This window comes from Dyella humicola, from assembly GCF_026283945.1.
GTDB lineage: Bacteria > Pseudomonadota > Gammaproteobacteria > Xanthomonadales > Rhodanobacteraceae > Dyella > Dyella humicola.
On record NZ_JAPDPC010000001.1, the window covers coordinates 1,433,988 to 1,548,134 of the forward strand.

The 114,147-nt window shown below is 61.6% G+C and carries 104 protein-coding genes and 1 pseudogene (2 of these 105 running past the window's edge); 39 read left to right on the forward strand and 66 right to left on the reverse strand.

What is annotated here, in order from left to right; translation table 11 throughout:
* The 3 genes from OUZ30_RS06310 to OUZ30_RS06320 form a co-directional block, all read right to left on the reverse strand.
* Positions 1 to 398, reverse strand: partial view of a tautomerase family protein gene (locus OUZ30_RS06310; RefSeq protein ID WP_266181356.1) — the 5' portion only. It extends 121 nt beyond the left edge of the window; the window shows 398 of its 519 coding nt (coding positions 1-398); the start codon lies at positions 396 to 398; the stop codon falls past the left edge of the window.
* A 74-nt stretch (positions 399 to 472) separates the two neighbouring features.
* The gene (locus OUZ30_RS06315) at positions 473 to 1,237 is read right to left on the reverse strand and encodes an enoyl-CoA hydratase (RefSeq protein WP_266181357.1); all 765 of its coding nucleotides are present in this window, start codon (positions 1,235 to 1,237) and stop codon (positions 473 to 475) included.
* A gap of 82 nt (positions 1,238 to 1,319) precedes the next feature.
* Positions 1,320 to 1,916 carry a TetR/AcrR family transcriptional regulator gene (locus OUZ30_RS06320; RefSeq protein ID WP_266181358.1) on the reverse strand — a complete coding sequence of 199 codons (597 nt, stop codon included), beginning with the start codon at positions 1,914 to 1,916 and terminating at the stop codon, positions 1,320 to 1,322.
* A gap of 138 nt (positions 1,917 to 2,054) precedes the next feature.
* On the opposite strand from OUZ30_RS06320, the gene OUZ30_RS06325 reads away from it, so the two are divergent.
* Positions 2,055 to 2,678 (forward strand): cysteine hydrolase family protein, encoded by a 624-nt coding sequence (locus OUZ30_RS06325; RefSeq protein WP_266181359.1) that lies wholly within the window; start codon positions 2,055 to 2,057, stop codon positions 2,676 to 2,678.
* A 482-nt stretch (positions 2,679 to 3,160) separates the two neighbouring features.
* Here the strand turns inward: OUZ30_RS06325 and OUZ30_RS06330 are convergent, their stop codons facing one another.
* The 5 genes from OUZ30_RS06330 to OUZ30_RS06350 form a co-directional block, all read right to left on the reverse strand.
* Positions 3,161 to 3,607 carry an Ohr family peroxiredoxin gene (locus OUZ30_RS06330; protein WP_266181361.1) on the reverse strand — a complete coding sequence of 149 codons (447 nt, stop codon included), beginning with the start codon at positions 3,605 to 3,607 and terminating at the stop codon, positions 3,161 to 3,163.
* Positions 3,608 to 3,818: 211 nt separating this feature from the next.
* On the reverse strand, positions 3,819 to 5,261 hold the full coding sequence (locus tag OUZ30_RS06335; protein WP_266181362.1) for a DoxX family protein: 1,443 nt from the start codon (positions 5,259 to 5,261) through the stop codon (positions 3,819 to 3,821).
* Positions 5,258 to 7,144 (reverse strand): amidohydrolase, encoded by a 1,887-nt coding sequence (locus tag OUZ30_RS06340; protein ID WP_266181363.1) that lies wholly within the window; start codon positions 7,142 to 7,144, stop codon positions 5,258 to 5,260. Before OUZ30_RS06340 ends, OUZ30_RS06335 begins: the two co-directional genes overlap by 4 nt.
* Positions 7,141 to 7,428: a XapX domain-containing protein gene (locus OUZ30_RS06345; RefSeq protein ID WP_266181364.1), complete on the reverse strand. Its 288-nt coding sequence runs from the start codon at positions 7,426 to 7,428 to the stop codon at positions 7,141 to 7,143. Before OUZ30_RS06345 ends, OUZ30_RS06340 begins: the two co-directional genes overlap by 4 nt.
* 46 nt (positions 7,429 to 7,474) lie before the next feature.
* Positions 7,475 to 8,128: a hydrolase gene (locus tag OUZ30_RS06350; RefSeq protein WP_266181365.1), complete on the reverse strand. Its 654-nt coding sequence runs from the start codon at positions 8,126 to 8,128 to the stop codon at positions 7,475 to 7,477.
* Between the two features lie 441 nt (positions 8,129 to 8,569).
* On the opposite strand from OUZ30_RS06350, the gene OUZ30_RS06355 reads away from it, so the two are divergent.
* Positions 8,570 to 9,520, forward strand: a complete 951-nt coding sequence (locus tag OUZ30_RS06355) for a LysR family transcriptional regulator (protein ID WP_266181366.1) — start codon at positions 8,570 to 8,572, stop codon at positions 9,518 to 9,520.
* Between the two features lie 37 nt (positions 9,521 to 9,557).
* On the opposite strand, the gene OUZ30_RS06360 is transcribed toward OUZ30_RS06355, so the two are convergent.
* The 12 genes from OUZ30_RS06360 to OUZ30_RS06415 all read right to left on the reverse strand — a co-directional run bounded on the left by OUZ30_RS06360 (position 9,558) and on the right by OUZ30_RS06415 (position 23,459).
* Entirely contained in the window at positions 9,558 to 9,938 is a 381-nt protein-coding gene (locus tag OUZ30_RS06360; protein WP_345781039.1) for a PaaI family thioesterase, read from the reverse strand.
* A 267-nt stretch (positions 9,939 to 10,205) separates the two neighbouring features.
* Positions 10,206 to 11,783, reverse strand: coding sequence for an MFS transporter (locus OUZ30_RS06365; protein WP_266181369.1), 1,578 nt, complete (start codon positions 11,781 to 11,783; stop codon positions 10,206 to 10,208).
* Positions 11,770 to 12,705, reverse strand: a complete 936-nt coding sequence (locus tag OUZ30_RS06370; protein ID WP_266183118.1) for an electron transfer flavoprotein subunit alpha/FixB family protein — start codon at positions 12,703 to 12,705, stop codon at positions 11,770 to 11,772. The genes OUZ30_RS06365 and OUZ30_RS06370 overlap by 14 nt, the downstream gene beginning before the upstream one ends.
* Positions 12,706 to 12,727: 22 nt before the next feature.
* Positions 12,728 to 13,477 carry an electron transfer flavoprotein subunit beta/FixA family protein gene (locus OUZ30_RS06375; RefSeq protein WP_266181370.1) on the reverse strand — a complete coding sequence of 250 codons (750 nt, stop codon included), beginning with the start codon at positions 13,475 to 13,477 and terminating at the stop codon, positions 12,728 to 12,730.
* Between the two features lie 62 nt (positions 13,478 to 13,539).
* Positions 13,540 to 14,526, reverse strand: coding sequence for an NAD(P)H-dependent flavin oxidoreductase (locus tag OUZ30_RS06380; RefSeq protein ID WP_266181371.1), 987 nt, complete (start codon positions 14,524 to 14,526; stop codon positions 13,540 to 13,542).
* Positions 14,527 to 14,550: 24 nt separating this feature from the next.
* On the reverse strand, positions 14,551 to 15,759 hold the full coding sequence (locus tag OUZ30_RS06385; RefSeq protein ID WP_266181372.1) for a CaiB/BaiF CoA transferase family protein: 1,209 nt from the start codon (positions 15,757 to 15,759) through the stop codon (positions 14,551 to 14,553).
* 42 nt (positions 15,760 to 15,801) lie between these two features.
* A complete protein-coding gene (locus OUZ30_RS06390) occupies positions 15,802 to 16,614 on the reverse strand; it encodes an oxepin-CoA hydrolase, alternative type (protein WP_266181373.1) in 813 nt (270 codons plus the stop codon).
* A complete protein-coding gene (locus OUZ30_RS06395) occupies positions 16,607 to 17,749 on the reverse strand; it encodes an acyl-CoA dehydrogenase family protein (protein ID WP_266181374.1) in 1,143 nt (380 codons plus the stop codon). Before OUZ30_RS06395 ends, OUZ30_RS06390 begins: the two co-directional genes overlap by 8 nt.
* Before the next feature lie 12 nt (positions 17,750 to 17,761).
* A complete protein-coding gene (locus OUZ30_RS06400; RefSeq protein WP_266181375.1) occupies positions 17,762 to 18,970 on the reverse strand; it encodes an acyl-CoA dehydrogenase family protein in 1,209 nt (402 codons plus the stop codon).
* Positions 18,971 to 18,983: 13 nt separating this feature from the next.
* Positions 18,984 to 20,237, reverse strand: coding sequence for an acetyl-CoA C-acyltransferase (locus OUZ30_RS06405; RefSeq protein WP_266181376.1), 1,254 nt, complete (start codon positions 20,235 to 20,237; stop codon positions 18,984 to 18,986).
* Positions 20,194 to 22,314, reverse strand: coding sequence for a 3-hydroxyacyl-CoA dehydrogenase NAD-binding domain-containing protein (locus tag OUZ30_RS06410; protein WP_266181377.1), 2,121 nt, complete (start codon positions 22,312 to 22,314; stop codon positions 20,194 to 20,196). The genes OUZ30_RS06405 and OUZ30_RS06410 overlap by 44 nt, the downstream gene beginning before the upstream one ends.
* A 233-nt stretch (positions 22,315 to 22,547) precedes the next feature.
* Positions 22,548 to 23,459 (reverse strand): LysR family transcriptional regulator, encoded by a 912-nt coding sequence (locus OUZ30_RS06415; protein ID WP_266181378.1) that lies wholly within the window; start codon positions 23,457 to 23,459, stop codon positions 22,548 to 22,550.
* Positions 23,460 to 23,856: 397 nt separating this feature from the next.
* Here OUZ30_RS06415 and OUZ30_RS06420 point away from each other — a divergent pair, with 397 nt between their 5' ends.
* Positions 23,857 to 25,596: an alpha-keto acid decarboxylase family protein gene (locus tag OUZ30_RS06420; RefSeq protein ID WP_266181379.1), complete on the forward strand. Its 1,740-nt coding sequence runs from the start codon at positions 23,857 to 23,859 to the stop codon at positions 25,594 to 25,596.
* A 353-nt stretch (positions 25,597 to 25,949) separates the two neighbouring features.
* Here OUZ30_RS06420 and OUZ30_RS06425 read toward each other — a convergent pair whose 3' ends face one another.
* Positions 25,950 to 26,426, reverse strand: coding sequence for a winged helix-turn-helix transcriptional regulator (locus OUZ30_RS06425; protein WP_266181380.1), 477 nt, complete (start codon positions 26,424 to 26,426; stop codon positions 25,950 to 25,952).
* A gap of 140 nt (positions 26,427 to 26,566) precedes the next feature.
* On the opposite strand from OUZ30_RS06425, the gene OUZ30_RS06430 reads away from it, so the two are divergent.
* Both OUZ30_RS06430 and OUZ30_RS06435 read left to right on the forward strand, forming a co-directional pair.
* Complete coding sequence (locus tag OUZ30_RS06430; protein WP_266181381.1) at positions 26,567 to 27,559, forward strand: quinone oxidoreductase family protein; 993 nt, start codon at positions 26,567 to 26,569, stop codon at positions 27,557 to 27,559.
* A gap of 88 nt (positions 27,560 to 27,647) precedes the next feature.
* Positions 27,648 to 28,364: an SDR family oxidoreductase gene (locus OUZ30_RS06435; protein ID WP_266181382.1), complete on the forward strand. Its 717-nt coding sequence runs from the start codon at positions 27,648 to 27,650 to the stop codon at positions 28,362 to 28,364.
* A 469-nt stretch (positions 28,365 to 28,833) separates the two neighbouring features.
* Here the strand turns inward: OUZ30_RS06435 and OUZ30_RS06440 are convergent, their stop codons facing one another.
* From OUZ30_RS06440 to OUZ30_RS06460, 5 genes are read right to left on the reverse strand one after another with little or no spacing between them, the layout of a single operon-like run.
* The gene (locus tag OUZ30_RS06440; RefSeq protein ID WP_266181384.1) at positions 28,834 to 29,727 is read right to left on the reverse strand and encodes an alpha/beta hydrolase; all 894 of its coding nucleotides are present in this window, start codon (positions 29,725 to 29,727) and stop codon (positions 28,834 to 28,836) included.
* Positions 29,728 to 29,746: 19 nt separating this feature from the next.
* A complete protein-coding gene (locus OUZ30_RS06445; protein ID WP_266181385.1) occupies positions 29,747 to 30,568 on the reverse strand; it encodes an enoyl-CoA hydratase/isomerase family protein in 822 nt (273 codons plus the stop codon).
* Between the two features lie 51 nt (positions 30,569 to 30,619).
* Entirely contained in the window at positions 30,620 to 31,033 is a 414-nt protein-coding gene (locus OUZ30_RS06450) for a cupin domain-containing protein (RefSeq protein ID WP_266181387.1), read from the reverse strand.
* Positions 31,030 to 32,373 (reverse strand): epoxide hydrolase family protein, encoded by a 1,344-nt coding sequence (locus OUZ30_RS06455; protein WP_266181388.1) that lies wholly within the window; start codon positions 32,371 to 32,373, stop codon positions 31,030 to 31,032. The genes OUZ30_RS06450 and OUZ30_RS06455 overlap by 4 nt, the downstream gene beginning before the upstream one ends.
* 10 nt (positions 32,374 to 32,383) lie before the next feature.
* Entirely contained in the window at positions 32,384 to 33,004 is a 621-nt protein-coding gene (locus OUZ30_RS06460; RefSeq protein ID WP_266181390.1) for a cysteine hydrolase family protein, read from the reverse strand.
* Between the two features lie 124 nt (positions 33,005 to 33,128).
* On the opposite strand from OUZ30_RS06460, the gene OUZ30_RS06465 reads away from it, so the two are divergent.
* Positions 33,129 to 34,031 carry a LysR family transcriptional regulator gene (locus OUZ30_RS06465; RefSeq protein WP_266181392.1) on the forward strand — a complete coding sequence of 301 codons (903 nt, stop codon included), beginning with the start codon at positions 33,129 to 33,131 and terminating at the stop codon, positions 34,029 to 34,031.
* Positions 34,032 to 34,396: 365 nt separating this feature from the next.
* On the opposite strand, the gene OUZ30_RS06470 is transcribed toward OUZ30_RS06465, so the two are convergent.
* Both OUZ30_RS06470 and OUZ30_RS06475 read right to left on the reverse strand, forming a co-directional pair.
* The gene (locus tag OUZ30_RS06470) at positions 34,397 to 35,263 is read right to left on the reverse strand and encodes an SDR family oxidoreductase (RefSeq protein ID WP_266181393.1); all 867 of its coding nucleotides are present in this window, start codon (positions 35,261 to 35,263) and stop codon (positions 34,397 to 34,399) included.
* Between the two features lie 152 nt (positions 35,264 to 35,415).
* On the reverse strand, positions 35,416 to 36,798 hold the full coding sequence (locus OUZ30_RS06475; protein ID WP_266181395.1) for an MATE family efflux transporter: 1,383 nt from the start codon (positions 36,796 to 36,798) through the stop codon (positions 35,416 to 35,418).
* A 231-nt stretch (positions 36,799 to 37,029) separates the two neighbouring features.
* On the opposite strand from OUZ30_RS06475, the gene OUZ30_RS06480 reads away from it, so the two are divergent.
* Entirely contained in the window at positions 37,030 to 37,968 is a 939-nt protein-coding gene (locus OUZ30_RS06480; RefSeq protein ID WP_266181397.1) for a LysR family transcriptional regulator, read from the forward strand.
* 265 nt (positions 37,969 to 38,233) lie between these two features.
* On the opposite strand, the gene OUZ30_RS06485 is transcribed toward OUZ30_RS06480, so the two are convergent.
* The 4 genes from OUZ30_RS06485 to OUZ30_RS06500 all read right to left on the reverse strand — a co-directional run bounded on the left by OUZ30_RS06485 (position 38,234) and on the right by OUZ30_RS06500 (position 41,285).
* Positions 38,234 to 39,301, reverse strand: a complete 1,068-nt coding sequence (locus OUZ30_RS06485; RefSeq protein WP_266181398.1) for an alkene reductase — start codon at positions 39,299 to 39,301, stop codon at positions 38,234 to 38,236.
* A 181-nt stretch (positions 39,302 to 39,482) separates the two neighbouring features.
* Entirely contained in the window at positions 39,483 to 39,770 is a 288-nt protein-coding gene (locus OUZ30_RS06490) for a DUF1330 domain-containing protein (RefSeq protein WP_266181399.1), read from the reverse strand.
* Positions 39,771 to 39,842: 72 nt separating this feature from the next.
* Positions 39,843 to 40,313, reverse strand: coding sequence for a hypothetical protein (locus OUZ30_RS06495; protein WP_266181401.1), 471 nt, complete (start codon positions 40,311 to 40,313; stop codon positions 39,843 to 39,845).
* A gap of 81 nt (positions 40,314 to 40,394) precedes the next feature.
* Entirely contained in the window at positions 40,395 to 41,285 is an 891-nt protein-coding gene (locus OUZ30_RS06500; protein ID WP_266181402.1) for an SDR family oxidoreductase, read from the reverse strand.
* Positions 41,286 to 41,365: 80 nt separating this feature from the next.
* On the opposite strand from OUZ30_RS06500, the gene OUZ30_RS06505 reads away from it, so the two are divergent.
* A complete protein-coding gene (locus tag OUZ30_RS06505) occupies positions 41,366 to 42,022 on the forward strand; it encodes a TetR/AcrR family transcriptional regulator (RefSeq protein ID WP_266181403.1) in 657 nt (218 codons plus the stop codon).
* A 555-nt stretch (positions 42,023 to 42,577) separates the two neighbouring features.
* On the opposite strand, the gene OUZ30_RS06510 is transcribed toward OUZ30_RS06505, so the two are convergent.
* The 8 genes from OUZ30_RS06510 to OUZ30_RS06545 form a co-directional block, all read right to left on the reverse strand.
* Entirely contained in the window at positions 42,578 to 43,360 is a 783-nt protein-coding gene (locus OUZ30_RS06510; protein WP_266181404.1) for an SDR family oxidoreductase, read from the reverse strand.
* A gap of 81 nt (positions 43,361 to 43,441) precedes the next feature.
* Entirely contained in the window at positions 43,442 to 44,437 is a 996-nt protein-coding gene (locus OUZ30_RS06515) for a GlxA family transcriptional regulator (protein WP_266181405.1), read from the reverse strand.
* A gap of 273 nt (positions 44,438 to 44,710) precedes the next feature.
* Positions 44,711 to 45,451, reverse strand: a complete 741-nt coding sequence (locus OUZ30_RS06520; protein ID WP_266181406.1) for an HvfC/BufC N-terminal domain-containing protein — start codon at positions 45,449 to 45,451, stop codon at positions 44,711 to 44,713.
* A complete protein-coding gene (gene bufB / locus OUZ30_RS06525) occupies positions 45,448 to 46,293 on the reverse strand; it encodes an MNIO family bufferin maturase (protein WP_266181407.1) in 846 nt (281 codons plus the stop codon). Before bufB ends, OUZ30_RS06520 begins: the two co-directional genes overlap by 4 nt.
* 57 nt (positions 46,294 to 46,350) lie before the next feature.
* Positions 46,351 to 46,617, reverse strand: coding sequence for a BufA2 family periplasmic bufferin-type metallophore (gene bufA2, locus OUZ30_RS06530; RefSeq protein ID WP_266181408.1), 267 nt, complete (start codon positions 46,615 to 46,617; stop codon positions 46,351 to 46,353).
* A 45-nt stretch (positions 46,618 to 46,662) separates the two neighbouring features.
* Complete coding sequence (locus OUZ30_RS06535) at positions 46,663 to 47,424, reverse strand: alpha/beta fold hydrolase (RefSeq protein ID WP_266181409.1); 762 nt, start codon at positions 47,422 to 47,424, stop codon at positions 46,663 to 46,665.
* A gap of 64 nt (positions 47,425 to 47,488) precedes the next feature.
* Positions 47,489 to 47,956 (reverse strand): DoxX family protein, encoded by a 468-nt coding sequence (locus tag OUZ30_RS06540; RefSeq protein ID WP_266181410.1) that lies wholly within the window; start codon positions 47,954 to 47,956, stop codon positions 47,489 to 47,491.
* Entirely contained in the window at positions 47,953 to 48,228 is a 276-nt protein-coding gene (locus OUZ30_RS06545; RefSeq protein ID WP_266181411.1) for a BufA1 family periplasmic bufferin-type metallophore, read from the reverse strand. Before OUZ30_RS06545 ends, OUZ30_RS06540 begins: the two co-directional genes overlap by 4 nt.
* A gap of 605 nt (positions 48,229 to 48,833) precedes the next feature.
* Between OUZ30_RS06545 and OUZ30_RS06550 the strand changes: the two genes are divergently transcribed.
* Both OUZ30_RS06550 and OUZ30_RS06555 read left to right on the forward strand, forming a co-directional pair.
* A complete protein-coding gene (locus tag OUZ30_RS06550; RefSeq protein WP_266181412.1) occupies positions 48,834 to 49,280 on the forward strand; it encodes a hypothetical protein in 447 nt (148 codons plus the stop codon).
* A gap of 174 nt (positions 49,281 to 49,454) precedes the next feature.
* Positions 49,455 to 50,189, forward strand: coding sequence for a Crp/Fnr family transcriptional regulator (locus OUZ30_RS06555; RefSeq protein WP_266181413.1), 735 nt, complete (start codon positions 49,455 to 49,457; stop codon positions 50,187 to 50,189).
* 86 nt (positions 50,190 to 50,275) lie between these two features.
* On the opposite strand, the gene OUZ30_RS06560 is transcribed toward OUZ30_RS06555, so the two are convergent.
* The 11 genes from OUZ30_RS06560 to OUZ30_RS06610 all read right to left on the reverse strand — a co-directional run bounded on the left by OUZ30_RS06560 (position 50,276) and on the right by OUZ30_RS06610 (position 68,265).
* Positions 50,276 to 50,707, reverse strand: coding sequence for a hypothetical protein (locus tag OUZ30_RS06560; RefSeq protein WP_266181414.1), 432 nt, complete (start codon positions 50,705 to 50,707; stop codon positions 50,276 to 50,278).
* Between the two features lie 1,036 nt (positions 50,708 to 51,743).
* Positions 51,744 to 54,839 (reverse strand): efflux RND transporter permease subunit, encoded by a 3,096-nt coding sequence (locus tag OUZ30_RS06565; RefSeq protein ID WP_266181415.1) that lies wholly within the window; start codon positions 54,837 to 54,839, stop codon positions 51,744 to 51,746.
* Positions 54,836 to 55,948 (reverse strand): efflux RND transporter periplasmic adaptor subunit, encoded by a 1,113-nt coding sequence (locus OUZ30_RS06570; protein ID WP_266181416.1) that lies wholly within the window; start codon positions 55,946 to 55,948, stop codon positions 54,836 to 54,838. The genes OUZ30_RS06565 and OUZ30_RS06570 overlap by 4 nt, the downstream gene beginning before the upstream one ends.
* A 28-nt stretch (positions 55,949 to 55,976) precedes the next feature.
* Positions 55,977 to 57,491 (reverse strand): efflux transporter outer membrane subunit, encoded by a 1,515-nt coding sequence (locus tag OUZ30_RS06575; RefSeq protein WP_266181417.1) that lies wholly within the window; start codon positions 57,489 to 57,491, stop codon positions 55,977 to 55,979.
* Positions 57,492 to 57,590: 99 nt separating this feature from the next.
* A complete protein-coding gene (locus OUZ30_RS06580; RefSeq protein WP_266181418.1) occupies positions 57,591 to 57,806 on the reverse strand; it encodes a hypothetical protein in 216 nt (71 codons plus the stop codon).
* A gap of 303 nt (positions 57,807 to 58,109) precedes the next feature.
* Positions 58,110 to 61,007 carry an AAA family ATPase gene (locus tag OUZ30_RS06585; protein ID WP_266181419.1) on the reverse strand — a complete coding sequence of 966 codons (2,898 nt, stop codon included), beginning with the start codon at positions 61,005 to 61,007 and terminating at the stop codon, positions 58,110 to 58,112.
* Between the two features lie 323 nt (positions 61,008 to 61,330).
* Complete coding sequence (locus OUZ30_RS06590; RefSeq protein WP_266181420.1) at positions 61,331 to 63,013, reverse strand: bifunctional 3-(3-hydroxy-phenyl)propionate/3-hydroxycinnamic acid hydroxylase; 1,683 nt, start codon at positions 63,011 to 63,013, stop codon at positions 61,331 to 61,333.
* Positions 63,010 to 64,935, reverse strand: coding sequence for an acyl-CoA synthetase (locus tag OUZ30_RS06595; protein WP_266181421.1), 1,926 nt, complete (start codon positions 64,933 to 64,935; stop codon positions 63,010 to 63,012). Before OUZ30_RS06595 ends, OUZ30_RS06590 begins: the two co-directional genes overlap by 4 nt.
* A 17-nt stretch (positions 64,936 to 64,952) precedes the next feature.
* On the reverse strand, positions 64,953 to 65,918 hold the full coding sequence (locus tag OUZ30_RS06600; protein ID WP_266181422.1) for a fumarylacetoacetate hydrolase family protein: 966 nt from the start codon (positions 65,916 to 65,918) through the stop codon (positions 64,953 to 64,955).
* Positions 65,919 to 65,930: 12 nt separating this feature from the next.
* Complete coding sequence (locus OUZ30_RS06605; RefSeq protein WP_266181423.1) at positions 65,931 to 67,073, reverse strand: VOC family protein; 1,143 nt, start codon at positions 67,071 to 67,073, stop codon at positions 65,931 to 65,933.
* Positions 67,074 to 67,083: 10 nt separating this feature from the next.
* A complete protein-coding gene (locus OUZ30_RS06610; RefSeq protein WP_266181424.1) occupies positions 67,084 to 68,265 on the reverse strand; it encodes an OmpP1/FadL family transporter in 1,182 nt (393 codons plus the stop codon).
* 250 nt (positions 68,266 to 68,515) lie between these two features.
* Here OUZ30_RS06610 and OUZ30_RS06615 point away from each other — a divergent pair, with 250 nt between their 5' ends.
* Positions 68,516 to 69,271, forward strand: a complete 756-nt coding sequence (locus tag OUZ30_RS06615; RefSeq protein ID WP_266181425.1) for a TetR/AcrR family transcriptional regulator — start codon at positions 68,516 to 68,518, stop codon at positions 69,269 to 69,271.
* A 423-nt stretch (positions 69,272 to 69,694) separates the two neighbouring features.
* Positions 69,695 to 70,072 (forward strand): nuclear transport factor 2 family protein, encoded by a 378-nt coding sequence (locus OUZ30_RS06620; RefSeq protein ID WP_266181426.1) that lies wholly within the window; start codon positions 69,695 to 69,697, stop codon positions 70,070 to 70,072.
* Here OUZ30_RS06620 and OUZ30_RS06625 read toward each other — a convergent pair.
* Both OUZ30_RS06625 and OUZ30_RS06630 read right to left on the reverse strand, forming a co-directional pair.
* Positions 70,003 to 70,479: a DUF302 domain-containing protein gene (locus tag OUZ30_RS06625; protein ID WP_266181428.1), complete on the reverse strand. Its 477-nt coding sequence runs from the start codon at positions 70,477 to 70,479 to the stop codon at positions 70,003 to 70,005. The genes OUZ30_RS06620 and OUZ30_RS06625 overlap by 70 nt on opposite strands.
* Before the next feature lie 212 nt (positions 70,480 to 70,691).
* Positions 70,692 to 71,558 (reverse strand): alpha/beta fold hydrolase, encoded by an 867-nt coding sequence (locus OUZ30_RS06630; RefSeq protein ID WP_266181429.1) that lies wholly within the window; start codon positions 71,556 to 71,558, stop codon positions 70,692 to 70,694.
* 121 nt (positions 71,559 to 71,679) lie between these two features.
* Here OUZ30_RS06630 and OUZ30_RS06635 point away from each other — a divergent pair, with 121 nt between their 5' ends.
* Positions 71,680 to 72,399, forward strand: a complete 720-nt coding sequence (locus OUZ30_RS06635) for a TetR/AcrR family transcriptional regulator (RefSeq protein WP_266181431.1) — start codon at positions 71,680 to 71,682, stop codon at positions 72,397 to 72,399.
* 335 nt (positions 72,400 to 72,734) lie between these two features.
* Here the strand turns inward: OUZ30_RS06635 and OUZ30_RS06640 are convergent, their stop codons facing one another.
* From OUZ30_RS06640 to OUZ30_RS06650, 3 genes are all read right to left on the reverse strand, one after another.
* Positions 72,735 to 73,733 carry an alpha/beta fold hydrolase gene (locus OUZ30_RS06640; RefSeq protein ID WP_266181432.1) on the reverse strand — a complete coding sequence of 333 codons (999 nt, stop codon included), beginning with the start codon at positions 73,731 to 73,733 and terminating at the stop codon, positions 72,735 to 72,737.
* A gap of 202 nt (positions 73,734 to 73,935) precedes the next feature.
* Entirely contained in the window at positions 73,936 to 74,925 is a 990-nt protein-coding gene (locus OUZ30_RS06645; RefSeq protein WP_266181433.1) for an MBL fold metallo-hydrolase, read from the reverse strand.
* Between the two features lie 214 nt (positions 74,926 to 75,139).
* Positions 75,140 to 75,478, reverse strand: coding sequence for an SLAC1 family transporter (locus tag OUZ30_RS06650; RefSeq protein ID WP_266181434.1), 339 nt, complete (start codon positions 75,476 to 75,478; stop codon positions 75,140 to 75,142).
* A 274-nt stretch (positions 75,479 to 75,752) separates the two neighbouring features.
* Between OUZ30_RS06650 and soxC the strand changes: the two genes are divergently transcribed.
* From soxC to OUZ30_RS06675, 5 genes are all read left to right on the forward strand, one after another.
* Positions 75,753 to 77,066 (forward strand): sulfite dehydrogenase, encoded by a 1,314-nt coding sequence (soxC, locus tag OUZ30_RS06655; RefSeq protein ID WP_266181435.1) that lies wholly within the window; start codon positions 75,753 to 75,755, stop codon positions 77,064 to 77,066.
* Entirely contained in the window at positions 77,038 to 77,595 is a 558-nt protein-coding gene (locus OUZ30_RS06660) for a c-type cytochrome (RefSeq protein ID WP_266181436.1), read from the forward strand. Before soxC ends, OUZ30_RS06660 begins: the two co-directional genes overlap by 29 nt.
* Before the next feature lie 68 nt (positions 77,596 to 77,663).
* On the forward strand, positions 77,664 to 78,053 hold the full coding sequence (locus OUZ30_RS06665) for a nuclear transport factor 2 family protein (protein WP_266181437.1): 390 nt from the start codon (positions 77,664 to 77,666) through the stop codon (positions 78,051 to 78,053).
* 603 nt (positions 78,054 to 78,656) lie between these two features.
* Positions 78,657 to 79,019 carry a PadR family transcriptional regulator gene (locus OUZ30_RS06670; RefSeq protein WP_266181438.1) on the forward strand — a complete coding sequence of 121 codons (363 nt, stop codon included), beginning with the start codon at positions 78,657 to 78,659 and terminating at the stop codon, positions 79,017 to 79,019.
* Positions 79,019 to 79,924: a sensor domain-containing protein gene (locus tag OUZ30_RS06675; RefSeq protein WP_266181439.1), complete on the forward strand. Its 906-nt coding sequence runs from the start codon at positions 79,019 to 79,021 to the stop codon at positions 79,922 to 79,924. Before OUZ30_RS06670 ends, OUZ30_RS06675 begins: the two co-directional genes overlap by 1 nt.
* A 55-nt stretch (positions 79,925 to 79,979) precedes the next feature.
* On the opposite strand, the gene OUZ30_RS06680 is transcribed toward OUZ30_RS06675, so the two are convergent.
* From OUZ30_RS06680 to OUZ30_RS06690, 3 genes are all read right to left on the reverse strand, one after another.
* Positions 79,980 to 81,182 (reverse strand): DUF1501 domain-containing protein, encoded by a 1,203-nt coding sequence (locus OUZ30_RS06680; protein ID WP_266181440.1) that lies wholly within the window; start codon positions 81,180 to 81,182, stop codon positions 79,980 to 79,982.
* Between the two features lie 11 nt (positions 81,183 to 81,193).
* Positions 81,194 to 82,753: a DUF1800 domain-containing protein gene (locus tag OUZ30_RS06685; RefSeq protein WP_266181441.1), complete on the reverse strand. Its 1,560-nt coding sequence runs from the start codon at positions 82,751 to 82,753 to the stop codon at positions 81,194 to 81,196.
* Positions 82,754 to 83,174: 421 nt separating this feature from the next.
* Positions 83,175 to 83,462, reverse strand: coding sequence for a hypothetical protein (locus tag OUZ30_RS06690; protein ID WP_266181442.1), 288 nt, complete (start codon positions 83,460 to 83,462; stop codon positions 83,175 to 83,177).
* 148 nt (positions 83,463 to 83,610) lie between these two features.
* Here OUZ30_RS06690 and OUZ30_RS06695 point away from each other — a divergent pair, with 148 nt between their 5' ends.
* Positions 83,611 to 84,219: a class I SAM-dependent DNA methyltransferase gene (locus OUZ30_RS06695; protein WP_266181444.1), complete on the forward strand. Its 609-nt coding sequence runs from the start codon at positions 83,611 to 83,613 to the stop codon at positions 84,217 to 84,219.
* Here the strand turns inward: OUZ30_RS06695 and OUZ30_RS06700 are convergent, their stop codons facing one another.
* The 3 genes from OUZ30_RS06700 to typA form a co-directional block, all read right to left on the reverse strand.
* Entirely contained in the window at positions 84,220 to 85,509 is a 1,290-nt protein-coding gene (locus OUZ30_RS06700) for a carbohydrate porin (RefSeq protein WP_266181447.1), read from the reverse strand. It lies immediately after the preceding gene.
* A 211-nt stretch (positions 85,510 to 85,720) separates the two neighbouring features.
* Positions 85,721 to 86,536: a class I SAM-dependent methyltransferase gene (locus OUZ30_RS06705; RefSeq protein WP_266181449.1), complete on the reverse strand. Its 816-nt coding sequence runs from the start codon at positions 86,534 to 86,536 to the stop codon at positions 85,721 to 85,723.
* Between the two features lie 291 nt (positions 86,537 to 86,827).
* The gene (typA, locus tag OUZ30_RS06710; RefSeq protein ID WP_266181450.1) at positions 86,828 to 88,672 is read right to left on the reverse strand and encodes a translational GTPase TypA; all 1,845 of its coding nucleotides are present in this window, start codon (positions 88,670 to 88,672) and stop codon (positions 86,828 to 86,830) included.
* A 265-nt stretch (positions 88,673 to 88,937) separates the two neighbouring features.
* Here typA and OUZ30_RS06715 point away from each other — a divergent pair, with 265 nt between their 5' ends.
* The 3 genes from OUZ30_RS06715 (at position 88,938) to OUZ30_RS06725 (ending at position 92,015) form a co-directional block, all read left to right on the forward strand.
* Positions 88,938 to 90,803: a 3-hydroxybutyrate oligomer hydrolase family protein gene (locus OUZ30_RS06715; RefSeq protein ID WP_266181451.1), complete on the forward strand. Its 1,866-nt coding sequence runs from the start codon at positions 88,938 to 88,940 to the stop codon at positions 90,801 to 90,803.
* 118 nt (positions 90,804 to 90,921) lie between these two features.
* Positions 90,922 to 91,431 carry a peptidylprolyl isomerase gene (locus OUZ30_RS06720; RefSeq protein ID WP_266181452.1) on the forward strand — a complete coding sequence of 170 codons (510 nt, stop codon included), beginning with the start codon at positions 90,922 to 90,924 and terminating at the stop codon, positions 91,429 to 91,431.
* 155 nt (positions 91,432 to 91,586) lie between these two features.
* Complete coding sequence (locus OUZ30_RS06725; RefSeq protein WP_266181453.1) at positions 91,587 to 92,015, forward strand: YidB family protein; 429 nt, start codon at positions 91,587 to 91,589, stop codon at positions 92,013 to 92,015.
* Between the two features lie 58 nt (positions 92,016 to 92,073).
* Here OUZ30_RS06725 and OUZ30_RS06730 read toward each other — a convergent pair whose 3' ends face one another.
* The gene (locus OUZ30_RS06730) at positions 92,074 to 92,331 is read right to left on the reverse strand and encodes a GlsB/YeaQ/YmgE family stress response membrane protein (RefSeq protein ID WP_266181454.1); all 258 of its coding nucleotides are present in this window, start codon (positions 92,329 to 92,331) and stop codon (positions 92,074 to 92,076) included.
* 249 nt (positions 92,332 to 92,580) lie between these two features.
* On the opposite strand from OUZ30_RS06730, the gene OUZ30_RS06735 reads away from it, so the two are divergent.
* From OUZ30_RS06735 to OUZ30_RS06780, 11 genes and pseudogenes are all read left to right on the forward strand, one after another.
* A complete protein-coding gene (locus OUZ30_RS06735; RefSeq protein WP_266181455.1) occupies positions 92,581 to 93,780 on the forward strand; it encodes a pyridoxal phosphate-dependent aminotransferase in 1,200 nt (399 codons plus the stop codon).
* An 82-nt stretch (positions 93,781 to 93,862) separates the two neighbouring features.
* Positions 93,863 to 94,849, forward strand: coding sequence for a malate dehydrogenase (locus OUZ30_RS06740; RefSeq protein WP_266181456.1), 987 nt, complete (start codon positions 93,863 to 93,865; stop codon positions 94,847 to 94,849).
* 162 nt (positions 94,850 to 95,011) lie between these two features.
* Complete coding sequence (locus OUZ30_RS06745; RefSeq protein ID WP_266181457.1) at positions 95,012 to 95,353, forward strand: hypothetical protein; 342 nt, start codon at positions 95,012 to 95,014, stop codon at positions 95,351 to 95,353.
* 130 nt (positions 95,354 to 95,483) lie between these two features.
* Positions 95,484 to 96,137 (forward strand): annotated as a pseudogene (locus OUZ30_RS06750) (AMP-binding protein); the annotation flags it as partial.
* A gap of 26 nt (positions 96,138 to 96,163) precedes the next feature.
* Positions 96,164 to 96,388, forward strand: coding sequence for an AMP-binding enzyme (locus tag OUZ30_RS20405; protein WP_425601477.1), 225 nt, complete (start codon positions 96,164 to 96,166; stop codon positions 96,386 to 96,388).
* A gap of 354 nt (positions 96,389 to 96,742) precedes the next feature.
* Complete coding sequence (gene prpB / locus OUZ30_RS06755) at positions 96,743 to 97,630, forward strand: methylisocitrate lyase (protein ID WP_266181458.1); 888 nt, start codon at positions 96,743 to 96,745, stop codon at positions 97,628 to 97,630.
* A 78-nt stretch (positions 97,631 to 97,708) separates the two neighbouring features.
* The gene (gene prpC / locus OUZ30_RS06760) at positions 97,709 to 98,854 is read left to right on the forward strand and encodes a bifunctional 2-methylcitrate synthase/citrate synthase (protein WP_266181460.1); all 1,146 of its coding nucleotides are present in this window, start codon (positions 97,709 to 97,711) and stop codon (positions 98,852 to 98,854) included.
* 446 nt (positions 98,855 to 99,300) lie between these two features.
* Positions 99,301 to 100,152 (forward strand): hypothetical protein, encoded by an 852-nt coding sequence (locus OUZ30_RS06765; RefSeq protein WP_266181461.1) that lies wholly within the window; start codon positions 99,301 to 99,303, stop codon positions 100,150 to 100,152.
* 130 nt (positions 100,153 to 100,282) lie between these two features.
* Entirely contained in the window at positions 100,283 to 100,702 is a 420-nt protein-coding gene (locus OUZ30_RS06770; protein WP_266181462.1) for a hypothetical protein, read from the forward strand.
* Positions 100,699 to 101,385, forward strand: coding sequence for a C39 family peptidase (locus tag OUZ30_RS06775; protein WP_266181463.1), 687 nt, complete (start codon positions 100,699 to 100,701; stop codon positions 101,383 to 101,385). Before OUZ30_RS06770 ends, OUZ30_RS06775 begins: the two co-directional genes overlap by 4 nt.
* Before the next feature lie 10 nt (positions 101,386 to 101,395).
* Positions 101,396 to 101,992, forward strand: coding sequence for a hypothetical protein (locus tag OUZ30_RS06780; RefSeq protein WP_266181464.1), 597 nt, complete (start codon positions 101,396 to 101,398; stop codon positions 101,990 to 101,992).
* Positions 101,993 to 102,084: 92 nt separating this feature from the next.
* Here the strand turns inward: OUZ30_RS06780 and OUZ30_RS06785 are convergent, their stop codons facing one another.
* Positions 102,085 to 102,342, reverse strand: coding sequence for a hypothetical protein (locus tag OUZ30_RS06785; RefSeq protein WP_266181465.1), 258 nt, complete (start codon positions 102,340 to 102,342; stop codon positions 102,085 to 102,087).
* An 83-nt stretch (positions 102,343 to 102,425) separates the two neighbouring features.
* Between OUZ30_RS06785 and OUZ30_RS06790 the strand changes: the two genes are divergently transcribed.
* Positions 102,426 to 103,703, forward strand: a complete 1,278-nt coding sequence (locus tag OUZ30_RS06790) for a coiled-coil domain-containing protein (RefSeq protein WP_266181466.1) — start codon at positions 102,426 to 102,428, stop codon at positions 103,701 to 103,703.
* Between the two features lie 90 nt (positions 103,704 to 103,793).
* Here the strand turns inward: OUZ30_RS06790 and OUZ30_RS06795 are convergent, their stop codons facing one another.
* Both OUZ30_RS06795 and OUZ30_RS06800 read right to left on the reverse strand, forming a co-directional pair.
* Positions 103,794 to 104,405 (reverse strand): glutathione S-transferase N-terminal domain-containing protein, encoded by a 612-nt coding sequence (locus tag OUZ30_RS06795; protein ID WP_266181467.1) that lies wholly within the window; start codon positions 104,403 to 104,405, stop codon positions 103,794 to 103,796.
* Positions 104,406 to 104,462: 57 nt separating this feature from the next.
* Positions 104,463 to 105,149, reverse strand: a complete 687-nt coding sequence (locus OUZ30_RS06800) for a TerC family protein (protein WP_266181469.1) — start codon at positions 105,147 to 105,149, stop codon at positions 104,463 to 104,465.
* A 553-nt stretch (positions 105,150 to 105,702) separates the two neighbouring features.
* Here OUZ30_RS06800 and acnD point away from each other — a divergent pair.
* The 5 genes from acnD to OUZ30_RS06825 form a co-directional block, all read left to right on the forward strand.
* Positions 105,703 to 108,297, forward strand: a complete 2,595-nt coding sequence (gene acnD / locus OUZ30_RS06805) for a Fe/S-dependent 2-methylisocitrate dehydratase AcnD (RefSeq protein ID WP_266181470.1) — start codon at positions 105,703 to 105,705, stop codon at positions 108,295 to 108,297.
* Positions 108,298 to 108,431: 134 nt separating this feature from the next.
* Positions 108,432 to 109,616, forward strand: a complete 1,185-nt coding sequence (gene prpF, locus OUZ30_RS06810; RefSeq protein WP_266181471.1) for a 2-methylaconitate cis-trans isomerase PrpF — start codon at positions 108,432 to 108,434, stop codon at positions 109,614 to 109,616.
* Positions 109,617 to 109,740: 124 nt separating this feature from the next.
* Entirely contained in the window at positions 109,741 to 111,192 is a 1,452-nt protein-coding gene (locus OUZ30_RS06815) for a bifunctional 2-methylcitrate dehydratase/aconitate hydratase (protein ID WP_266181472.1), read from the forward strand.
* Between the two features lie 209 nt (positions 111,193 to 111,401).
* The gene (locus OUZ30_RS06820) at positions 111,402 to 112,523 is read left to right on the forward strand and encodes an OmpA family protein (protein ID WP_266181473.1); all 1,122 of its coding nucleotides are present in this window, start codon (positions 111,402 to 111,404) and stop codon (positions 112,521 to 112,523) included.
* 671 nt (positions 112,524 to 113,194) lie between these two features.
* A protein-coding gene (locus tag OUZ30_RS06825; RefSeq protein ID WP_266183119.1) for an OmpA family protein crosses the window boundary here: on the forward strand, positions 113,195 to 114,147 show its 5' portion. The gene runs 166 nt beyond the window's last position; only the first 953 of its 1,119 coding nucleotides appear in the window; the start codon lies at positions 113,195 to 113,197; its stop codon lies beyond the right edge, outside the window.

Genomic DNA, 114,147 nt, shown 5'->3' on the forward strand with positions numbered 1-114,147 from the left:
GAGACGTAGACCCAGACACTCTCTCTGGTAGCCTCTGCGATCTCGGAAATTTCACTGGCAATACGAGTAAGTATCTTGCCTTTTTGGTCTTCGGTGCGACCCGATCGAATGTCTGCGCGTACCCAGATCTGATCTCTCGTGGCTTCGATCCCCCCGACAAAATGCGACTGGGCACCGATTTCACTAAAGATGACTTGGACGAAGTAGCGGGGCGCCCAAGCCTCTTCATGATGTATCTCAGTGATGGCTTTCGCGATGCGCTCGCGTTGGCCTGGCGACAGTCGTCCTGCTTTTGTCCAGCATACATAAGTCGGCATAATGTTCTCCAGTGAGAAAAAGTCGTGCGCCCGCACCTTCATATACGGCTCGGCGTGCGCTTTTAAGTCAACCGCATCCAAGGTTCGTCTGCGACGTACAGCGAAGCCTCGACTGACAGCATCGACACCTTTGGTCGCGCAGCGACCAGGCAATCCTAGAGTCCGGCAAAATTGGGCTTCCGCTTTTCACTGAATGCTGCAATTGCTTCCTTCGCCGCTCCAGCAGTGATCATTTCTCCAAATACAGAGGCTTCTTCCTTCATCTGAGCCTCGACGGCATGGCGCATGCTTACCTTCATAAGGCGCTTGGTCTGGATCAACGCAGACATCGGCTTTGCCGTTAGCTTTGCCGCTTCGGCCTGCACGAAGGTAAGCACATCGGCAGATGGCAGGACTTGATTGACCAGGCCCATCTGTGCCGCGTCATTTGCATCGAATGGCTCTCCCGTAAGCATTGCCCGTGCCGCACGCTGGTAGCCCGCGAGCTGAGGCAGTAGCAAGCTCGAAGCCGCTTCCGGGCAGATCCCGAGATTGACAAAGGGGAGGCTGAATTTCGCGTTCTCACCGGCGAAGACGAGGTCACAATGGAGCAGCATCGTCGTGCCGATGCCGACAGCTGCGCCACAGACGGCAGCAAGCACCGGTTTCGGAAATGTGGCGAGTTCGCGCAAAAATCCCCAGACCGGTGCATCAGGTGAGTTGGGCGGATTTTGGACGAAGTCACCCAGATCATTGCCGGCCGAAAATATCCGCTCGTCGCCACGAAACACAACAACGCGGACCTGCGAATCGGCATTCGCCTGCTTTAGCGTGCTTGCGAGCGACGTGTACATCGCTGCTGTCATGGAGTTCTTCTTTTCAGTGCGATTGAACTGGATGGTCAGCACGCCATCACGCATATCGGTCAACAAATCGCTCATAAAATTTCCTCGTAATTCGGGCACAACAATTTTCAGCGACGCATTGTGGCGACCTGCTTAGGCCGCGCGTGCAAGACGATGGCTAAGCAATCACGGTAGCTGAGTAGTCGCGGACTGCCTTCTCCATGGCATCCATCAACTCTGTTTTCCCGAGACCTTGCCTGAGTAGTCGCGTGCCAATCATGGCGGCGAAGGTCACCATGGCGTGATCATCAATTGCTTCGGCGGTGGTGGGGGCCGCGCCCCCGTCATCTGCCTGGCCAATGAACTGCCTGAATAGACCTTCTGTTCCAGCTTTATAGGCTTCAAAGGATTCCGTGCTTGCGTTCTCGCTCGCAAGGTGTGGCGCAAACGAAATCATTGGGCATCGCTTTTCCGGTGCCCGTTTTCCAAGGTAGTAGTCAACGATGTCAGAAGTGCGAGTGGACCCGTCCTTGTCCTCGGAACCTACCTTGCGCCAGGTGTCAAACGACTCACTGAAAGCGAGATCGAGTACCTCGGCGATCAACGCATCCTTGGACTCAAACTGCTTGTAAAAACCACCAACGGTCATGCCATTCGCTTTCATGACGTCAGCGACTGAGACATTGTCGACCCCATAGCGACGAAAGAGTTTGTTGGCCGTCTGAACGACCTTGGATCGGTTTTTGATGGCCTGGTCTTGCGATGAGCGTCCCATGGCGTTGCTCCAGAACAATTGATGAACTCGTCGCCGGGCAACCGCGGGCGCCCGACTGTCCTTTTGCCTGGTTAGATTATAGGCACTTTCTTTTTTAGATTGCAAGTGCTATCTATTTATAACAGCAAAGGAGGACTTATGACCACTACGTATGAGGCAAGCAAGACGGCCTTGCTTTGCATTGATCTATACAACGACTTCCTTAGTGACGGTGGCAAACTTTGGCCTTGGGTCGAAGAGCAGGCTAAGGAAGTCAATCTTCTGGATAACCTTAGGACGATCGTGGCGGCGTGCCGGAGAGCTGGCATCGCTGTCTATCATGTGCCGCATCATCGGTGGGAGCCTGGCGACTATGAAGACTGGAAATACCCATCCCCGTACCAATTGGGCGCAGCACAACGCCAGGCGTTCGCCAAAGATACGTGGGGAGGTACTTTTCATCCTGACTTTCGAGTTCACGAAGGTGATGTAGTGGCTACCGAGCACTGGGGCTCCAGTGGCTTTCCCAATACGGATCTGGAGCACAAACTAAAGCGATTCGGTAAAGAGAAGGTGATCTGCATCGGCCTTCTTGCGAACACGTGCCTTGAAGCCACGGGCCGCTTTGCCATGGAGCTTGGCTTTCACGTTACGCTGGTTCGTGACGGAACGGCCGCACGATCGAGAGAAGCACTTCACGCCGCAATCGACATTGACGGGCCGACCTACGCACACGAAATCTCGACGACGCAAGAGTTGCTCGCAGCCATTCATTTCCCTTAGGCGTGAGTGAAACCACGCGGTCAACGTGCCAGTGACTCTGCGTACGGCATGCGCAGCCTGCTTCGGCAGCGCGTGGTGTTCGGCGCTGCCTTCCGGTGCCTTGATCGATCCGTTCGGCGAAGCGTACGGCCGGCTCCTCCTGCGCTCTCCAACCTTTATCGTCTGCTTACGGACATTGGAGTGGACAGAACTCCATAGTCGGTGCGCCTAGGCACCCCATGGTTTGCGCTTCTGGCAGCGCCGCGACACAGACTATGGCGTCAGTAGAGAGCCATAGTCTGTGCATAACCCTTCGCGTCAACGACTTAGATTTCACGCGAGATCGGAAATGCGACTCGATGTGATCGCATAGTGTGTAGTCAAATGAAGCTGGAGGGCGACCCTTGCCCGAAGGAAAGCGCCTGGACGATGTGATTGGCGAGGGAAATGGTGGGGAACCGATTCGACGCAGAGTGGGCTGGTAGAAGCTGCCTCCCGCGAGGTCAGTTGGTGATCACAGTTACCGCGACTTCGATGTTGCCGCTCACCGCTTTGGAGTAAGAGCATATCTGATGGGCCGAGTGCACGATGGCCTCAGCGACTTCCTGCGCGAGACCCGGTAGGCGGACACTGAACGTAGCGCCGAGGAACCAGCCCGGGCCTGTCTGGCCCAGATCCACCTGGACGTCCACGGAGGCATCGGCGGGAAGCGTCACCTTCCTCAGCGAAGCGGTAATGCGAAGCGCGGCGACGTAGCAGGCCGACCAGGCACCCGCGAACAACTGCTCCGCAGTCGGATGCGATTCAACGGCAATGAACTCATAGTTTCCCCCGCCTGGGGCAGACAATTTGATGTCGACGACACCAAGCTCGCCACGCTGCGTGCTGGGGTCGTCGTTGACGGTGGTGTGGGTCGTTCCCGTGAAGAAGACTTTATCGATCTTGGCCATGACCTGTTCCTCAAATTTGGTTCTTGCCCCAGAGAGGGCGCCTGCGTAGATTTCGTATGCGACATGTGCGGGGCAGTCCGGTCAGCAATGAGGTTTGAAGGCGCCCCAAAGGATCTTCTAGCGGTAGGGCATCGAAAGGCGTCGCGAATGACGCCATGCCACCCATTCATGCACTACGACCAGGTAAAAGCCGGGCATCCATTCGCCTGTTCTAATTCCCGGTCGTTGCATGGATTTCCGCAATGTAGCCACCGGGGAACAACACCATGGCGCTGCGACGCCCACTCGCCTCGTAGGGTTGGACCAGTACCTTGGCGCCGCTGGCAGTGGCCTTGGCGAGCGTCGCGGGCAGGTCACTCACTTCATAGCCGGTAAGCTCGCGGCCGTACGGCCAGGACAGCTTGCCGTCCGTGACCTGCACGGACATCTTGCCGAAGTCGGACTCGATGCGAATGCGGCGGAAGCTTTCGCCCGCGCGGCCGATCTCGATGCCCGGCGCGTGCGCATCGTCGTTTACCACCTTGCCGTGCGAGAAGGTAAGGAAGGCGTGCATGAACGCATCGGCGCGATCCGGCGATACGTACACTCGGTTTTCCGGCACGGTCTCAAATGGCGTGTAGTTCGGTGCGGCAGTGTGCCAGTACAGCTGCATGTTCACGCCGCCGGGCCACTGGATGACGGCGTCGCGGCCGATCGGGTCGGGAAATGGCGCGACCAGCACGTCGGCACCTGCTGCACGTGCCGCTTGAATGGCTTCGTCCATATCTTTCACGAGATAGCCGGTGCGCTCGATGCCGAACGGATACGGCACCGGTGTACGAAAGCCGAATAGCGAGATGGTGCCCACCGGCGTCTGGAGTAGTTGTGAGCTCGTCTGGCTCGGCGTGGGCGTGACCTGCACTAGCACCTGCTTGCTGCTCTGCCCGCCGAAGGTGGCCAGGAAGCTCTTCGCGAAGCGATCGACATCGGTCGGGTCCACATAGACATGAGTGGTGTCGTACTGCGCGGCCACGGCGACCTGTGGTGGCGTGGGTGTCGTATGCGCGTTGGGGTGCGATAAGAGTGCGCCAGCCGTCGGGTCGACGTGGGCATGAGCAGTGTCGTATTGCGCGGCCAGGGCAATTGGCGGAAGAGGGAGTGCCGTTTGCGCAACGGCTGGGGAGGCGAGCACGCTCAGCGACAGCACGAGTGCAGGGAGAAGGGGGAGTATTCGCATGGTGGGACTCCTGGTTGATGAGAGTTGATATCGGCGAGACGCGAGTCGCTCGCGCGCGTCATGCCAAGCCGCCGTCAGCAAACCGCCGACCAGGCCGAGATGTTCGAAAAAGACGTTGGCCGCGGGCAGGCGTTGCGGTGGCGGCAACTCCCAAAAGCGAGCGACGACGAGAGCTTCACGCAGCGCGAATAGCGCCAGCGTTGCCGCGCCGGCCCAACGCAGCACGCCGGTGAGGATGGCGAAGGAGGCGCCCAGCTCCAGCGCGATGACCATCGTGGCAAACACGGGTGGTGGCGCGAGGCCCAGGCGCGCCATGTCGGCCATGGCGCCAGGGAAGTCCAGTGCCTTGTCGATACCGCCTTGCAGGTGGGTTGCGCACAGCTGGAAAAGCGACATCCAGCGCGCCACGCGCCAGCCGGAGGAAAGTAGCTTGCTCATACTGCCCAGCACGCGCAGCCAAGTGCACCCCAGAACGACTTGAGATCGCTGATCGGCAGGCGGCTTGACCACGCCGTAGCGTGATCGTGGCCGTGGATGCCGCAGGCATGAGCGCAACCGCACGCGGCCGGTGCGGCGACGCGCACCTGGGATTGCACAGACCGGTCGGCCCAGGCGCCATAGCCGCCGTAGCGCCGCACCGGCGACCAGTCGGGCATGGCGGGCGGCGGCGTGGCCTCATCCAGGTCGGCGAAGCGGCCCGCGCCATAGACCACCTTGCCGCCCACTATGGTCATCTCGGAACTGATATCGGCGATCTCGCTCTCGGTGCAGGCGAAGAAATCGCGGTCCGGCACGATGAGGTCGGCCAGATGGCCCACCTGGATGTGACCCTTCTTGCCTTCCTCATCGGAGAACCAGGTGACGTACTCGGTCCACATGCGCAGCGCGGTTTCGCGGTCCAGGCAGTTGCGCTGCGGGTACAACCGCAGCCCGCCCACGGTACGGCCGGTGATCAACCAGGCCAGCCCCACCCAGGGGTTGTACGAGGCCACACGGGTGGCATCGGTGCCAGCGGAAACGCGCGCGCCTTTTTCCAACATGCGCGCCAGCGGCGGCGTGGCTTCAGCCGCGCCGGGGCCGTAGCGCTCGACGAAGTATTCCCCTTGGTAGGCCATGCGATGCTGCACAGCGATGCCGCCGCCCAGCGCGGCGATGCGGTCGATGGAGCGCTCGGAGATGGTTTCGGCATGGTCGAAGAACCAATGCAAATCATCGAAGGGAATGTCCTGATTGACGCGCTCGAACACATCCAGTGCGCGGCTGATGGTTTCGTCGTAGGTGGCGTGCATGCGCCAGGGCCAACGGTTCTCCGCCAGGATGCGCACCACGTCTTCGAGGTCCCCCTCCATGTCCGGCGACATGTCCGGACGCGGCTGCCGGAAGTCTTCGAAGTCCGCCGCGGAATACACCAGCATCTCGCCGGCGCCGTTGTGGCGGAAATAGTCGTTACCCTGCTTGTACGTCGAGCCGCGCGTCCACTGGAGAAAGTCGTCCTTCTCGGCCTTCGGCTTCTGCGTGAACAGGTTGTAGGCGAGGCGAATCGTGAGCTGATCGTCGTCGGCCAGCTTCTGGATCACCGCGTAATCCTCGGGGTAGTTCTGCGAACCGCCGCCGGCGTCGATCGCGCCGGTCACGCCAAGCCGGTTGAGCTCGCGCATGAAATGACGCGTGGAATTGAGCTGGTACTCAAACGGCAGCTTGGGGCCTTTGGCCAATGTGGCGTAGAGGATCGCCGCGTTCGGCTTGGCCAGTAGAAGGCCGGTGGGGTTGCCGGCGGCGTCGCGCGTGATCTGGCCGCCCGGCGGCTCGGGCGTATCCTTCGTGTAGCCCACTGCGCGCAACGCGGCGCCATTGAGAATGGCGCGGTCATACAGATGCAGAAGGAACACCGGGGTATCCGGTGCGACGGCATTGAGCTCCTCGATAGTTGGCAACCGCTTCTCGGCAAACTGATGCTCGGTGAAGCCGCCCACCACGCGCACCCACTGCGGTGACGGCGTGATGGCCACCTGTTGCCGGAGCATGGCCATGGCATCGGCCAGTGAGCGCACGCCGTCCCAGCGCAGCTCCATGTTGTAGTTCAGGCCCCCACGGATGATGTGCAGGTGGTTGTCGATCAGGCCGGGCAACACACGGCGGCCATGCAAGTCGATCACGCGGGTGGACGGGCCAGCGAGTGCCATCACTTCGGCGTCGCCGCCCACAGCGACAAAGCGGCCATCGGCGATGGCTAGGGCACTGGCGGTGGGTTGCGCACGGTTTAGTGTGGTGATGAGGGCGTGGTGAAGGATCAGATCGGGCGTGTTGGTTTGGCTGTTCATGATTTTGCCTCAGTCGTGACGCCGTCACTGCGCGTGCGCGTCCTCTGCGGCGGCTCGCCGAACACATGCGGGCGAACCTGTCTGCGCAGCTGGGTGGTTTGTTGGGCCGCCGTGCTATGGCGGCCCAGCAGATGTTTGACTAACGATGGGACCTGTTCGCCCGCCAAGATGCCGGCCAGACCGATCAGCGCGATCACGGGCGGGGCTGGTGATCGCACCTTGAGCAGGCCGTAGATCACGCCGATCAGGAAGCCGGCGGCAAGTGAAAGGATGTATGCCTTCATGGCACTTCCCGCAGTGCGGTGGAGGAACGGCCATCGGAAGTAGACGTCACCCCTCATGGGCGCCGAACATGGTCTTGGCGTAGATCACACCAAGGCCGTACGCGCCACCATTGGTTTTTGCGATACCCGTGGTGATGTCGTAGGTCTCGGCGCGCGCCCAGTCGCGTTGCAGTTCAAGCAGGTACTGCAACGACGTCATCGGCCGCGCACCGGCCTGTACCATGCGATCCACGGCGCGGTCGTGAGCTTCGGTCGAAACATCGCCGCAGGCATCAGCGATGACGTACACCTCAAAGCCCTGATCCAGTGCCGATAGCGCAGGGCCGACAATACACACCGAGGTCCAAAGGCCGGCCAGCACGATGCGACTCCTGCCGATCTCACTGACCTTGGCGATCACCGCCGCGTCTTCCCAGCTATTCATTGACGTGCGATCGAGCAGCGCTTGGCCCGGAAAGGGCGTGGTCACTTCACTGAACATCGGACCAGAGAAACTCTTCTCGGCGACGGTGGTAAGAATCGTCGGCACTTTGAAGCTGGCGGCGGCTTGCGCCACCAAACTGGCATGGTTGCGAAGGTTGACGGCGTCGATGGAGTGAGTGGCGAAGGCCATTTGCGACTGGAAGTCGATCATGATCAACGTGTGATCCGTCGGCGTCAGCAGCTGCTTTCCGGGGGTCGCTTTAGCGGTGATGGACATAGAGATTCCTCGTAGTCTGGGTGTGGCGTGGTGGCGCCGTTGCTTAGGGAAAACAGGGCCTATCGCGAGGCCTGATGACGGTGATTACTGGACGCCTTCGGTCGCGCTATTGGCGGCCTGTTTTGCGTTTCATCGATCTCTGAAGACCTTCGTTTCGGCAACTTCATTGGCTGCAGAAATTAGTCCGATGAGGAAGAGTTCGGAACGTGGGTCAGGCTCATATCGCTTATGACGATTTGTATGAGCGCTTGGCGCAGGCCATGGGGTGCAACGTTTTGACGGGGACCGACATCAGACCCAGTCGAAACACCAGCACTTCTGGTTCGACGTAGCACCGCCCATCGCGAGATATCGCGCAATGAACTAAAAAGCGATTTCAAAGCGGGTGCTGACGGAGCAGAATGCTTACGTGCCCGCCAACTCCTAGCACCGGCCTAAGCTATGGATCTGATTGCCGCACTTCAGTCCTTTCTCCGGGTTGCCCAGACCGGGTCGTTCTCGGCCGTGGCGGCCGAAAGGGGAGTGACGCAGCCTGCCGTTTCGCGTCAGGTCAGTGCGCTGGAGGACTATCTCGGGATAAGGCTCGTCCACAGAAGCACCCAGGCGGTGACGCTGACGGATGAAGGGCGCGAATTCGTCGCGTCTGCCCAGCACTTGGTTGACGCCGCAGAGGCATTGCAGCATGCCGCGGGTCACCGCCGAGGGAAGCCCGTAGGACGGGTTCGCATCGCCTTACCGGTAACACTGGGACTGTGTCTCAGTCGCCGCCTTGGTCGGCTCCTCGACCAATGTGATGAGTTGTCCGTCGACATCATTTTGCGGGACGGTGTGAGCGATATGATTGAGGAGGGCCTGGACCTTGAAGTGCGACTTGGCCCTATTGGCGACAGTTCGTTGGTCGCGCGGCACATTGGTCATACCTCCTCGTTTTTGGTCGCTGCGCCGAGTTACCTGATACGACACGCGCCCCCCAGGCACCCCCTCGACCTTCAACGACACGACTGCATCATTTATCCTCGCTGGGGGCGCGATGATGTCTGGTGGTTCTACGATAAAAATGGGGAAGGGACGGAAGCGGGCACCGAGATTCCGGTCACAGTGCATGGCCGCCTGAAGGTCAATCACGCTGACGCGGCGTATCACGCTGTACTCGATGGGTGTGGGATCGCCCTGATGTCCCACCTTATGGTGTCCGAAGACATCCACGCCGGGCGGCTACATCAGTTGCTCCCTGATTTTCCGACGCGCAATTTTCCCCTCTACGTCGTCTATCCATCGCGACGCAGCCTCCCGCCACGCACCTGCGCGGTCATCGACTATTTGATGACGCTCATGAGCGAAGACACCAGCATGGCTCTGGATGGCATGCCAAGTCAGACCCACCGTCTGTAAACATGACTCCTTCTCCGCGGTTCGCGTGTATTGCCGCTCAGTCTGGCAGGAACTTCGTCACGCCCAGTTTCAGCCCTTTGCCCGGCAGCGCCATGAGTGTGGAGGTGCCGTGCGCGACCATGTCGCCTGCCTCGTCGAAAACGCGGGCCTCGGCATAGCTAATTTGCCGTCCTGCGCGAAGACAGCGGCCTTCTGCACGCAGGTGGCCGCGTGTCGCGGCCTTCAGGTAGTTGAGCTTGAGGTCGACGTTCACCAGGCCTGCATCTTCGGGTAGGCGAAGGAAGGCGGCCCAAAACGTGGCGGTGTCGATCAGCGTGGCAAGGACACCACCATGCACAATGCCAAAAGGCTGCAGGTGGCGTTCGGCCAGGTGTAAACCAATGAGGCAGCTGTCGACGTTGAGTTCGTCGATGGTCATGCCGATGAGGTGAGGGTAGGGCGATTGGCGTACGCTCTCCTGTACGGCCTGAATGTAGGTTGGGTTGGGGGTCATTGGTTTGGCTCTTGAGGGGACGACGCACACGTTAACCCATGGGCGGCCAGGTAGATCACATCCGATCCGAAAGGGAACGGTGCGGCGGTTCGCCATTAGCTCGAGGAGTGCGGTTTACTTGAGAACCCAGTGACTGGGCCACCCAGGTTGATTAGGTCGCGTTACCGATGGCGGCATCTGCTTTTCAATGAATCACCGAATCTGACGCTGCCAGATCCCAAACCCAATGCCGCAGAGCGCGATGATCCCGAGAAATGCGAATCCATCCTGCGCACTAAGGAAAGCGGCTTGGGAGGACACATCCTGACTGACTTTCGCAAGGGCCAGGCCATTGGCTTCGACGGGCGAATGGCCGAGTGCCACGAGTGACCGGGTCAGGGTATCCATGGTGGATTGGTAGGCCGGGTTGTAAGGATTGACCTGCTCGGCCAAGCGGCTGTGGTGCAGCGCGTTCCTGTGCTGCTGGAGAATGATGGTGGTGGCGGTAGCGAACGAATAAGTCAATTGCTTGACGATATTCTTGAAGCGGTAGCCATGGTTAAAGCTATTGATCGCGAAAACGCTGAAAGTCGCGTTGGCCACTGGCAGATCCATCGTCAACAAGAGGCCGGCGCGCATCAGCAGTGGGGGTATCAACCATGACGCGCTCACGTTGGGAGGCATGCGGGTAATCCACAAGCAAAGCACAAAAGCGATCGAATAGCCTGGAATGATGATCCACTTCTTACGGGCAACCCTGGCGGAGTATTTGAAATATATGAAGCACATCGGGAGCGACGCCATGGCGGCCAGACCAACCAGTCGTCCCGTATTTTCCACGGGATAGCCAAGACCAACTTCCAGGAGACGCGAGAGCAGGAAGCCAAGTGCGCTGCTGATGTAGTAGTAGAAGATATACATCACGATGCCGGTCAGAAGCATCCTTTCCTTGAGGACTTTCAGCTGAACCAGGGGCCTTGGGTGTTGCCATTGGTGCCGCGCAAACCAGCCGATCGCAACGAGTCCCAGAGCAGTCAAGATGATCAGATCGGGAGAGGTGCTGAATATCTCAAACCGCACTTGTTGCATGGCAATCTGCAGGGCTCCGATCGCCAGCGCGAAGACGATGTAGGGCCAGAAATGGCTTTCCCCGCGCTCCTCAGTCGGTCTCTTTCCGATGGCCGGAATCGCAACCAAGGCGAACGCGGCGATTCCGAAGCTGACTATCGACGTGCATGCAAATAGGGAGCGCCAGCCAAAGTTTCCAACCAGGTATCCGCCTGCCAATGGCGCGAGAGCGCTTCCAAGCAAAATCATGCTAAGGAAGGTGCGTACTGCGCGTGGTCGCTCCTGGGGCGTGAAACTCATCTGGATAAGAATGCGGCAAGCGCTGAGCATCGGCCCCATGAGGTAGCCTTGAGCTCCTCTGACCAGGGACAACTCGAGCGAGGATTCGCAGAGGGTGCAAGCAGCCGATGCCACCGCAAACAGCAATACGCATCCGATCAAGTAACGACGAAAGCCGAGTCGTTCTACCCACCACTGCTGCTGGAGGATCCCAAGCACCGCGGCGACGGCGTAGGTGCTCGCAGCCCACACCAGCTCGTCCGGGGATGCGTTGACGCCGCCGGCGATGTCACTGGCGAAGAACGAGAACATCGCGTTATCGAAATAATCCATGCCGACACAAAGGCCGATCGCCCAGGGAAAGAGGCGTTCGAGCAGGTGTGATGCGGTGTCGGGCCTGATGTTTGTCAGTTGGCCGTGTTGCTGGGGCCTAGGCCAGTTCATTCGTCAGTTCCGGCAAGACCGTGAACAGGTCACCGACCAGGCCAAAATCAGCGACGCTGAAAATAGGCGCCTCTGGGTCCTTGTTGATCGCCACGATCACTTTCGAATCCTTCATGCCGGCCAGATGCTGGATGGCTCCTGAGATGCCGACCGCGATATACAGTTGTGGCGCGACGATCTTTCCCGTCTGGCCTACCTGGTAGTCGTTCGGAACGTAGCCCGCGTCGACAGCGGCTCGTGATGCTCCCAGCGCTGCACCCAGCTTGTCCGCGAGCGGCTCGAGAAGCTTCCTGTAGTTCTCTGCGCTGCCCAGGCCACGGCCACCCGAGACGACGATCTTCGCCGATGTCAGTTCCGGGCGTTCCAGCTTCGTTTCGTCACGGCTCACGAACTGCGAGCTCGCGCTGCCCTCTGCGGCGCTTATCTTTTCGATCGACGCGCTGCCGCCTTCGGTAGCTACGGCGTCAAAACCGGTCGCGCGGACCGTGATGACCTTGATCGGATCCTTTGATTGAACAGTGGCAATGGCGTTGCCGGCGTAGATCGGCCGCTGGAACGTATCGCCACTGTCTACTGCCGTGATGTCGCTGATCTGCGCCACGTCAAGCTTGGCCGCGATACGCGGTGCGACGTTCTTGCCGTAAGCGGTTGCCGGCGCAAGGATGTGAGAGTAATTCCTCGCGATGGTCATCACGGTCGATTCAAGGTTTTCTGCGATGCCGACCTCGAGCTGTGGCGCATCGGCCAGCAGCACCTTCGACACACCTGCCATCCTCGCCGCCGCATTTGCCGCGGCTTGCGCGTTGTGTCCCGCCACAAGAACGTGGATATCGCCGCCAATCTTCTGCGCCGCCGCGATCGTGGTCAGGGTCGCCGTCTTGATCGACGCATTGTCATGCTCTGCAATTACAAGATTCGTCATTTGCTTTGTCTCCACGGCCCGCTCAAGCCACTTTGGCGTTGGCCTTCAGCTTTTCCACCAGCGTTTTCACGTCCGGCACCATGACACCAGCGGAGCGCATGGCCGGTTCAACGACCTTCAGCGTCTTCAGTCGCGGTGCGACGTCCACGCCCAGTTCCGCGGCCTTGATGATTTCCAATGGCTTCTTCTTCGCCTTCATGATGTTCGGAAGCGTCACGTAGCGTGACTCGTTCAGGCGCAGGTCGGTCGTCACCACGGCGGGAAGCGTCAGCGATAGCGTTTCCGTACCGCCATCCACCTCGCGCGACACGACAGCTCTTCCGTTCGCCACAGTTACCTTCACTGCAAAGGTGGCCTGAGGAAGGTTCGCCAGCGCCGCGAGCATCTGGCCGGTCTGATTCGAATCGTCGTCAATGGCCTGCTTGCCGAGAAACACCAGTTGCGGCTGTTCCTTGTCGACGAACGCCTTGAGCAGCTTGGCGACCGCAAGCGGCTGCAATTCGTCAGTCGATTCGATCAAGATCGCGCGGTCCGCTCCGATCGCCAGTGCCGTACGCAGCGTATCCTGGCATTCCGTCAAGCCGCACGACACAGCGATCACCTCCGTGGCGATACCTGCTTCCTTCAGGCGCACGGCTTCCTCAACCGCGATCTCGTCGAACGGATTCATCGACATTTTCACGTTCGCGATATCGATGCCCGTGCCGTCCGGCTTTACCCGGACCTTCACGTTGTAATCGACCACGCGTTTGACTGGCACTAATACCTTCATGCTGCTCTCCTGCAAGGACTGATCGGCATCTGCGTAGTTCGCGCGATGCCTGCACATCCGGATTAATGGACCGCGACCCGCCTCAGCGCCTGGCGCATATCGACCTCGAATCGGCGAATGATGTCGGCAAGCGGTTCGATTTGGTCGACGAACGCGAGCGAATGGCCGGCGGCGAGCAAGCCTTTGGACCAGTCGCCGGTGACATAGGCATCGCGGCCGACTTTGCCTGCCACCAGCGGCATCAATTCTTGAATGGTCACGTTCGGGCTCTGCGCCTCGATTGCCCGGACGGCGGCGGTCGTCTCGTTGCGCAGCGTCCGCACGGTATTGCGCACGGACTGCATGCACAGTTCGGTGTCGGTAGGCTCAGCTTCCACCAGCCGCCGCTTGTAGTCGGTATGAGCCCAGACCTCTTCGGCCACGATAAAGCGCGTGCCGACGACGACGCCCGCTGCACCCATTGCGAGCGCCGCGACGATCTGTGAACCACGACCCACGCCACCGCCGATGAGATAGGGAATATCGAGATGACTTTCGGCCCACGCCGCGTTGACGAACGAGCCCACCATGTCGAGCCCTGGATGTCCGCCGCATTCCGCGCCGACGACCGCGACAGCATCGACGCCGATCGATGCGGCCTTGACCGCATAGCGCACCGCCGGAACCTTGTGAAGTACCTTCACTCCGGCGCCCTTGAGAAGTGGCATGAACTCTTCCGGATTTCGGCCCGATGTTTCGACGAATTTCACGCCTTCATCGACGATCAGATCGAAGACTTCCCGTGTCCTCTCACCGGGCACCAGCTTTGGCAACATCGAGACGTTGACGCCGAACGGACCACCGTCACAAAGGTCTCGACAACGTCGGATTTCGCTGCGCAGCTCGTGGGGGTCAGGGAAGCTCGCTGCGGTGATGAAACCGATGATGCCGGCGCGCGATGCCGCAGCGACGAACTTCGCATCGGCAAGCCACATAAGTCCGCCGGCGACGACGGGCAAGCGCGTGCCAAAGAGCTCGGTGACGGTATTGGAGAATGGGAATGGATTCATGGCATGCCAGCAGCAGGGACTATGTCAAATGACGCGATCAGACCGCAGTCGTGAGAGTTGTTCTTCGGAAAGGTTGAGCAGCGACTGAAGGACGTCGCTAGTGCCTTCGCCCAGCGGCGGCGGCGCGCTTCGGATCGGTAAACGCGCCCCATCGAAGCGATAGGGCGGCGCAAGCACGTGCGTGCTTCCTGCTTCCGGATGTGGCTGTTCTGTCACAAGCCCGCCTTCGGTCGCGCGCCGGGACGTAAGTGCCTCGTGAAGTCCGAGCACTTCACCGCCTGGAATGCCGGCCTGGGCAAGGCGCTCCTGTAGCTCGCTGCGCTTTCTCCGGCGGATCTCGCGTTTGAGCTCGGGGGCGAGAAGCTCGCGGTTCACCGCGCGGTCGATGTTTGTCCGAAAACGACTGTCCTCGGCCAGGTCAGGGCGGTCGATCACATCGCGACAGAAGCTCTCGAACTGCCGGTTGTTGCCGACGGTAATGACGATGGGGCCATCGGCTGCGTCGAACACGCCGTAGGGCATAATCGAAGGATGCGCGTTCCCGTAACGCGGCGGATCTTCGCCGGTTTGCAGCGCTTCGAGTCCGTAATACGAAGTGAGCATCAGGCCGCAATCGAACAGCGCCATCTCGATGTGGCGGCCCTGGCCGGTCTGTCGGCGCTCGAACAGCGCGGCGAGCACCGCTTGGGCCGAGTACATGCCGGTAATCAAGTCGACAGCGGCAATGCCGAATTTGAGCGGCGGACGATCGGCTTCACCGTTAAGCGCCATCAGCCCAGCCTCGCCCTGTACCACCAGGTCGTAGCCGAGCCGCGCGGCCTCCGGTCCCGTGCGGTCGTATCCGGAAATCGAGCAATAAATCAGATCTGCATGGTCCTGTTTCAGCCGCTCGTATCCGAGACCGAGTTTCTCGGCGCCGCCGAATTTGAAGTTCTGGATCACGACGTCGCTTTTGAGTGCGAGTTCACGGGCGATCTGTTGGCCCTCGGCGGTTTGCAGGTCCAGGCTCACCGAGCGCTTGTTTCGGTTAAGGCTGTTGAAATAGGCGGTTTGGGTCGAGCCGATCCGTGCGCCGTAATCACGGGTATCGTCGCCGCGTTCCGGGCGCTCGACCTTGATGACTTCAGCACCCAGGTCCCCTAGCACCATGGCGCAAGTCGGCCCCGCGAGGACGCGGGAGAGTTCGAGAACGCGGACGCCGGCGAGCGGCAGTGAGGAAGTCAGATTCGACATGGCGAGTCCAAATGACGGGGATAGAAGGCGAGGGTGCCGCTACTAGCGCGAACAGGTGGCCGGTGCGCTGCGCAACGCAAAAAAATCAGCGCGGCGTTTATCGAAGAAAGCGCGAATACCTTCGGCGGCCTCGTCGTCACCGAGCGACTCCGCCATCTGACTGGCCTCGAGCTCAAGTTGCGCGTCGAGGCTGTTGCCTCCGGCGCTACGGCACAGCGCCTTGATGCGGGCCATCGCTCTCTGCGGGCCGTTCGCGAGCGTTGCGGCGAGGGCGGTGGCGTCAGCCAGTGCACCTCCGGACTCGGCGAGGCGATTGACGGCGCCAAGCGCATGCATGCGCTCGCCCCCGACGGGAGCGCCCGTCATACACAGTTCGGTCAACATCTGCCGCGAGACCAACTCTGACAAAAAGGCGGTAGCGCCGGCATCAGGCGACAAGCCGACCTTCACGTACGCGACCGAGAACGATGCATTGCGCGCGGCAACCAGCATGTCACATGCAAGTGCGATCGACAGGCCGGCGCCGGCTGCCGCACCCTCCACAGCCGCGATGACAGGTTTGCTGCAGTCGCGGATCGATCGAATCACGTCGTGAAGGACCTCGATGCCATCGCGCCGTTGCTCAGGCGACATCGCTCGCCGAAGGGCCAGCCGCTTTAGGTCGCCTCCGGCGCAGAAGGTGCTGCCGACGCCGGTCAGCACAATCGCACCAATGGCGGGATCGGCTTGTGCTTCCACCAGCTTGGCCGGAAGAGCCGCGAACAACTCCGGAGTAAGCGCGTTTCTCGCGGCCGGGTTGTTGATGGATAGAACCTGCACCGCGCCGTCGCGATGCGTGAGAAGGGCTTCATGCATAGCTGATGCTCCTGCCGAGTGAACTATAGCGTTGGAGATGATGGTCTTCGTCGCCCAATTGATGATCGATGGTGACGAGGCGCTTGGCGTAATGCGCGAAAGGAAGTTCCCAGGTCATACCGATTCCGCCATGCAGTTGGATGCATTCTTCAGCGACGAGCGTGCCGATGCGGCCGATGCTGTACTTTGCTGCCGACAGTGCACGCTCTCTCGTCACCCGCTCGGCGCCGATCGCCGCCGCCGCATTGATCACGGCCGAGCGCGCCTGCTCGATTTCCAGCAGCAGGTCGGCCATGCGGTGTTGCAGTGCCTGGAAACTGCCGATGGCGACCCCGAACTGTTTGCGCGTACGCAAGTAGTCGAGCGTGAATTCCTTCGCGACGTCCATCGCGCCGACGGCCTCCGCGCACAACGCCAGAACGCCTAAGCCGATGCTGTGTTCGAGTATTCCGAATCCTGCGCCTTCTTCGCCGAGCAGCGCATCGGCGCCAACCCGCACGTCGTTGAGAGTGACCTCGGCTGCCCGTCCGCCGTCGATCTTGCGATAGCCGCGAACGGCCAAGCCCGCGGCGTCGCGCGGAACGACAAACAGTGAGATGCCGGCTTCGGCATCGTCGGCGCCACTCGTGCGCGCTGAGACGATGAAGACGCCCGCTTCCTCGCCCTGTTGCACGACGGCCTTGGCGCCGGTCAGTACCCAGCCATCAGCACCGCGTACGGCGCGCGTCGACACCTTCGACAGCTCGTAATGCGAGCCCGGTTCATCGTGCGCAAGCGTCGCGAGGGCAGTTCCTTCGATCAATTTCGCCAGTAGTGCCTTTTGCGTCGCGTTGCCGGCTCGGGCAATGGCGTGTCCAGCGATCAGCGTGCCGAGGAAAGGCTCCACGACGAGGCCGCGCCCGAGACTCTCGAACACGACGGCGATATCGAACCCGTCGCCGCCGAAGCCACCGTCAGCCTCGTTGAATAGCGCGCCAATGATGCCGAGTTCCGCAAAACGGCTCCACAGTTCTTTGCTGAAGCCGTCGGGCGATTGCGCGATCCGGTCGCGCGTCGCGAAGCCGTATTGCTCGGTGACGAACCGATTCAGCGTGTCCGCCAGCATCTGGCGGTCTTCTGTATGTTGGAAGTTCATAGCGTGCGTCCCTTACAATCCCAGGATCATCTTGGAAATGATGTTTTTCTGGATCTCGTTGGAGCCGCCGAAGATCGACAGCTTGCGATTGTTGAAGTAGGCCGACGCGGCGCCGGCTGCTCCCTCAGGGCCGACTGGAGCTCCGTCGTAGCCCTCGTGCAGTGCTTCCTCGATGTACGGCTGCGCATAGATACCCATCGCACGTCGGGTGAGCGACGAAATCTCCTGGCGGATTTGAGTGCCGCGGATCTTAAGCATCGAACTCTCCGCACCGGGCACGCCGCCGCCGGCCACCGCCGCGACCATGCGCAGATTGGTGGTTTTCATGTTCTCAAGATCGATTTCCACTCGCGCGAGGCGTGCGGCGAACTGCGGGTCTTCGGCGAGTGGCCGGCCTCGGCGACGTTGCTTTTCGGCCACTTTGCGCAAGCGCTTGATCGCGGCGACCGAGAAACCCACGCCTGCGATATTGGTGCGCTCGTAGGTGAGCAGATACTTCGCGCAGGTCCAGCCCTTGTTCTCTTCGCCGACGAGGTTCTCAATGGGAACGCGTACGTCCGTCAAAAACACTTCGTTGACTTCGTGCTCGCCGTCGAGGGTGATGATTGGGCGCACTTCGACACCCGGCGTATTCATATCGATCAATAGGAAGCTGATACCTTCCTGCTTGCGCACGTCGGTTGCGGTTCGCACAAGACAGAAGATCATGTTTGCGTAGTGACCGAGCGTGGTCCACGTCTTCTGTCCATTGACGATGTAGTGCTCGCCTTGTGCATCGATTCCGCGCACGGCGGTCGTTCTTACCGAAGCGAGATCCGAGCCTGCGCCGGGTTCCGAGTAGCCTTGGCACCACCAGTCCGATCCGTCGAGGATGCGTGGGAGCCAATGGCGCTTCTGCGCATCGCTGCCGTATTTGATCAGCACTGGCCCAAGCATGTTGACGCCAAACGGCACTACACGCGGCGCGCCGGCCAGGGCGCATTCATTCTCGAATATGAATTTCTGCACTGGCGTCCAACCCGGGCCGCCGTGCTCCTTGTCCCAGTGGTTGGCAAGCCAACCCTGCGCATGGAGGATGGCGTGCCATTCGGCCATATCGGCGCGCGTCAGGCGCCAGCCGTTGTGCACCTTGTCAGAAAGACGCTTCGGTAGATTGTTCTCCAGGAAGCGCAGCACCTCGGTGCGAAAGGCTTCTTCTTCAGGAGTGAAGTTGAGATTCATGGTTCGCTTTACCTCAGTAGATTTCGAAGAGCCCTGCGGCACCCATGCCGCCAGCGATGCACATCGTCACGACGGCGTATTTCACGCCACGTCGCCGACCCTCGATGAGTACGTGTCCGGCGAGGCGCGCACCGGTCATGCCGTAGGGATGGCCAATGGAAATCGCGCCGCCGTTGACGTTCAGACGCTCCGGTGGAATGCCCAGGCGCTGCTGGCAGTAGATCGCCTGCGAGGCGAACGCTTCGTTGAGTTCCCACAGGCCAATGTCGTCCATCGAGAGTCCGTGGCGCGCCAACAACTTCGGCACAGCGAACACCGGAGCGACGCCCATTTCATCCGGTTCGCAACCCGCTACGGCGAGGCCGCGAAACGCTCCAAGCGGAGCGAGGTTGGCCTTCTCGGCCGCCTTCGATTCCATCATCACGCAGGCTGATGCCCCGTCCGAGAACTGCGATGAGTTACCCGCGGTGACGTACTTGTCTGGCCCCTTGACCGGTGGGAGCTTCGCGAGCGCTTCGTAGGTTGTGCCAGGGCGATTGCACGTGTCGGCAGTGATAAAGACCTCGCGCTGGCTGATGGCGCCGGTTACCTTGTCGGTGACGGCCATGGTGGTAGCGACCGGAACGATCTCGTCGAAAAAGCGTCCGGCAACTTGGGCCTCATGCGTTTTGCGCTGGCTTTCTACGGAGAAGTGGTCCTGTGCTTCGCGGCTGACCCCATAGCGTTGGGCGACGATGTCGGCGGTGTCGATCATCGTCATGTAGAGGTCCGGCTTGTGCTCTACGATCCATGGATCGAGGCCACTCACGCCGTCCTCGCGCGTTCGAATGCCAGAGATGCTTTCGACGCCGCCGGCAATCATGGCCGGCGCGCCATCGACGACGATACGGCCGGCGGCCATGGCAATGGCCTGAAGGCCGGACGCGCAGAAACGGTTCACGGTCACGCCCGCGATCGACAGCGGCAGTTCCGCGCGAATCACGGTCTGGCGCGCCACGTTGCGGCCAGTCGTGCCCTCGGGATAGCCGCAGCCGAGGATCATGTCCTCAATCGATCCAGGGTCGACGCCGGAACGTTCGACGGCGGCGCGTACCGCGAACGACGCGAGTGTGGGACCGGCTGTGATGTTGAACTCGCCGCGATGGGACTTGGTCATCGGCGTGCGTGCGGTAGAGACAATAACGGCTTCGCGCATAATCGAATTCCTGAAGCGAATTAGCTGGTTAAGCGGACTGATTGAGGCTGGCAAAGTCGGCGCCGCGCTCAACAAGATCGACGAGTAGAGGCGAGGGCTGCCAGAAGAGGGGATCTTCCTGCGCGAATCGGCGGATATCAGCCAGCACCGTCGTGAGGCCCGCCTGATCGGCGTACTTCATGGGCCCGCCGCGATAGCGCGGAAACCCGTAGCCGTAGAGAAGCGTCACGTCCACGTCGAGTGGCCGCAGCGCGATACCCTCGTGCACGACGTTTGCGCCCTCATTGATCATCGCGGCCATATAGCGGCGCATGATCTCTTCGTCGGTGAAGCTGCGCGGCGTAACGCCGGCACGTAAACGCTCAGCGTCGATGATGGCCTCGACGTCCGGGTCGGGTGTTCCGGTGCGTTGGCCATCGGTGTACAGGTAGTAGCCGCGCCCGGTCTTTTGGCCGAACCAGCCGCGCTCGCACAGACGGTCGGGGATTTGCACGTAGCGCGCGCGCGGATCGCGGGTCGCAGCGCGGCGCTTGCGCGTGGCCCAGCCGATGTCGCCACCGGCGAGGTCCGACATCTGGAACGGTCCCATCGGATAGCCGAACTCGCGCACCGCACGGTCGATCTGATAGGGCGATGCTCCGCCTTCCATCATGTGATCGGCGGCGGTGCGATACACGGCAAGGATGCGGTTGCCGATGAAGCCGTCGCATACGCCGGCACGCACGGGCACCTTGCCTAACACCTTCGCCAGCTCGAAGGCAGTCGCAACCACATCGGCGCTAACCTGGCGAGGCACTACAACCTCCAGAAGCTTCATGATGTTGGCGGGCGAAAAGAAGTGCAGGCCGATCACATCGGCCGGACGCGAGATGCCGACGGCGATGGCGTCGATGTCGAGATAGGAAGTGTTGGTCGCGAGGATCGCGCCTGGCTTGCAGACGCGATCGAGTTCGGCAAACACGGCCTGCTTAACCGCCATGTCTTCGAACACGGCCTCGATGACCAGGTCGGCGGCAGCGAGCTCGTCATAGGCGGTGCTGCCGCTCCAGCGCTTCATCACCGCGGCCTTGGCTTCGGACGTCATGCGACCTTTGCCGATCAGACCGTCGTAGACCTTCTCAATGTGCGCGCGGCCGCGGGCGAGTGATGCTTCGTCGCGCTCAATCATCGTGACGGGCAGCCCGGCGTCGAGCAGGGCGACCGCAATACCGGCACCCATCGTGCCGCCGCCGACGACGCCCACGCGGGCGATGGAGCGTGGCTTCGCCGTGCGGGTTTCCGGCGCTTTCAGCACTTCGCGTTCGGAGAAAAACGCATGGACCAGACCGGCCCGCTGAGGGCTGTCGAGGCATTGCATGAACAAGTCCCGCTCGACGCGCAGGCCATCGTCGAAGGGCTGATCGAGTGCGGCTTGCACCGCGTCAAGAATTTTTAGCGGTGAGAAAAGTCCTCGTGATGCTCGCGATACCTCGGCGCGCACTGCGTCGATGGCGGCGCGGCTGGCCGCGCGATCGGCGAGTCCGCTGGCATCGCGGGTCCGCCTTACGGGGGCGTGGGCAGCGAGCAACTCTTGCGCATAGGCGAGACCTTCAGCTGCTAGATCGCCACTTTGGCTGACGCGGTCAATCAAGCCAAGCTCGCGCGCTTCCGCCGCACCTACGTGACGGCCGCTCAACATCAGATCCAGCGCATGCTTGGCACCAATCAGGCGAGGGGTTCGCTGGGTGCCCCCAGCGCCAGGCAGCAGCCCCAGTTGGACCTCGGGCAAACCTAATTTTGCGCCGACGGCGGCAATCCGGTAGTGCGCCGCGAGCGCGACCTCCAGCCCGCCGCCGAGCGCCGCGCCCTGAATCGCCGCAACCACGGGTTTGTTGCTGGCTTCTATCCGGTTGCAGACCTCGGGCAATGAGGGCGACAGTGGCGGCTTGCCGAATTCGCGGATATCCGCGCCACCGATGAAATTGCGACCGGCCCCGGTGAGCACGACGGCTCTGACAGTGGGATCAGCCGCCGCGGTTTCGATGGCGGCGAGCAGACCACGCCGCGCGTGGACGCCCAGCGCATTGACGGGTGGGTTGTCGAGGGTCACGACGAGAATGCCGCCGCAAAGTTCCGTTCTGACGACGGCGTCTGACAATTCCGAAATCATCGTCCTTGTCTCCGTAGAGTGGCTTTTGTGTGGACCTAATCGTGAAACCACTCGATAGGTTTGACAATCCAACTACGAATTGACGGTCCGTCAATTACGAATTGACAATAGTCGCGCTGAGCAAATGAATCCCGGGAAGCGTTGCCAAGGATGATCTGAGACCACGGCCTACGCGGTGGTGCAGGCGAGATGTCGAACTCGAACTCTGCTGCGGACTGCCCGGATGCGCTACCTCAAGCCCACGTCTGCGCGATAGACAGGATTTCGTCGCGAAGGTAGTCGATCAGGGCTTGCGTCGATGGCGATGGATAGCGGTTGGGAAGCGTGAGGATATACAGCGAGGTCTCCGGTGCCGCGACACGGTATTGCGGAAGGATGGGGACCAGCCCGCGGTTCATCAGCGCATGCGGTACATAGGCAGGCAACACGCCGATCCCCATGCCCTGACACACGGCTTCCGCCAGGAAAGGGTAGTCCGTTGAGTGCAGCGAAGGCGCCATCACAATCGTGTGAATATCGGCATTGTTTTGCCGGTTCGTCAGCGTCATCGTGACGTGCTTGCCGGAGAGTGGCCATGCGACCAGCGTCTGTCTTTCCAGGTCGGCGGGATGTTCGATCGGTCCGTGCTGCTCTAGATAGTCGGCCGAGGCGTACACATTCCAAACGATGGAGCATATATGCCGTGCCACGCAATCAAGCGGAGGCTTCGCCGTGATTCGCAGCGCTACATCAACTTCTGCGCTGATGAGATCCTGGATGCGATTGTTGAACATGACATTGAGGGTAATGCCCGGATAGATGCGCGCGAATTCCAGCAGCTTCGCACTTACGAACATTCTGCCGAAGCCGGTCGGCACGCTGATCCTTACTCGCCCGCTAAGCGTCTTCCCAAGGCTGTCGATGGAAGCGCGCGCCATGCTCAGCTCATCCAGCATGCGTTGACCGCAGTCATACAGCGTGCGACCGGCCTGCGTGAGTTCGATGCTTCGCGTTGAGCGACGCAGCAGTTGTGCACCGGTCTCGCGTTCCAGCAGCTTCAGTCGGTGGCTGATATTGGCACGCGTCATGCCGAGCTTGCGCGCAGCGGCGCTGAGGCTGCGCGCTTCGACGATCTCTACGAAGATGCCGATAAGGTTCAAGTCCACGGCGCGGTTGCCAACTCAGCCCGAAGAGGCCTCAGTCTATCGTAGCTGGACTGACTCCGAGAATTCGGCAGGACACGGTCTTTGCGTGTGGGCTGCCCTGGCGTGCGCCATGCGGCGGTCGTTGCACTCAACTAGACCGGGTCCCGGGGCGAACCGTCGTCGATATCAATGCATGAAAACTTGACGGCCGATGCGGGAAAATCGGTGTGCGCTTGCGTTCGACTTCGAACATCGCGCTTGGATGCCCCTGTCAGTCCTTTCTGGAGCCAATGTTCAACACTACCGAGCATGCGCCGAGGTGGGTGTCATCGAGCCCTAATCACTCAACTTGTCCCTAGGCTCGCGGCCTGACTTCAACGGCCGCATGTCCCCAATGGCCTAGATCAGGAGTCCCCTCATGGCAAGCAACCAAAATACCATCAACCTTACACAACGAATGAAGATCGGCGACTTCCTTCTGCGCCGTCTCGAAGAAGCCGGCATCCGGCACCTGTTCGGGCTTCCCGGCGACTACAACCTCACGCTGCTGCAACAGCTATACGACGCCGGCAAGCTGACATGGGTCGGCACCACCGGTGAGCTCACCGCCTCCTATGCAGCGGATGGCTATGCCCGGTTGAATGGACTTGGTGCGCTGCTCGTCACGAACGGGGTTGGCGCGCTGAGCGCGCTCAACGGCGTCGCCGGCTCCTGTGCAGAGCACGTCCCGGTTATCTGCATCAGCGGCTCGATACCGCTCAGGTCCATTGACCGCGGGCTCGGCATGCACCACACCATGGCCGATGGTGATTTTGATCACTTCCTACATGCGTACTCGCATGTAACGGCGGCGCAGGCCAGGATCACCCCACGCAATGCGGTCGCCGAGATCGATCGATTGATTCTCACCGCGTGGCGCGAAAAGCTTCCGGTGTACATGGAGTTCCCATCGGACATTGCTTATCTCGACATCGAAGTTCCCACGACGCCGCTCGTTCTGGCGGATCCGCCCAGCGATCCCGAGCGGCTGCGTTCGTGCATCGCCGCCCTTGCCGAACAGCTGTCCGCCGCGAAGTCACCCGCGATCCTGGTGGATGCGGATGCCGACCGTTTCGGCGTCGCCGCCACGCTCATGAAGTTGGCTGAAAAAATGCAGGCTCCAGTGGCTGTGATCAACGCAGCCAAGGGCGTTATCGACGAGTCATTTGCCCAGTACGTTGGCATCTACGGTGGCAAGGCGAGCGAGCCAGGTGTGCGCGAGACGATCGAGAACAGCGACTGCCTGCTTGCTGTCGGCTATCGACCGATCGAAGTGACGACCGGGGATTTCACGGCCTCGCTGCCCGCGAACACGATCCACGCTCGTGGACATTCGATCGACGTCGGCGACGACAACTATCAGGCGGTGACGCTCAAGGAAGTTCTCCACGGCGTCATAGACACGGTCCCGCAGGTCAACAAGCGCACTCCGCGCGCTGTTGCGGCAGCGGCGCCAAGCACGCATGCCGACCATTCCGCCAAGCTGACTCAAGCCATCTATTGGCAGGCCATTCAGGGATACCTGCGCCCTGGTGATGTTCTGTACGTCGACAACGGCACGTCATTTTCCCTGCTTGGCCTGAAACTCCCGCCGAATTGCACTTTCATTGGGTCGATCAATTGGGGATCGATCGGTTATTCGGTAGGGGCCCTGCTTGGCGCACTGACAGCGGCGCCAGGTCGTCGCCACCTGCTGTTAATTGGCGACGGTTCATTCCAGGTCACGGCGCAGGAGCTATCGACGATTCTGCGGCACAACCACAAGCCGGTGATCTCGCTGATCAACAACGGCGGATACACGATCGAACGCGGCTATATAGGCAAGACCGAGGCCTACAATGACATCGCCAACTGGTCCTATGCCGAACTGCCGAAAGTGCTTCGCCCTGACACCACGGCGCGATCGTTTGTGGTGAAGACTGGCGGGGACCTGCAAAAGGCCCTCAGCGCCCCAAACGACAGGCTGATCTTCATCGAATCGATGATGGACTCCTGCGACGCTCCCGCGCCTATCTTGAGGAGCAGCAACCTGGGTGCCGAGCTCGACTACGGGCCTACCGGCCCGCAACACCGCGAAGGCCTGCAGCTCCGACCCTCCACAATGGAGACAAGAATGTGACGAGACCAATAGCATCCTCTGCACTACCGAAATCGGCACGGGTGCCACGGCGGCGACCTTGGTCGCGCTTTTCTCGCCACAGGGCTGCAGCTCGTGGCAACCGACGTTGCCCCGAACTAGGAATCTCTGCGAAGGAAGTCTGTGGAGTATGCCTGACCCGCACTGAAGCGACCCCGCGTCGGTAGGTCCGTACTATGGGTACTTCCAGGCACCTTTTAACTAGTCCACTTCGGACACAAGGCGAACTTCGCCGAATCGGACTTGGCCACCGGGGACTGCTAGGGCTGGGTGATTAGGTCAAGTTATCGAGGGTAGGGTGGGCGCCAGCTTCCAGCCCCTGGTGCGGCAAGCGATCACTCATCCGCAGCCAAGCTGGCGGCGCCATTGGCGACAACGTCTCGAAGCCGCAAGTCTGCAGCCTTAAGTCGTCGGCCATCTTGGGAGCGAACCTCCAGACGCGCCAAGGGCTTCCCCGTTTTGGTGTCGACCAACCTCTCCATGGTTTCGCCAGGTGAGAAGCATGACTCGGAGCCCCACTGGCGCAGGGCGATGATCACTGTGAGCAAACCTTCGCCTTTCGGCGTCAGCGCGTATTCGCGATAAGCGCTGCCATCGGCCGCTGGGACGCTTTCCAGAATGCCCAATTCCACCAGTCGGCGTAGGCGCTGCGTGAGGATGTTCCTGGCCAGGCCCAGGCTCTGCTGAAAATCGCCAAAGCGGCGGACGCCCGAAAGGGCGTCGCGCACGATCAGTAGCGACCACCAGTCCCCGACTGCATCCAGGCTGCGGGCAACCGGGCAATTGGCTTGCTCAAAGCTTTTCCGTCGCATACGGATTCCTCACGAAAAACCAGTTGCATTATGCAACTAGCTTGGCACATACTGCAAATGTAGTTGCGATATTAAACTAGCTCTGGCAGCCCATTCCGACATGCCGAGCGGGCCGTCTGATACCCCCACGGAGAACCCTCGTGAAAGCCATCCAATATCAAGCGTACGGTAGCTATGACGAAAACCGCCTGGTCGAGGTGGATCGACCACAACCCAAGGACGGTGAGGTGCTGGTGCAGATGCGCACCGCGGGAATCAATCCACTCGATAACACGTTTCGCTCGGGCCACATTTACCTGTCCACGCCAGAAAACCTGCCTCGTATCGGCGGTCAGTCAGGCGCGGGCATCGTGGTAGAGACGTTGAATGCCGATTTCAAAGTGGGTGATCGCGTGTTCGTCAGAGGAGCGGGCGCAGGCCTGGTTGCCGACGGCACGTGGCGAGAATACGTAGCGGCACCAGGAGCCGGGTTGGCCCATGTGCCTGCGAAATTGGATGACCAGCATGCTGCCGCCTTTCTGGCAGGCGCGGGTTATCTGACCGGCTACCTGGCGCTGACGGAGCTTGCGCATTTCAAGCCGGGCCAGTCCGTGCTTGCTCCGGCGATTGGCAGCGCGGTTGGCATGGAAACCATTCAGATTGCGCGACGCCTCGGCGCGTCGCTGGTGATCTCGACGGCCAGTACAACGGAGAAGGCCGAGCGTGCTCGCGCGGATGGCTACGAGCATGTCATCGATCTTTCCATGGAAAGTTTGAAAGACGGCGTCATGCGCATCACCGGCGGAAAAGGCGTCGATGTCGTGGTTGATGGTGTGAGCGGAAAGCTGACCGGCCAGGCGCTTGCCTCGCTTGCGTTCGGCGGCACGATTGTCGTGGCCGGTTACGCTGGCGGCAGAGAGGCGGACATCAACGTCACCGACATCATTTGGAAAGCCGCAACAATCCGAGGGTTCACATTTAGATTGTTTGCGGCGGAAACAGTTGCTGCGGCGAACCGGGCCATTCTCCAATACCTGCAAGAAGGCGCATTGAAGCCGACAATCGGCAAGGTCTTCCCGCTAGCACACGCCGCCGAGGCGGTGCGGTATCTGATCGAAGACCGTCCTTATGGGCGAGTCATCATGGAAATTTAGGACGGCGCGAGACTACGCGGGTAGACGTCCTGGACGCTCATGCCCGCGTTAGCGCATGCATCCCCAAAAAAACCGGATGAGTTTTCCCATGAACATCAAAGGCAGCATTGCCCTGGTGACCGGGGCCAATCGTGGCCTCGGCCTGGCATTCACTAAAGCCCTTCTGGCAGGCGGCGCGAGCAAGGTTTACGCAACAGCTCGGGACCCATCGGCGATCACGGTACCAGGCGTAGTACCAATCAAGCTTGACGTCACCGATCCCGCCGACGTGGCCGCTGTGGCTGACCGCCTCGGTGATGTAAACCTTCTCTTCAATAATGCGGGTGCGGCGGTGCGTGCGCCGTTGCTTGGGTCGCGTGCGGAAGAAGAGCTGCGCATGCTTCTCGACGTGAACTTGTTTGGCGTGCTTCTCACGACCCGGGCGTTTGCTCCGGTTCTGGCCAGGAACGGCGGTGGTGCCGTCGTCAACATGTTGTCTGCATTGAGCTGGATTACTCAGCCAGGCACTGGCGCCTACGCCGCAACAAAGGCCGCGGCATGGGCACTTACCAACGGACTGCGTATCGAACTGAAAGCACAGAAGACGCAGGTGACGGGTGTGCACGTCGGTTTGATTGATACGGACATGGCCGCGGGCTCCCCAGTGGAATTGGCGCGGGTCAGTCCACAATTCGTTGCTGAGACCGTGCTGCAGGGCATTGAGGCTGGCCAGGAAGAGGTGCTCGTCGACGGCACGGCCAAGGCTGTCAAGGCGGGCTTCAATGCCGACGTGCCGCTGTACGTGGCAGTGAGCTCTGCCAGGTAGTTTCATCTCAACTTGGCCGAGGCCACGAGAAGATCGTCGTCGCCACAAGGGCGTAGCGCGGATACGAATCCTCATTTTCTGGCGCGTGGCGCGTTGAAATTCACAGACTTTGCCCATCTCGACCAGCTACCCATCCACCTCAAGTTGGATGGCGCGAAGAAAATCGACCAACGCACCAATATGCCCCGCCCTGACGAGCTGCCATGCAGTAAGCCCGCCCAACGTCAGGATTGGGTCGCTGCGATACCAGGCGGCCACACATGCGGGGTCTGGGTCGATTAACCGAGCGATATTGAGAACATCAATGTCGCTCAGCGCACATGGCCTCGAAGCCACTGAAGGCTGAGGCGCCGCGTTCGCGGCGCTTTCAGCTTGTGATTCGTTGGTTCTTTGGTCCTGCGCGACTCGCCATGGCCAACGCTCGTTAAACTTGAGAGGACCGAGAGACATGGTGGGATCTCCTGACAGGTCAGAGGTGGGCCTTGAACCAGTCAATGGCCTCGCGAGATGCAGTGTCGAATTCACCCAGGTAGGGGTCAAAGTGACCGCCCTTAGTGATGACCAGCCGTTTCGGTTCGAGTGCGCGTTGGTAAGCCTTGAGGGCAAGATCCGTTGCAGCCGTATGGTCGTGCTCGGCCACGAGCATGAGTAGCGGCGTCGGGGATACTCGATCGACGAAGTCGCCTGGGGAGTACATACGCGCCCACCGCGTGGAGCGCACGGTGACTTTGTTCTCCCACACTCCCTCCGGTACGGGACGGAGATAGAAGCTCACAACGTCGGCTGCCTTGTACGACGCAAGCTTGGTGAGGTCTTCGCTGACGATCAGTTGGGTGGCGGGCGGCTCGCCCCGCAGCTGAGCGCGTTCATCGGCTGCGAATTTAGCCTCCAGATCGGCGACTGCGTCGGGCGTTACGCGACGGAGACCAGCGGCGTAACCGTCGATGGTGGGAACCTGGGAGACCACCGCCTTCAAGCGTCGATCGGTCGCGCCGAGGACGATGGCATGGCCTCCAGCGAAGCTCGTACCCCAGAGACCCACGCGGTTCTCGTCCACTTCAGGCCGGTCTTGCAGATAGGAAATGGCGCGACGCCAATCCGTAATCTGCACCCATGGGTTGATGTCCTGCCTCGGCACGCCGCCGCTGTCACCAAAACCACGATGGTCATGGAGAAGTACGACGAAGCCGGCGTCTGCGAGAGCTTCCGCCATCGGCTCGATACCGTGGTATTTCGTTCCACCGTAGCCATGAGCCATGGTGACGGCGGGCAGCGAACCAATACGGTTCCCTGGAACAAAAAGCCAAGCTGACAGTTCAATGCCTCCCTCGGCGGGAAAGCGGACTTCTTCTTTACGGAACATGGCATAGCCCTCATTTGGATTACTTGTTAGGCAGCTGGCCTAGGAGATCGGCCAGCTCGAGTTCCGCAAATCGCGTTTGGAATCCGCTGTGAATGGCGGCCTGGATTCGGCCGATAGCTTCGGGAGTGCGGACACCCTCGGCGAACAGGTCAGAGTCGTGTCGGAAGTCCTCAACAGGAGCGAGGGCAATGGCATTCACGCGCTCTTTGACAACGGCGTGCCCGGTCGCGGGAAAGCTTGCGATACGTTTGGCCAATACACGGACAAAATCGTCGAGGAGTTCTATCGGCAGCGCACGATTGATCCATCCGTACCTTTCAGCGGTATCAGCGTCGTAATCTTCCGCGCTAAGCATCACCTCCAAGGCGCGCGCGCGCCCCAAGAGCCGGGTGAGATGCTGGGCGCCACCGCCGCCGGGAATGAGGCCAAAGGCAGCCTCCATCTGGCTAAAGATCGCCGACTCGTGCGCGGCAAAACGCATGTCGCAGGCGAGTATGAATTCACTTCCGGCACCGCGAACGCGTCCATCAATTTGAGCGATCGTGACAAGCCGACTGGCGCTGAGGTGGCGAAAGAGAAGTGCGATAGAGGCTTCCCCGGTGAGCTTCGCCGCCTCTTCTCGGTACTCCTTAACGCGCATGACATCGACGTGCGAAATGAAGTAGTCCGGGTCGTCGCTCTTGAACACGATCACTTTGTAGGCGCTGTTGGCCTCTGCTTTCCTGATGAGCGAAACCAGGTCACGGACCAGTGCCGGACCTAACAGGTTCATCGGGGGTGCGGCGATTCTCACGAACAAAACCGCCCCTTCACCGCGCACGGTGAGTGTTTCAAACTGCATGGGATGCCTCGCTAAGGTGGAGTAATGGTTGGCGGGTCGCGCTGTGCGCGGCTAAGGGCTAGCGCCATCAGCAACGACTTCTACGAGGGGCTTGCCCTTAGGCACCACATAGGTGCCGAGCTCCGCTGCGTTGCGCGATCCAATATTCTTTGCACTGTGGATGACGCCTGCCGGCACGAACAGCACATCGCCCTGACCGAGCGTCCTGGGTGGCTGTCCTTGAAGCCGATACTCCAGCGTACCCTCGAGCACGTAGATGATCTCTTCGCCGGGGTGCCGGTGGCTGGGCGCAACCTTGCCGGGATCGATGTCGACACGAGCTTGCACCGTTTCCCATCCAGGGAGGCTAAGGTCGTGGCGCTGCAGATCGGTCCGTTGAACACCTACCGGCTGTGCATGCGCGGATTGAATGGCGGCGGCGCACGCAAGCACCCATAGGATCGCCGTGTTTCGAACAGCGCTCATGGTTGCTTCTCGCTCACTTGCTCACGAAGAGGGCGGAAGCCGGCGCGAACTTCTTTGGCAAACAGCTGCGGTTGCTCCCATGCCGCGAAGTGGCCGCCCTTTTCGGCCTCATGGAAGTAGATCAAATGCGGGTAGGCGCGCCGGGTCCACGATTCCGGTGGGCGATAGGCGTCCTCCTGGAACACGCTGACTGCCACTGGCAATGTGATCTCGGTTGTCTTCTGTGCGGCTGAGAACAGTGGGCTGCGGCCCTTGTTTTCCCAATAAAGCCGACCCGCTGACGCAGCACTATCCGTCAACCAATAGAGCGTGAAATCGTCCAGGACCTCATCCTTGGATGGAGTCTGCTTGGGGTCATTGCCATAGTCCCAATGCACGAAGCCGGGATGCCCGAGCATGAAGGCGGCCATGAAAGCGGGGGAATCCGTAACGCCGTAACCGATCGTTTGAGGACGAGTTCCCAGCATGGTGATGTATGACGTGGCGCCCTGCTTGCTGTAAGCCGCGACTGCGTCAAACGTGGCGCGCTCCTTATCGGAAAGGCCAGCGGGCGCAGGTCCACCGGTGGCCAGGGCAGCAGCCACTTCTGGCGGAATCGACGCGGGCAGGTTGAGATGGATGCCCAGAAGACCCTTGGGTGCCTCACGCGCCATGGCGGTCGTAATCAAGGCGCCCCAGTCTCCGCCCTGGGCAACGTAGCGGCTATAGCCAAGGCGGCTCATCAGCTCTGCCCACACATGCGCGATGCGTTCCGGACCCCAACCCGTGTCGGTCGGCTTGCCCGACAGTCCATAGCCGGGAATGGACGGAATCACCAGGTCGAACGCGTCCGCATCTTTGCCACCGAAAGCCGTCGGGTCCGTCAACGGTCCGATGACCTTCGTAAACTCAAACACTGAGCCTGGCCAACCATGCGTGATGAGCAACGGAAGTGCCTTCGGGCTCTTGGAGCGCACCCAGATGAAGTGGATATCCACGCCATCGATGTTTGTTACGAACTGCGGTAGCGCATTGAGACGAGCTTCCGCCTTGCGCCAGTCGTAGTTCGTCCCCCAGTACTTAACGAGTGCCTGGAGCTTTTCGAGCTGCGCCCCCTGGGAACGATCGCTGACCGTTTCCTTATCCGGCCAGCGGGTCTCCTCCAGGCGTTTGCGAAGGTCTGCGAGCTGCTCGGCCGAGACGTGCATGCGGAAGGGGCGAATGGCCTCGGCGACGGTATGCGAACCAGCGGCCACCGGGGACGTGGATGAGGCGTCGTCATTACCACCGCGCGCGGCGCTTGTGACGGTTGAGAACGACAGTGCCAGGGCGATGGCAGTAGCCGCGTACTTCAGTTTCATAGTGGTTTCCTCAGGGGAGTGACGCGATGAGTTGCTCGGTGGTGAGAATGGCGTGTGCGTACGTCGGGCCATTCAGTTCGTGCGCCGCGTGCATAAGTTCGGGAGATAGCGCGGCGGTGGCATCACGCACCAGCGTGACGTGGTAGCCGAGCTCAGAAGCGAATCGAGCGGAGCATTCGATGCATGTGTTGGCCAGCAGACCCGCGAAAATGACGTGTGTGATCCCACGCTGTTTGAGGCGAAGGTCGAGGTCGGTGTTGGCGAACCCGCTGGAACCCCAATGCTCGGCTACTACGACGTCGCCTTCCTTCGGCGCGAGTTCTGGATACCAGTCGCCGCCCCATTCCCCGCGCGCAAAGTGATGTCCGCGCATCACGGAGCGTTGACTGGGTGTCGGGTGAGCCCAATCTTCGTAGTCGCCCGCCTCCCAGCGGCGGTGGGGCACGAAAAAGATCGGGATTCCATGTGCCCGCATGGCGCGGTCTAAGGCCACCAGGTGTTCAAGGAGGTTAATGTCGTTGGCGACCGGCTCAAGGCGCGGCCAGACCTTTCCGCCGTGGGATAGAAAGTCGTTGTATGGGTCGACCAGCAGATAGGCCGTTCGATTTGAGGGGTAGGTGAGGTGTGGCATTGGGGGCTCCGGTCAAAACCCGCCTGGTCATCCAGGTGCCGGGTACGGAGCACACGCTAGTAGCTACCAAATTCACGCAGTAGCCATTACTTTCGGGAGGAGCCCTTTCGTGAGGTGAGAGGCAATGGACCGATTCGACGGCATAACCACTCTCTTGGCCGCGGTCGACGCAGGAAGCCTCTCAGCGGCAAGCCGACAGTTACGGATTCCATTGCCAACCGTCAGTCGGCGGGTCGCCGATCTCGAAGAGCAATTGAAGGTGCGACTGCTCTTGCGGGGTCATCGAAGCCTCACGCTAACGGAAGCAGGGCGCTCGTACGTTGCCTCATGTCGCCGCATCATGGAGGACTTGGCCGAAGCAGAACGCACGGCCATTGGTGAGTACCACACCCCACGAGGAGAGTTGGTCTTCAGCGTCCCGCTTGTAATGGGGCTGGCCCAAGGCCTCCCTGTCGCTGCGGAGTTTCTGCGGGCCTACCCGGACATTCGCATGCGGGTGCAGCTCGTCGATCGAATCGTGAATTTGCTTGAAGAGCACGTGGATGTCGCTTTACGTGTCGGCGTGCTACCCGATAGCAGCTTGGTCGCCACGCGCGTTGGCATGATCAAACGCGTTCTATGTGCGAGCCCCGAATACCTGAAAGAGCATGGCAAACCAACGTCCCCGGAAGAACTCTCTTCACACCACTGTGTTGGATACGAAACCATCACGGCGGGAACAAATTGGGACTTTCACCACGAAGGACGCATGCAGACAGTCGCCATATCCCCAAGAATCATCGTCAATTCTATCGAGGGCGCAGTTGTTGCCGCGACCGCCGGCGTCGGCATCGCTCGCGTATTGTCGTACCAGATCGAGAAGCTGGTGGCGGCTGGAGCGTTGGTTCAACTGTTGGAGGCGCACGATCCGCCGGCCATGCCGGTAAGCCTGATCTATCCTGAGCAGCGTCAAGTTCCACTCAAGTTGCGAGCCTTTCTGGATTTCGCGATCCCTCGACTTCGAAGTCGTCTCAGTCACGCAACTTAGGCGACCCCTAGATTCACCGACTGTCCGATTTCGACCCACGGCCGCATTCCCCGAACCAGGGCCTCTCATCGATGGTCGCGGAGGCGGGGTGATTAGCCCGTGTTTCGATGGTAGAGCGAACGTCGCCTCGCTATGGGTGTTGCAACGACCGACTGAACCCGCAACCCAAAGCAGGCCTAATGCCGTCGGTAATGGAGAGAAGCGCCGACCTCGCTGAGACCCGTCGTGGTCGTAACGCTTGTGTCGTCGTTAGCGCTAGCAGCGAGGTCTCCACGCCAGAACTGTCTGTTCCAAACCTGGCAGGGCGCGACTCGTCGCGTTGTCACGCTCTCGGCTCGGATTCGCTGCTCGTTCAGGCCGGTACTTCAACCGGCAAACGCTTCCTTCTGCGTTTGAGCGAAAGTCTCAAAAGAGGTTGCTTTTTGTCCGGTTACTTCCTCTACCGCACTGGAAACCTGTGCTGTGTAGCCCAACTTCACGACATGATAATGCTCTAACAAGGCTTCGACGATTTCAGCAGGCATACCTGCTCCTTGCATAGAAGCGCGAGCAGCGTCAGTCGGTACATCTACGTACTTAATTACTTTCCCGGTCACCGAGGAAAGAATCTTCGCAATGTCGGCACCAGAAAGTGCCGCTGGCCCCGACAGGTAATACGCTTTGTTCTCATGACCTTCTTCCGTCAAGACCCGATAAGCAACCTGGGCTATATCGCGAGCATCGACGTAAGCCGATTTACCCTCGCCATGCGTCGCATAGAAGGCCCCATGAGCACGAATGGTATGTGAGCTGAACTTGCTCAAGTTCTGCATGAAGGCATTTGCGCGCAAGAACGTATAAGCAATGCCGGACTGTTCCATTTCATTTTCGATCGCCCTGTGCCACTTGGCCAGCGTGTCCAAGTCGATTTCAGCCCCGCCGCCCGATAACTTGACAAGATGTTTCACGCCGGCGGCTTTCGCTGCGCGAATGATCGAAGAAGAGAGCTCCACAATGTCCGGAACAAGCGGTGTTGCAAAATACACTTTTTGGATTCCGATCATGGCCTTTTCTAGCGAGTCGACATCGTTCATATCGGCTTGAACCAATTCGACACCTAAGGCTTGCAGTTCGCTCTTGTTGCTTGTCGGGCGAACGGTGGCGCGAGTTTTATGGCCATTCTTGATCAGAAGCCTGACCAACTCCTTGCCTGTTGTTCCCGTGGCTCCAATCACCAAAATGGTTGCAGTCATACCTGATTGACTCCTCTTATCCGTTGCTTTCACTTGATCAAGCCTCACAAAAAACGGGTCTTTGCTCGTTTGTAGTCGTCGAGCATGTCTCTGTCGGGTGCTCGAACCAGACACTGGGTTTCGCTCGTTGCGGGAAAACATTGCCGTGGTGACTAACGATCCCAGCGGGTCCGCAGGAATCCAATCAAGCTGATGGTCGCTGCCACAATGACGCTGACGGCGACCAGTACGAAAGCAGCGTGCAAGCTCGCGTAGCCTTGCAGGACTAGCACCATCGCGGTCAGCGCAAATATGCAGCGCACCACGCTCGCAGTCATCGGCCAGAGGATGCGTCGTGCCCCTTGACCTGCGAAGTAGAGTTCGAAAATCACGCCTAAGACAACATAGAAAGGTGCTACCACATGCAGGTATTGCGCGCCGACCGCGATAACGGCGCTGTCGTGGGTAAAAAGACCTAGCCAGGCTTGCGGAAAGAGCGACACGAACAATCCAACCAGGCCAACCACGCCGGCAACAAACAATACGTTCACGATCGCGACGCGTCGGGCACGCACCACGTTGCCTGCCCCCAGGTTCGTGCCCACCAGCGTGATCGCGGCGGTGCCGCAGCCGAACATCACCGGCGACAGCAGCATCTCGAGGCGGGAGGCAATGCCGTAACCTGCGATGGCGGCGACGCTCACTGCACCGGCCGCGGCGGTCAGGGCGGTGACTGATATGGCCAACATGACCACGTTGATCGACGACAACAATCCGACGCCGAGAATTGCATTGAAATGCTGGCGCTGCAGCGGATAGCGGCGTAGGCGTAGCGTCGAGGAGGGCGAACGCATGTAGACGATCACCACGGCGAGCGCGGCGATGCTGCACAGCACCTGCGCTATGCCGGCGCCTGCCACACCCATGCGCGGCGCACCCAACCAGCCGTTAATCAACACCGGCGACAGAATCAGGCCAGCGACCGCACTGCCCATGATGGTCAGAGCCGGCACCTTGACGTTGCCGGCGCCGCGCAGCGCCGCCTGGAGCAACAGCATCATCCAAAACGAGATCGCACCTCCGAACAGTATGTTGGAGTAGAGAACCGCCTGGTCCAGCGATGATCCGCTGCCGCCGAGACTGCGGTACAGCGCGGGGCCGGCCAACAGCACCACCAGCGAGAACAGTCCACCTCCTACGGCGCCGATGACCACGGCGTGCCAGGCTAGGCTCTCCGCCTCGCCCTGACGGCGTGCGCCTATGGCGCGGGCGATGGCGGAGGATACGCCGCCGCCGATGCCGGCACTCGCTACCGTGGTCATCAGCAACATTACCGGAACCACGAGCGATGCTGCGGCGATCGCTTTCAGTCCCAGTGAGCTGACGAAATAGGTCTCGGCGACACTGAGCAAAGTCGTCATGAACAGCACGGCGACTGTCGGCAAGGCAAGGCGGATCAATTGTGGCAACAGTGGACCGTGGAGCAGAGTGCTGGCCGGCAAGTTGCCAGAGGACGGAGAGATCTTCTTGACCTGATTCGCAAGAGTAGCGGACATGAATTTTGTCTATGAAGGGGAGGAGCAGGCCGGCGTGAATGCGCTGCGTGACGGCGAGCAAACTAGGCGGTGGAAATCGGCCGCGCGCGGTCGATCCGACCCTGCCGGCGGTCGGTGACGAGGATGGTTTCGTGGAACAAGTGGAATCGGGGGAGGAGCTGCGATGGGGCTATCCTGGGTCCGCCGGAGCCACTTGACTAGTGCAATGTTTGGAACCACATATTGCATGGAATGAAAACATACGATCTGAACCTGCTGCGCACACTCGACGCGCTACTGACCGCCGGTAGCGTCACCGGCGCCGCCGAGCGTCTTCACCTGAGCGTGCCGGCGACCAGTCACGCGCTCGCGCGTCTTCGTGAGATCACTGGCGACCCGCTCCTGGTGCGCGCTGGTCGGCGCCTGGTGCCTACGCCGCGTGCAATAGCGCTGCGCGAGCCGGTAGCGCGATGGATCGCGCAGGCCGCGGCACTGGCGCAGGCGCCGCGGGGAGAAGAATTGGCGGACACCGAACGTAGCTTTATCGTGCGCGCGCCGGATAGCTTCGCGATCGCCTTCGGCGGCGCCCTCGGCGCCGTGCTGGCGGCAGAGATGCCGCGCGCGCAGTTGCGCTTTGTGACCGAGGCACAAGAAGACGCCGGTGCGCTGCGCGACGGTCGCGTCGATCTCGACATCGGTACGTTCAGGCCGCGCGACCCGGAGATTGAAGTCGTCGATTTATTTCGTCAGGCGCAGGTCGCGGTCGTGCGCGCCGGGCATCCGTTCGCCGAACGCCAAGCAACCGCGCGCCGCTACGCAGCACAGGCGCACGTGGATGTGCAGCGACGTCCCGGGGCGCCATCGGTGGTCGATGACGCGCTGTCCGAGCTCGGCCTGGCGCGTCGCATTGTGCTCACCGTGGCGCACGCCAGCGCCGCGCCCGTCGTCGCCGCAGGGGGCGGCCTCGTCGCCACCCTCAGCGAGCGATTGGCGCAGGCAATGGCGCCAGGCCTCGGCCTCGTGGTGGTGCCGCTGCCGTTTCTTCCGCGCGGCGAGACAGTGGTCATGGCATGGCATCCGCGCCAAGCAGCCGACCCGGCGCACGCCTGGTTGCGGAAGCAGGTGCCGGCGGCGATTGCTGCCTCGAGTGCCCCTATAAGCTATCGGAGAGTTTCAACGTCCTCGACTTGATCCCAGCCGCAAGCACGGCGCACGCTGACTAGCGCGGAGATAAATGTCTGAGAATCTCCGAGCCGTGATCGTCTTAGCCCTTTCGTGCGCCAGGGGCGCGAGCCTGGGCTCTACACGCAAGCGTGGCCAAGGACAGGTTGGGAGCGTCTGCTTCCGACCTACCGCTACCTTACAGCGGTGCTTGAACTAGCCCTTCCAAAGTTTGAAGGCGCGGAGCTACCTGGGCCACCTGTGGCGCACTTGCTCTGTTACCGCGACGCGATGGTTACATGGATGAATTCAGCTGCGGATAGTCGTTATAGCCGCTCTCGCCGCTGCCATAAACCGTCGCCTCGTCGACTTCATTGAGCGATGCATTGCAACGGAACCGTTCTACCAGATCGGGGTTCGCAATGAAGGCGCGCCCGAAAGCTGCCGCATCTGCCTCCCCGCGCTCTAGTGCCATTTCCGCGCGTTCGCGGGTAAGGCCATCATTGACAATCAGTGCGCCTTTGAAGAGGCGACGAACATCTTTGCCAATCGACTTATCGCCATAGTCCGGGAACTCACGGGCGAAGATGAACGCAATATTGCGGACGCTCAGCTGATCGGCCACGTAAGAGAAGAGCGCACGTGGATCGGAATCATGCATGGAGTGAGCGCTCGACATTAGGTTGAGATGCACGCCGACCCGACCGGCAGGCCAGACCGTCAGTAGGGCGTCGATCGTCTCGAGAAGAAGACGAACTCGGTTTTCAATGGAGCCGCCATAACGATCGTTGCGTTTGTTTGAGCCATCGTGCAGAAATTGATCGAGCAGATATCCATTAGCCGCATGCAGTTCAACTCCATCGAAGCCCGCTCGCTTGGCATGGAGCGCCCCGACCCTGAAGTCATCCACGATCGTGGGTATCTCATTGGCCTCAAGTGCCCGCGGAATCGAAAAGGGACGCTTAGGCCGAAGCATGCTGACGTGCCCCTCCGGTGCTATCGCGCTTGGCGCTACCGGCAGCCTTCCGTCCAGGTGGGACGGATCGGAGACGCGTCCTACGTGCCAAAGCTGAGAGACGATCAGTCCCCCCGAATCATGAACGGCGGCGGTCACGTTTCGCCAACCGGCAACCTGTTCTTCGGACCACAGGCCGGGGGTGTTGGGGTAGCCGACGCCTTGAGGCGTGATGGAGGTTGCCTCGGTAATGATCAATCCCGCACTGGCGCGTTGGGCGTAATGCTTCGCCTGCATCGCGCCAGGACTACGAGCATCAAATGCACGCATGCGAGTAAGGGGTGCCATGACGATGCGGTTTTGCAGTGCCAGGTCACCGATTTGTAAGGGGTCAAATAGAGTGGGCATGTGTTGAAACCACTTAGTTAGATGTCGCAACGGAATGTCGGACGCCGAGGCCGCTGGAGCGGGCCTGATGAGGAGGCCGCCGGACGTCGCCAGAAGCCGCCCTCTGATGGGGATCGACGCATCGGGAGGGGCGAGCGGCCAAGGAGGACTGTGGCGTCGTCGATCACGCGCAGAAGTTTTGTCAGATTCCGTCCACGATCACCAGGCTGCCGTTCGTACTCTTGAGCCTAAGGCCAAGTATTTTTTGGTAGGTGGCCGATTCGTAACAGCGTTCCGCCGATTCTCGTGACGGAAATTCAGCGATCACGGTGACAGGATGCTGCCACTGACCATCGCGCACTGTCACCGTGCCACCAGCAGCGAGAAACTGACCGCCAAACGGCTCGGCCGCGTTTCCAACCTGCGCTCGATACTCCGCGAACATCGCTTCATCGTGCACAGTCAACGTTGCAACCATGTAGGCTTTCATCTGGAATTCCTCTTAGAACTCAATTTGCTCACTGCAGACGTCCAGCGTGCGACGTGGTTAATCGACGCATCACTAGGCTGTGCTCTCCGTAAGTTCGCCCGAGGCGTTTCGCGATTCGATGGCGATGACCGAGTTTTTGAAAGCCCTCTCAAGAACCCGCCTCCCGATGGTTCCGAGTACGAAACCGAGTATTCGGCCTTTGAAGTTCTTGCCCTTTCGAATGACGACCACATCGATATCTGTCGTCCCATTTGGTTGACGTGTGAAGGTGTAGGTGTGTCTCGATGTCTCGCCCCATACGTTGGAATCGGTCGTCGTTAGGACGACGCGCTTAAGATCGGACCAGTCGTAGTGAAGACGTTCCCAGATTCCGCCCGAACCCTCCGTCACGTCGGCTTCCGTGTGGCCGCGGTGATGCACCTTGAGGTACTCGTCGGCGCTGTTGCCAAAAAGTTTCGAACGATTCGGTCCGAAATCGGTGAGTCCTTGTACGTATTGCTCTGGCGTCAAGGTGGTTTGCTGATGAAGGTAAATCGTGGACATGTCTTCTCCTTATTCCCCCGCCAATGGTTGACGATCAGAAGTTCGTGGTCTTACGCGTTTCCGACGCAGCCCGGCTTGTTGCTAGGTTTCGTTTCGAAAGATCGCGATATTTTCGGCAAGCCATTGTTGAAGCGTTCTTGGAGGCTTGCCAGTCAACGCCTCGACGGTCGAGGTAGTCTCTTCAAGAGCGGAATCGCGAAACATCTGGTCCAGTCCGACCAGCAAATCGGCGACCAGCGGCGCGAGGCCGTCAGCTAACAGCGCGGCGCGCTGTTCCTCGCGCGATTGATGTTTGTACGTGACCGTGTGGCCGAGCAGGATCGACAGGTGTTCTGCAATTTGCCGCATGGTCCACGCACGCGGCCCGGTCAGGTGATAAGCCCGCTGCGACTCCAAAGTGAAATCCTGGAGGAGCGCCACGCGTGCTGCGTCGGCGATGTCGCGCGTATCGATAAAGTTCACGCGTCCGTCGCCGGCGGCGCCCACCCAGGAGTCGGCGGCGATTTGACTTGCCGCTCGTTTGAGAATGTCGGCGAATGCCGAGGGCCGTAGGAGCGTCGACGCCACGGGCTGCTGAGCCAAGTGTGCTTCGATCTGCATATGCCAGGCAAAGGGATTGAGACGGGAGGCGGGCCCCAAGGCTGATAGTTTGACGATATGGCGTACGCCAACAGCGACTGCGCTGTCGATCAACGCGATCTCATTGGCGACTTGCTGTGGCGAGGTGCCGTGCGAAACGAACAGCCGATCGGCACCACGAAGTGCCTCCTGAAGCGTATGCGGCTTATCGAAATTGATCGCGGCGAGGTTGGTGTCTTTGGGCGGTTGAGCCGCGTCGGGCCGCCGGGTCAGCACGACGATGTCGACCGGATCGGAAGCGAGGAGGCCGGTCAGCGCCGAGCCGACGCGCCCCGTCGCGCCCGCTATGGCGATACGCGGCCTGCGCGGTAGCCGTTGAATGCTCTTGGACATGCCTAAGTCCTCCATGTATCATGGAATGGTCGTTCCAAGATAATGTGGAACGATCGGTCCAGGATGTCAAGGGAGGCGTCATGAGCGGCAAGCCACAATTTGATGAAGCTACCGTGATCGCTGCGGCCATTGAGGTTTTCTGGCGTCACGGCTATGCCGCCGCTGCCATCAGCGACCTGACGGAGGCCACGGGCTTATCGCGCTCCAGCCTCTACCAGCGATTTCGCGACAAAGATGGGCTGTTCCAGGAGGCTCTCGCGACCTACACGCAGCGAGTCCTGCGGCGCATGAACTCCGCCGACGCAGATACCGCTCGCGGGCGAATGAAGGCGCTGCTCCGTGCGTTCTTGCCAGACGGATCCGGTCGACCCGCCGGCTGCCTGATCGGACGCAGTTGTGCCGAAATTTCATCGCTTTCCGGAGAAGGGCAGGCTGCCGCACTGGCGGGGGCGACACGTCAGCGTGAGATCTTTGAGGGCCTTCTGCGCGAAGGCGTGGCGGCGGGTGAGTTGGCTGAAGATGTCGATATCGATGCCATGGCATGGCACTACCTCGGGGTGCTGCAGGCCGTATTGAACTCCCCGCAAGCCGGTGCTGATCCGCGCATGCTCGATCGCATGATCGATGTCGCCATGGCGGTTTGGCCTAGCGCCCCCCAAAAGGGCTCTATGTCAAAAAATCAAAGAAAGCGCGCAGCTTCAACGGTCCGTGGCGCTGGTGCGGGTAAAGAACGGTGACTGGCATTGTTGACTGCTTGTATGGCTCAAGCCTTGGCTTGATAGCGGTAGGCCCCCGCTTTCGTAGACGGTTGCGACCTTAACCGGTTCACACCTTGGTGTTGTATCGACTACGAACTCCAAAGTTCGATTCCTAGGCGTTCTCCAAAGGTTGTCATTTGCTTACAAACTTTGGAGTGGGCATGACACCAAAGTGCGTGCAGTTTTGAAAAGCAAAGTCGGTGCAAGTTGCCACGTGTCCGTACCGACTTTGCTTGGCCGCTGACGGCAAAGTGTGTGCATGTCCGATTGGAACAATCACTTCGGTCTTACCAGTTCGTTCCAGTCCGGTCTTTTGACAAGCAAAGTATGTGCAGGGAACGTCTCGGGTCACGCCGGCTTTCGACCGGAGACACGTTCGATTGGCGCAGCCCGTGAATCGAAGAGTGACGTTTCGCGTGCGATAAGCGCGCGTTATCGCGGGTAAAGTGCGCTCCTGCCAGTCGGGCTCGGACGGGTGTCCGAGCAATCTAAATGCTTATCATCGGTCGTTCATGTGGCGCCATTGGGTGATTTTCAGGCGCGTACGTCTGTCGGATTGGCCGTGCTTGACACTCCCGAGAGAAACGCTCGGTTGAATTCAGTGACGAACGCCATCTCGCCAGGGCCGGGGCGGGAGCGAAGTACGTTCGCCCGTTCAACCAAAATCTCATCGGCATCGGTGGCCAACACGGCCATCGTCTCTTCGATGAAGGGTTTTAGCGGCATCGCGCGCGGCTCTTCATTGCTGTTCAGCAGATCCGTCTGAACCCACGGCGGCGCAATTTCGAGCACCCGCACGCCGCTATTTCTAAGCATGAAGCGCTGCGACATGGCAAAAGAGTGCATGGCGGCCTTTGTGGCGGAGTAGACGGCCGCCGGTGCCAGCGGAACGAAGCCAAGCACGGATGTGACGTACATGATAACGGCATCCTTCTTGGTCTTCAGGTGTTCGACGAAGGCGGATGTCAGGCGCATTGGACCAAGAAGGTTGGTCGACAGGATATCGAGCATCTGTGCGTCGTCCAGCACCGCAGCAGCGTCGTCGATCTGCATGATGCCGGCATTATTGATGACCACGTTGATGTCGGGAAAACGCGTGATTGCCTCCTTGGCTGCCGACTGGATGCCATCGGCGGTGCTGACGTCCAGAACAAGGGAGACCATGCCCGGATTGGCTTGAACGACGGCTTCAAGAAGCGCCTTCCGGCGGCTAGCAATGATCACTGTGTTGCCTGCCTGGTGCAGAGCTTCGGCCAATGCCCGCCCGATGCCAGAGGCGCCGCCGGTGATGAAAATGGTGTTTCCGTTGGTTTTCATGGGATTTTCCAGGGCCTGATTTGAGGGAGGTTTGGTGGTTGTTGGTGAATGGCGGTGCCGCCTCGCGCTGATGCGAGCTACCTAGGCAGCGACGCGTGCGTTGCGCCGCATAACCTGCGGTGGTTGGGCAAAGGCACGAAGAAAGGCGCGGCGCATGCGTTGCGGATCGATGAATCCCGTCTGCGCGGCTACTTCGTCAATGGTGTGACGGGTTTGTTCCACCATGATCCTGGCCGCTTCAAGGCGGAGATTTTCGACGGCTTTGGCAGGCGACTGCCCAGTCTCAGATCGAAAGGCGCGGCTGAATTGTCTTGGACTGAGGTGCGCCACCTCTGCTAGGTCTTCCACCGTCAAAGGCATAGAAAGGTTTCGCCGTGCGTATGTGAGAGCACTCTGGATGCGGTCCGACTTGGCATCCATTTCCAGCAACGTCGAGTGTTGTGACTGGCCGCCTGCACGCCGATGATAGACCACCAGGTTCTGCGCGACCCTTCGAGCGAAATCGGCACCAAAGTCTTCCTCAATCAACGCGAGCGCCAGATCCACGCCTGCGCTCATGCCGGCCGACGTGGATAGAGCGCCGTCAATGATGAAGATGCGATCTTCTTCCACGCGCGCCTTGGGGAACTGCTTCTGCAACTTGTGCGCATGGAACCAGTGCGTTGTCACGCGATGTCCATCGAGCAACCCAGCCTCACCAAGGATGAAGGCGCCGGAGCAGACCGAAGCGACTCGGCGTGACTGGCTTGATGCCTCAACAATCTGCGTAAGAAGGCCAGGGCTGGCCGCGTCTGGAACCATCTTTCCTACGACCACCATGGTGTCCAGTAGCTGTCCGGATAGCGAATTGGTTGCCATTGAGCCGCCCATTGAGTTGGTCACTTGTCCACCATGTTCGGACAGTGCGCGAATGTCATACAGCGAATCGTCCGCAATGACGTTGGCAAGTTCGAAGGCGGACGCTGCCGCCATCCACATGACCTGAAAATGATCAGGAAGGACAAAGCCCACGGTTCGCGTGATGCGCGATTCCGCCAGGGCGGAGAAAGGGCTATTTGATCTGATAGCAGTTCTCATGCGAATCGTCCCACGATGTCGCTCGTTTTCGGGCGGGGAAAAGTAAAGGCGAATTTCCATTCGACGGGCGCGATGCTAGACCTGCGGGTCAATGGCCGAAATGTCGCAAAACCGCCTTTTTGAGCCATTGACAATTTCTATCGAATCGATAGTTGAAATAAATTGACGCAGTGCTGCGTTGGCCTGACCTTGGCTAGTCGTGGAATCGCTCTGCCTATGGCCTCGCGCCAAAGCTGGCACTTTCGACGCACGGGCTCACTCGCCGTGGAACATTCAGATTGCGCAATGCACAACGCCTGACTGCACCCAGTTGGCAAGAAATTCGCCCGAGCGCCGCACGCCACTGTCTTCGCCAAGATGATCGACGAGCGCGGAACACAGTTCGACGAAGCGGTTGTCGTCATGGAGAACACGCAGGGCCGCGTGTTCAATCGCATCCAGCTGCCTGAGTTGGCACACAAAGCCTTTGCGCCAGGTAATCAGGCCGCCGACTACAGGAAGCATCTCACTTTCCGGCAGGCATTCACCCGCGAGCCATGCATGCCACAACTCGGCGGCGTTGGTCGTGGCCTCGATCTGTCGCAGGCTTGGCGTGAGGTAGAGTCGAGCATTGTCCCAATTCAGTTCGCTGAGTATGCGGGTCGATGGGACGTCCGCATCTGGCGCGACGAAAGACTCAGCCAGCGACCATTCGATCCAGGAAAATTCCTGTATGTCAGGGCTATGCGGGTAACGCTCCTGCAATGTCGCATTGAAGTCCGCACCATAGGCGTCAAGTGTCCAAGCCTTCGGTGGGTGCCTGTTGACATGCTGTATGGCCGCTTGCACGAATTCGTCATGGCCGAGCCAGTAGTCAAGCATGGGGTAACTTGCTTCCAGGCAACGCACAAGTTGTGCTCGATAGTTGTTCTGGTACACCCCGTATCCCGGCGCTTTCTGTGCATCGGTTTCTTGGCCATTGGTCGACCGAGTCACCCAGGTGCGCATCCTTTGCTGTATGGATAGGAGGTTCATGCCGCCTCCGGCATCTGACGCGGGTCCCGAGCAATGTCGCGCGCGATATCCAGCTCGCTGAGCAGTGTCACAAGCGATGGAATGTCGTCATCGCGTTCGATCATCGTGGCGACCGGTCCGAGCATCGATACTGCATTTTGATAAAGTTCCCATACGGCTCCGCACACAGGATTGTCATGCGTGTCAATGAGGAGCTCGTTGACCCTTGTGTGGCCTGCAAGATGGATCTGGCGGACGCGGTCCGCTGGAAGGCCACGCATGAAGGTGCCCGCGTCTAGCCCGAGATTTTGCGAAGTGACGTATAAGTTGTTCACGTCAAGCAAGAGGCCGCATCCCGTGCGGCGAGTCATGTCCGAAAGAAATTCCCATTCCCCCATGTCCTGTTGGTCGTAACGAAGATAGACAGACGGATTCTCGAGAAGCATCGCTCGGCCGAGCGCCTCCTGCGCCATATCGATATGACGGCACACGATATTCAACGCCTCAACCGTGTAAGGCAGCGGGAGGAGATCATGCGAATTGAAGCTGCCTATTCGCGACCAGCTCACGTGGTCGGAGACGAAAAGTGGTTCGATGTCGTCGACCAGTGCGCGCAAGCGGCGTAGATAGCCCTGGTCAAGGCCGTCGGCCGAACCGATGGACATCGATACCCCGTGCAAGGCGACGGGGTGGCGCTCGCGCACTTGGCGCAGGATATGGCGTGGCTGGCCGCCGTCTACCATGAAGTTTTCCGAGATTACCTCTACGAAATCCACTGGCACAGGGGTGTCGAGAAAGTCTCGGTAGTGCTCCTTACGCAGGCCGAGGCCAAAGCCGGCGAATGTCGGGGGTGGCGCGAACATGTCGTTTGCTCCGGTCGAGAAGAAAGGCGGGCCCGCGGTGCAGGGCCCGCGAAGACATCATTTCGGTTCGGTGAGCGTGCCGCCTTCTTTCAGGCATCCGCTCTTTGTTTTCACGACGACGCCCTGACCCTTACAGTTGTTGAGGCCCTTGCAGTCATTCTTGGCGGTGGCGCAGAGGCTCTGACCCTTGCAACTGTTGATGCCGTAGCAACGGACCGGCTCTTCCTTCGCACCGGGCTTGTCATCGGCGTGGACGGGAGCGACCGAAGCAATGGCCAGCGCGACGAGCGCGGCAGCGGAGGCGAGACTGGGACGCGATTTCATGGCAGTACTCCTTGGAGATGTCCGGGGTGGACGGTGGGTGAACGGTCAAGGCGCGCTCATGGCGGCTTCCTCGATTACCTTCGCGACCGCTTCGGGCTGTGAGATGTAAACGAGGTGGCTGGCTTTGATTTCTGTGACCTTCGAGCCGGCGCGCTGATACATCCAACGTTGCAGGTTGGGGCTCAGCGCGTGGTCTTCGGTGGTCACCACGGCCCACGTCGGCTTGGTATGCCATGCAGCGGCGGATATCGTCGCGTTGAAGGCCGCCGAAGCCGCGCTCGCCTGCGATGAAGCAAGGAAATCTGTGCGATTCTTGATCAGGTCGCCACCAAAGTCGTCGGCGAACTTGGTCGGGTCGACGAAGAGATGGCCATCACGCGTGGCGACAATGTCATTGTTCGGGGAGGGCATGGAGCCGACCAGTTGGCTCAGACTTTCGCCCTCGCTCGGTTGCACCGCAGCCACATAGACGAGAGCCTTAACTTTGTCGCGGTTGCCGGCCACAGTGATGACTGCGCCCCCGTAGCTGTGGCCAACCAACACTACCGGACCATCCTGTTGGCGGATAAGTTCTCGAGTGAGATCAATGTCATCGGCCAGGGTTTCAATGCGTGGCTGCTCGACCGTCACGTGGTAGCCCTTGTGGATCAGGATGTCATGGACGACACGCCAACCCGAGCCATCGACAAATGCTCCAGGAACGATAACGACGTTTTTGATGCCGCTAGGAGAGGGCGCCGGATCGTTTGCGAAGGCGGCGCCCGTGGATGCCATCAGCGCGATGGCAACACTCATGAGGGTACGCATGGTTGAATCCTTGCTGTGGTCTGAGAAATCGGAGGGGATGGTCCCGCGTGCGGCGCGGGAGCCGTCAGAGGCGCAAGAGCTGGTCGAACGACCACTTGCCACCACCGCGAGCTAAGAGCGGAAGAAGCAGTCCCGCCCAACTGAGGTGTGTGGGCCACGCATCGGGGTAGACGAAGACTTCGATCACGGCCGTCATGCCCAACAACGCCAGTGCGGACACGCGCGTGAAAAGGCCAAACGCGAGAAGGACCGGAAACAGATGTTCCGAGCCGGTCGCCAGTCGTGCCGCCCAGTCGGAAGGAATGAGTGGCAGGTGGTATTCCGAGGCGAATAGATCGTACGTGGACGGCTTGATGGTCAGAAAGCCCGCCACCTTTGTGCGGCCCGACTGGAAGAAGACCGCGGCAATCCCGAGGCGGGCGACCAGTAGCAGAAGGGATTCTGGAATGAGTGCGGACCTGTGCGGTATCGCTTCTGGTTGGATCGCCTCTTCCGGAGGCGGAGATAGTGCGAGGGATTTCCGCCCAATCATGACTTGGCCTCGAGTGAGCCATAACCTTTGGGCGTTTTGATCTTGGCGCAGGTGCCTTTGTCGACGAGCACCCAGGCATTGCCCTGGTAGTCCGCTTTGGCGGTGCCGGCGCACGTGGTGCCCGGCCCTGCCGCGCAGTCGTTCTTCCCGGCGAGCGCGACACCGTAGCACTTCTCCATGGGCTTGGCGGCCTGGTCGGCGTGAGCTGCTGGCATGAGCGAAGCCAGAGTGATGGCGAGCGCAGCGGCGACGGTCGCGTGAGACATTTTCATGGGAGCCTCCTTGGGCTTGGGGAGATAAAACAACGCATGGGGCCAGCGCGATCATCACGGCAAAGCCGGCATATCCTCCAGGCGGCGAACCAACTACGTTCGACATATCAGTCGATCTCGCCGCCGGCTCCTTACAGCGTTGTGTCGCTTCCTGCTCGGTGGGAACGAGCGCACTCGTCTTGCGTTAATCCATGCTAGATCGCGCATGATCCATCTGAAAGGTCGTAGAACGGTCCATTCGAGCCGCGCAGATCAGCCGGGAAAACGGACGCATTAGATCTAGCTTGGAAGGTCGCGCTGGCATTGGCATCGCGGGTTGCCAATAGGCAAGCGAACGCAGGCGACCGGCGCGCCACGCGCTTGCTTAGTTCAATGATTACCGCGCAGAGTCTGTGCTTCAGGGGCGCACGACGCACGGCGATCATGGCCGAAACTGCACGTTTCCTGCGGTTGATCCGCCGGGTCGCTACGTGGAGCGGACACCGTCGCTACAACGCATCTCTTTATGGGAAGGCGCAATGCACGCAGCTGCCAGAGGTTTTCCGGCCAATAAGGGTAGTAAGTGCATCCCAACTCTTCGAAGTAGACAGAGACGACCGACAGCCGTGACTAAACACAATTGGCTGGCCCGTGCCCCAGTCCTTGTAGAAAATCTCTACGCCGTCTTTAGTGGTGATTTTTCCGCTAACTACACCGCCAGCCTCTCGACAGGCAATCGGGAAGCATTTGAGTTGCAGCTCCTGGACCTCAACATTCCCTTTTCGTACGTCAAGGGCGGCGCGGGAGCGATGGACCATCCGGGCCTCGCGATCTTCCAGGATTACGCGGGCTTCAGGAAAGTCATCTTTGTCAGCAGCAAACGGTATCAACAGCGTTTCAGCAACATCAGGGTCGAGCAGGTCGGTAATCTGGCTGAGGTATCTCTGGACTATCAGACCGCGCTTCAGGGAGATCAGTACGAAGGATCGGGTTGGAAAGTCATGCAGCTGATCAAGCTCAACGGCCAATGGAAGATCGCGAGCGAGTTTTTCATTGGGTATGACGAGAAGTAAGCGGAGCCGCCACGTTGTCCGCGTCGTCCGTCGCGACTGAAGCGGGATCGCCGGCTCTGGTACGCATGCCGGGAGACGGCTGACAGGGCCCGGTGTATGCTGGAAATACGCGTCGGTCGGAGCCGGAAAAGCCGGGGCCGCGACGCTGACGCCTACCGTCAAAGGGCTGCAACGATGGAGCCGACATCGAGCACGCTGGGCGAGATTCGCGCGACGCGCGAACGACAGATCCGCACGGTCATTGAGCAGGCGCCGTGGTTTGAGGCGGGGCGTCCCGAGACCTTGGTGGCCTTGCTCGATCACGCGACTGCCCGTCAGCTGCGCCGGGGCGACACCTTGTCCCGCAGTGGTGAACGCATCCAGCAACTCACGCTGGTCATCGACGGCGTGCTGGAGGTCAGTTTCACCGCGCGCTCCGGTCGACGGCACATTACCGGTTATGCCGTCCAAGGGGAGCTGTTCAATCTTGTGCCCTTCATGGATGGCCAGGGCGCCGGCCGTGACACGGTGGCCCTGACCGATGCGTTGATCCTGCAACTCAGTCGGCCACTGGTCACGACGCTGATGGGCCAGGATCCCGCGCTGAGCGCGGGCATCACCTTGTTGTTATGCCAACGCTCGCGCCACACCTACGACGCCCTGACCGACACGGCCTTGCTCTCGCTTCGGCAGCGCCTGGTGCGGATGCTGCTTCATCTGGGTAGCCAGGTAGGCCGGCCACGTGCGGACGGGATACACCTGCTGCCGAAGATGTCCCAGACCCAACTCGCCGAGTACGTCGGCGGCTCGCGCACGAAAATCAATCAGGAATTGAAGCAACTGGAACAGGAAGAGATCATCAAGGTGGCCTATTCCAAGATAGTCATTCGGGACGAAGCGCGCCTCATGGCCATCGCGATCGATCGATAGGAACGGCGCCGTGGTCTCGGCGCCACTCACCGATTGAAGCTGACGGGCGCACCCACTCTGGGCGCATTGGGCTACCTTGTGGGCACTCAATCGTGTCGGTAGATCTGGTAGCTCGGCAGGGCGTCGCGGTAGTCGGGGCCGGGGTAAATGCCGTGCAACTGCCGGAAGTCGGATACCCAGTAGTGACCGTCGTACCTCGCCGCGTGACCTTGCGGATGCCCGGGCGCAGGCTGGATCACGACGACATCGCCGCGTTGGGGCTCGTCCTGGACCACATGGAACCCGGCCGCGCGCAAGGCCGAGCCCATGTCCTTGGCCATCGGGGTGCGGTCAAGGGCAATGCCCGCGGCCTCCACCGCGCGGCGCACATGAAGCGCGCATTCACCGTGGCCCCGCGATGCCACATGCCCATGGGCATGACCCGCCGCTGACCAACCGACGGCCGGCGGCAATGCGAACAGCAGGCCCAGCACAAGAGGATTGCGTGACTTACGTGACTTCGTCTTGGATGGTTTCATGATCGATACAGGCAAGTGGGGATGGCTGCGTCGTGGGCGTAGGTGATGGACATCCGCACATCGGTCCCTGGCCACCGAGCGTGACCACGGCCAAGGGCCCGAATACCAAGCACGAGAAAGACCAGGGGGGCGTGCTGGGGCGCGACGTTCCGTTTCACGGATGTCCACGGCGCTACGCCATTATTCGGAAGGGTGCCAAGGACGTCTGTCCCGCACTGAACAAAGCCGCTCATGCCGCACTGCCATCGCTCATCCTGAGGCGCGCACGGCGATTACCGGGCTCCTTAGTGCTGCGTACGGCGCTTAAAGCACGGGTCGACGGCCCCGAGGCCGTCCATCCCTATTCCCCTGGGCATGACGCCAAAGTGCGTGCAGTTTTGAAAAGCAAAGTCGGTGCAATTTGCCACGTGTCCGTACCGACTTTGCTTGGCCGCAGACAGCAAAGTGTGTGCATGTCCAAATAGAACAATTACTTGGATTTTCCCAGTTCGATCCAGTCCGGTCTTTTGACAATCAGAGTATGTGCAGGGAGTGTCTTGGGTCATGCCTGCTTTCGGCTGGAGACACGTTCGATCGGTGCCACCTGTGAATCGTCCGAGTGGCGTTTCTCGCGCGGGAGGTGTTGAAGGCAGCCCCCATCAGCACCGGTGCAACAAAAATGGCCAGGATGAGACTGGGCGGAAAGTCCAGACATGGCCCGTGGGGGAGCAGGGCTACCAGCGCTCCTCCCACGGCGAGGACAGTGGGGTAAGGGATGTGCAAGCGCCTGGCCAGTGACGAGACCAACGCTGCGCCAAGTAGAAGAGCAAGGACAGTTTGAAATACTTGCATGGGATCGCCAATTTTCCGACGAGTTACGCGGTCAGGTGAAGTCGGGTTGGCCACTCCGGTTAGGCCGCGCGTACGCGCGACCTAACCAATCCTTCGTTGGTAATGCTGTGGCCAACTTCCGCGGCCTCGTCAAGATTGTGCAGATACCCGTCCAGCAAACCAGGCGTCCGACAGCTTGTTCATTCCGAGATCCCTTCGGTATTGATCAGGGTGCGCTCCCGGCCATGGCCGGGAGCGGTGCAGGCGCGTCTTCGGTCTGGCGGCAAACCTTGAACCACGCTGCGTACAGCGCCGGGACGAAGAAGATCGTCAGCAGCGTCGCCACGGTGAGGCCACCCATGATGGCGATCGCCATCGGCCCCCAGAACACGCTGCGCGTGAGCGGGATCATCGCCAGCACGGTTGCCAGCGCCGTCAGCACGACCGGACGGGTTCGGTGGATGGCGGCATCCAGCACCGCGTTCCAGGGATCCCGGCCCTCGGCGATCTCGGTCTGCACCTGGTCGATCAGGATCACCGAGTTGCGCATGATCATGCCGCCAAGCGCAATGATGCCAAGGATCGCGACGAAGCCGAGGGGCGCCTGGAATACCAGCAGGGCAGGCACCACACCAATCATTCCTAGCGGCGCCGTCAGCATCACCATCGCCATGCGGGAGAAGTTCTGCAGCTGCAGCATCAGCAGCAGCATGATGCTCAAGCCCATCAGGGGTGCCACTGCCATCAGTGCACCGTTGGCCTTGTTGCTCTCTTCGACTGCGCCACCGACGTCGATGCGATAGCCCGAAGGCATCTTCGCCTCGATGTCCTTCAGCATCGGCACGATCTGCTGCGTCACTGAGACGGCCTGCTCGCCATCCAGCACATCGGCACGCACGGTGATCGCCATGTCGCGATTGCGACGCCACAGCACTGGCTCCTCCAGCTTGTAGCTGACCTTCGCGACCTGCGACAGCGGCACCACGGTACCTTGGCGGGTGTAGAGATTGATGTCCTGCAGCGTGTCAAGATTCAACCGCTCCGTGGGCACCGCACGGGCCACGATGTCGATCAGGTCTTCGTGTTCACGCAGCTGCGAAAGGGTCGCGCCGTTCATCACGGTTTGCGTCACCAGTGATACGTCGGCCGGCGATAGGCCGAGCGCGCGTGCCTTGTCCTCATCCAGGTCCACCTTCAGTGCGCGTACCGGGTCGTTCCAGTCGAACTGGACATCGCGCACCTTGGGGCTGGAGGCCACCACGTGCTCCACTTCGCGGGCGATGCGGCGCACGACCTGCGTATCTGGGCCGACGATGCGGAACTGCACCGGGAAGCCGACCGGCGGGCCAAGCTCCAGCCTGGTAACCCGCACCCACGCTTGCGGGAACTGCTGATCTGCCGCGGCCATGAGCCGCAAGCGCACGCGTTCGCGCGCTTCCAGATTCTTGGTCATCACTACGAACTGGGCATAACCAGGATTGGGTAGCTCGGGGTTGAGCGCGAGATAGAAGCGGGGCGCGCCAGCGCCGATGTAGGAGGTATAGAACTCGACATCCTTCTCTTTAGCCAACACCGCTTCCATCTTTTTCACTTGCGCGGTGGTCGCCTCGAACGAGGCGCCTTCCTTCATGCGCAGGTCGATTACCAACTCCGGACGATCGCTGTTGGGGAAGAACTGTTGCGGCACCAGCTTCACACCCACCAGCGCCAATGCCAGCCCAATCGCCGTCGCGCCGATCACCACCCAGCGCCGCTCGATGGCCCGATCGATAAGGCCGCGCAGCTTGCGATAGAACCTGCTGTCGTACGGGTCGCTGTGGTGAGCGTGTTGGCCCATGTCCTTAGGCAGCAACTTGACCGCGAGGTACGGCGTGAACAGGCCGGAGCAAACCCACGACAGCAGCACCGCGGTGCCGACGATCCAGAAGATGCCGCCCGCGTATTCGCCGGAAGTGGACTTGGACATGCCGATGGGCAGGAAGCCGGCCGTGGTGATAAGCGCGCCAGTCAGACGCGGCATCGCGGTGGTCGAGTAGGAGTAGCCCGCAGCCTTCACGCGGTCCCAGCCGCTCTCCATCTTCACCACCATCATCTCGATGGCGATGATCGCATCATCGACCAATAGGCCCAGCGCGATGATCAGCGATCCGAGCGAGATGCGCTCGAGGTTCCAGCCCATCGCCAGCATGACGATGGCAACGCCGCCCAGCACCAGCGGCACCGATGCCGCAACGACGAGGCCAGTGCGCCAGCCCAGGCTCACCAGGCTAACCACGATCACGATGGCCAGTGCCTCCATCAGCGAGCGCTCGAAGTCCCAGACCGCGTCTTTCACCACGGTCGGCTGGTCAACTACTTGCTGCAGCTCTACACCGTACGGAAGCTCGGACTGGATCTTGAGGACGGCCTGGTTCATCGCCTTGCCGAGCTGGACAACATTGCCATCGCTGGTCATCGAGATGCCGAGCATCAGCACTGGGTGGCCGTCGTATCGGACTGTGTAGGTGGATGGGTCCTCCAAGCCGCGCTTGACGGTCGCGATGTCGCCGAGCTTGATCTGTCGGCCACCGGCCGAGATGGGCACGTTGCGGATGTCGTCCAGGTTATTGAACTGACCGCTCATCCGCACCATGACACGGTCGCTGCGGGTATCGACCGAGCCGGCCGGCAGAAGCTCATTCTGGCTGCGCACCGCTTCGGCGATCGCCGCCGGCGTGATGCCCAGCGCGGCCAGACGCTCGTGCGAAAACTCGATGTACACGCGCTTGGCCTGCTTGCCGATGACGTCCACCTTCTTGACCATCGGCACCTGCAGCATCTGGCGCTTGATGGTCTCGGCTGTGTCAGACAGCTCGTCCTGGCCGATGCCGTCGCCCTTGATGGCGTACATCAGGCCATAGACGTCGCCGTACTCGTCGTTGACGATCGGACCGATGACGCCTTTGGGCAGGTCCAGGCTGATGTCCTGGAGCTTCTTGCGGGCCTGATACCAGGCCTCGCGCTGATCCGCCTTGGAAGTGCCACCTTTCACGGTGATCGTCATGCCGCCATAACCCTGGCGGGCGAAGGTCACCACCTTCTCGAAGTGATCGAGCTGCTCGAATTTCTTCTCCATGGGGTTGAGCACTTCGTTCTGCATCTGCTCGGCGGTGGCGCCCGGCCACATAACCATCGCCGTCATCGAGGGCACGGAGAAGTTCGGATCCTCAAGCTGGCCCAGCCTGGTGAAGCTGATCACACCAGCGATTGCCAGCACGAGGATCAGAAAGAGGACGACTGCGCGATGACTCAGCGCCCAGTCGGTGAGGTTGAAGTTTTTCATCGCGTAGCCACCGTGTTCGGTTCAGCTGCAGGGGCGCCGGACAGTGCGACCTGCAATCCGGGCGCCATCTTCTGCACGCCCGCGGTTACAACCAGGTCGCCGGCCGGCGGTCCGGAGACCAGCACGTCGTCGTTTTGATAGCCCTGCACGGTCACGCGCACGAGTTCAACGGTGCCCACCGGCTGCATCCCGGTGTGCTTGACCACCCATACCGCAGGCTGTCCGCCGTCCTGCGTGAGCGCCGTGGCGGGGATGGTCGCCGTGAGCGTCCCCGACATCACGCGATCGGCCAGCAGCGTGGCGGTTGCGCCGAGCGGGAGGACACGAGCTTCGACCGGCTTCAGCCGAGCACGGTATGTGCGCGTCTGCGCTGCCGCCTGCGGCGCCAGTTCCCTTAGCGTGACATCGAAAATCTCGTTGGGTGCGCTGGCCAGCGACGCCTTGAAGTGCGCCGCCTTGAAGGTTGCGAACTGATCCTCGGGCACATCGGTGACGATCTCGGCCGTCTCGGGATCGGCGATCGAGACCACCGGCTGCCCCTCGGGGACGACCTGCCCGACTTCGAGTGCCACCGAGGTCACGAGACCGCTGCGGGACGCGCGCAACACGGTGTACTTGGACCGGTTTTGCGCAAGCTCCAGGTTCTTCTGGGCGGCCTCGGCATTTGCGCGCGCCTGCCGCGCGCTGCTTTGCGCACGCTCATCGTCCGAGCTACTGACGGAGCCATCGGTCTTCAGCGCATTCAAGCGCTGCTGGTCCGAATCAGCCAGGCGAGCCTGCGTAGTTGCGGCGGCCCAGGCCTGTCGTGCGGCATCTTCTGCCAGCCGATAGTCGTTGTCTTCAAGCACAGCGAGCTCGTCGCCCTCGTGCACAAACTGGCCGACATCCACCTTGCGCTGGGCGACCTTGCCGGCGACTCGGAAGGCCTGGTTCACCTCGTAGCGTGACTGCACGGTGCCGACGTAACGGTGAGCCTGGCGGGCGTTGTCGTAGCGGAGCTCGACGGTGCGAACGGGGCGAGGCGCCTGCACGGGCGGTTTGTGCGAACTGCAGGCGGAGAGCATGACGGTTATGGCCAGCGCGCCGGCCGCGGTAAGTGAGTTCTTCAAAGTGGTTCCCTTTGAGGGCGAAGGGTTATCAGGAATGCGACGGACGGTTGGCGCCGGCGGTTGCGGAGCGGGCGACGGAGGGTTCGAAAACCTGCCAGCCTCCACCCAGCGCCTTGTAGAGCTGCACGCTGTCGAGCAGCAGTTGGGTGTGACTGTTGTTGGCACTCAGGCTTACCGCGAGGCGGGCGCGCTGCGCATCAAGCAGCGGCAGCAGGTCAATCTGTCCGCGGTCATAGAGCGATTGCGCACGGCTCAGCGCCGCTTCGGCCGAGGTGGCGGCGGTATTTAGAGATCCTGCACGCTGCTTTTCAGCCGACAGCGCGACCAATGAGTTCTCCACGTCTTCAAGCGCGCGCACCATGCCGTCCTCGGCGCGAAGCAGCGCCTCACGCTGGTTAGCCTTGGCGACGTCGTTGATTGCCTGCGTGCGTCCCGCATTGAATATCGGCATGGCGAGCAGGCCCGCCACGTTGGCGAAGCGGGCGGCGCCGAGACCGATGCCATTCATGGTCAAATTCTGCTGGCCAAATGACGCGCCGAGAAAGAGCCGCGGGAACCATTCGGCCTTGGCCTGCTGGCGGCGCGCATTCGCTGCATCGAGCTGAGCCATCAGCGCGAGCACGTCCGGGCGGCGCTCCAGCAGCTCCGCGGGCTGTCCGGGTTGAATGTCCGGCACGATCACATCTCCCTGCCAGGGCTGGATGCGATCGGCATTGAACGCCTGGTCGCCGATCAGCACCGCGATGCGGTGCCGCGACACTGCCGCAACTGTTTCCAGCGGCGGAATCTGGGCGCGCGCCGATTCGGCGTCGGTGCGTGCTCGTTCCACGTCGAACTGCGTCGCCAGACCCACGCGGCAGCGCGCCTCGACCAAGCGCAGCGTCCCGTCATAGGCGGCTGAAATCGCCCTCAAGGTATCGAGCTGTCGAAGCGCACCGACCAATGTGAAGTAGTTGCTGGCGACGTCGGACATCACCATCAAGCGCACGCCTCGCACGTTGTCTCCCGCAGCCATGGCATCGGCATCGGACGCGGATGCACCCGCACGCAAGCGGCCGCTGAGATCGACCTCCCACGAGACGTCCAATCCCGCGCCGGAGCCCTTGGTATCCGGCAGGACCTGCTTGATGGCATCGCTGTAGCCGGAGTCCTGTTTGAACCCACCGCCGACGGCGCTGACGCTGGGGTACAGGAAAGACCGGCTGACCGTTTGTCCGGCGTGCGCGGCATTCAGGCGCTCGGCGGCGATCTTGATGTCGCGGTTCTCCTGCTCCGCGCGACGAACCAGTTCGGATAACACCGGATCGTGGAACGTCTCCCACCAGGTGGATTCGGATTCGATGCTGGAAGCCTCGGCCGCAGCGAACGAGGAAGGCACGTCAACCTTCGGGTGATAGACCGGCGCGGTACAGCCGGAAAGAACCAGTGCGATCGTCGCGGCAAGCGTTGCCGCGACGACCGTGCCGGCCAACCGACCGGCACGGTGGGAGGTTTTCTGTCCGGCACGGCCGGACAGGGATGAGTCGGATGGAAGTCGCGGCATGGGAATGGACTTGTGCGGATTCGAGGGTGTGGTCAGCGTAGGGCGCCGACCGAGCGAAGTCGTAAGCGTTGCGTCGCCATTCGGTCGGCGTTGAGACCCTCACGGGTCCGCGGCGTCCGCTTCGCTTTCGCCGGCCGCCGAGGCGAGATCGAAGACGATCGATTCCAGCAGGTCCTCGGCGGACGAAAATTCGCGCTGGCATCCAGTGACGAGATTTTCCAGCCGGCCCACGAGGGCCCCGGGCGTGGCGTCGCCACGCAGCTTCAGCACGTACGCACGGCGGTTCGGGTACTTGGATTCGGGATTGAGAACCATCGCAGACCTATAGATGAAATGACCTAGGTCACAGCGTAGGTCGGCACGGCGCGGAGGTCGTCAGCAAACCGTCGTGATTCGGTCGCGAGTGCGCCCGCAAAAGGCCCGGAGCGAATCGCAACCGGTTACTTACGATCCGAGCGTGACTCGCTTGACGCAGTCGGCCCGGCACGGCGCGACGAACTCGTTTTGCACTTGGAATTGGCGGGCCTCCTGAGGGTTCCGGCCGCGCTCACACTCGCCGCGGGACTGTGGGGCGATGGGTGAGTGCAAGGGGCGAACGCGCGGCTCCGCGTGACACTGTCAGGCCGGCTTCGCTCTTGTTAATAGCGAACGCGCTCTGCCCACCAGAGCCGTATCGGCAGCCTCGGGCAACCGGCCGACCAGCGTCCGGAGGGCGCCGCGCTCCTCGAGCGTCGCAGCGTGGTGTTCGCACAACTCGACCAAGGCGAGCAGTTCAAACCAGGACGCATCCTGTATCCGCGCTTCCTCGATGGCGTGCCGTGCAGAGACGGCGCCGGCATCGGCCTGGCCACGTGCCCATGCAATCGCCGCCTCGAGCAGCAGTAACTGGGGCAGGTACACGCGCTCGGCCAGCTCCTGCGCGACCTGCAGGGCTGTGGTGAGCTCGGCTTGTGCAGCATCGATGTCACCTGCCAGCATCAGCGCTTGCGCCGCATACCCGAGCACCTCGCTGGCACCGGAGCACATCCCGAACCGGGCGTTCTCTTCGTAGGCCTCTCGGATCCGGCGATAACCTCCGCGCGGATCTCCCTGCCAGGCGTCCGCCCAGCCGCGGAACCACTGGCATGCCGTTCGGCCCTGTCCAAGGGAGAACTCGTCGACCAGTGCCTGCATCTCGTCAGCCAAAGTCGCGACACGCTCGGCATTGCCTAGGCGAACCTCGAGCAGTGCCTCTAACCAGTTGGCCACCAAACGCGTCATCGGCTGCCGCAGCTCACCGGCGCGCGCCTGCGCTATTTGCACCTGCGCGCGTGCCTGCCGGACCAGGCCGCAACGCACGAGCTCGATAGCCAGCGTCCCAAACAGGGTGACCTGGGGATCGGCAACGAAGATCTCCTTCGCCGCAAAGTCCAATGACTCGGCGTAGACGAGTCCACGCGCGATCCACGAGCGCGCCGCGTGCGACTGGCCCTGCAGATGGTGGACTTCGCTGTGCACGATGCAGGCGGCCAACATAAGCGTCGGATCATCAGCCCCGGACGAGAGCGTTTCGGCACGCTCCGCCACCGCGAGCGCCTGTGCATAGTCGCCGTGCAGGCTCAGCAGATAGCCGAACCCGTGCAGCAGGCGTCCACGCATCGGGTGCTCGGGGGCATTCGCCAGCATCGTGTACGCACGTTCGAACGCATTCCTGGCTTTGCTGCCGACGCCAAGCGAGTGGAAGGCAGCCACGCCTTGCAGCGTGTTTAAAGTGATCTCGAGCGTGTCGCGTTCCGGCCCTTCCTGCGCCAGCTGCAACACGACCAACGCACGCTCCGTGAACCCTATGCAGGCGGCAGGACTGAAGTTCAGGAGTGCAGCTTCCGCTGCGTCGGCGTAGTAGCGCAGCGCGGTCATCGGTTGGCGCCCGCGATCGAAGTGCATCGCCAACTCCGTCGCAGCGACCGGCACTCCGGCCGAGCGTTCGTATTCGAGGGCGACGCCGACCTGGTGGTGCAGGCGCGTGCGCACTGAGGACGGCGTACGGTCATACAGCACCTGGCGGAAGAGAGCGTGCCGGAACGCGTAGGGCAGATCGATCGCCTCGTCACCTTCTACAGCCCGCGACGGCTTGAGCCACATCTGTTCGCGCACCAGCTCCTCGCAAGCGTGGGCCACCGAAGCAATGTCGCGCTCAAGGGTCAGCGAAACCGTCTCGGCGCGGAACTCGACCCCGCACACTGCTGCGGCCGAGAGCAGCGCACGCTGCTCCTGTCCAAGCTTGGCGATGTAGTGGTCGATGATGGCCGCCAGGTTCTCGGGGACCGCCACATCCGTCAAGCGCGCCTCGATGGTGGCCTCGTCGTTGCTTCGGTCCATCACTTCGCTGATGACCGACGACACGAACAGGGGCACGCCATCGGTGCGCTCGTGCAGGGCGCGTACGAAGGCTTCGTCGCGCGCGAGCGAGCCCGAACGTTGCGCGACATAATCGGCGACTTCCGTCTCCGAGAAGGGGTCAAGCACCACCTCCTCACACAGCCTTTGCAGACGCAGTTCGTGCCGCAACGAGTTGAGCGGGTGATCGAGCGCCACCACCTCGGTCACGCGGAAGGTTGCCAGCCACATCAGTCGCGTATGGCCGCGTCGCCGGGCGACGTAATCGATGAGCTGGATGGTCGCCCGATCGCTCCAGTGCAGGTCTTCCGTGACCAGCAGCAGCGGCCGCTGGTCCGTGTAGCGATCCAGTAGCTCGCCCATCTCCCGCAGCATGCGCTCCGGACCGACGCCGACGAGTTCGCGCCGCAACGCGTCGCGTTCCTCCGAGGTGCTCAACCATGGCAGCTGCAGCAGCCAAGTCGGTGCCACGGCGCGCAACAGGGCCGGCAGCGCGGCATCGCCGCGGCACAGGCCGGCCAGGGCCTCCAGTACCGGCAGGTACGGCTCGCCTGTGCCGTAGTGCTCCACGCAATGGCCGCGCGCGCAGGCCACGCCGTCGAGACTGGCAGCGAACTGTTCGATCAGCGTCGTCTTGCCGATCCCCGGTTCGCCGGCGATCCAGACCAAGGCGCGCCGGCCGTCGCACGCCAGCGCCCATGCCCGTTGCAGCCTCGCGAGTGCGCCGGCACGGCCGATGAACGGCGCCGACGGTCGCTCGTCCGCCGCCGATATCGTGACGGGTGCGGGCAGCGTCGCCGTCGCGGGAAGCAGCGGGGCAATGAAGCGATAGCCGCGTCGCGGCACGGTTTCGATGTAGCGGGGTTGCTGAGCACTGTCACCCAGTGCCGTGCGCAGGTCGCTGACGGCCGTTTTGAGCACCGAATCGCTGACGAAGCGGTGTCCCCACACCGTATCAAGCAGGGCATCTTTGGTCAGCAGCGCCCCCGGCTGACTTGCGAGTACACACAACAGTGTGAAGGGCGTGGGCGCCAGCGCTACCGACTCGCCTTTGCGCAACAGGCTGGCATTGGCTTCGTCGAGCTCGAACTCGGCGAACCGGATTCGGGCCGGGTTCGGATAAGAGTGTGGACGCGTCACGCTTATCTCCTACGCTCTGGTAAGAATTGTAGCTTTGCGCAGAGGCGTCTGATCATTGGGTTTGTTGCCAGGCTTTGGCTCGCGCGGCTTCCTGTTCCTGCCGGCATTCGGAGAGTGGCCTGAATTCGCGCTCTCGCCGGCAGACCAGGCGGGCCCTCGGCGCCAAGCCCTCGCGATACAGCGGAACGTGTCGCGATATGGCCGTAACGGCGCTGGGTTTCCAGAACCTGGATGCCCGCTTTCAGAAGGGCAGCAGGGCGCGAGCGAGGCGGAAGGATGCCGAATCGCATTTTGGTCTTAAGGCAGGGAATACGACCTGGGAATCAGTGGGACGTCCTGCCGCCTGCCATGTATTTTATCGTGGCGAACTGGCCCCCTTGCCCAGCCTCTCGCTGGACGTCGGTCGGTTCCAGCATCTGCAGAGCCCGTCCCAATAGCGACTCGACCGCCGACACCGGCCCCTCGGCCATGACGCAGCGGTCAGGGCGGACGATGGCCACCCAGCCCACCGGTACCAGGCGCTGGAGCACGTTTTCGTCCAGAGCCTCCAGGCGCCTATAGGTCGGTGCCAAATGCTGCGCCTGGCCGCGGTGGCACCACTGCCACACCTTGCCGTCGAGACGGCTCCAGCGGCTGAGCAGCTCGGGAGCTAGATGTTGTGCCGGGTCCACGCCGAAGCCGATCAGAGACCATTGCAACCCGAGGACATCGTCGCTGAGCTGGGGCGCCGTTCCTTTGCCCATGCGCACCCACCCTTGCGGGAGCATCGATCCGGCCAGGAGCTTCCGCGCGTGGCGGTCACGCCAAAAAAGTCCTTCGTCGAAGAGCTGCGGCGGCTTGATCTTCAGGTCGTCAAAGGCGGTGCGACCGGCGGGCAGCAACCGCAGCGCGCGGATCAGCCCGTGGACGGCGAAGGCTACAAGGCGGTTGCGTGGCATCACCAGCATGCCGAGAAAACGAGCGAGGTAAATGATCTTGCGCGCATGCGGGCGGCGCTCCTGGTCGTAGCTTTCCAGTATCCGCGCGTCCACGTGGCCTCGCGTCACTCCCGCGAGCTTCCATGCCAAGTTCGCCGCATCGCGCAATCCGGCGACGAGGCCCTGACCGGCGAAGGGCGGGGTGACGTGCGCCGCGTCTCCTACGAGGAAGCAGCGGCCCTTGGAGAAGCGCCGCACCTCGCGGGCGTGGAAGCGGTAGACCGCGGTGCGCTCGATGTGAATCTCGTTCGCCTTGCACCACGGCGCGAGCAGTGCACGTACACGCTCCGGCCGTTCCATCTCGCTGGCCTGCTCGCCCGGATGGAGCATGAACTCCCAGCGCTGCCGGCCACCCGGCGCACACATGCGCGGCGTGGGTCGGCGCGGGTCGCAGATGAACTCGACATGGTCAATCGGCATCGGCACGTCCAGCGCGTCGACGATCAGCCAGTCCTGCGCGAAGGTACGCCCCTCAAATTCCAGGCCCAGCGCGCGACGCACCAGCGAGCTGGCACCGTCCGCACCGATCAGGTATCTGGCACGGACCTGGCGCCGTAGGCCACTACTATCTCTGAGGGTGGCTTGCACGCAACCACCTTCGTCAACAAAGCCCTCGAGCACCACGCCGAGCCGAACATCCACGCAGGAATGCGCGGCGAGCCTGCGGCGCAATGCGGCTTCCAGCTCCGGTTGGTGAAAGGTCACCAGCATCGGATGGCCGTCGATGATGCGGGCGGTGTTGATACGCGCGAAGCAACCAAACAGGGGCGAGTGATATTTCACCTGGGGGACCGCCACCTTCGCGAAGTCGTCTTCGCTTAGGCCGACCAACTGCAGGACGCGCAGCGCGTCGTTGTCGAGCGCGATGGCGCGCGGCTTCTCGAACACTTCGGTGGCGCGGTCGATCGCCAGCACCTGCACGCCGTAGCGGCCGAGCAGATTCGCCAGCGCGGCGCCGACCGGCCCGAGTCCTACCAGCAGTACGTCGACGTCAGGACTGGTGTCTGAAAGTTTGGGCCGGGCATTCATGCCTTCTTCCCCCGCCACTGCGCCGATACCGGATACCGGCCGGCCAGCGCGCATGCCGCCAACCGCAGCGACTCTGGTCCGGACAGGTCCACGTTGGTCCCCCCGCCGCCAGCAGGCAGGCTGTTGACCTGAACTTCGCCCAATCCCTCAGCGTCCAGCGCCTCGCGCAAAACCCGAGCGAGCGCGATCATGCGCAGCTGTGGCTTGGACACTTTGCCCACGGTGGTGAGCGGCAGGGCCGGCAACACCTCGATCCGTACGGGTACTGCCGCGCGCTCCGGGATGCGAGCCCGGGCATGGTCCATCAGCTCCGCCACGCTCACGTGCGCATCGCAACGCAGCGTCACATAGGCCACTGGTAGCTCACCGGCGTGTTGATCCGGCTGCCCGATAGCCGCCGCCATCGCCACGGCTGGATGCGCGGCTAGCGCGTCTTCGATCAACTGCGGGTCGATGTTATGACCGCCGCGGATGATCAGATCCTTCGCGCGTCCGCACAGGACCAGGTAACCATCGTCGTCCCAGCGGCCGAGGTCGCCGGTGTTGAACCAGCCGCCCTTGATCCAGACACCTTGGTTGTCGCTCTCGCGAAGATAGCCCGGGAACAGATTGGGACCGCGCAGACCTATCACGCCTGGACTGCCGGGATTTGCCGGCTCCGTGCCGGGCTTGCCATCGGCACCCAGCGCGAACAGTCGGATTTCCTGATAGGGCAGACGTCGGCCCACGGTACCGAGTTTGCGCTGGCCCTGGGGCGAGTTGACGGTGGAGACGCAGCTGCCTTCGGTGAGGCCATAGCCCTCATGCAGGTGCGCACCGGTGATGCGCTCGAAATCCAGCGCCACCTGACGCGGCAGCGCCGCGGCGCCGCATAGCACGTGGCGCAGCGTTGGCACGCCACCTTCGGGCCAAGGCTTGTCCAGCAGGCTGGCAAGTACGGTGGGCACGGCCGAGAAGGTGGTAGCGCCGAAGCGGAGGGCGATCTTCCAGAACTCGTCCAGTACGCCCGGAGCGCGGTAGCCGCCAGGGGTGAGCAGCACGACCTCCGCTCCACGGTGGAAGGCGCCCAACCCAGTGACCAGAGCACCGTTCACGTGGAACAGCGGCAGTCCGGAGAGCACCACGTCCTCACGGTTGTCGATCCATTGCATGGCGCAGGCCATGAAGGCTTCATTGAGGTGGCTGTGCACAGCCACCTTGGGGTAACCGGTAGTGCCGCCGGTATGGAAGTAGGCGCAAGCGGCGTCTTCGTCGAACGTATGGTCGAAGGTCAGCCAGTCCGCGACGGCCGTGGCGAGCACTGAATGGAAATCGAGTACACGCACGCCGCCGCGCGCGGGCATCTGGCCGCTTGGAGCGCTTGCCAAGGACTGCCCTAACGCCATGCCGTAGTCCACCTGCAGGACGGTGTGCACCGTGCCCACTCGCTCGGCGACCTGCACCGCCTTGTCCCATATATCGGAACCGGGCGCCGGCCCCAAGGCAACGAGCACTTCGGCCTTCGTCTCCTCGCAGATGCGCGCGATGTAGGTCGCATCGAGCATCGGGTTAATCGGGCTGGCGATGGCGGCCGCCTGAGCGCCCCACAGCGCCAGGTGGCTCTCGATCAGGTTCGGTAGCAGTAGCGTTACGGCGGCCATCGGGGACGTGACGCAGGCATGCAGCGCGTTCGCGGCCTGGTGCACGCCTTGGAGCAGCGCACGGTAGGTCAGGTCGCGCGTGGGCGCTTCTGCACTACCGGCCAGCAACAGACGGATGGCTACTCGCCCTGCATAATGCTCGCAGGCCTCGCGCAGTAGGTCATAGGTAGTGGTGGCAGGTACGCGTGCCCGCCAAGGGGTGCGTTCAAAGCGCTCGATGTCGGCGAGCGTCGCGATAGCGGTCTGGGCCAGGGGCGTGCCCGCCATGGAGTCGATGAGCATGGTGTGGGATTCCAATGTCAGGGCGCGACGATGGCGGTGGTCTGCACGCCGAGGTCGATCACGCTGTCGTCCGTGCGAATGGACGCGTGAATGCAGTCGCCCGGCTGAAGGTAAGCCGGATTGCCAGCGCTCTTGCGCATGAACAGGCGCCACTTGGTGGCGTCACTCATGAAGTGGCGCATCACGAACATGACGGCCTTGCCTGGCGCGCGGGCGGCGCAACCGGCGGGTGTTCCGGTGGCGATCAGGTCGCCGGCGCGCAGGTCCTGCAAACCACTGAGTTCAGTGAGGGTAGCTGCCGGCTGGTGGATCATCTCCGCGCAGTAGGCATCCTGGCGCAGCTGGCCGTTTACGCTGAGTTGCATGCGCAATTCCGGCCAGCGCTTCCATTCGTCCACGGTGAGCAGCGTCAGGCGCGGACCCACGGGGCCGAAGCCGCGGTAGCTCTTGCCCTTGTAGAACTGGCCCTGCGGCAGCTGCACGTCGCGGGCCGACAGGTCGTTAACGATGGTCACGCCGGCCAGCCAGTGCTTCAGATCGTCCGGCTGCACGGTGGTGTGCGACGGCACGTCTCGGCGTAACACCAGCCCGAGTTCGATCTCGTAATCGAGCAACCGCACATGCGCTGGACGCGCGACCGGCGCATCGGCCGCAGTGATGCAGGACGAGGCCTTGGTGAAGAGGGTATTGAATGGGAAGTCCTCGACGCGGAGGCCTGACTCGGCGACATGGCTGCGGTAGTTGATGCCTTGGCAGATGAACTGTTGATTCTGCGTCACGGGGGCAAGCAGCCTCATGGCTGCGAGCGACAGCGTCGCGTGTGATTCGTCGATGCTCCAGAGCGCATCCCAGTGGTGTGCAAGCAGTTCACCGGTGGTGTTCGCGTGCAGGGGCAGGGGGGCGATACGGGAGCCGAACTGCACGCCCCATTGGGCGGTGGAGGAAGTCTCGGATTCGAGGAAGCGGACAATAGTGCGGGGCATAGGAAAGTGATCTCAGAGCCAAGGACGGGCAGGCGCGCCGAGTGCCGAGCCGAGAAGCTTCAGGCGCTCGGGCGTGAGAGCGCGGCGGCGCAGCAGGCGCAGCACGCGTAACAGGGTGCGCAGATCCTTGCGCGGCTTCATCGAGGTCGGCGCGTCGGCGCCCCAGGCCCAGATGCCACCGAAGGTGAGCGGCGAGTACTCGGTCTCGTGGTCAGCGGTGAATAGGTCACCATCGGTGTAGTGCTCGTGCTCGAAGCCGTCAGGGTCGCGCCAGTAGTCGAAGAGCTGGCTGCCGAGCAGGTGCCGGCCGATACCCCACAGATGCGAGTGGCCAGCCGCGCGCAGCACCTGCTGGCCCTGACCGAGAGCGTCGAGGTCGATCACTTCGTAGGCGCTGTGCTCGTACTTGTCCTCCAGGCCGCCCACCAGCACCAACGTATGGTGATCGGTGGGCTCATCGCCCAGGTCGAGGCGGCAGAACGCGAGGTTCGGGCTGCCGTCAGGCAAGTACTGCACGTCGGTCGGGATCAGGCCGAGCACCCGTAGATACCACTCGGCCATTCCTGCGAAATCCAGCGTCTGCAGCACCACGTGCCCGAGCTTGGCCACATGGGCTGGCTCGATTGGAGTCCGCACTGTGCGGTTGACGCGCGGTGTGTGTCGGACGGTGTTGGCTGTTCCCGTAGTTGACGCTCGCAATGGCGTCGGCTCGACACGCGCCTGGCCCTGTAGCAGCCAGATGCTGCGGCCGCTGGGGTCGCGAAGCGTGACGCCCCACCCTCCGCCCGGGATCACCTCAGATGGGAGCAAAGTGGCGCCGAAGTTCTCGACGTACGACGCCAGATCGGTATCGTCCGACATGCGGAACGCCGGCCCCACGAAGCGGTTCGCCGGTCCCTGCTCCGCGACAGCGATGCACGGAGCCGTGCCGGCCCCTTGCGCAACCAGGCGTTGCGGTGTGGAGCTAATGATGTGGAAACCGAAGTCGCGCCAGAAGCGCTCGGTCGGCGCGAGCTCGCGCTTTTCCCAGCGCAGGAACGCGAGCTCAACGGCGCGCCCGGCTGCGCGCGGTCTCAGCAGAGGTTGTACCCCCTGCGGTAGCCGACTCTCGCGGTAGGACTCGGACTGCCGCAACACTGCTTTGGTTTTTGCCATCGTATGAGCCTCAGAAGTCGTGCTGGTAGCTCAGCATCAGCATTTGCACCTTGCTGGTTAGAGAAGTGCCGGTACTGGCGCCGGTGCCCTCCACCGTGGTCCTGGGATTGAACTCGTAGCCGAGGTTGAGCGAACTGGTACGGCCGAGTTGTCGGGACAGCCCGGCGGTAAAGGCTTGGTCGTGGATCGACGGGACGAACAGGTTTTGCACGGTGCGGTCGCTGCTGATCTGGCGCCGGCTGCGGCTGTAACCCGCTCTAAGCGTCCACATGCGATCGAGCGCCCAGGCAACGCCCAGTCGCTCGATCGGCTGATTGCGCCAACGAAACCCGTTGGGGTCCTTCATAGCCTTGATCTCGCCCCAGTTGACCTGCAGCCAGTCCGCCGCGACGGTGAGCGTCGACGTTGCTTGCCAGGCCGCACCGACGCCGTATTCGCTGGGTACGTCGAGATGGCCGTCGCTGTAGGCCAGGACGTCCTGCCCGTAGCCAGCAAGACGGCTCATGTGCGTGCGGGACTTGAGGTTGAGGCCGAGCGACAGCTCGGACGTGGGCTTCCACAGCAATCCTGCGCGCACGCCGACGCCGCTAGCCTGTTGTCGGCCATGGTCCGGTAACGGCATCAGGCCACCGGGCACCGGCGCCGGAACGATGACGCCCTGCGTCTCGAACCATTCGTGGGCAAGGTTGAGCGCCAAGCCGAACGCTAGGTTTTCGCGTGGCCGCCAAGCGACCGTTGGAATGAACTCGACCAGCGCGAGCGATTCCCTCGCATTCGATGCGCCTGGCACCGGCAGCGCGGGCTGCTTGTAATCGGCCCCCGCGCCGCCGAAGTCGATGCTCAGGCCCAGCGTCCAGTCGGGGGACGCATGCCAGTTCACGCCACCCTCGGGACCAGCCGTGGTGGTGCGGTTATGCAGTTCGTTGCCCGGCATCACGTACTGGGACGACGAGTCCCCATGGAACACCTGCAGGCCCAGGGCCATGGAAGTGGGCACGAAGGCGAGGCCGGCCGGATTGTTGGCGGCGGCTTCGGCGTCCAGCGGCAAGGCGATCGCTGCGCCACCCATCGCGGCGTTGGCGGCCCCGTGTCCGCCCGGCTGGGCACCGTTCACGGCCGAGGCCTGTTCGCAGGACGCCAAGAGGCCCGCAGCACACACCACCCGAAACATTTGCTGAAGCTTGGTCTTCATTTCATTCACCCCCGCATCACAACACAGTCATAGTGACGAAAATGTCATCATGACGAATGTGTCGAGATTAGGGTAGGATCGGAGCTCGAGGCGAGCTGCAGCGCAGCATTGGCTAGGGCTGGAAATATTCGGTCCGGATGGCTGGGCAGCTAAGCCTGCCGAGTTCAAGGTGGTGCGCCGCCCATCAAACGATCGGCCGTTGAGCGTCCCGCTGAGCCGAACGGCGCAATCCAAGGCAAAATCGGACCCCATGGAAAGCCAAGACCATCGACCTCGCGTAGCCGCCCAGCGCCGTAAGCGCATGCGATCGCTGCTGTTGAGTAGTGCGCTTCAGCTGGTTGCCGAGAAGGGGCCATCGTCGACCTCGATCGATGATGTCATTGCCGCTGCAGGTGTCTCGCGGGGCACTTTCTACAAATACTTCCCGTCACCCGAAGCATTGGTGCAGGAGCTGGCCCTCGAGGTAGCCAAGGATCTGGTGTTCCTGGCAGATCCGGTGGTGCGGCAGCGCGATGACCCGGCAGAGCGCGTGTCGTGCGGTATCCGCTTGGTTTGCCGTCTGGCGCTACACCACCCCTTAGCCGCCGCGTTCCTGGTGCAACTGGGGTGGCCGGACACGCAGGGGCCGAACCTGTTGCTCGACTTCGTGCGCCGCGACGTTGCGGAAGCGATGAAGCGTGGTCGCTTTCGGACGATGCCGTTGCCGCTGGCACTCAACATAGTGTCGGGGGCCGTCATTGGCGCGATCCACTGCATGTTGAAGCCAGGATGCGAGCACGACTTCGCCGAGATGACGGCCGCGGTCACGCTTCGAGCCCTGGGTGTTGCAGGCAAGACTGCCGATGCTCTCGCCTACAAGCCTCTGGCGTCGATCGATGCGTTTCCGCAGGGCCTGCTGGCCGTGACATCACCAGCTTCAGGTGGTGCTAAGCGAGGCAAGGCTGGCTCGCCAAAGGGAAGGGGGCAAAACAAACCCCCGGGCGACAAGCGTGCGCGAACCGCGTGATCTTTTACAACGTGGAAAAAGCGTCACCGGCTTGCTGCCAAGGGGCTCGATGGAGTTATCGAGAGTAGGGAAGAGGCGCTCGGGACGCAGTCCCCCCAGTACGTGATTAGAGTGCATCACCCAGCTCAGCTCCAATCGCCGCAACCAGTACAAACATTGGTGTCATGCCCAAGTAGGCATGACACCAAAGTGCGGGCGGTTTTGAAAACCAAAGTGCGTGCAAATTGCCGTGTGTCTGCACAGACTTTGCCTGGCCTCAGACAGCAAAGTATGTGCATGTCCAAATGCGTCAATCACTTGGATTTTCCCAGTTCGCTCCCGGTCAGGTCTTTTGACAATCAGAGTATGTGTAGGAATCGCCTCGAGTCATGCCTGCTTTCGACTAGGCGGACGTTCGATCTTTGCTGCCCGTAAATCCTACGAGTGGACGTCTTCGTACGATCCGGCGACAACGCGATCTCCGGCGCCGCCGTGGGCGCGAGTGCCGTGGTCGAGCGCGCTCGACTGATCGCCAGCGACGGCCTCAACTTCGAGTTGAGGCACATTCTGGTCAGCCGTAACAATATGGCGCTTTCGCTGGATAACACCGCCGTACGCGATGAACTTAAGCTCGACGAGCATTTGTTGGCCGTAAGTTTCCTGCGCGACGGGAAGACTTCGGCGATCGAGACTTACCTCTCCGATTTGTCCGGCATGAACGCCTTCTTCCCCGCGCCATCGTCTTTGCCGCGTTACTGCGCCGCCAGCTGCAGCAACGCGGCGGCGGCGCCGATGTTCTTCTCCATGGAAGGTGGCAATTGATGTCGGGTGATCACGTAATCGGCTTCGTTGTAAGCGATCCACGTTGCCCCTTGCTCGTCTTCCCACGCCAATGCCTTTAGCGGCAAGTCCAGCCCGACAGTAGGTGATGCCTGGAGCAAGGGCGTGCCGGCTTTCGGGTTGCCAAAGATCAACATTTGTTCGGGCCGCATGGCGAGTCCGGCCCTTGCCGCGTCGCCGCTAAAATCGATTCGCGCAAAAATCGTCAGCTGGTGTTCGGCGAGGATTTGCTCGAGACGTTGCAGCGTTTCGGAGACGCCGTGCTGGGACCGGATCTGGACGATTCCCTGGTCTGCCTGTGCATTCGTCATGGTGAGATACCCCAGGGTGGTTGCCAGCAGGATGGAGCGAAGCACGCTTCCCAGGGATTCGGCCTCACCGCTGTTCATCAATAATTATCATGCTGGCGTGGATGCGAACGCTTTGTGCAGGTCACGGCGATGGGCGATGGGCCATCGCCAGCGGATGCCCCAAAGACGCCAGTTGCTGCCGGCCAGCTTCATCCCGATCCATATCGGGACGTCCGAGCGGGACGCAACCTCCACGCATGGTGGAGGCCGCGCCCGAGGACACTCCGCACGATCAGGAATCGTGCCGGCCATTACCTGGACAGCTTGCGCCCCAGGAAATCGCGCATATAGCCTGCGATCTCCGCCGCATGCGTTTCCAGCGCGAAATGCCCGGTGTCGAGCAAGTGAATTTCGGCATCGGGGATATCACGCCGATACGCTTCGGCGCCGGGCGGAATGAAGAACGGGTCGTGCTTGCCCCACACCGCGAGCAGCGGCGGCCGGTGCTCGCGGAAGTACGCCTGAAACTCCGGGTAGCGCGCCACGTTGCTGCGATAGTCCAGGATCAGGTCGAGCTGGATGTCCTGCGCGCCCGGCCGGGACATGTAGCCGATGTCGAGCGTGTAGCCGTCGGGCGATACACGCCCGGGATTGGCGCCGTGGCGATATTGAATGTCGCGAATGGTTTCCGGCGCCAGCGCAACGCGGCAGGCGTCGCGGTGCTCCGGAGTTGGTTCGCGCCAATACGTCTGCCAGCTTTCCCAGGCATCACTGAAGCCGTCGAGGTAGGCATTGCCGTTCTGCGTGATGATCGCGGTCACCCGCTCCGGGTGAGCCAGTGCCAGCCGCAAGCCGGTGGGTGCGCCATAGTCGAAGATGTAAAGCGCATAACGGGTGAGTGCCATCGCATCGACGAATTCACCGATGACGCGCGCCAGGTGGTCGAACGTGTAGTCGAAATCCTCGCGCGGAGGTGCCTTGGTTTGGCCAAACCCCGGTAAGTCGGGGGCAATCAGGCGGTAGCGGTCCGAGAGCAGGGGAATCAGGTCGCGAAACATGTGGCTCGAGGTCGGGAACCCGTGCAGCAGCAGAAGTACAGGCGTGTCCTTCGGCCCCGCCTCGCGGTAGAACACCTCGACGTCTCCGAGCTTTTTGCTGCCGTAGGTCACCTCATTCATGGTCGGCTCCTCGACGCGAGGGGCATGTGAGCCCCGAGGGCTCGTGGCGAACGAACTTGCGGCATAGGCCAAGGCGCCCAGCATGCCGCCGGCGAGTACGCGGCGACGTGAAGAATCAACGTTGGAATTCGCCATGTCAGTGGGTTGCATGGTGTTTTCGCTCCTGTCGGGAAGTCCGGGAATGGTTTTTGCGCGCGCGGGCCATTATAATACTACCTACCGTTCGGTAGGATTTCCACCCATCATGAAGGCAACACTCGAAACCATCGTGGGCGAGGCGCGAGAACTCTTTCGTGATCACGGCTATGCCGGCGCATCCATGCAGGACCTTGCCACCCGCGTGGGTATCAAGAAGGCCAGCCTCTACACCCGTTTTTCGACCAAGGAGGCGCTCGTCAAAGGCGTGCTGGAGCTCACGGCGCAGGAAACGCTGGCCGACCTACCGAGCGACACGAAAAATCGCCCAACACGTTACGAGGCTCTCATTCGGCGCATCGCAGAGGATCTCAGCCGTCGTGGCCGCTGCGTTGGGCTGCACCTGGCATATGGCATACAGGACGAAACGCCGGAAGCGGCTGAAGCGGTCCGCGAATACTTTCGCAACTTGCGGCAATACATCGCCGACACCTTGACGCCGTTCCTGCCGAAGGCGCATGCGCTGGATCTTGCCGCGGACTCCCTGATCAGGCTGGAGGGCGCCACGCTTTGGATCGTGTTGGAAGACGATACAGCCCCGATGGAGCGCGTCGTCGCCTCGTTGCTCGCCGAAGTGCAGCACGCCATCAAGGTATCGGCACGGAACGAGGCAAAGAAGGGAGTGCGCAAGCGCGCACATCGATGAAGCGTTGGGCGGCCGGCTGGCCAGGATAGAAAGCCAGGTGCGTGATCACCTCGACAAGTTCGTGGCGGATCTTGTCGTTTTCCAATGCCTTTCTTCTCCGGCTGTGATGTTGTTGTTCCGATGGATTGCCGCCATCGCATCACTGACAGGCTCATGGTTCACGCCACCGTGCCTCAGAAGGCCCCCCTTGGAATGAGCCTTACAACACCGTCCTGACCCAACATCCACCTGACTCACAAACTAAAAACGACAGAGCCCCGCTGAGGCGGGACTCTACGAAGTTGCAGAGGACTGTTCATCGCCATCCTGACCTACTGCAGCCAGGTCCAAAGACACTAGCTCTTGATAAAGGCGAGGAGGTCAGCATTAATGACGTCGGCGTGAGTGGTCGGCATTCCATGGGGAAATCCTGGGTAAATCTTCAATGTCGCATTCTTCAGGAGCTTTGCCGATAGAACGCCTGCGTCCTTGTACGGAACTATCTGGTCATCATCGCCATGCAGAACGAGGGCCGGCTGGTTGATCTTCTTCAGGTCTTCGTTGAAATCCGTCTCGGAAAAGGCCTTGATGCAGTCATAGTGCGCCTTGGCGCCCCCCATCATGCCTTGACGCCACCAATTGCGAATGATCCCCTCCGATATCTTGGCGCCCGGGCGGTTGTAGCCATAGAAGGGGCCCGTTGGAATATCGAGATAGAACTGGGCCCGGTTTGCCGCCAGCTGTGCGCGGAGACCGTCGAACACCTCGATGGGCGTGCCTCCCGGGTTGTTCTTGTTCTTGACCATGATGGGCGGCACGGCGCTAAGGATCGCAATCTTGGCGGTCCGCTCTTGACCGTAGTGGGCAACGTAGTGCACCACCTCGCCACCGCCCGTTGAATGTCCAACGTGAACGGCATTTCGCAGATCGAGGGCCTCTGTCAGTGCTGCCAGATCCGCTGCGTAATGGTCCATGTCGTTGCCATCAAAAGTCTGGGTGGATCGGCCATGCCCGCGACGGTCATGCGCAATCACCCGATAGCCGTGACTGAGGAAGAACAGCATCTGGGTATCCCAGTCGTCGGCAGATAGCGGCCAGCCATGACTGAACACAATGGGCTGACCCGTTCCCCAATCCTTGTAGTAGATCTCGACGCTGTCTTTGGTGGTTATCTTGCCGCTTGAGCGAGGCCCTTCGGCTTTGGATGATTTGGTCGGCGATGGGGCGCTTTTGGCGGGGGAACTGGCAGTCGAAAGAATTGGCATGGCCATCGCTGCTGCGACGACAGAACCGGCGTTGGCAATGGTCTGACGGCGCGAATGACTGATGCGCTCGCTTGCCTCTTGGATACTCATGGCTGCGTCTCCTCACGTGAATTCGACTCGGGGAAATGTCACTGCGTGGATGGCTACCCTGCCCAATCCCAAGATCAAGAAAAGCGCGCAACGGGCGGGTTGCGAATCGAACCATCCAGGCGAAAACCTGATCGAAGTGACATCGACTGCTGGCGAGCCATCAACGCCCACTCATCACGTCATCCCATGGATGACGACATCGTCAGTGGGTGGATGGATCGCCGCTATGGCGGTTCAATCCTTGATAGACAAGGCGATCGAAAAACGCGGGATTGATGACGAATTGGCCCCACTTGGGATCGTATTCCGCGCTCGGCTTTGCCGCCAAAACCTCATCAAGGGATTTGCCCTGCTGCTTAAGCGCAGCAACGTTCTTGCGCACGCCCACGAGCATATCCCTGAAGGCCAGGAGCTGCGCACGATCGCCAACGGGACCGTGCCCCGGAATAATGATGGTGTGATCCGTGCACAGGCCTAGCGCTTCGTTGACGGCAGCAATCATGCCGTCGATGCTTCCGCCGTGCGCATTATCAATGAATGGATAGATCCCGTTCCAGAATGTGTCGCCAAGCACGAGGACATCTGCCTTCTTGAAGTACACGACGATGTCGCCATCGGTATGCGCCGGCGAGATCGGCTTCACCAGAACGGTTTCGCCATTAATTTGATAGGTGCGATCCTTGGTGATGATCTCGGTAGGCCTGCCCCCTTCGGCCAGCGGCGGAAAGGTATAGTTCCAATCATCCACGCGAGTGGTTTGCGACACGTATTTCGCCGTGTTCGGTGTAGCAACCACGATCGCCCCTAAGTCATGGACCCATGGATTTCCATCGGTGTGGTCCCAATGCCAATGCGTATTGACGAGGTATTTGACTTTCTCGACCCCGAGCTGGCGCAGCGCCGTCACGAGTCGATCTTTGGAGAGCGCGATTCCGGCGTCGACCATGAAGGCGCCGTCCTTGCCCGTGAGGACGGCAATATTGCCACCGGATCCATCAAGCTCGCTGATCGATCCACGAATGGCATTTGTCTTGATCGGTGTCGTCTCGGCCGCCTTGTTGATCATGATCACGGGGCTGGTCGACTCCGCTGGCGACGCGATGGCATTGCCAGCGGCGCCGCAAGCCATGATCCCCGCAGCGGCAAGCGCGAGCGCCCACCGGGTCGATTGCTTCTCACGCCTAATCTTCATGTCAAATCTCCCGACTGTCCGACCAATGCGCCGGACGAAAAGCCAATGCAGGAGTCACTGTAGCCCCAGGTCCGCGAGCAACTCAGCGGTGCGCGAACGCGCGCGCGTTCATCAGCATGAGCCTACCCCTGTGAAGAAAGCATCACTGTTGCGCACGGGCATCGGCACTACTTCAGGCCGGCGGCGTGAGCGGAACGAGAGCGGAAGGGCGCGATCAGTGTCCGCCAGCCACTGCCGCTGGCTGTGGTAGCAGCTTGCCTCGAACGAGTAGGTTCAGCGTTGCTATGGCCATTCCAAGGATGATCAGGTTCGCGGCGGCGAACAAATAGGGCGCAAGCAAGGCGATGGGGCCTGTCTCACCGCGTTCAATCAGGCGCAGCGGCGCGGCAGCCAAGGCGGCGACACCAAAAGTGAATCCCCAATAGCCCGGAGAGAACGGCTGCTCTCTGATCCATGGCAATAGGCGAAAGGGTGACCAGACATCAAGTGCCGCAACGCTCCCGATGATCAGCGAGAAAAGGGCGTGACGGCACCGGTGTGATGCATCCTTCACGCGGGGGGCGCCATGCTAGTTGTTGGATGCATCCGTGCATCGCTGCAGTTGGTCGCTGCCCAGGGGCGACATGGTGGCTTGACCATTGATCCGTAGTCCGGCCCATCGATCGGACGGTTGGGAGGTCTGCCATGAACATCGTGCACATAAAGCAGTGGGAATGGGCCATGGCCCGATCGAAACGCTTGTGCATTTCGATCAGGAACGCATTGCCGAACGGGTCGTACAAGCGCCGTTGCTGGCATTGACCCACTGCTGATGAGGGACACGAGCCATGGATCCCAAAGATCGAGACAACACGCGGGGTGCTGAACACAAGGGCAGCGTATCCGGTGGTGATGAATCCGGTCCGAAGCAACGTCTCTTGACCCGCCGGAAAGTTCTGGTCGGCCTTTCGGTCTTGCCTGGTGTCGCCCTATGGGGGCGTTCCATGGCGGACACTCTGGCGGATGTGCCAGCGCGTGGCCCTGGCGACCTGCTGGGCAAGTACAGCGAGCGCTCGAAGTATGTCCAGATAAGTCGTGTTCCAGAGGCGGGGCCGGGCGTGAGGAATGTTGAGCCGATCAACGCGATCAATTCCAAGGCGCCTCTCGACAAATTGGTCGGCATCATCACGCCCTCGGACCTGCACTACGAGCGCAGTCACGCGGGCGTGCCGGAGATAGACCCAGCCAAGCACCGCCTGCTGATCCACGGCATGGTGAAGAAGCCCATGGTGCTTACCGTGTACGACCTGATGGCCCTGCCTTCGGTCTCCCAAATCCACTTCATCGAGTGCACAGGTAATGGCTGGGAGAACTGGAAGAAGGCCGACGAAAACCTGACCGTGCAAAACACCCATGGTCTGGTCAGCTGCAGTGAATGGACTGGGGTGCCACTCAGGTTGCTAGTCGATATGGTTGGCGTGGATCGCCGGTCACTGTGGATGCTTGCCGAGGGTGGTGATGGAGCCGGTGTCGACCGAAGCATTCCCCTCACCGACGAAATCCTCAATGACGCGCTGGTTGCCTACGGTCAAAACGGGGAGCCCATCCGGCCGGCGCATGGCTATCCGATCCGGCTGATCATGCCGGGCTTCGAGGGCAACTTGAATATCAAATGGCTACGTCGTCTGAAATTCGGTGACCGGCCATGGATGACCCGCTGGGAGACTGACCGCTACACGCAGCTGCGGCCCGACGGTAAGGCGACCCAGTTCCAGTTGCGGATGGACACCAATTCCGTCATTACGTCTCCCTCCGGCATGATGGAAATCCGTCCCGGCTACAACCGCATCACCGGCCTAGCCTGGAGTGGCCACGGCAAGATCGCCAAGGTTGAAGTAAGCACGGACGAGGGCAAAACCTGGAAGGTGGCTCAACTGAACCTGCCGGTGCTGTACAAGGCGCAAACCCGTTTCCAAATGGATTGGCTGTGGGATGGCAAGCCGACCATGATCGTCAGTCGTTCGACTGACGACAAAGGCAACATCCAGCCTGACCGCAGGTCCTTCATCGCCCGGGTGGGTAGTAACGCGCTGTTTCACTACAACGCGCAGCAAACCTGGAGTATCGATTCCAATGGCAAAGTACACAACGCTCTGTCGTAATGCGGCCGCGCTCTCGGCCTTGCTCAGCAGCACACTGGCAGCCGCGGCGCCGCCCGACTATGGCGTCGGCCGCGCAGCGACAGCGGAGGAAATAAAGCTGTGGGATATCGACGTCCGTCCCGACGGCGCCGGATTGCCCGAAGGCAAAGGCACGGTGGACCAAGGCAAGACGGTGTTCAACACCTACTGCGTCGCCTGCCACGGGGCTAATGGCCAAGGTGGCATCAGAGACCGTCTGGTCGGCGGCCAGGGCAGCCTGGCAACCGACAAGCCAGTGAAAACCGTCGGCAGTTTCTGGCCGTATGCCACCACGTTGTTCGATTACATCCACCGGGCCATGCCGTATACCGCGCCCGGATTTCTGAGTATCGACGACACCTATGCCGTAGAAGCCTACCTGTTGAACCTCAACGGCATCTTGCCGGACGGCGCCACACTCGACAGAGCCTCGCTCCTCGAAATCAAGATGCCCAACCGCGACGGCTTCGTGCCTGAGCCTGAATTCGTCCACGTCACCAATTCCAGGTAGACGTCGTTTCACGAGGCACCACTGGCCGCGATTGCCGTGCAGAAATGAGCGATTTTGGGAGGTGTGGAGTGACTTCGTACGAAGAAAAACTTGCGCTCGCGCGTGGATTTCACGCCGCCCTGGTAAAGCGGGACTGGGCGGCGATCCGCAATCTTCTTGCCGATGACGCTACTTGGGTGCTTCCTGGGGAGAATCGAATCTCGGCACCTGCCGAGGGGGCGGATGCTGTGGTTGAGAGAGCACAACTCATCGCCAGTTTTGGCTTGAACTTCGAGCTCAAACACATTCTGGTGAGTCGCCACAACGTCGCGCTGTCGCTCCACAATACGGCAGACAGGGAAGGATTGAGACTTGATGAGTACCTGTCGACGGTGTTCTTCCTGAAAGGCGACAAGATTGGAGCCATTGAGACGTATTTGTCGGATCTGCCTGGCATGAACGCTTTTTTCGCGCATTGAATAATGCGCTGCTCCGGCGATGACGGCACTTCCAGTCTGTGAGTTGACCATAGGAGGAAGCCCCATAAGCAGTCGGCTGGTTACCCCGGAATTCAAACAAGATGCGGTCCGACAAGTGGCCGGACGGGGCCATTCAGTCAGGGATGTGGCCGCCCACCTCGTGCGTGATCGATAAAGTCAAGTTATCAGGGGTATCGGGTACCTCATATCTGAGGCCCGCCGCGCCACCACTTTAGCGCGTCAGCGTCCGACCAGGAGACCAAGTTCGGGCCCCTCCGCGGAGGGGCGATACCTTGCTACGAAGGGAGACCTCAAAGTGCCCCGGTCTTACTCATGGGCGATGCTTTGGGTTTCCCTGTGGCTTGCAGAGCGCCCTCACTCCGAAGCTTCCCGGCGCTGTTGCCTGGCTGCAGGCCTCTACGCCAATTTCCGGCGCTGAAACCAATGCTTGTACACGCCTCCTGGAACCAATGTTTGTACATTCGGTACAAACATTGGTTTCATGCCCACTATCTGCCCACCAGGCCATGACTTCAGGCCCATGCACTAGTGTTAACTCAATACTATGGTTCACTCCAAGGTAAGTAGCAGTGCGGGTGGGTTGTGGAAGATACCGTCAGCCATCTGAAGAAATTCCAGAAGGAGCTCTCGGCCGGCACCGTCTCCCTGGTGTTGCTGGCCGTGCTGGGGCAGTCGCGTCAGCCGATGTATGGCTACCAGATCGCCAAGCGCCTGGAGGATGTGGGGGAGGGCGTGTTGGCGGGTAAGCAGAGCGCGCTGTATCCGGTGCTACGCAATCTGGAAGGGGCAGGCTTGCTTGCCAGCGAGGTCGAGCCGTCGATCAGTGGGCCGCCTCGTCGCTATTACCGCATTACGAAGTTGGGTCGCGAGGTGCTGCGTGACTGGGTGGATGCCTGGAGCGCTACGCGCGATTCCGTCGATACCGTTTTGCAAGGAGGGGTGTAATGAACGCACCACGTACGATTGCCGAGTATCTGAAGCAATTACGCGACGCCCTGCGTGGCGCGGATCCGGCCTTGATCCAGGATGCGCTGTATGACGCGGAGGAACATCTGCGCGCCGAACTGGCCGAGAATCCGCAGCGTGGGGAAGCCGAGATGCTGGCCCATGTGGTGGGCACCTACGGCGCACCGGATGAAGTGGCCGATCTTTACCGGGATCAAGAGATCAAGATCCAACGTGCGCTGCGTCCGCCGCCGATGCCCAAGCGTCGCTCCGCCATGGGGCGCTTCTTTGGCGTCGCTGCCGATTCACATACCTGGGGCGCCATGTTCTACATGGTGCTGGCACTGGCCAGCGGCATCTTCTATTTCACCTGGGCGGTGACCGGCATTTCGCTGTCGCTGGGTTTGTTGGTGCTGATCATCGGCATCCCGTTCGTCGTGCTGTTTCTCAGCACCGTGCGTGCGTTGTCGCTGCTGGAAGGGCGCATCGTGGAGACGATGTTGGGTGTGCGCATGCCGCGCCGTCCGCCGTATCCGAAGCTTGCGGGCATGTCGCTGTGGCAGCGTGTGGGAGCCATTTTCACGGATGGACGTACCTGGACCATGCTGTTCTACATGATCCTGATGTTGCCGCTAGGCATCCTCTATTTCGTCTTCACCGTCGTGCCCATGATCGTTTCGCTGGCCTTTATCGCTTCGCCGATCGGCTTGGCTTTCAACAACGATAATCTCCTGATCAATTGGGGCTTCGGATCGCATGAGCCAGGCTGGGGCGATGCGATCGTTCTTTGCATCATCGGTATCTTCCTGTTGTTTGCCACGCTGCATCTGGTGCGTGCGCTGGGCAAGCTTCACGGTGCCATCGCGAAGGGCTTGCTGGTTCGCTCGGACGATCAACGGGCTTAAGCCAGGACGATATTCGCGCTCGCCGCCCGGGCCGGTGCGTGGATCGGCCGCGTGCTCACACCAGTTGCAGATCCTTGGGCCTGGCCCCCGGAAACACGTTCTGCAGTTGGCTGCCGGATAGGCCCCAGGTCTTTCCGAACAGGCCGCCGAGCAAGTCGCGGTAGTTGGTGAGTACGGGGTAGTCGCGGTTCTGCAGCAGGTTCTGTGCGTTCACCGCCACTTGCGGTCCCGCGATGCGGCCACCATTGACCTTGCCACCGAGTACCCAATGCACCGTGCCGTGGCCGTGGTCGGTGCCCTTGTTGCCGTTCTCGCGGAACGTGCGCCCGAATTCCGAGATCACCACGACGACGGTGTTGTCCCACTCGTCACCGAGTGCATCGGCATAGGCGGCCAGGCCCTTGCCGAGGTTAGTGAGGTTGTTGGCCAGTTGGCCGGTGGTGCTGCCCTGGTTGACGTGGGTGTCCCAGCCGCCGATGTCGACGAAACCCAGGCGGTACTGGTCGCGCATCATGGTGGCGATGCGGTGGGTTTCGTCCGCGAAGTTCTTGGAATTGGCGGCACCACGATTGGCATTCATCATCTCATCCTGCAGTTCCTTTGAAACGGTCTGGCGCAGCTCAAGGCCGTCGCTGGCGGCAGCGGCGAGCGAGGTGTTCTGGTACATGCCTGCCAGGATGCTGGCTTGTCGATCGTCGAACACGGGCTTGGTATTGCCGCGCAACGAGATGTTCGGAATATCGTGATTACCGCCCTGGAAACTCAGCGGCAACGCATCCGTAAACGCGATGGAAGGTACCTTCGCCATCTGGCCCGACAGGCGGGCCATGAAACCGGAGCGGAAATCGCTGCGCTGGTTGCTGGGCTCGCCCGATTCGATATTGTCCTGCGTTTCGAAATGGCTGCGCGACATGTCGTCGGTACCGGCGAATGGCACGAAGGCGAGCTGGCGTTTCTGCCATAGCGGATAGAGGCTGTCGCGCAGTGCAGGATTAAGCCCCCATTCGCTGTCGAGCCCGATCACGCTGTTCTGGTTGTACGGGTCCGGCTTGGCGATCGATAGCGTGGGGCGCGACTCGTAATAGAAGTCGCTGCTATGGGGTATGAGCAGGTTGTTGCAGTCGTAGCCACCGCGCAGGAACACCAGCAGAAATCGTGGCGCTCCGGCCGGTGCGGCAAACAGTTTGCCGGAGAACGACAGGGCAGGGGCGGCGACAGCGGCAGTGGCGGCGGCGAGCAGGAATTCCCGGCGATTCATGGCGGTCGGCCTCAGCGGTAGTTGAAGTCGGGAGACGAGAGCAGGAAGGTGTTCCATTCCTGCTGCGAAGTAGCTTTGGCCAGCGCGTCGCGCGTCTGCGGGCTCAGCCGCGGATCGAAGGTGTCGTAATAAAGCCGCGTGGTCAGCATGGGGAAATCGCCGCCCACCTTGACCGTGCCTTCCGGTGTCAGCAGGCGGTTGTTGCCGGTACCGATCGCGCCCGCGATCTCGAAGCGTTTGGCCATCTGTCCGGAGCTGGACCAGCCGCTGCCCTCCAGCGGCCAGCCATCCGGCGTGAGGCGGCCGAAGACGGGCTCGCCCAGTTGGTTGAGCCAGTTGAGCAGGGGCTTGGCATTGGCGATGGGTTTGCCGTCGTAGGCCATGCGCACGGAGGACACCACGAACTGCATCGGATCCTTGAACTTCTTGCCATAGCTGGTGGCCAGCTCCTTCGACTCCAACATGGTGCGCATGACGGCGGCGATGTCGCCATCCGTACGCTGGAACGTCTTGGCCATTCGTGCGACCAGTTCCGGCGGTGGTTCATCGGCGACAAAGTATTCCGCGAGCTTCTTGGAGATGAATTGCGCGCAGGCCGGCTGGCGCGTGATCAGGTTGACCGCCTCGGTCACTTCATCGAAGCCGCTGCCCTTGATCTTCTGGCCCAGCAACATCTTGTCGCTGTAGTCGTGGCGTCTCGGATTGAATTCGAACAAGCCGTTATGCACGAACATGGCGGCATAGCGCGGATGCTCTCGCAGTGCGGGGCGATCGCGCAGCGGCGCGACGCCGGAACCGGTGAGGATCAGGGCCAGCTGCTGCACGTCCTGCTGGGTGTAGCCGGAACCCACGCCGAGCGTGTGCAGCTCCATCAGCTCGCGTGCGTAGTTCTCGTTGACGTGGTCCTTGGCATTCTGGGCGTTGTCGAGAAACTCCATCATGGCCGGGCTTTCCAGCGTGGCCATCACTAGGTCGCGGAACTTGCCGAGCGCGTGCGGACGGATCGAGTTCTGCACATAGTCGTTGGCCACCCAGCGCACACGGCCCTTGGCGGCGTAGACGCTGAAATGGTTGAGCCAGAACCAGACCATCTGCTCCTTCAGCTGGTTCCCGCCATAGATGGCGTGCAGCAATTCGATTTGCTGCGCCTGCTGCCCCAGATCGTTGGCGTGCTGCTGCTGGGCTTTCTTGACGGCGGTCTTGTCGTCGCCATCGGGCATGTTCTTGATTTTCTCCTGCTCATCGCGCAGGTTGGTGAGCAACTGTTCAAGCGGCGTGTTCGCCACTTCGTAGGTGTTGATCAGTGCGGTGACCGGGGCTGGCAGGCGGTCGTCGCTGTCATGCTGATCGAGTTGCTCGTCGAGGAAGCGTGAGCGGCCCAGTTCGCGGTAGCGGGTGACCGTGGCGCTATCCAGCTCGAAGCCGTCGCGGCGTAGCCAGGCGATGTCGTCTTCGCTCAGGGGGCGGGGATCTCGTGCCATGGCACCGGCAGGGCCCAGGACCAGCAGCAAGCCGAGCAGCGCCAGCCAAGGGCGGCCGCCGCGGGACGGGACTTTCAGGGTAGGGCGCATGCGTCGGAATTCCTGGTGAGAGTGAATGACGGCGGTTGCTGACCAGTGTCAACGCGGCAGTCGTCGTCCCGCTTACCGGGTATCGCGTGGGAATGTGATCCATTAGGCACGGATTCATGCGGGGACGCGCCCCTCTTGTCGCCGCCCCCGTCTTCGTCAGTCCAGCGACAGCTGGGACCCCGTGCCGGGTGAGGGCCGTGCATCAAAGCAAGTCACGGGATGACCGCTTCGCAACGGTGAAGCGCCGCCAGCCTGGGCAGACCTTCGACTGTCGAGCGCCGCGGGGATGACGACTTGGGGGAGGGGGCTCGCGACGACGCCGAAAGACCAAGTCCGGGACGATGCGGTTCACCGCTTGCCGCGGGATAGACCCCGCTTTCCGGCTCTCTCCCAAAACGGGGAGAGCGAGTGATCGCGAGGGTCAGAACTCGTCGACGAACTCCACCACCACACCGAGCTGACTGGCTTCGACCTCGGCCACGGCATGAACAGCATCGGCGTGGACATGGTCGGCTGCACGTACCTCGATCAGGAACAGTTCGCCGCTGCTGTCATCGGTCAGGTCGCTGAAGTCGAATTCGTCGCGCATGTTGAGTGCGGGATCGTCGATCTCCTCCACGTGCTCGATGCCATCGATGCCATGCAGGATGGTAAGCAGCGTGTTCGCGTCATCGCGGCTGCCGGTCATGCGGATGCGGATCGTGGGCATGGTGCTCTGCTCTCGTTTCCACCGTCTTCATGCTGACGCCAAGCATGTTCACGGCAGGTGATCATCGACGAACCGGGCCGCCCTGCGTGATGCACCGCTCGATCAGGGTGAACACGTTCTAAAATGTGCTGTTTGCCGGAGAACCCTTGTGCCCAAGATTTACGACCGCGCCTATTTCGATAAGTGGTATCGCCACCCCGACCACGCCGTCGGCTCGCCGGCCGAACTTCGGCGCAAGGTGGCGATGGTTGTGGGGCAGGCTGAGTACTACCTCGGGCGAGCCGTGCGCACCGTGCTGGATGTCGGCTGTGGCGAAGGTATCTGGCGGGCGCCGCTGCGTGCCTTGCGGCCGGGCATTCATTACCAGGGACTGGATGCCAGCGAATATGCGGTGATGCGCTATGGCGCTCGCAGGAATATTGGCCTGGCGCGCTTCGGGCAACTGGAGCAGCTGCGCTTCGATCACCGTTTCGATCTGATCGTCTGTACCGATGTCCTGCATTATCTGAAGCCGGCCGAAATTCGCGCCGGCCTGGTAGGCATCAGCGACATGCTGGAAGGCGTCGCCTTTCTCGAAGTGTTTACCGGCCGCGACGGCGTGGATGGCGATATGAACGGCTTCCATTCGCGCGCGCCGTCCTGGTATCTAAAAGCATTCGGCGAAGTGGGGCTGCTGCCGTGTGGCTCGCACTGCTATCTCGGGCCGCGACTGGATCGCCGTATCGCTGCGCTGGAGCGGGCGCAATTGCCAGGCTGATCAAAACTCCAGATGGGCGCGCAAGCCAGCGAAGCGGGCGGGGCCTCGATCGCGGTTATAGCCGGGGTTATGGATCAGCTGGAGATCCGGGCTCAGCGTGAGATGCGCGATAGGCGTGAAGCTGTAATACGCCTCGAGAATCTGTTCGCGACCGTAGTTGAGTGCACCATCGCCCAGGACAAATCCTTCGCCGCCCAGGGCCAGATAGTCGCGGTGAATCGACGACAGTCCATTGATGACTACGGCCAACGAGAAGTGGTCCGTGGGGCGCGCCCAATGAGCGCCGGACAGCTGGAGGCCACCGCTGACGGTGCGGTCAACTTCGGTGAACACGAACGATTCGGTGCGCCCGTCGTTCCAGCCCGCGCGCAAGAACATGCCGGTGTCGCCGTCGTCTGCCAATGGCAGTTCGCCGTTCAGGCCGAAACCGTATTTGTGCCGCCCCGGCTGATCGTCGGCCCGGATGTCCGGCAGCTGGCCGGTGGCCTGCGCGATGGCGATGGCATCCGCGTAGATGCCCATGCGGGCCTTGTTGCGAAAGGCCAGCAGGCGCAGCGCCCAACCATCGGCCTGCGGTTGCAGCGTCAGCTCGATCTGCTGTCCGTTTGAGTCGGGCAGGGAGTAGACGAGGCGTTGCCCGTTCGCTTCGTAAGGCATCAGATAGACACCGTAGCGCAGACTCCAACTCGGATGGATCCAGGCCAGCACGAGTCCGTCGGTATAGCCGCGTGTATCGGCAGCGAAATCCCAGGCGGTATTGTTGAACAGCGACCAGTTCATGAACTGGGTACGCGTGCTGCCGGCATAGCGGTTCTTGTCGAAATCGTCGTTGACCGACATCTTGCCCAGCTTCACTTCGACGCGTTGCGCCGCTTCCTTGCCTGGCAACTGGTCCTGGCTGCGTTCGACATCGACGGTGTCCTCACTCAGGGGCAGCGCCCAGCGCAGGTAGGCGCGGGCGAGATAAGGTCCCTTGCCGAGTCCGGCCGTGCCCGAACGGATGACATCGCCATTGGTGAGGCCGCCAAGGCCGGTGGCACCTGAAACGCCTTCACCCTTGAACATCTCCATGTCCAGATAGAACTGCAGGTGCGCGGGCAGGGCCATGCCGAAATAGGCGCCGAAGGTATGCGAGCGCGCGGTGTCGCCCTCCGGACGCAGGCTGAGGTTGCCGGCGTAAGGTGAGTGCAGCGAATCCTGATGCTGGTCGACAAAGGTGTATTGCGCGCCGAGCCATTGCGGCACCCACAGGCTCGCTTCATCGGCATAAAGCGGCAGTGCGGCGAGCATCAGGCATGCCGCGGCTTGGACTCGTGCAAATCGCATGGTTCAAAGGAGTGTGTTGAGGGGGGCGAAAGGGCAGACTCTAGCGCGTCAAGGCGATGATTATCGCCTTATCCAGGAGCAGACCCATCATTCTGACCTTCGGGCGGCTCGTCGCATTGGCGCACGATAGCGGGCATAAATCGTGTTGCGCCGATTTAGATGGGTGCCATACCCGTTACCAAGAGGCTGAAACTACGATGCCGTTGGTTTTAGTGGGCATGGCGATTTCCACGTGCAGATTTGGCCGCAGCAGTGGCAGTAGGTCCAGGGTCCATTGCGTCACGTTTTTCCAGCGCACCGCTGACCGCATATAAGACGGCATCAGTCGCGCCTTTACAGGCACGAAGTCCGGCGAAAGCACCTGGAAATACCGCAACACTTCGCGGCGGCTGTACTCGCGCCAGTGGTGGCCATACGTATGCGTTTTCAGTATCTCTTCGACCGAAATGCCCCCGCCCTTCCCTGTGACGTATCTTGCGAGTTGCCACGCGCGACCCTTCCAGGAGTAATAGTTTGGCGTTGTAACAACGATGCGGCCACGGGGAGCGAGGATGCGATGTACTTGCCGCCACAAGTTAATCGGATTGAACGTAATGTGCTCGAGAATCTCTGTAAACAACACGATATCCACCGAGTTGTCGGGGATCGCAGCCAGTTCTTCAGCACGTTCGAGATCGGCGCAAGGGAGCAAGGGGATGGTCATCGCATGGGCGATGTTTTTCACGCTCTCGGCATTGAACGTACTGGGCATATCGACAGCGGTGACGTCAAAGCCGGCCAGTCGCCACATGACGGCCTGGTGAAGCCAATGTGCGCCAATGTCCAGAACACGACTGCCGTCATTCCAGGTTGATTTGAATTCGTCCAGCGTTGTCGCGAACCGCTGATAGTGGTCGGCGAGGTACTCACCAGCGGGAATGTCATAACGCTCGAAAAGCGCAACAAATTCACGATATGCATGCGCGTCCCGCGCCCGAACTACTTCAGTCATGTTGTCTCTACTGATCCGGTGGCCGTTGCTCAATCGTGGGTCTAGCTGCGCATGGTCTGGATGGTTCAGTGCGGACCACGCAGTTTCAAGCTTGATGTACGCCTGAAGGTTCGATCATGGCGGACTGGATTGCAACCTCGAAAAGCCAGACTTCGTGTACCCGTACCCTGTCATTGAAGCCGGGCTGTCTTTGCGATCCATCGAGGTGCGAAGGTCAAGCACCTGGAACGCATTGGCTAGGCAAAAAAAACGCCCGGCAAGCCGGGCGTTTTTTTCGTCACGAGAGGTCAATCAACCACGCGAAGCGCGCTTGCGATCGTTCTCGGTCAGGTGCTTCTTGCGCATGCGGATTTCCTTCGGGGTGACTTCGACCAGTTCGTCGTCGTCGATGAAGTCCAGCGCCTGCTCCAGCGAGAACTTGGTCGCCGGGGTGAGCTGAATCGCATCGTCCTTGCCGGAGGCGCGCATATTGGTCAGCGGCTTCGGCTTGATGGCATTGACGGTAAGGTCGTTGTCCTTGGCGTGAATGCCGATCAGCTGGCCTTCGTACACCGAGTCACCCTCGGCAGCGAACAGCTTGCCGCGGTCCTGCAGCGGCCCAAGCGAGTAGGCCGGGGTGGAGCCGCCCGCATTGGCGATCATGACGCCGTTGAGGCGCTTGGCGATCGCGCCGACTTCCATCGTGCCGTAATGGTCGAACACGTGGAACAGCAGGCCCGAACCCTGGGTCAGGGTCTTGAACTGGTTCTGGAAGCCGATCAGGCCACGCGCCGGAATCATGTACTCGAGGCGCACGCGACCCTTGCCGTCCGGCTCCATGTTCTTGAGCTGGCCCTTGCGGATGCCCAGGCGCTCCATCACCGGACCCTGGTGGATCTCTTCGAGGTCGACCACCAGCTGTTCGATCGGCTCCATCTTCTGGCCGTCGATTTCCTTGATGATCACTTCCGGGCGCGACACGGCCAACTCGTAGCCTTCGCGACGCATGTTTTCGATCAGCACCGACAGATGCAGTTCGCCACGACCCGACACCAGGAACTTGTCGGCGTCGGAGCCGTCTTCCACGCGCAGGGCAACGTTGTGCACCGTCTCGCGCTCGAGGCGCTCGCGCAGCTGACGGCTGGTGAGGAACTTGCCACCCGACAGGTCCTTGTTGCCGACGAACGGTGAATTGTTGACCTGGAAGGTCATGCTGATCATCGGTTCGTCAACGGTCAGCGGCGGCAGCGCTTCGGGCGTGTCCAATGCGGTGATGGTGTCCGAAATGGTCAGCTCGGGAATGCCCGAGATGGCGATGATGTCGCCGGCTTCGGCGGTGTCCTGCTCGATGCGCTCGAGGCCGAGGAAGCCGAGCACCTGCGCGACCTTACCCTGGCGCTTCTTGCCATGGCGGTCGATCACGGCCACCGGCATGTTCTTCTTCAGCGTACCGCGCTGGATGCGGCCAATGCCGATGATGCCGACGAAGTTGTTGTAGTCGAGCTGGCTGATGCGCATCTGGAACGCGCCGTCCGGATCGACATCGGGCTTGGGCGCGTGCTGCATGATCGCTTCGTACAGCGGGGTCATGTCGCCTTCGCGGACGTTCTCGTCGAGCGAGGCGTAGCCATTGAGTGCCGAGGCGTAGACGATCGGGAAGTCCATCTGCTCATCGGTGGCGCCGAGGCGCTCGAACAGATCCCATACCTGCTCGACGACCCACTCCGGGCGGGCGCCCGGGCGGTCGACCTTGTTGACCACGACGACCGGCTTGAAGCCCATCGCGAACGCCTTCTGGGTCACGAAACGGGTCTGCGGCATCGGGCCGTCCATCGCGTCGACCAGGATCAGCACGGTGTCGACCATCGACAGTACGCGCTCCACCTCGCCGCCAAAGTCGGCATGGCCTGGGGTGTCCACGATGTTGATGCGATTCTTCGCACCGGTCTTCTTGTCTTCCCAGGTGATGGCCGTGTTCTTGGCCAGGATCGTGATGCCACGCTCCTTTTCCTGGTCGTTGCTGTCCATCACGCGCTCGGCCAGCACGGTGCGCTCGTTGAGCGTGCCGGACTGTTTCAGCAGCTGATCGACGAGCGTGGTTTTGCCGTGGTCGACGTGGGCGACGATGGCGATATTGCGCAGATTTTCGATGGACATGAGGTCGGCTCGGGCGGCGCTGGGGCCGTCACGTGAGGTTTCTGAAGGGCGAATCGGACGATTATACGGACTTATGTGACAACTTGCCTCAACTACGCTTGCAAACCCGTTCAGGCAACGAAAACGGGGGCGGCGCCGAGGGTTCCGGGCGGGGTGGCCGGGTGTTTCGCGCCGGGTTCGCAAGTTCATGGCATCACGCGACAGCGACCACTCCTGTGCTTGAGTTTCGTAGATGATGCATCTGCTCCCACTTTTGGTGGACGGCATGAATAAGGGTTTTCCTCGATGGATCCTGCTGCTCGCGCCCCTGCTGGCGTCGTGCGCTACCACGCCCGCGTCCAAGGAGTCCGGCATGCAACACCCTGGTTTCGTGCGCGGCGAGGTGCGGGTCACCGAGCACCGTGCCGGCGACGACCTGCTCAGCGCCGGGCTCGGCTTGCCAGGCCTGGCCGGCGCACCGTCGCCCTTTGCGCATCCATCGCGGCCGACGCCAGAGGAGTTGCGGCGACGTGCGATCCAAACCAGTTGGAAGGGCATCGCCGATCTCGGCCCGTTCGGCGGTTTCGGCAGCGCATACGGGGCTGTGCCCAAGGTACCCGGTCGCGAGTACCAGGCATTCGCATGGATTCCAGGCGCGCACTCGCCGCATCGTGTGCTGCTGCAGGTGCCCGACCAGTTCGACGGCACCAAGCGCTGCCTGGTCGTGACGGCATCCTCGGGTTCGCGCGGTATTTACGGGGCCATCGCGTTGGCAGGTGCGTGGGGGCTGCCGCGCGGCTGCGCGGTGGCCTATACGGACAAGGGCACCGGTGCCGGCTATTTCGATCTCGCCGACGATAGTGGCGTGGTACTCGATGGCACACGGGCCAGACGTGGCACGGCGACGCTGGAATTCGAGCCTGCGGCCACCCGCTCGCATACCGGTATCGCCGTCAAACACGCGCATTCGGGCGACAACCCCGAGGCCGACTGGGGCCGTCATGTGCTGCAAGCCGCGCAGTTTGGCCTGGCCATGCTCGATCGCGCGTTTCCCGAGCAGGCACCGTTTACTGCGGAGAACACCCGCATCATCGCCACCGGTCTTTCCAATGGCGGCGGCGCGGTACTGCAGGCGGCAGGGCTTGATGAGGAGCACCTGCTCGCAGGCGTGGTCGCACTGGAACCCAATGTACGGGTGCCGGAGCAGGGACGCGCGCTGTTCGACTATGCGACCGAGGCCTCGATATGGATGCCGTGCGCGCTGCTCGATGCACGCTTTGATGCCACGCCGTTGGCACGCACGTCCCACGATGAGGTGCCGCCCGCATGGGCGCAGCGTTGTCATCAACTACACGAGCGCGGGCTGGTCAATGGGACAGTTGTGAGCGCCCAGGCAGCGCAGGCGCATGAACATCTTCGCTCCATGGGCTGGACCGACGAGGCGATGGCGACGGCAGCCAGCAGTACGTCCTTCGATCTGTGGCGTGCCGTGACGGCCGCTTATGCCTCCGCGTATATGCGACGTGGCCCGACGGATATGCCATGCGGTTTCCACTACGCCGCCGTGGGCACAAACGGCGCGCCCGGCACAGCGGATCCGGCGATGCGTGCCGCCTGGTGGGCTGACGCGTCGGGTATCCCGCCGGGGAATGGCGTGGGCCTGTTGGGAGGGACAGATCACTCGCTCGATCCAACCCTGCCGGGCGCGCTGTGCCTGCGCTCGCTATGGGAGGATACCGACGCCAGCACGCAGGCATTGCGCGACGGTGTGGCGGCCACCACGGTAAAACTGCCGCGTGCCAGCCTGCCGCTGTGGGTAGTGCATGGTGCCGCGGACGGACTGTTGCCCACGGCCTTCACCTCGGAACCCTATATTGCCTGGCTGCGCGGCAAGGGTGGGCACCCCTTGTATTGGAAGGTGCCGTACGCACAGCATTTTGATGCGTTCCTGGCATTGCCGGGCTTCGGCGACAAGCACGTGCCCCTGCTGCCCTACGGTTACGCCGCGCTCGATCGGTTATGGGCGCATCTCTATCAGGGCGCGCCGTGGCCGGCCGTGGTGCCGACGCCTGCACCCCAGCCGCGGGGCGCAGGAACCCTAGATCCGGCGGTACTCGATTTGCCGGCAACCTGGTCACCCGGGCCGGGTTGAAGCGGTTTTTGCCGGTCGCACGCCTTGTGAGTCGCAGCATGCGACCCCAGCTACGGTATCCTTGCCGCCCCGCAGGGCGCCCGTGGCTGCGCGCCGCCTCGAAACCTAAGGATTTCCGATGACCATCAACGTCACCTTCAATACCAACCGCGGTCCGATCCATCTGCGCTTGCATGACGACAAGACCCCGGTGACCGTGGCCAGTTTCGTCAACCTGGTCCGCCGTGGCTACTACGATGGCCTGTCGTTTCATCGCGTCATCGCCGATTTCATGGTCCAGGGCGGCTGCCCGGAAGGTAGCGGCCGCGGCGGCCCGGGCTACCGCTTCGAAGACGAGTTCAACCCTTCGCTGCGTCATGACAAGCCGGGCGTGCTGTCGATGGCCAATGCCGGTCCGCGCACCAATGGCAGCCAGTTCTTTATCACCCATGGCGCTACGCCGTGGCTGGACGGCAAGCACAGCGTGTTCGGCGAAGTGGTCGGGCCGGAAGATCAGGCCGTCGTCGACGCCATCCGCCAGGGCGACGTCATCGAGAAGGTGATTCTTGAAGGCGACGTCGACGCACTGCTGGCCGCCCAAGCCGAGCGCGTCAAGGAATGGAACGACGTGCTCGACCAGCGCGGCTAAGCGCGCTTTGTCGTGCTGATGTGAAGAAGCCGCCGTTCTCGCGAACGGCGGCTTTTTTTATGCCTCGCGCTGTCATGGCAGCGTACCGAACAGAAGCCTAGAATTCATGGGCTCCACGCGATCTGCGTCATCCCAAATTCCAAGGAGATGTAGCCATGTCATTTTTGAATGATCTGCTCGGTGGTGGTCAGGGCAATGCGGCCGGTGGTGCTTCGCTGATTTCAGTCGCCGGTGCGCTGATTGAAAAAGCGGGCGGAGTGCAGGGACTGGTGGCCATGCTGCAGCAGCATGGACTGGGCGAAGCCGCGCAGTCCTGGGTCGGCAACGGTTCCAACCAGCCGGTATCCAGCGAGCAGCTTGGCCAGGCCCTGCAGAACGGCGGCCTGGGTCCGGTGGTACAAGAGGCAGCAGGCAAGCTGGGCGTCGATCCGGGTCAGTTGCTGGGCCAGCTCTCGCAAGTGCTGCCGCATGCGGTCGATCACCTCACACCCAACGGTGAGGCCCCGGCTCCGGGGCAGGGCGGTCTGGACCTGGGTTCGCTCGCCTCGCTGGCGGGCAAGCTCTTTGGTAACAACGCGGCCTGAGCATCGCTCGTGCGATGGATATCGGCGGTGCGCAAGGCACCGCCGATATCGAGGTGCGTCACGTCGAGGCGTTGCGCCTGAACAGGAAGTGGTAAATCGCCAGCAGAATGACCGCGCCGCCGATCGATCCCAGGAAATGCACCAGGCCCGTTTCGCCCCACCACCCGAGCTTCTCCCCGATATAGGTGGAGAGGAACGAACCGGCGATGCCCAGGATGGCGGTAATGATGAACCCCATCGCTTCTTTTCCCGGCGTCAACGCCTTGGCGATGATGCCTACAACCAGACCGACAATGAATACCCATAGCCAATGCATATTCGTGTGTCCTTGGTGATTGTTCGAAAGACCCCCTGAACCATGCTGCCGAGCCGCCCCCGGCCAGCCCCGTCGTCACGTCCCATCCGCTTTGCAGCGGGCGGTAGCGGCTTGCGCATCATGCAACGTTCACCACCCGTCCGCACAGGGTATTTCCAGGCCAGCGCGGCATGGACAGGCAGATGGCGCACCGCCGCATGCTAAAATCGCCCGGTTTGCTGCCTTCGTCCCCCCATACACGAGGAAGTCATGCCCCAGCTCGCCCAGCGTGTCGGTCGCGCCAAACCCAGCGCGATCATGGTCATCGCCGAAAAGGCCAAGCAGCTCAAGGCTGCCGGTCGCGACATCATCAGCTTCTCCATCGGCGTACCGAATTTTCTTCCTGGCGAACATGTCTATGCCGCCGCGCGTGAATCGCTACAGCACGATTCCGGGCAATACGGCAGCAACCGCGGCGCCGATGCCTTGCTGGATGCGTTTCTGGCGCATATCGAAAAGCTGGGTTTCACCGGCTATGGCCGCGCCAATCTCTCCATCGGCATCGGTGCCAAGCAGGTGCTGTACAACCTGGCCGAGGCCTTGTTGAACGAAGGTGACGAAATCACCTTTGCCGCACCGTACTGGACCACCTACCGCGACATCGCCGACATCCTTGGCGCCAAGGTCAACGTGTTGCCGTGCCCGCCGGAGCAGAACTACAAGCTCACGCCCGCGCAGCTCGATGCCGCGCTGGCACGCAAGCCCAAGGTGTTCCTGTTCAACAACCCGTCCAACCCCACCGGCATGGTCTACACGCGCGAAGAAATCGCTGCGTTGGCCGAGGTGCTGGTGAAGTATCCCGACACCTGGATCATCACCGACGACATCTATAACTCGATGGTGTTCGACGGCATCGGTTATCACAACTTCGTGCATGCGAGGCCGGAGCTCAAGGATCGCTTGATCTTCGTTGACTCCGTGTCCAAGACCTACGGCATGCCGGGTTGGCGCGTAGGTCTTATCGCGGGTCCGGAAGTCGTGGCCAAGGCCATCACCACGCTCAATTCCAATCACATCACGAGCCTGCCTGAAGTCATCACCGCTGCGGCCATCGCCGCGTTCGGCGGCCCGCAGGATGTGCCGCAGGCCAAGTGTGAGGAATTCGCCGGCAAGCGTGACATCGTGGTGGCTGCGTTGCGCGCGATCCCTGGTGTGGTGTGCCCGCGTCCGCAGGGCGCGTTCTACGCTTTCCCCGATATTTCCGTGGCGTTTGGCAAGAGCCACCACGGTGTGCGCATCAACAGCGATGTCGACTTCTGCGCTGCGCTGCTCGAAGCCAAGGGCGTGGCCTGCGTGCCGGGCTCGGCCTTCGGCGAGCCGCGCGCCCTGCGCATTTCCTATACCTGTCCCACGGCACAGTTGCAGCCTGGGTTGGATCGCATTCAGGCGTTCTTTGCTGAATTGACCTGATCGGTATCGGGCCCATGCTGCAAGGCATGGGCCTTCTTTTATGTCTAGTCGTGTATCTAGCCAAGTTGAAGGAGTTACCCTGATGAAAGCCCCCGTTCGAGTTGCCGTTACCGGCGCAGCCGGCCAGATCGGTTACGCCCTGCTGTTCCGCATCGCCGCGGGCGACATGCTGGGTCCTGACCAGCCGGTGATCCTGCACCTGCTGGAAATTACGCCGGCACTGCCTGCCCTGCAGGGCGTGGTCATGGAGCTCAACGATTGTGCGTTTCCGACGCTGGCCGGCGTGGTTGCCACCGACGACGTCAATGTTGCGTTCAAGGACGTCGATTACGCCCTGCTGGTCGGCGCGCGTCCGCGCGGCCCGGGCATGGAGCGCAAGGACCTGCTGGAAGCGAACGGCGCCATCTTCGGCCCGCAGGGCAAGGCACTGAACGATCACGCCAAGCGTGACGTGCGCGTGCTGGTGGTCGGCAACCCGGCCAACACCAATGCGCTGATCGCGCAGCAGAATGCCCCGGATCTCGATCCGAAGTGCTTCACTGCGATGGTCCGTCTCGACCACAACCGTGCGCTGTCGCAGCTGGCTGAGAAGACCGGCAAGCACAACACCGACATCAAGAAGATGACGATCTGGGGCAACCACAGTTCCACCCAGTACCCGGACCTGCACCACGCCACCGTGGGCGGCAAGGCTGCGCTGTCCCTGGTCGACCAAGCCTGGTACGAGAGCGACTTCATCCCGACCGTGCAGCAGCGCGGCGCGGCGATCATCAAGGCGCGTGGCGCTTCGTCGGCCGCCTCGGCTGCCTCGGCTGCCGTCGACCACATGCGCACCTGGGCACTCGGCACCGCCGAGGGCGACTGGGCTTCGATGGGCATCCCGTCCGACGGTTCGTACGGCATCGCCCCGGGCGTGATTTACGGCTACCCGGTGACGGTGAAGAACGGCAAGTACGACATCGTGCAGGGTCTGGCGGTCAACGACTTCTCGCGTGCCCGCATGGACGCCACCGACAAGGAATTGCGTGAAGAGCGCGCCGGCGTCGAGCACCTGTTCGCCAAGAAGTAAGCATCGGGTCACACGCGTACTGCGTGCGATTTGACGGAATGGGCGGCTTCGGCCGCCCATTTTTCTTTGCACCCGCCGCGTGCGCCGAATCACTCGCACGAGAGGGCTGTCGACGCGGCCATGGATGGGTAGAATCCCCAGATCGTCCATCGGAAACTCGACATGAAACAACTTCTTGCGATCGCTGCCTGTAGTGTCTTGCTGACTGCCTGTGGTGGTGCCCATGGCTTGCGCGACAGCACGCCGAAGATGAGCAGCCGCACCACCAAGGACGTGCCGACCTACCTCGAGTGCGTACGCGCGAAGTGGGCCGAGACCGCGCAAGTCAGCCTGTCGAACAAGAAGGAAGAGGGCACGCTGTCGGCCAGCGACAAGACGGGAGCGCACGCACTGCTGAACGCAACGGCTGATGGCACCGGCGCCTTGGTGACGATGTACGAGCGCCAGAGCGAGAAGAAGGACTACAACTCGAGCTACCGCGACGCAGCGGTCTCCTGCCTTTGACGGTCCTGACGGCGCGATGATTTCGTTCCCGGATCGATCGCCGCCAAGTCTCGACCAAGGTCGCGAGGCCCGCTTCACGTTGCTGATCCAGGCTAGCCTGGATCAGCAACCGAAGGAGCAGGGAGGCGCGATGCGTTACGAGGAATTTTACCGGCAATCGGTGGAGCAGCCCGAGCAGTTCTGGGTCGAGCAGGCGCAACGGATTCATTAGCGTACGCTGCCGCGGCAAATTCTCGACGCCTCGAATCTGCCGTTCCGCCGCTGGTTTGTCGGCGGCACTAGCCATCTCTGTTGCAACGCCGTCGACCGGCACCTGACCGAGCGTAGCGGATAGCTTGCACTCGTTGCCATTTCCACCGAAACCGGCATGACGTGCGAGCTCACCTATCGCGATCTTCATCGTCAGGTGAATACCTTCGCCGCGGTGCTTTGCTCGCTGGGCGTGGGATACGGCGATTGGGTCGTCATCTACATGCCGAACATTGCCGAAGCGGCATTTGCGACGCTTTCATGTGCCCGCATCGGCGCCATTCATTCCGTCGTATTCGGTGGTTTCGCAGCGCACAACCTGGCCCTGCGCATGGAAGACGCACAGCCCAACTTGCTGATCGCCACGGACGCTGGCATGGGTGGTGGCAAGGTCTTTCCCTGCAAGCCGCTGGTCGACGCGGCGCTCGAAGAGGCGCGGCATCAGCCGGCCCACGTACGGTTGATCGATCGGGGACTCGATCCGCCAATGACGCGCGTCGCCGGGTGCGATCTTTACTACGCCAGTTTGCGTGCCTCGTATTGAAGGGGCAGGTGCCCGTCGTGTTTGCCACACTCAGGCAAGGTGTCACGGAGGAGCTGCGCGCCGTGGCGAAGGCGATGCAGCAGCGGCTGGTCGAACAACTCGGTGGCGTGGCCAAGCCCGCGCGGGTGTATGTGGTGAACGTGCTGCCCACGACACGCTCCACCAAGGCCTGCTGCGACGTTCACTGCAGACCTTGGTGGAGCACGATGATGCGGGCGATCTCTCGACGCCGGATGATCTAGGGGCGCTGGACGAGGTTCGGCGAGCACTCAAGCGCGGCCCGGAGCAAGACGGCTGAGCCGTTGCATGCTTTTCCCTCTCCTTTTTTGGGGGGGCGCAGGGCAGGGCCAGGGGCCAAGCTGGCGATCGGGACGGTTCGAAGCGGGCTTCGTTTTGCTTTCAGCTCCGCCGGGAGCACCCCCCTCATTCCAATCGCTGCTCTCCGATGGGACGGTCTTCGGGTCTCCCAGAAGGGAGCAGGGGTGAGCGCCACGAGCCACGTATAGCGCATGCAGCGTTCGAAACTTTTCATGCTGCCGCGCAACAGGGTTTGCACACGTGGTGCGCTAAAATCGATGCTTTAACGCGGAGGTTCCATGGCCCAGCTCGCATCCCCCGGCGCGAAGTTTCGCGCTGCTCTCGCGGCCGAACACCCCTTGCAGGTGATCGGCGCCATCAACGCGAACCACGCCTTGCTCGCCAAGCGCGAGGGTTATCGCGCCATCTATCTGTCGGGTGGCGGTGTGGCCGCTGGTTCGTTGGGCCTGCCTGATCTGGGCATCAATACGCTCGATGACGTGCTTACCGACGTGCGCCGTATCACCGACGTATGCGATCTGCCCTTGATGGTGGATATAGACACCGGCTTTGGTCCAAGCGCCTTCAATATTGCACGCACGGTCAAGAGCCTGATCAAGTTCGGCGCGGCGGCCTGCCATATCGAAGATCAAGTCGGGGCCAAGCGGTGTGGTCATCGTCCGGGCAAGGAAATCGTGCCCGTGAGCGAAATGGCTGACCGAGTGAAGGCTGCGGCAGATGCCAAGACCGATTCGGATTTCTTCCTGATCGCCCGCACCGACGCCATCGCGGTGGACGGCGTGGATGCAGCGATCGAGCGCGCGATCGCCTGCGTCGAAGCCGGTGCCGATGGCATCTTCGCCGAGGCGGCCTACGACCTGCCGACTTACCGCCGTTTCGTGGATGCGGTGAAGGTGCCGGTACTGGCCAATATCACTGAATTCGGCCAGACCCCCCTGTTCAGCGTTGAGGAGCTTGCCTCGGCCGGGGTCGGCATCGTGCTCTATCCGCTTTCGGCATTCCGAGCCATGAACAAGGCGGCGGAGAATGTCTACACCGCGATTCGCCGTGACGGTCACCAGCGCAATGTCATTGACACGATGCAGACGCGCGAGGAGCTTTACGACCGTATCGGCTACCACGAGTTCGAGCGACGCCTGGACGATCTCTTCGCCAAGAAGGGCTGATCGGCTGTCCCGTGATCCACGCGGCAGCATGTTGCCGCCCATGTTTGATCTTGCATGTGTCTTCAGGAGATGTACCGAATGACTGAGCAAACCCTTCCCAAGCCGAAGAAATCCGTCGCCCTCTCCGGCGTGGCTGCCGGCAACACCGCGCTTTGCACGGTGGGCCGCAGCGGTAACGATCTGCACTATCGTGGTTATGACATCCACGACCTGGCGGCCAAGGGGTGCTTCGAGGAAGTGGCTCACCTGCTGGTCCACGGGGTGCTGCCGAACTGGGCCGAGCTGAATGCCTATCGGGCCAAGCTCAAGCGCCTGCGCGGCCTGCCGGCACCGGTGAAGAGCGCGCTGGAGCTGCTGCCGGCCGCCACCCATCCGATGGATGTGATGCGCACGGGTTGCTCGGTGCTCGGTACCATGCTGCCAGAGAAGGACGACCACAACGTCACCGGCGCGCGCGATATCGCCGATCGCCTGATGGCGAGCTTCGGTTCGATCCTGCTCTACTGGTTCCACTACAGCCACAACGGCAAGCGCATCGAGACGGAAACCGAGGACGAATCGATTGCCGGGCACTTCCTGCACCTGTTGCATGGCAAGAAGCCAAGCGAGCTGCATGCGCATTCACTGGACAAGTCGCTGGTGCTGTACGCCGAGCACGAGTTCAACGCGTCCACTTTCACCGCGCGTGTCATTGCCGGCACGGGTTCGGACATGTATTCGGCCATCACGGGCGCCATTGGCGCGCTGCGTGGCCCGAAACACGGCGGCGCCAATGAAGTGGCGATGGAGATCATTGCGCGCTATCGCAACGCGGCAGAGGCGGAAGCCGACATCCGCGCCCGCGTGGAGCGCAAGGAAATCATCATCGGCTTCGGCCATCCGGTTTACACCGTGTCCGATCCACGTAACGAAATCATCAAGGAAATTTCACGCAAGCTCTGCACGGAGGGCGGCAATCCGACGCTGTTCGACGTGTCCGAGAAGATCGAAAAGCTGATGTGGGAACAAAAGAAAATGTTCCCCAATCTCGATTGGTTCTCGGCTAGCGCCTATCACATGATGGGCGTGCCAACCGCCATGTTCACGCCGCTGTTCGTCATCGCACGCACGTCCGGCTGGAGCGCGCATGTGATCGAACAACGCGAGGACGGCAAGATCATCCGCCCCAGTGCGAACTACATCGGTCCGGAAGACCGGGTGTACGTGCCGATCGAAAAGCGCTGAAATCACGCCGATTTCATGCCATGAAAAAAGGGAGCCAATGGCTCCCTTTTTTTTCGTCTTTTGTTTAGGTTCAGGACCCTGTACGACATTGCTATCGTTTTGTGTGCATGGGTGTAACGCGGTTGATACACCCACCTACATGCAAGCAAAGTTGTTGGCAATGTTCCGCAATACCTTGTTTTGTCGACCACTGCTGTCGAGCGAGTCGAGCCATATTCACGATAGGCCGATCTACGGTGTAACAGGTATGAATCAGCTTTGTCCCATGGCAGCCTGACCAATACCAGAATCAACCATCAAGAGCATCGTCAAGTACCTGATTTCTTGAGCATCACGTAGGTGAACACGGTTACCGTCCAAGTGGCACGCATGTTGCGATCACGATGTGCTGGGTCGGCAACTCCAGCAACACAGGGGGTCACCGCATCGTTCCAGGAGTAATGACTATGCGTAAGACTCTAATAGCAACTGCGATAGTGCTGGGACTGGGCTTGGCTCTCCCCGCATTCGCAAGTGACAACACCAATACCGCTGGCGATTACAGCACCCAAAGCAACACCACCAGTGAGGCGAACCCGATCACCATCACCACTACTGACTCGTTCAATACCAGCAGTGTCGAGTCCAACAGCACCTTGTCCGGCACCGTAAGCAACTTGAGCGTCTCCTACATTGGCAACTATGTGTCCAATGAGGGCGACGCCAATGGCGGACGTGGCGGCAACGGTGGCAAGGGCGAGGGTGGCAAGGGTGATGGCGGCAAGGGCGGCTCCGGCGGTGACGGCGGCAACGCTCATGCCCGTAGTGGCCATGCCGGCGGCAGTGGCGCCAACAGTGGCGGACAAGGGTCGTTCTCCGGCGCGGCTGGTGGCGATTCTGATGGCGACAACTACGCCAATGCTCATTCGCGCAATCATGGTTCGGGTAGCAGTGGCGCCGCGACTGGCGGAAACGGCACGTGGGCAGGCGGAGCCGGGACGGCCGGAGCCGCTACGTCGACCAGCGGTGCAGCCACTTCCACTGGCGGTACCAGCGGCGCAGCGACGGCCGATGCCGGTGCAGGCGCAGCGGGTGGTGCCGGCGGTAGCGGTACGGGTGGTGCTGGCACGGGTGGCGCGGGCGCAGCCGGTGGTGCAGGCGGTTCAACCTCCGCCAACGGCGGTACCTTCGACATGTCGAACAACATGGGCGGCGCAGCCGCAGCGGCGGCCGGCATTTCGATCCTGGCGCAGAACAGCGGTGCGGCATCGCTGGTGCAACAGGGCGTGAGTGTTCAGGCCAATCTGACAGTCCATTGAGTAGTAGGGACACGGCACGGCGGGATTTACACCCCACCGTGCCGGTTTGTCGCCGCTGATTGGGCGAGGAGGATCGCGATGAGGTGTCCTCGCGGTCGGTGTGGTGGTCTGCAACTTGGGAGAGGTTACCGTGCGTATCTTCCGTCAGATGCTTGCTTGTGCCGCGCTGGGCGTGGCTGTAATGCCCGCTGCCGTTCTGGCTGACGACGACGGCATTCCGCCCGCCTACCTGATCACGGGTGATGATTCGCCCGTGGGCGTGTATGTGGCTGCGGTGCGATGCGATTGCAGCAATGAGGCGGAGGACCTTGGGCAGGCGGTCGACGGTACCACGCTGTCGAACTCGAGCGGTGGCACGTCGGTGACACAGAACACGACGTTGACGGGCTCGCAGTCCAACGATTCCGCCGACCATATCGTCTCGGGATCCAACCTCATTACGGGCAACTCATTTGCTGGTGAGGCGGGCATCCCTGTGGTGATCCAGAACTCTGGCAGCAACGTATTGATCCAGAACGCGACTGTCTTAAATGTAGAGTTCAAGCCGTGAATAGATTCGCGGCGCTGCTGGCGGTACTGGCGGCGCTTTCGTCCGGAATTCATGCCAGTACGCCGGTGGGCGTGCTGGGCGGGCAGGGCAACACCTATACAGTGCACCTTACGAGCCTCAAGGAGGCGCGTTACAAGAGCACCTTGCACCAAAAATATGATTTCAGCTGCGGCTCGGCTGCGGTGGCCACGTTGCTGACTTATCAGTACGGCTATCCCATGAACGAGCAAGTCGCGTTCGAGCAGATGTATACGCACGGGGACCGCGCGAAGATCAGCAAGGAGGGCTTTTCGCTGCTCGACATCAAGCGCTTCCTGGGAGCCAATGGGTTCGAAGCCGACGGTTTCAAAGTGCCGCTCGACCGACTGGAGAAGGAGAGACTCCCCGCCATTGTGTTGATCGACGACAAGGGCTATCACCATTTCGTGGTGATCAAGGGCATCCGCAATGATCGCGTGCTCGTGGGAGATCCTGCGCGGGGCACGCGCATCATTCCCATCGATCACTTCATGACGTTATGGAAGAACGGGCTTCTCTTCGTGATCCACAATCGCCGAAACTTGGCGGTGTTCAATAGCCCGAATGACTGGAAGGTCGCTCCGTTGGCGCCGTTGGACACCAGCATCGACCGCAACGGTCTCTTCAACATGGTAATGCCCAAGCGCGGGCCGGACGACCTCTGAGGGCATGGCCATGAAGCCGATCATCCGCATCATTTGCTTGAGCACGGTTTTACTGACCGGCGGCCCCGGGATTTACGCTGCGCTGGCGCAAGAGTCCGCACCGTTGTCTGCGACCCCTCCGGTGTCCCCACAGCAGCTGTCCATCGTTGCGGCTCAGCACGCCAGCGAAACCGGCAGCAGCAGCGAAATGACTGGCTGGACTGCCGTCAGCGAGGACACACTCGACGACATGCGTGGTGGCTTCGACCTGGGCAACGGGCTGGTGGCGTCCTTGGGTATCGATCGCGCCGTGTATGTCAACGGCGACCTGGTCACGTCGACCAGCTTCAATATCCCCGATATCTCGCACATCACCACGACGCAGGCCGCGGCGCTGAATACAGCGCTCAACTCGGTCTCGCTGACCCAGGTCGGTCCGAACAATACGTTCGATCCCGGGTCACTTGGCCACACTACGGCCGCAACGGTCATTCAGAACACGCTGAACAATCAGAACATCCAAAGCATCACCACCATCAACGCTTCATCCAATTCGCTAAACGCATTCCGGCAGGCGAATTTTCAGAGTGCGTTGCAGCAGGCCGAGCTGCAATCGTTGGGGCACTGATCGCCATGGAACGCACGCCATCCGAAGTCGCTGTTTTTCTTTCGAACGCTGCAGCCCATGGTTGCAGCGCGCTCGTACACCATCGACCTTAATCAGAGAATCATAAGGAAGCATGATGCGATACGCAGCGAAGCGATACCTATGGTCGGCAGGGTGCGCGGGCCTGGTTGCACTGGGCGCCCCCGTTGCAGCTCAACAAGGCGCGGCATCGCAACCGGCCCCGTCAGCAACGCAATCGGTTCCAGCAGCGCAACCGGCCCCGCCAGCAACGCAATCGGTTCCAGCAGCGCAACCGGCGCCTGCAACGCAGGCTGCTCCAACAGCGCAACCAGCTGGAGCAACAGGAGCATCCACGGCTCCGCCATCCGCGAACGGCGTCGCCTCCGACGACGTACGCAAGAAAGTGGCGGAGCAGGGTGAGCGCATCGATGCGATGCGCAGCCAGATCAGCGCGCAGATCGAGCAGCTCGATGCGATGAAGCACGCCCTGGCGGCGCAGGAAGCCGATTACCAGGCGTTGCGGCACGCGGTGGGTATGGATGAGCTGGACAAGCAGCGCGCGGGCAGCATATCGGCGGGTGGGCCTGGTGCGTCGGCGCTGCCCATGCCGGCGGGCCAGGCACTTGCGTCCAACGCACCATCGACCAGTGGGCAGTCATCTCCGCAATCTTCCGATGCATCAGGTCAGCAGCCGGTCGGCGAGGCGCCGAAGGTCGATACCCGCCCGCCCGAGGTGGCGCCGATCTTCCAGCAACCTGGCGTGTTGACACCAAAGGGTAAGTTCATACTCGAACCGGCTTACCAGTACGAATATTCATCAGCGGAGCGCGTGGCACTGGTCGGTTACACCGTGATCCCGGCGATCCTTATCGGTCTTATCGACGCGCGCCAGGTCAGGACCACCACTCAGATCGGCTGGCTCACGACACGCTACGGCATTACCAATCGGCTGGAAATCGAAGTGCGCGTGCCATATGTCTACCAACATACCGACACGGTGAGTCGTGAAATCTTCACGGGTTCCGCTACCGACGTCGCCTTCGGATCCAGTGGCAACGGAATCGGCGATGTCGAGGCGACGGCACGCTACCAGATCAACGTTGGCGGTCCCGACAAGGCATTTTATGTGGGTTGGCTGCGCTTCAAGTCCCGCACCGGCAGGGATCCGTTCGATGTCACCACGGACTGCGTACAGCGCTGCGTGGAGGCCGTGATCAATGGGACGAATGAGGCGAACCTCCAGGCGACAGGCACCGGCTTGCCCCTGCAGCAGCCGCAAGGCACAGGCTTCTATGCGTTGCAGCCGGGCGTCACCTGGCTGTATCCGTCCGATCCGGTGGTGTTCTTTGGCAACGTGAGCTACCTGCACAACTTCCCACGCAACAACGTCAGCCGAAACATCCTGCTGGGCGGCACGGAGTATCTGGGCAAGATTTCGGAAGGCGACATTGCGGATGTGAGTATCGGCATGGGTTTGTCGCTCAACGAGAGGGCCTCGTTAAGTATCGGCTACGACCAGAGCTTTGTGGGCGTGACCAAGCAGAACAACAAGACCGTGCCTGGCTCCGTGAAAACCGTGCTCGGCACGCTGTTGATCGGTGGATCATGGCGCATGACCGACAAGCGCACGCTCAACTTCACCCTGGGCGTGGGCGTGACCCGCGATACGCCGGATGCGACGGTCACCGTGCGCGTGCCGATGATGTACTAGGGCCAGTTCGCCTATCCGCATGGTGAGCGATTTATGCGCAGGCCTTGGAGCATACTCACCGCTCCGAAGAGCGGTGAGGCGTCGCCGCGGTTAAAGACCTTCCTGCTGCATGGCAGCCTTCACGCCGGCATCGTCAAGCATACGCTGCTGAAAGCGAGCGAGGTTATCCAGTCCTTCCAGGTTTACACCCTTGGCCATGGCCCAACGCAACACCACGAAGAGGTAGGGGTCGGCAAACGAACGTGTACCGGTCAGCCATTCCCGGCCGGTCAGTTGCGCATCCAGTCGCTCGTAGTAGGCGCGCAACTTCGCTAGCGCCGTGCTGCGCAATGCTTCCTGTGCGGCTTCACCCTCGACGAAACGTTCCGGTCGGAACACTGGGCGAAATGCTGGATGCAGATCTGAGTTGATATAGGCCAGCCAACGGTTCACTTCCGCGCGGCCGCGAGCGCTGCCGTCACCGCCCAGGCCGGATTCCGGGTACTTGTCCGCCAGATAGTTGAGGATGGCTGCATTCTCGGTCAGTACCCAACCATCATTCTCCTGTAGCGCCGGTACGACGCCGCCCGGACTGATGTTGAGGTACGCCGGGGAGCGCAGTTCCTCACGTTCGACACGATGCGTCTCAAAGGGCTGGCCAATCCATTCCAGTGCGATATGGTCGGCCAGCGAGCAGGCGCCCGGCAGGTAATACAGCTTCATGCGTTGTTTCCTTGGGCTGGTGAAGCTGTCCAGTGTCGCCGGTCGGGCGACTTCGCCTCAAGCTTCGTTAAGGCGCCGCGCTTGCTTACGTTGTCCCAACCAGCCAGTCAGGCAGACGCCGATGACCAGCAGCGCGTCTAGTGTCCACTTGGCCCACGGGTTGGCCTCGAACCAGGGTGCCACCCAGTGGTCGTGCGCCATCATGCGAGCGGCTGTCCAGGCAATGGCTGCCGCGCCGATGTAGACGATGATCGGGAAGCGCTCGATCAGGCGCAAAATCAACGACGAACCCCACACCACCAGCGGCACGCTGATCGCCAGGCCGATAACCACAAGTACGATCTGACCATCGGCGGCACCGGCGATGGCCAGCACATTGTCCAGGCCCATCAAGGCGTCAGCGACGACGATCGTGCGCATGGCCGTCCAGAAACTGCTCGCAGCGTCGACCCCATGCGCCGGTTTCGCCTCGGTTTGCAGGAGCTTCCAGGCGATCGGCAACAGCAGCAGGCCACCCGCCAACATCAGGCCGGGTAGCTCCAGCAGATAAACGACGACGCCGGTGAGCGCGATTCGCACGGCGACAGCGCCGACGGTGCCCCAGAGGACGGCCTTCTTCTGTATTTGACGGGGGAGGTTGCGCGCTGCCAGCGCTATAACGATCGCGTTGTCGCCCGCCAGTACCAGGTCAAGCAGGACGATGGCGAGCAGGCCAGAGAGAAAATCGGTCGCGATGAATTCCATAGAGGGGTCTCTGCGCGTCGGACAGATGCAGCAACAACGGACACGCGCGGCCCGCGATTACTGCAAAAGTCTCGTTCGCGGCAGAGCCGCTGCAGTGACCGGAGCGGAGTCTCGCTCGTGATGACGACCACTGCATGGGTACAAAGAAGCCGTACCCTGGAACTACTCCCTTTTGGGGTCAGTATTGCGCCATTGTCGATGTCGTTATGCATGTCAGTCAAGCCAAGCGCCATGTTCCTGCCCTACGGCCAGAACAAACTTTTGAGCACGCTCGCTGGAACCGCGAAGGTGCGTGAATCACACCCTACTTGTTGGGGGGGCGCGAACGCGGGCTTCGGCTGGGTCGCGCCCGAGAGGGTGCGTTACAATCAGCGGCTGATTGTGTGATTTTTTGATCGTGCCTTAGTCACGGGTGAAATCTTCGCCTAGGTCGCCGGCACGGGGACTTCAAGTGTTGCGACGCGGGCGAGGTAGCATTTCCATGTGCCCGCGCGTGCCCCGAGTGTCTGGCCTGCGCTGAGTCGAGGCGTTTATCTCCAGGGTTCTGATATATATGAATACCGTCTACCGCCAATCCCTTCCCGGCACGTCGCTGGACTATTTCGATGCGCGCGCCGCCGTGGACGCGATCCAGCCGGGCGCCTATGACGCGCTGCCGTACACCTCGCGCGTGCTCGCCGAGAACCTGGTGCGCCGTTGCGATCCGGCGATCCTCACCGAGTCGCTCAAGCAGCTCATCGAGCGCAAGCGCGAGCGCGATTTTCCGTGGTTCCCGGCGCGCGTGGTGTGCCATGACATCCTCGGCCAGACGGCCTTGGTGGACCTGGCCGGCCTGCGCGACGCGATCGCCGAGCGCGGTGGCGATCCGGCCAAGGTAAATCCAGTGGTGCCGGTGCAGCTGATCGTCGATCACTCGCTGGCGGTGGAATGCGGCGGCTTCGACCCGAACGCGTTCACGAAGAATCGCGCCATCGAGGATCGCCGCAACGAAGATCGCTTCCACTTCATCAACTGGACCAAGAAGGCGTTCGAAAACGTCGATGTGATCCCGCCGGGCAACGGCATCATGCACCAGATCAATCTGGAGAAGATGTCGCCGGTGATCCAGGTGCAGGACCGTGTGGCCTATCCCGATACCTGCGTGGGCACCGACAGCCATACACCGCACGTGGATGCGCTCGGCGTCATCGCCATCGGCGTGGGCGGCCTGGAGGCAGAGAACGTGATGCTCGGCCGTGCCTCGTGGATGCGCCTGCCTGACATCATTGGCGTCGAGCTCACCGGCAAGCGCCAGCCCGGCATCACCGCCACCGACATCGTGCTTGAGCTCACCGAGTTCCTGCGCAAGGAGAAGGTGGTCGGTGCCTACCTGGAGTTCCGCGGCGAAGGCGCGGGCAGCCTCACCCTGGGCGATCGCGCGACCATCTCCAACATGGCGCCCGAATACGGCGCCACCGCTGCGATGTTCTTCATCGACGGCCAGACCATCGACTACCTGCGTCTCACCGGTCGTAGCGACGAGCAAGTCAAGCTGGTGGAAACCTATGCCAAGGCCGCGGGCCTGTGGGCCGACATGCTGGCGCATGCCCAGTACGAGCGCACGCTGACGTTCGACCTGTCCTCGGTGGTGCGCAACATGGCGGGCCCGTCCAACCCGCACAAGCGCCTGCCCACCGCCGATCTCGCCGCGCGCGGCATCGCCGGCCAGTGGCAAGAGCAGCCGGGCCAGATGCCCGATGGCGCGGTGATCATCGCCGCCATCACCAGCTGTACCAACACGAGCAACCCGCGCAACGTGATCGCGGCAGCGTTGCTGGCGCGCAACGCGAATGCGCGCGGGCTTACCCGCAAGGCGTGGGTGAAGAGTTCGCTAGCACCCGGCTCCAAGGCCGTGGAGCTGTATCTGAAAGAGGCGAACCTGCTGCCGGAACTGGAGAAGCTAGGCTTCGGCATCGTCGCGTTCGCCTGCACCACCTGCAACGGCATGTCCGGCGCGCTCGATCCGGCGATCCAGCAGGAAATCATCGATCGCGACCTGTACGCCACCGCGGTGCTGTCCGGCAATCGCAACTTCGACGGCCGTATCCACCCGTATGCCAAGCAGGCCTTCCTGGCCTCGCCGCCGCTGGTGGTGGCCTACGCCATCGCCGGCACCATTCGCTTCGACATCGAGAAGGACGTGCTTGGCGTCGACGCCAACGGCCAGCCGGTGACGCTCAAGGACATCTGGCCGTCGGATGAAGAAATCGACGCGATCGTGTCTTCCAGCGTGAAGCCTGAGCAGTTTCGCAAGGTCTACGACCCGATGTTCGCGCGCACCGGGCACACCGGCACGAGCGCTGCGCCGCTGTACGACTGGCGCCCGCAGAGCACTTACATCCGCCGTCCGCCGTACTGGGAGGGTGCCCTCGCGGGCGAGCGCACGCTCACGGGCATGCGTCCGTTGGCGGTGCTCGGCGACAACATCACCACCGACCATCTGTCGCCGTCGAACGCGATCCTGCTCGACAGCGCCGCAGGTGAATACCTTGCCAAGATGGGCTTGCCGGAAGAGGACTTCAATTCGTACGCGACCCACCGCGGCGATCACCTCACCGCGCAGCGCGCCACCTTCGCCAACCCGACGCTGCTCAACGAGATGGCCGTGGTCGATGGCGAGGTGAAGAAGGGCTCGCTTGCCCGTGTGGAGCCGGATGGCAAGGTCATGCGCATGTGGGAAGCGATCGAAACCTATATGGACCGCAAGCAGCCGCTGATCATCATCGCGGGCGCCGACTACGGCCAGGGTTCGTCGCGCGACTGGGCTGCGAAGGGCGTACGCCTGGCTGGTGTGGAAGCGATCGCGGCCGAAGGCTTCGAGCGCATCCATCGCACCAACCTGATCGGCATGGGCGTGTTGCCGCTGGAGTTCAAGCCCGGCACCAACCGCAACACGCTGGGCATCGACGGCACCGAAACCTTCGACGTGCTGGGCGCGCGCACGCCGCGCGCGGACCTCACCCTGGTCATCCATCGCAAGAATGGCGAGCGCGTCGAGGTGCCGGTAACGTGCCGCCTGGACACCGCCGAGGAAGTGTCGATCTACGAGGCAGGCGGCGTGCTGCAGCGGTTCGCGCAGGACTTCCTTGAAGCTTCGCAGGCGGCCTAATCGTTTTTACCCGTCATTCCTGCTTTCGCGGGAATGACAGGTAAATCGAGGTGCACCGCTCGTGCCGCCTCGCGTTTGGGACTCTACTCGCGCATTGCGCGCTGGCTTGGTCCAGTCATCACAGGACAACATACATGGCATCGCTTCCCCAGCTCCGCATTCCCGCCACCTACTTGCGCGGGGGCACCAGCAAGGGCGTGTTTTTCCGCCTGCAGGACCTGCCCGAGGCTGCGCAGGTGCCGGGCGCCGCGCGCGATGCGCTGTTGCTGCGCGTGATCGGCAGCCCCGATCCCTATGGCAAGCAGATCGATGGCATGGGCGGCGCCACGTCCAGCACTAGCAAGACGGTAATCGTGTCCAAAAGCAGCCGGCCGGACCATGACGTGGATTACCTGTTCGGCCAGGTAGCGATCGACAAGGCGTTCGTCGACTGGAGCGGCAACTGCGGCAATCTCTCGGCGGCGGTCGGTCCGTTCGCCATCGCCGCAGGCGTGATGGACCCGGCGCGCGTACCGCGTGATGGCATCGCCACCGTGCGTATCTGGCAGGCGAACATCGGCAAGACCATCCTTGCGCGTGTGCCGATGACCAACGGCGCCGTGCAGGAAACAGGCGATTTCGAGCTCGATGGCGTGACCTTCCCCGCCGCCGAAGTGCAGTTGGAGTTCATCGATCCGGCCGCCGAGGAAGAGGGCGCAGGTGGGGCCATGTTCCCCACCGGGCACCTCGTCGACGACCTGGAGGTGCCGGGCGTCGGCACGCTCAAGGCAACCATGATCAACGCTGGCATTCCCACCATTTTCGTCGAGGCCTCCGCGATCGGCTACACCGGCACGGAGCTGCAGGACGCCATCAACAGCGATTCCAAGGCGCTGGCGATGTTCGAGACCATTCGCGCGCACGGTGCGCTGCGCATGGGCCTGATCAAATCACTCGACGAGATCGCCACGCGCCAGCACACGCCCAAGGTGGCCTTCGTCGCTGGACCAGCTGATTACGTCGCGTCGAGCGGCAAGCCGGTGGCGGCGGGCGACATCGATCTCCTCGTGCGTGCGATGTCGATGGGCAAGCTGCATCACGCCATGATGGGTACGGCAGCGGTGGCCATCGGCACCGCGGCGGCCATTCCAGGCACGCTGGTGAACATGGCCGCAGGCGGTGGCGAACGTCAGGCGGTGCGCTTTGGCCATCCGTCCGGGACGTTGCGAGTGGGTGCCGAGGCGGCGCTGGTTGACGGCACGTGGACGGTCACCAAGGCCATTATGAGCCGCAGCGCGCGCGTGCTGATGGAGGGCTGGGTGCGCGTGCCTGTTGGGTGAAGCCGCTTGCTCGCTACGGTCACGGCGACATCGTTAGACAACCTCGATAAGAGTTTGCGTCAAGCGAACGAGTAAGATCATCCGGGCACGATGGCGGTTTCCCTGTTGCCACGAGACGAGCCTCATGAGTGTCCATGACATCCGCTCGGCCAAGCGCCCAGACCCCGATCAGCCGATGGTCGACGTCGCCAACTACGTGATCGACTTCAAGATCGATTCGAGCGAGGCATACGACACCGCGCGCTACATGCTGCTCGACTCGCTGGGCACGGCCATGCTTGCGATGAAGTTCCCGGAGTGCGTCAAGCATCTCGGCCCCGTCGTGCCGGGCGCCACTCTGCCGGACGGTGCGCGCGTGCCAGGTACCAGCCACGAACTGGACCCGATGCAGGCCGCGTTCGCCATCGGTACGCAGATCCGCTGGCTGGATTTCAACGACACCTGGCTGGCGGCCGAGTGGGGCCATCCGTCGGACAACCTCGGCAGCATTCTGGCCGTGGCCGACTACCTCAGCCGCAAGGCCGAGCGCGAGGGCGGCCAGCCGCTGACCGTACGCGACGTGCTGACCTATGCCATCAAGGCGCATGAGATCCAGGGGTGCTACGCGCTCAAGAACAGCTTCAATCGCGTGGGCCAGGACCACGTGATCCTGGTGCGCCTGGCGTCCACGGCCGTCGCCACGGCCATGCTGGGCGGCACCCGGGAGCAGATCATCACCGCCGTGTCGCATAGCTGGATCGACAACGGCGTGCTGCGCACCTATCGTCACGCCCCCAATGCCGGCCCGCGCAAGAGCTGGGCTGCGGGCGATGCCTGCCGTCGCGCCGTGATGCATGCGATCAACGCGGTTTACCGCGGTGTGGTGGACTACCCGTCGGCATTGAGCGCCAAGACCTGGGGCTATTACGACGTGGCCTTCAAGGGCAGGGAGTTCGAGTTCGAGCGCCCGTTCGGCAGCTACGTGATGGAGAACGTGCTGTTCAAGATCAGCTACCCAGCGGAATTCCACGCGCAGACCGCAGTGGAGTGCGCCATGCAGCTGCACGGCGCCGTGGCCGGCAAGATCGACCAGATCGAAAAGGTGGTGATCGAGACCCAGGAAGCCGGTGCCCGCATCATCGACAAGACCGGCCCGTTGGCCAACTACGCCGATCGCGACCATTGCATCCAGTACATGGTGGCCGTGCCGCTCATTTTCGGCCGCCTCACCGCTGACGACTATAACGACGACGTGGCTGCCGACCCCCGTATCGATGCCCTCCGCGACAGGATGGTGGTCAGCGAGAACCCGCTGTTCACCAAGGACTATTTCGACCCGGACAGGCGTTATATCGGCAATTCGGTCCAGGTATTCTTCAAGGACGGCAGCAGCACGGAGAAAGTGGCCATCGACTTCCCAATCGGCCACCGCAAGCGCCGTGCCGAGGGCATCCCGGTCCTACTCAAGAAGTTCGAGGCGGCCCTGCGCGGCCACTTGCCGGCCCACCGGGTCAAGGCCATTCTTGAGGCCACGGCTGACCCAGCGAGGCTGGATGATATGCCCATTCAGGCTTTTTTGGGGTTCTTCACGTTGTAAAGACGGCGTGAGCTGAAAATGAACAGGCGTTTGGGGTCGATTCGCAATTGTTTAATTTTTGCTAAACTACTCCGCGCCCGTTTCGGGTAACTGAGCTTCATAGGTTCTAAAGTCATGTCCGGGGATTCGATAGGAGTTGGTTTCCACGGCTGATGTAATTCCCGTCTGGGGTGAACGGACGCGCACACCAATAAACGAGGAGACACCTGATGAAACGTAAGGGCCTATACATTTTTATTGCCCTCGTACTGGGCGGCGCAGGTGCCGTTCATGCACAGGACAACACTTCCAGCTCGACGTCGACCACCACACAGTCGACCCCCGCCTCGGGCTATGACGGTCGTTGGTATATAGCCCCCACGGTCGGTGGCTACTACAACGACACCAAGCGCAACACCAATAGCACCCAGTTCTACTATGGCCTGGGCGTTGGTCGGTTCTTCGGTCCGAACTGGTCGCTTGATGTCTTTGCCGATCGCACCAAGCGCACCATCGACGACAGCCTGGGTGGCGGTCGTTGGTCGAACAACAACTACGGCGTAACGGCCCGCTACTACTTCCTGGATTGGAACGCATGGCGCCCGTATCTGTTGGGCGGCGTGATGGGTAGCCAGCACATCACCCAGATCAGTAACGGTTGGGCGCCGGCGGCTGAAGCAGGCGTGGGTCTGTCGAAGACGATCACCGACAGCTCCGATTTCCGCGTCGAAGGCGGCTACCGCTACGACTGGGACAATGTGACGCTGCGCAACAGGAACGGTTACGGCGACTGGTTCTTCGGTGTCAGCATCGTGTCTCGCTTCGGCGAGCCGGCCGCTGCGCCCGTGGTCGCGCCGCCGCCGCCGCCGCCGGATTGCTCCAAGCAATTCCGCAACGGTGTGAACCTGTGCGACAACAAGTGCCCGGATCTGCCGGAAGGCACGATCGTCGGTCCGGATGGCTGCCCGCAGAAGGTTGTGATCGATCTGCGCGGCGTGAACTTCAAGTTCGATCGTCCGAAGAAGGGCGAGAAGGACATCGCACCGTCGTTGGCCGAGCCGACCAAGGACTCGCTGGCTATCCTCGATCAGACGGTCGATACCCTGAAGCGTTACCCGCAGGTGCGCGTGCTGGTGGCTGGTCACACCGACAATGTCGGTACGGCCGAGTACAACCAGAGCTTGTCGGAGCGTCGTGCGAAGATCGTGTACGACTACCTGATCGCTCACGGCATCGATCAGAGCCGCCTCGATCCTCCGGTGGGTTATGGCTTGACCAAGCCGATCGACACCAACGACACGGCCGAAGGTCGTGCTCGCAATCGTCGTACCGAGCTGGACGTTCAGCAGTAATCGCAGCAACTGCAAAGTTGGAAAAAAGAGCCCGGCACTGCCGGGCTCTTTTTTTTGCCTCGTCGCGCATGAGTCGCGACGTTGCTTTCGACGCTTGCGTGCACGGCAATGGGAAAAATCATGTGGGCGTCATGCGCATCTCTTTGTGAGCTTCATGCGCTTTGTCAGTGACGTTTTTCCTGTCGACCTTGCGCGCATGCTCTGGCGACGCACGCTCGATGGTCGACATCGCGCACCTCGGCGAGTCACGACATGATTGCTGGCGGCATGCGCATCAGGAGCGAATTCGATTTGTCGACATGGCTCGCATGCGAAGGCAAATCATGGATTTCTGCTCATGTCGTGCGTGACGAATTGCACTTGTTGGTCGACGTCGCGAGCATGAAAAGCGATTCGTTAGCGACACTTTGTCGCACTCATCAACATGATCGATGCATGCGCAAGATGCGCTTGTCTGAACCACGGTTCACCAACCTCGTCTCGTATTGCGTGCGATGCGCTTAACGATTTTGCTACACTCCGCCGCGCTCACGATCTCGTGAATTTTTTTTGATCGCGACGTGAAGCAAAGGGATGGCACAAATCCCTGGACGTTGAAGTTTGTTTTAGACGCGCGATTTCCGTCTGGGGTGGAATGGACGCGAATACCAATAACTAGGAGACACCAGATGATGAATCGTAAGGGCTTGTACTTCATGATTGCCCTGGCCCTGGGCGGCGTAGGTGCCGTTCACGCGCAAGACAACACCGCCGGTGCTGCCACCACGACCACGCCTAGCTACGATGGTCGCTGGTATATCGCTCCGACCGTCGGCGGCTACTACAACGACACCGATCGCAACACCAACAGCCGCCAGTTCTATTATGGCCTGGGCGTTGGTCGCTTCATTGCCCCAAATGTCTCGATCGATCTGTTCGTCGATCGCACGAAGCGCACCGTCGATGGTAACGCGGCGCTGCAAAATCGCTGGGCCAACAACAACTACGGCGTGACCGCTCGCTACTACTTCGGCGAATGGACTGCATGGCGTCCGTACCTGCTCGCAGGCGTGATGGGCAGCCAGCATCAGAACGCCGTCGACAACGGCTGGGCACCGGCTGCCGAGCTGGGCGTGGGCGTGTCGAAGACCGTCACTGACAGCACCGACCTGCGCGTCGAAGCGGGTTACCGCTATGACTGGGACGACAAGACCCAGCCGAACAAGAACGGCTACGGCGACGTGTTCCTCGGCGTCAGCATCGTGTCGCGCTTCGGCGAGCCGGCTGCTGCCGCTCCGGTGGCTGCTCCCGCGCCGGCACCGGCTGCGCCGGACTGCTCCAAGCAGTTCCGCAACGGTGTGAATCTGTGCGACAACAAGTGCCCGGATCTGCCGGAAGGCACGATCGTCGGTCCGGACGGTTGTCCGCAGAAGGTCGTCATCGACCTGCGCGGCGTGAACTTCAAGTTCGATCGCCCGAAGAAGGGCGAGGCTGACATTCGTAAGTCGCTTGCCGAGCCGACCGCTGACTCGCTCGCGATCCTGGATCAGGCTGTCGACACGCTGCAGCGTTACCCGCAGGTGCACGTGACCGTTGCCGGCCACACCGACAACGTCGGCACCGCCGAGTACAACCAGGCGCTGTC

Coding starts and splice junctions, on each gene's coding strand:
- OUZ30_RS06315 (WP_266181357.1), bottom strand. CDS start 1,237: ATGAGCGATTTGTTGACCGATATGCGTGATGGCGTGCTGACCATCCAG.
- OUZ30_RS06320 (WP_266181358.1), bottom strand. CDS start 1,916: ATGGGACGCTCATCGCAAGACCAGGCCATCAAAAACCGATCCAAGGTC.
- OUZ30_RS06325 (WP_266181359.1), top strand. CDS start 2,055: ATGACCACTACGTATGAGGCAAGCAAGACGGCCTTGCTTTGCATTGAT.
- OUZ30_RS06330 (WP_266181361.1), bottom strand. CDS start 3,607: ATGGCCAAGATCGATAAAGTCTTCTTCACGGGAACGACCCACACCACC.
- OUZ30_RS06335 (WP_266181362.1), bottom strand. CDS start 5,261: ATGAGCAAGCTACTTTCCTCCGGCTGGCGCGTGGCGCGCTGGATGTCG.
- OUZ30_RS06340 (WP_266181363.1), bottom strand. CDS start 7,144: ATGAACAGCCAAACCAACACGCCCGATCTGATCCTTCACCACGCCCTC.
- OUZ30_RS06345 (WP_266181364.1), bottom strand. CDS start 7,428: ATGAAGGCATACATCCTTTCACTTGCCGCCGGCTTCCTGATCGGCGTG.
- OUZ30_RS06350 (WP_266181365.1), bottom strand. CDS start 8,128: ATGTCCATCACCGCTAAAGCGACCCCCGGAAAGCAGCTGCTGACGCCG.
- OUZ30_RS06355 (WP_266181366.1), top strand. CDS start 8,570: ATGGATCTGATTGCCGCACTTCAGTCCTTTCTCCGGGTTGCCCAGACC.
- OUZ30_RS06360 (WP_345781039.1), bottom strand. CDS start 9,938: ATGACCATCGACGAACTCAACGTCGACAGCTGCCTCATTGGTTTACAC.
- OUZ30_RS06365 (WP_266181369.1), bottom strand. CDS start 11,783: ATGAACTGGCCTAGGCCCCAGCAACACGGCCAACTGACAAACATCAGG.
- OUZ30_RS06370 (WP_266183118.1), bottom strand. CDS start 12,705: ATGACGAATCTTGTAATTGCAGAGCATGACAATGCGTCGATCAAGACG.
- OUZ30_RS06375 (WP_266181370.1), bottom strand. CDS start 13,477: ATGAAGGTATTAGTGCCAGTCAAACGCGTGGTCGATTACAACGTGAAG.
- OUZ30_RS06380 (WP_266181371.1), bottom strand. CDS start 14,526: ATGAATCCATTCCCATTCTCCAATACCGTCACCGAGCTCTTTGGCACG.
- OUZ30_RS06385 (WP_266181372.1), bottom strand. CDS start 15,759: ATGTCGAATCTGACTTCCTCACTGCCGCTCGCCGGCGTCCGCGTTCTC.
- OUZ30_RS06390 (WP_266181373.1), bottom strand. CDS start 16,614: ATGCATGAAGCCCTTCTCACGCATCGCGACGGCGCGGTGCAGGTTCTA.
- OUZ30_RS06395 (WP_266181374.1), bottom strand. CDS start 17,749: ATGAACTTCCAACATACAGAAGACCGCCAGATGCTGGCGGACACGCTG.
- OUZ30_RS06400 (WP_266181375.1), bottom strand. CDS start 18,970: ATGAATCTCAACTTCACTCCTGAAGAAGAAGCCTTTCGCACCGAGGTG.
- OUZ30_RS06410 (WP_266181377.1), bottom strand. CDS start 22,314: ATGATTTCGGAATTGTCAGACGCCGTCGTCAGAACGGAACTTTGCGGC.
- OUZ30_RS06420 (WP_266181379.1), top strand. CDS start 23,857: ATGGCAAGCAACCAAAATACCATCAACCTTACACAACGAATGAAGATC.
- OUZ30_RS06425 (WP_266181380.1), bottom strand. CDS start 26,426: ATGCGACGGAAAAGCTTTGAGCAAGCCAATTGCCCGGTTGCCCGCAGC.
- OUZ30_RS06435 (WP_266181382.1), top strand. CDS start 27,648: ATGAACATCAAAGGCAGCATTGCCCTGGTGACCGGGGCCAATCGTGGC.
- OUZ30_RS06440 (WP_266181384.1), bottom strand. CDS start 29,727: ATGTTCCGTAAAGAAGAAGTCCGCTTTCCCGCCGAGGGAGGCATTGAA.
- OUZ30_RS06445 (WP_266181385.1), bottom strand. CDS start 30,568: ATGCAGTTTGAAACACTCACCGTGCGCGGTGAAGGGGCGGTTTTGTTC.
- OUZ30_RS06450 (WP_266181387.1), bottom strand. CDS start 31,033: ATGAGCGCTGTTCGAAACACGGCGATCCTATGGGTGCTTGCGTGCGCC.
- OUZ30_RS06455 (WP_266181388.1), bottom strand. CDS start 32,373: ATGAAACTGAAGTACGCGGCTACTGCCATCGCCCTGGCACTGTCGTTC.
- OUZ30_RS06460 (WP_266181390.1), bottom strand. CDS start 33,004: ATGCCACACCTCACCTACCCCTCAAATCGAACGGCCTATCTGCTGGTC.
- OUZ30_RS06465 (WP_266181392.1), top strand. CDS start 33,129: ATGGACCGATTCGACGGCATAACCACTCTCTTGGCCGCGGTCGACGCA.
- OUZ30_RS06470 (WP_266181393.1), bottom strand. CDS start 35,263: ATGACTGCAACCATTTTGGTGATTGGAGCCACGGGAACAACAGGCAAG.
- OUZ30_RS06475 (WP_266181395.1), bottom strand. CDS start 36,798: ATGTCCGCTACTCTTGCGAATCAGGTCAAGAAGATCTCTCCGTCCTCT.
- OUZ30_RS06480 (WP_266181397.1), top strand. CDS start 37,030: ATGAAAACATACGATCTGAACCTGCTGCGCACACTCGACGCGCTACTG.
- OUZ30_RS06485 (WP_266181398.1), bottom strand. CDS start 39,301: ATGCCCACTCTATTTGACCCCTTACAAATCGGTGACCTGGCACTGCAA.
- OUZ30_RS06490 (WP_266181399.1), bottom strand. CDS start 39,770: ATGAAAGCCTACATGGTTGCAACGTTGACTGTGCACGATGAAGCGATG.
- OUZ30_RS06495 (WP_266181401.1), bottom strand. CDS start 40,313: ATGTCCACGATTTACCTTCATCAGCAAACCACCTTGACGCCAGAGCAA.
- OUZ30_RS06500 (WP_266181402.1), bottom strand. CDS start 41,285: ATGTCCAAGAGCATTCAACGGCTACCGCGCAGGCCGCGTATCGCCATA.
- OUZ30_RS06505 (WP_266181403.1), top strand. CDS start 41,366: ATGAGCGGCAAGCCACAATTTGATGAAGCTACCGTGATCGCTGCGGCC.
- OUZ30_RS06510 (WP_266181404.1), bottom strand. CDS start 43,360: ATGAAAACCAACGGAAACACCATTTTCATCACCGGCGGCGCCTCTGGC.
- OUZ30_RS06515 (WP_266181405.1), bottom strand. CDS start 44,437: ATGAGAACTGCTATCAGATCAAATAGCCCTTTCTCCGCCCTGGCGGAA.
- OUZ30_RS06520 (WP_266181406.1), bottom strand. CDS start 45,451: ATGAACCTCCTATCCATACAGCAAAGGATGCGCACCTGGGTGACTCGG.
- bufB (WP_266181407.1), bottom strand. CDS start 46,293: ATGTTCGCGCCACCCCCGACATTCGCCGGCTTTGGCCTCGGCCTGCGT.
- bufA2 (WP_266181408.1), bottom strand. CDS start 46,617: ATGAAATCGCGTCCCAGTCTCGCCTCCGCTGCCGCGCTCGTCGCGCTG.
- OUZ30_RS06535 (WP_266181409.1), bottom strand. CDS start 47,424: ATGCGTACCCTCATGAGTGTTGCCATCGCGCTGATGGCATCCACGGGC.
- OUZ30_RS06540 (WP_266181410.1), bottom strand. CDS start 47,956: ATGATTGGGCGGAAATCCCTCGCACTATCTCCGCCTCCGGAAGAGGCG.
- OUZ30_RS06545 (WP_266181411.1), bottom strand. CDS start 48,228: ATGAAAATGTCTCACGCGACCGTCGCCGCTGCGCTCGCCATCACTCTG.
- OUZ30_RS06555 (WP_266181413.1), top strand. CDS start 49,455: ATGGAGCCGACATCGAGCACGCTGGGCGAGATTCGCGCGACGCGCGAA.
- OUZ30_RS06560 (WP_266181414.1), bottom strand. CDS start 50,707: ATGAAACCATCCAAGACGAAGTCACGTAAGTCACGCAATCCTCTTGTG.
- OUZ30_RS06565 (WP_266181415.1), bottom strand. CDS start 54,839: ATGAAAAACTTCAACCTCACCGACTGGGCGCTGAGTCATCGCGCAGTC.
- OUZ30_RS06575 (WP_266181417.1), bottom strand. CDS start 57,491: ATGCCGCGACTTCCATCCGACTCATCCCTGTCCGGCCGTGCCGGACAG.
- OUZ30_RS06580 (WP_266181418.1), bottom strand. CDS start 57,806: ATGGTTCTCAATCCCGAATCCAAGTACCCGAACCGCCGTGCGTACGTG.
- OUZ30_RS06590 (WP_266181420.1), bottom strand. CDS start 63,013: ATGAATGCCCGGCCCAAACTTTCAGACACCAGTCCTGACGTCGACGTA.
- OUZ30_RS06595 (WP_266181421.1), bottom strand. CDS start 64,935: ATGCTCATCGACTCCATGGCGGGCACGCCCCTGGCCCAGACCGCTATC.
- OUZ30_RS06600 (WP_266181422.1), bottom strand. CDS start 65,918: ATGCCCCGCACTATTGTCCGCTTCCTCGAATCCGAGACTTCCTCCACC.
- OUZ30_RS06605 (WP_266181423.1), bottom strand. CDS start 67,073: ATGGCAAAAACCAAAGCAGTGTTGCGGCAGTCCGAGTCCTACCGCGAG.
- OUZ30_RS06610 (WP_266181424.1), bottom strand. CDS start 68,265: ATGAAGACCAAGCTTCAGCAAATGTTTCGGGTGGTGTGTGCTGCGGGC.
- OUZ30_RS06615 (WP_266181425.1), top strand. CDS start 68,516: ATGGAAAGCCAAGACCATCGACCTCGCGTAGCCGCCCAGCGCCGTAAG.
- OUZ30_RS06625 (WP_266181428.1), bottom strand. CDS start 70,479: ATGAACAGCGGTGAGGCCGAATCCCTGGGAAGCGTGCTTCGCTCCATC.
- OUZ30_RS06630 (WP_266181429.1), bottom strand. CDS start 71,558: ATGAATGAGGTGACCTACGGCAGCAAAAAGCTCGGAGACGTCGAGGTG.
- OUZ30_RS06640 (WP_266181432.1), bottom strand. CDS start 73,733: ATGAGTATCCAAGAGGCAAGCGAGCGCATCAGTCATTCGCGCCGTCAG.
- OUZ30_RS06645 (WP_266181433.1), bottom strand. CDS start 74,925: ATGAAGATTAGGCGTGAGAAGCAATCGACCCGGTGGGCGCTCGCGCTT.
- soxC (WP_266181435.1), top strand. CDS start 75,753: ATGGATCCCAAAGATCGAGACAACACGCGGGGTGCTGAACACAAGGGC.
- OUZ30_RS06660 (WP_266181436.1), top strand. CDS start 77,038: ATGGCAAAGTACACAACGCTCTGTCGTAATGCGGCCGCGCTCTCGGCC.
- OUZ30_RS06675 (WP_266181439.1), top strand. CDS start 79,019: ATGAACGCACCACGTACGATTGCCGAGTATCTGAAGCAATTACGCGAC.
- OUZ30_RS06680 (WP_266181440.1), bottom strand. CDS start 81,182: ATGAATCGCCGGGAATTCCTGCTCGCCGCCGCCACTGCCGCTGTCGCC.
- OUZ30_RS06685 (WP_266181441.1), bottom strand. CDS start 82,753: ATGCGCCCTACCCTGAAAGTCCCGTCCCGCGGCGGCCGCCCTTGGCTG.
- OUZ30_RS06690 (WP_266181442.1), bottom strand. CDS start 83,462: ATGCCCACGATCCGCATCCGCATGACCGGCAGCCGCGATGACGCGAAC.
- OUZ30_RS06700 (WP_266181447.1), bottom strand. CDS start 85,509: ATGCTCGCCGCACTGCCGCTTTATGCCGATGAAGCGAGCCTGTGGGTG.
- OUZ30_RS06705 (WP_266181449.1), bottom strand. CDS start 86,536: ATGACTGAAGTAGTTCGGGCGCGGGACGCGCATGCATATCGTGAATTT.
- typA (WP_266181450.1), bottom strand. CDS start 88,672: ATGTCCATCGAAAATCTGCGCAATATCGCCATCGTCGCCCACGTCGAC.
- OUZ30_RS06715 (WP_266181451.1), top strand. CDS start 88,938: ATGAATAAGGGTTTTCCTCGATGGATCCTGCTGCTCGCGCCCCTGCTG.
- OUZ30_RS06720 (WP_266181452.1), top strand. CDS start 90,922: ATGACCATCAACGTCACCTTCAATACCAACCGCGGTCCGATCCATCTG.
- OUZ30_RS06725 (WP_266181453.1), top strand. CDS start 91,587: ATGTCATTTTTGAATGATCTGCTCGGTGGTGGTCAGGGCAATGCGGCC.
- OUZ30_RS06730 (WP_266181454.1), bottom strand. CDS start 92,331: ATGCATTGGCTATGGGTATTCATTGTCGGTCTGGTTGTAGGCATCATC.
- OUZ30_RS06735 (WP_266181455.1), top strand. CDS start 92,581: ATGCCCCAGCTCGCCCAGCGTGTCGGTCGCGCCAAACCCAGCGCGATC.
- OUZ30_RS06740 (WP_266181456.1), top strand. CDS start 93,863: ATGAAAGCCCCCGTTCGAGTTGCCGTTACCGGCGCAGCCGGCCAGATC.
- OUZ30_RS06745 (WP_266181457.1), top strand. CDS start 95,012: ATGAAACAACTTCTTGCGATCGCTGCCTGTAGTGTCTTGCTGACTGCC.
- prpB (WP_266181458.1), top strand. CDS start 96,743: ATGGCCCAGCTCGCATCCCCCGGCGCGAAGTTTCGCGCTGCTCTCGCG.
- prpC (WP_266181460.1), top strand. CDS start 97,709: ATGACTGAGCAAACCCTTCCCAAGCCGAAGAAATCCGTCGCCCTCTCC.
- OUZ30_RS06765 (WP_266181461.1), top strand. CDS start 99,301: ATGCGTAAGACTCTAATAGCAACTGCGATAGTGCTGGGACTGGGCTTG.
- OUZ30_RS06780 (WP_266181464.1), top strand. CDS start 101,396: ATGAAGCCGATCATCCGCATCATTTGCTTGAGCACGGTTTTACTGACC.
- OUZ30_RS06785 (WP_266181465.1), bottom strand. CDS start 102,342: ATGCTCCTGTTGCTCCAGCTGGTTGCGCTGTTGGAGCAGCCTGCGTTG.
- OUZ30_RS06790 (WP_266181466.1), top strand. CDS start 102,426: ATGCGCAGCCAGATCAGCGCGCAGATCGAGCAGCTCGATGCGATGAAG.
- OUZ30_RS06795 (WP_266181467.1), bottom strand. CDS start 104,405: ATGAAGCTGTATTACCTGCCGGGCGCCTGCTCGCTGGCCGACCATATC.
- OUZ30_RS06800 (WP_266181469.1), bottom strand. CDS start 105,149: ATGGAATTCATCGCGACCGATTTTCTCTCTGGCCTGCTCGCCATCGTC.
- acnD (WP_266181470.1), top strand. CDS start 105,703: ATGAATACCGTCTACCGCCAATCCCTTCCCGGCACGTCGCTGGACTAT.
- prpF (WP_266181471.1), top strand. CDS start 108,432: ATGGCATCGCTTCCCCAGCTCCGCATTCCCGCCACCTACTTGCGCGGG.
- OUZ30_RS06815 (WP_266181472.1), top strand. CDS start 109,741: ATGAGTGTCCATGACATCCGCTCGGCCAAGCGCCCAGACCCCGATCAG.
- OUZ30_RS06820 (WP_266181473.1), top strand. CDS start 111,402: ATGAAACGTAAGGGCCTATACATTTTTATTGCCCTCGTACTGGGCGGC.